This is a genomic window from Enterobacter sichuanensis, from assembly GCF_002939185.1.
GTDB lineage: Bacteria > Pseudomonadota > Gammaproteobacteria > Enterobacterales > Enterobacteriaceae > Enterobacter > Enterobacter sichuanensis.
In genome coordinates this window covers 1-82,623 of sequence record NZ_POVL01000016.1, presented here as the reverse complement: position 1 = coordinate 82,623, position 82,623 = coordinate 1, and the positions used below count along the sequence as shown (strand labels likewise).

Here is an 82,623-nt window from a genome sequence, read left to right as displayed (position 1 = left end):
ATTTAGCCCGTGTAGTCACTAAGATGTCAATCAGGTATCCAACAAGAGTAAAAAAAATGAAAAACACTAATAAGGTACTGATACTGGGCGCAACGGGAGGGATTGGTGGCGAAATTGCCCGTAAATTGATCCGCGATGAATGGGATGTTCGCGCATTGTGCCGCAGAACTCCACAAAAGGACGAGCACAACTCACGTATCCGCTGGATTAGCGGCGATGCGCTAAATGCAGAGCAGGTAGAGGCTGCGGCGTCAGAGTGTGGCGTGATTGTCCATGCCGTTAACCCGCCGGGTTATCGGAACTGGGATCGGCTGGTCTTACCCATGCTTCATCACACCATCAGCGCCGCGGAGCGAAACGGAGCGTTAATCGTTCTGCCGGGCACGATTTATAACTACGGCCCCGATGCTTTTCCCTTCTTACGCGAGGATTCTCCTCAGCATCCAGTTACCCGAAAAGGCGCAATACGGGTGCAAATGGAGCAGGCTCTTTCAGACTATGCGCAGCGTGGCGGAAAGGTGCTGATTTTGCGTGCGGGGGATTTTTTTGGTCCCCGTGCAGGTAACAACTGGTTTTCACAGGGATTAGTTAAACCGGGTCACCCGCCGCTGATCGTTAAACAACCCGGGAAACCCGGAACAGGCCATCAGTGGGCATATCTGCCGGATGTCGCCGAAACGTTCGCAGCACTGCTGGCGCGTCGGGATGAGCTTGAACCGTTTTCCCGTTTCCACATGCGCGGGCATTGGGATCCTGATGGAACAACAATGGCCGCAGCCATAACATTAGCCGCAGAGCGTGCCGGTATAAAGGCGAAAGTGAAAACGTTTCCCTGGTGGCTGGTCTCTGCGATGAGTCCCTTTAACACCACACTGCGTGAGATGCAGGAGATGCGCTACCTATGGGAGCAGACGGTTGAAATGGACAATTCAAAACTGATTGCTTTTTTAGGCCATGAGCCGCAGACCCCCCTTATCGATGCCGTGCATTCCACATTAGCGGGTCTGGGGTGTATTTAACATAACTTCAACTTCCTCGTTTAGAGAGGATTGAAAGATGTCTGATATACTTAAGCTTTTGATAAATACTGCCCTGAACAAATGGAAATTGAACTGGATAAGAGTTTTAAAGAGCGAATCTTTCATGCCGTCATTTTTGAAGTGACGGCCAACGTTATCATCGCCCTGTCGCTTGCCTGGCTGATGAACGTGTCGGTTCTCCAGTCCGGCTCGCTGTCCGTGATATCTGCACTTACCGCAACGGCCTGGAATTTTGTGTTTAATAAACTCTTTGACTCCCTGCAGAAAAAACGCCAGTTTCAACGAACCTTCCTCGTTCGTGCAATCCATGCGGTTGGTTTTGAAACTGGACTGATCGTCACCTTAATCCCTGTCGCTATGGTGATGCTGAATTTAACAATGACTGAGGCATTTTTTGTTGAAATCGGTCTTGTCCTGTTTTTCCTGCCATACACGATGCTGTTTAACTGGCTTTATGACTACCTGCGCTGGATATGGGTCGGACGGAAACGCTCTGCCGTGTAGCGAGATATCCGTCACAATGACACGCTCCTGAAAGCATGCGACTCCACTCGCCTTCTATACTCTTAATTTCTCTACATCTTTTCAGGAGTCGACAATGTTTGATCATGTTAAATTCGGCGTGAGTGATTATGAAAAAAGTAAAACGTTCTTCCTGGAGGCGCTAAAGCCGCTTGGGGTGGAGCTCATTGATGAAGGCACGCCAGACTACGGTGTCGAAATGAGTTCAGGTGACGTTTCGCTCTGCCTTTACCAGACACCGGAAAAACCGGCGCCGCTTCATCTGGCCTTTGTTGCTAATACCCGTCAGCAAGTCGATGCGTTTTATCATGCTGCCCTGCGCGCCGGCGGACGGGATAACGGTGGGCCGGGATTACGCCCGTACAGCGAACACTACTATGCCGCTTTCGTCATCGCGCCTGATGGTCATAACATCGAGGCGGTGTGCCATGCGCCGCAGAGCGTGTAGCTCAACGCTTCTTCACTCATGCCCTGAGGCTAGCACCACGGATACTCCTTTATCCGATACCGCGCGGATCCAGTTCTTATCGGTATTGTCTTCAACGACGATAGTATTTACCGAAGACACGTCCCCGATGACGAACGATGAAGCAGCGTTTATCTTTTCCGGAGACGCCAGGACTACCGTCTCGGCGGCTCTGGCGGAAAATGCTCGTTTGATGCATGCCTCTTCAAAATCACCGGTTGTCAGTCCCGCGTCAGGATGGATACCGGTCACACCCATGAAAAACAAATCCGCGTGAATATTTCCGATACCTTCGATGGCCGCTGCGCCAACCGCGACAATAGAGTGTTTATATAAACGGCCGCCGATCAGAATGACCTCGATGGACGGATGATCGACGAGCCCCAGGGCAATACTCGGGCTGTGCGTGACCACTGTGATACGCAGGTCAGGCGGTAAAAAGGTAATCAGCGCCGACGTTGTGGTGCCACCGTCGACGATCACTACCTGGCCTGATGAAATCAGCAGCGCGCCTTTGCGGGCCACACGTTGTTTTGCATCCATTTTCACAGACTGGCGTTCAGCAAACGGAGCAACGGCGGAGGATGACGGCAGAGCGCCGCCGTGCACGCGCTGTAAACGCCCTTCTGCCGCCAGCTCGCGTAAATCGCGTCGGATGGTGTCTTCTGAAACATCGAAGAGCGCACTGAGCGCTTTAGACTGGACCTGTCCCTCGGCGGTGAGTTTTTCAAGGATCAATTGTTTTCGCTGACTGGTGAGCATCATGACTTCCCGAGGTTGCATGTTTTATCTTGAAACTGCACGATAATGCTGTTTATGATGATTACTCTACCTAAGGAGGAACAAACGTGCAATCAAAACGTGCAGATGTGCGCATCATCGGCAGTGAAACGCTGTCAGATAACTGGTACGTCCTTAAAAAATACACCTTCGACCTGCAGCGACGTGATGGCGAATGGCAGCGGCAGCACCGTGAAGTCTACGACCGTGGCAACGGTGCGACGATTCTGCTCTATAACCGCGATAAAAAGACGGTGATCCTGACCCGCCAGTTCCGCTTTCCTGTGTTTATTAATGGCCATGAGGATAATTTGATTGAAGCTGCGGCGGGGTTACTGGACAACATGGATCCCGAAAGCCGCATAAAAGCCGAAGCGGAAGAAGAGACCGGCTTTCGCGTGTCTCGCGTGCAGAAAATCTTTGAAGCCTATATGAGCCCGGGCTCCGTCACGGAAAAACTCTATTTTTATGTTGCCGAGTACCAGCCGAAAGACCGAACCGGCACAGGCGGCGGGATCAAGGCAGAGGGAGAAGATATCGACGTGCTGGAAATGCCCCTGGAAGAGGCACTACGCGGCATTGAAACCGGCAAGATAGTCGACGGGAAAACCATCATGCTGCTTTATCATGTTGCGCTGAAAGGCATTCTGTAACCGCCTGCTCTCCTGACGCCTGCCACGGTGCAGGCGTTTGCCTGTGCTATTCTTGCAGAAGCATGCAAAACGGAGAACCGAAGATGGCCGACTGGAACCCTGCTCTTTACCTGCAGTACGGCGCAGAAAGAACGCGTCCTGCCGCGGAACTGCTCGCCAGAATTCCTCTTGATGAGGCCGCCACCATTGCCGATCTGGGCTGCGGGCCCGGAAACAGCACAGCGTTGCTGAGGCATCGCTGGCCTTCCGCACACATCACCGGCGTTGACAACTCCCCTGCCATGCTCGAGGAAGCACGCGCCGCGCTACCTGACTGCCACTTCGTTGAGGCCGATATTCGCCAGTACAAACCGGCTCAGCCCCTGAGCCTGATCTATGCCAACGCGTCGCTGCAATGGGTTCCTGACCATTACACGCTGCTGCCTCACCTTGTCTCCCAGCTCAGGTTAAACGGCGTGCTGGCGATCCAGATGCCTGACAACTGGCTGGAACCCACGCATGTGGCAATGCGTGAAGTGGCGCTCGAGCAAGACTACCCTGACCGCGGCCGCGAAGCTCTGCCGGGCGTACATGCCTATTACGACATCCTGTCGGAGGCCGGTTGCGACGTAGATATCTGGCGGACCACCTATTTCCATAAAATGAATTCGCACCAGGCGATTATCGACTGGGTCAGCGCCACCGGTTTACGCCCATGGCTTCAGGAGTTGAATGAGAGCGAGCAGAAACGTTTTCTGAAACGCTACCATGAACTGCTGGAAGAGCAGTATCCGCTCCAGGAAAACGGGCAGATACTGCTGGCTTTTCCGCGGTTGTTTATCGTCGCTCAACGTCAGCCCTGAGCCGATTATGAACGGGCTTCTTTGAGCAACTGCTGAATAACCTTTTCCTGTTGCTCATAATCACCTTCGCCAAAGGCGGTATAGCGCAGCTGCCCTTTGGCATCAAAATAGTAATGTGCGGGCCAGTACTGATTGCCGAAAGCATTCCAGATTTGATAGTTGTTGTCCGTCACCACCCGATACGGCAGTTGCCATTTATTAACCGCATTTTTTACCGACGAAAGCGGTTTTTCCCACGGATATTCCGGAGTATGGACCCCAATCACGACCAACCCCTGAGACTGATATTTGATGGCCCAGTCCCTCACATGGGGGAGCGTATGCTGGCAGTTGATACAGTCCCACGTCCAGAAATCGATCAGAACAACCTTCCCCCGCAATGATTCAGACGTGACAGGGTCACCATTTATCCACCCTGTTCCACCGCTTAGCGAAGGCAACTGGCTGCTGGGTTCGGTCATGACTACCGGCTGGAGCTTCACCGGCGTGGTCGCAGGCTTCGCCAGATTTAAGAGCGCGGTCTCAAGACGGTCTGCGACGCCGTTTGCTCCTTTCAGCAGCGAAGTCATCCCTGTCGCGTTCAGGACGACTGCCGCTAACATCACCACACCCGCTCCCTGGCGCAGCTTCGCCATCAGTGCCGACTTTGCTCTTAACGGTGCCATCAGCGTGCGGCCGCCGAACACGAGCAAACCCAGCATCAGCGCGCATCCACTGCCATAGGCGGCCAACAGTGCGCCGGTGGCGATGGCCGAATGCCCCGCGATATTAATGCTGAAAATAGCGCCCAGAATGGGCCCCGCGCAGGGAGACCAGAGCAGCCCGACCGCCAGCCCGGCCAGAAACGCTGATGCCATACCGCGCGTTTGTCCGCTTCGGGTGTTGAGGACGTTTCCGGCGCTCACGGCAGGGCCCGCCATGCGCTGGGCGAAGGACGGGAAAATTAAGGCCAGCGCGGCGGCGGCCAGAATGACGAGCGCGATCCAGCGCCCGATAAGGGTGGCTTGCGTTATCCACTCGCTGGCGACAGTGACGACCATCGCGACCAGAGTGAACATCACGATCATCCCCGCGAGCAGCGCCAGAATATGGCGCCGCTGCCCCTGAAAACCGGCAAACAGGAGTGGAATAACCGGGAGCGTACATGGACTGAGCAGGCTGATCATCCCGCCCAGAAAAGCGATTACCAGAAACATAGTGACCTCACAAAACAAGTCCTGCGACGCTGCAGTGAGGCTATTTCATCGTACGGATGTGTTCCGGATGTGTGCAAACGCACGGGTTTTGTCTGGCTTTGTATCCTGGGAGCGGGAGATACAAAGCCGTACAATTAACGGCGCGGAAGCGTAATGGAGACCTGCAGCCCGCCCCCGGCACGGTTCGCCAGGTTCAGCTTTCCGGCAAGCTGAGCGGTGAGCTGCGCGGCGATCGCCAGGCCAAGCCCCGTTCCGCCGGTATCGCGGTTGCGTGATGTTTCAACCCGATAAAATGGCTGTAAAACCGCCTCAAGCTCGGCGTCGGGGATCCCCGGTCCGTCGTCCGCAATGTGAATAACTACCTCGCTCTCAGACGAATCATCTATCGCAATCGTGGCTCGCTCGCCGAATTTGAGAGCGTTATCCAACAGGTTGGTCATTACCCGTCGTAGCGCTTGCGGGCGCGTAACAATCGGCAGGCGGGTCTCGTTTGCCTGAAACTGCACGTTTTTACCGATATCCTGATAATCGCAGGCGATGCTGTTGACCCAGGCATTCAGTTCCAGCTTCAGCGAGGGCTCTTCCAGGGATTCTGATGACCGGGCATAGGCAATGCCCTCCCGCACCAGTCGCGTCATGCTATCAAGATCGTTCAGGAGCTTGTCGCGAAGTTCAGGTTCCCCGGCCATTTCGACGCGCAATTTCATGCGGGTTATGGGGGTCTGGAGATCGTGCGAAATGGACGCCAGAATCTGTGCGCGCTCACGCAGGTAGGACTGAATACGCGTCTGCATCGCATTGAAGGCGTGCGCTGCCCGCTGTACCTCCAATGGCCCTTTCTCGGTCATTGGCGTGCTGGACGCGGGATCCAGAGAATCCACCGCACGGGTAAAGTGCGAAAAAGGCCGCACCACCTGCCGCACGGCTATCCAGGAGCAGGCCGCCAGAAGCAGCAATTGCAGGATGAGCACCACCGGTAGCCAGCTGGCGACGGGCGGCATGCGTGGGATCAGGTCGATGGTAAGCGGTGCACCATCATGTAACGTAAGATGAGCCTGAATATGGGATACGGCGCCAGGAACCGCGGTAAAGCTGAGCGGGTACTGTGCCGTGAGCGTCGCGGTCAGGGTGCGGATGGCATCCTTTGAACGCTTATCCGTCGGCGCGGCGCCGGGCTCTCCGCGGCCCAGGATATACCGATAGTTACCCCGTTCGAGCCGCCCAAGCCAGGCGGCGCGTTCACTGGCCGGTAACCGGTCTAAAATGGCGACGCTCGTTGCGACATCGTTTTCCAGATTGCCGAGCATCACCGTGCGGGCGCTGTGCATGCGTTCAATCATGACCAGCGTCAGGCTCAGGGCGTTCGCCAGCAGCAGACCGGTCAGCACAACGATCAGTAAACGGGCCAGTAGCGAGCGTGGCCAGAGCCTCATTCATTAGCCTCTTTAATAATCACCGGCATGGTAAAGACATAACCTTCGCTGCGCACGGTTTTGATATAAGCGGGTGTGCGGGCATCTTCATTCAGACGCTGACGAACACGACTCACCAGCAGGTCGATTGAGCGTTCAAACAGCTCGGCGTCGCGCCCCTGCGTCAGGTTAAGCAACTGATCCCGGGTCAGCACGCGCTGAGGATGGTCCAGGAACACCCGCAGCAGGCGATACTCCGCCCCGCTGAGCGCCACAATCACCCCTTCAGGATCGATTAAGTGGCGGGCGACGGTATCAAGCTGCCATTCACCGAACATTACCAGCCGCCCTGCTTCCGTTACCTGTAAATTGGGCGGCATTGTGCGAAAACGACGTAAAATGGCTTTGATGCGCGCCAGGAGTTCCCGGGCGACAAACGGCTTCACCACGTAGTCATCCGCGCCCATTTCCAGTCCCAGGATCCTGTCCGTCTCTTCGTTGCGCGCCGTCAGCATCAGAATGGGCAGATCTTTATGTTTGCCGCTGCGCAACTGTCGGCATAGCGTAAGTCCGTCATCGCCGGGCATCATGACATCCAGCACCACCAGGTCGATATGCTGTTTATCCAGCACGGCACGCATCTCTTTGCCGTTGGCCGCGCCCGTCGCGCGGTAGCCAGATTTCCCGAGATAATCGACAATCAGTTCACGAATATCCCTGTCGTCATCGACGACAAGGATATGATCAATATGCTCCACCGAACTCTCCAGACTGAGGGGTAACGTATTGAAAATAGCACATATCACAGCTTATCCGCGTCGATAACCGCCTTGACGAAATCCTGCGGATCTTCCTGAGGCGGGTTGTGCCCCACGGTTGCCCCGAAGGTGCGGTGCTCATATTTACCGGTAAATTTAGCTGCATAGGCCTGTGGTGCCGGGTGCGGCGCGCCGTTGTTTCCGCCCTCAATGGTGATGGTCGGGACGGTAATGTTCGGCAAGGCGGCCAGTTTTCGCTCGTAGCTGTCGTATTTCCTTTCCCCTTTTTCCAGCCCTAACCGCCAGCGATAGTTGCTGAGCGTCACCGCGACGTGATCCGGGTTATCAAGGGATTTGGCGCTGGCGTTAAAGACCGCATCGCTAAATTTCCAGTCAGGCGATGCCTGCGACCAGATTAAGCGCGCGAAGTCATGCGTGTTTTTGGCATAGCCTTGTGCGCCGCGCGCGGTGGCGAAATAGAACTGATACCACCACTGCTGCTCTGCTTTTGGCGGCAGCGGCTGTTTACCAATCTGCTGGCTGCTGATGAGATATCCGCTCACCGAGACCAGAGATTTCACGCGCTCTGGCCACAAAGCCGCGACGATATCTGCCGTACGGGCACCCCAGTCGTATCCGGCAAATACCGCTTGTCTGATATTCAGGGCGTCCATCAGGTTGACGATGTCTTTCGCCATGGCCGAAGGCTGACCGTTGCGCGGCGTTTTTGGTGACAGGAAGCGCGTGGTGCCGTAGCCGCGCAGCGAAGGCACAATGACGCGGTAGCCTTTTGCCGCCAGCGCGGGTGCGACTTCAGCGTAGCTGTGAATATCGTAAGGCCAACCGTGTAACAAAATGACCGGTTGACCCTCTTTCGGGCCGATATCGACATAACCGACGTTTAGATCGCCGGCGTTAATTTGCTGCGGATGATCAAAGGCGGCCGCAAAATTTGTGCCGGTGACTTCGGCCTGACAGGACATCACGGTGCCAAGAGAAACGGTCAATGCGAGGGTTGAGTAAGCAAGTTTGCTGAACATGTTGGTATCTCCGGTTGAGTATAATTCACGGGGATATCACAACATCTCAATGTATAGCGGATATGTGCGAATGCGGGTTTATTGCAAGCCTGTGTAAGTATCAGCAACGCGGATACAGTGTGATACAAACCCAGGCGTTTTAGCGTTATAGCGAGAGGCGGTAGCGAACGTAGTCGTCAGCCTCAGCGTATTTGTCATAGAGTTTACGCGCCGGGTTGTTCTCCCGGGTAACCCAATACAGTTTTGACCACCCTTCACGCTTGCCTTCGCCAATCAGGGCATCAATGAGTGCTTTACCCGCTCCTGCCCCACGTTCGGAGGCATCCACAAACAGATCTTCAAGGTAACAGACTGGGGCCGTTGACCAGGTGCCTTCATGCAGGATGCACATCGCAAAACCGATGACCTTTTTGTCCTTCTCTACCACGCGGCAGAACATGGGTGAGCTTTCTGATAGCGCCCTTTCCCATGTCGATGCCGTGACCGACTCATCAAGGTAGCAGTCATAAAAATGGGTATAGCCGTCCCACAGCGGTCGCCAGTGGGAGTAATCGTCTGCGCGTAAAGGTCTTACCGTAACAGCCATGCGTTCCTCACATTACACATTGATTGCCATTTCAAAACAGCGTAAATCAGCGCCCGCCATGCGCGAGTGATGATATTTTTCGTTCAGCGTGACAAACCCCAGTTTCTGGTAAAACGTCCACGCGTTAGGCGTTGCATCGAGCGTCAGGCGGGTTATCCCCCGGCTGCGGGCTTCTTGTTTGAGCGCCTCGATAATTCGGGTCGCCATGCCTTTACCGGTTGCCGCGGGCAAGGTGAATATCGCCTCCAGACAGTGGGTATCCAGATCCAGATAACCGGTCGCCGCGACGTGGCCCTTTTCATCTTCCACCACGTAAAATGGGTATTCAATGACCATTTGCCGGTAGCTTTCGGGCATCAGATCGGGCGTCCAGCGCGCAATGACATCCGCGTCGTAGCTGGCTTTACAGCCGTGACGAATCGCCTGATTGCGAATATTCCAGAGTGTTTCGGCTTCCTGCGGATGCGCTTTTCGTAACGTCATATCACCTCTTTAATGGCTTTTTAACTGGATTTCACATGCAACGCTGGCAAGACGCCGAGTGCGACAATAGAGGGTAAACAGCGCAAAGCCGCTGCTATTCATCACCCTCCGACAAAGTATTAGCGCGAAGAATGCGGTGACCAGTGGCCAAAGGCTCCCGTCATGAGAGAACAGGAGAAGCAGCGCCTGAACGAAGGTCACGATCAGCAGAAGGATGAACACTGCCATAAACCCCAACAATCCTGACGTCACCCCTCGGGCCAAAAGCACGCTGATAACAATAAGCGCGCCTGTCATGAATAATGATGGTACGAAAAAACTCAGAGCATGCTGTAAAGGTGACAAACCGTGCAACGTGCTGAGAAAAGGCAGAAGGTTTAACGCAAACGCCACCAAAAACAGAGGTAATAATGCCGCGACCGGATAAGGATTTTGACGCGGAAGCTCGCTGAGGGGACGCGACAAAAACCGTTCCTCTTTACCATGCTGAAGGAGATCCTGAAAAACCCGTCCGACTAAAAAATCCAAAAAACGCATCTATATTTCGCCCATTTTTGGTAGTGAATAACCACAGCACGCCGCGACAGAATGTGATAGAGATGAAAATACCAGAACGCAAACAAAAGCATAACGCTTAAATATGGAGATAGGCGGATGACGATACCGACGCTCACGACAGAACGCTTGCTGCTAAAACCGCTGGTTGCCGAAGATGCCGCCCAGATACAAAAGCTCTATCCGCGCTGGGAGATCGTCCGCTATTTGGTCTCTTCCGTGCCCTGGCCCTACCCGGATGACGGCGCGGAAAATTATGTTAACAACGTGGCGCTGCCGGATATGGCAAAAGGGATTGCGTGGTTCTGGAGCATAAGACGTCGCGAGGTGCCGGATGCGCTGATGGGCATTATCTGTCTGTACGATATTGAGGATAACAACCGCGGGTTCTGGCTGGCGCCGGAATTTCAGGGACAGGGATATATGCGCGAGGCCAGCATTGCGGCAACGGATTACTGGTTCAATACGCTGAACAAACCGGTCTTACGCGCGCCGAAGGCCGCCGCCAACAGCCGCTCCCGTCGTATTTCAGACAGTAGCGGCATGCGGCTTATCAAAACGGAACAGAAAGCGTACGTCAGCGGCGTGCTGGATTCTGAGCTGTGGGAGATCACCCGCGACGAGTGGAACGCCCGTCAGGTCAATTGATAGTGCTTATCCGGCATCAGCCTTTCCGGAATGTGCTCTTCATCGTTCATCTGCAGCAGATCGCGCTCCATCATGTTGCAGATGGCGTCCAGCGGCAGGTCGTTATCTTCGGTGCCAAACGGATCTTCCAGCTCTTCCGCCAGGGTATCCAGCGAGATAAAGGTGTAGGAAATCAGGGCCGAGACGAAGGGCGTCATGTAGTGCAGGTCCACAACCAGCGCGAACGGCAGCATGATGCAGAACAGATACACCGTGCGGTGCAGAATCAGCGTATAGGCAAACGGCACCGGCGTTGTCGCAATCCGCTCGCAGCCTGAAAGGACGATGGACATGTCGTTGAGTCGGTTATTCAGGCTGTGAAACAGAATGTCTGAGAGTTGCCCGTTACGTCGCCGCACGGCCAGCCACTCCCCCATGATCAGCAAAATACGGTTCGCCGGTGAGTTGGCGTCCATGACTTTAGGTAAATCATCCGCAGCGAGATAGCGTGACAGTTGCTCAGCGTTCAGTTCCCGGCGCAGGGTCATGCGCAGACAGTTGGCAAAAGCAATTTGCAGTCGAACGAATTCGCCCAGATGCTTATCGTCGGGCAAGGTGTTTTTTACCTCGCGAAACAGCGAGCGTGCCGCTATCATCAGCTGTCCCCAGAGCAGCCGGGCTTCAACGTAGCGGGAATAACAGGCGTTGTTTCTGAAACCCAGAAAGATAGCGATCGCCACGCCGAGAATGCTGAATGGCGCCACGGTAAATTTAATACCCAGCGAGGTATACCACGGCAGCATCAGGATAACGGCGATAGAGAGCAGGAAGTTGAGCAGCAATCGGGTATAGATCTTGGGAAGTACCGAACCGTGCCAGACAAAAATCAGTTGTAGCCAGTGCTGTTTAGGACGAACGATCATAGTGAGTTTCAGGAAAGAAAAGAGCGAGGCTATTAAACGTGATCCCCGTCACCGTTGCAAGCTTGTTAACGGGACATTGCATTTTCTCCCCTGATTAGCGAAAACCGCACGGTGCTGCATGTGTTCTTTTAAAAAAAGGGTAAATAGTATGTTGTAACTAAAAAGGTCGTGCTTAAACCCGGCCGAAGCCGGGTGAATGCATTAGCAAAGCGGTTTAACGGCGGCGCGCATACCCTTCAGCAGAATGGCATCCAGATCCAGCGTCACCTGGTCGACAAGCCCGCTTACCTGTGTCAGGTCCTGTTCCCAGTGTTCGTGTACGCTCAGCACCGACTGCACCAGCGCACGGGTACTCAGCTGCCGATCGCGGTGCTGCGCCCAAAGCTGCTGGAAACGCGCCAGCCATGCGGCATCATCCTGCACCGGATAGCCCTCCCCGTTACGCTCCGCGCGGTAAAACGCGATCAGCGCCGCTAAGGCAAAGGTCAGGCGTGCCGGTAATTGCCCCGTTGCCTTCTGCCCTGCCAGCAGTTGCGGCAGGATGCGGGTGCGGTATTTAGTCATGCCGTTAAGCGCGATGGAGAGCAGCTGGTGCCTGATGTAAGGATTACGAAAACGCCCGGTTACCGCACTGGCGAAAGACTCCAGCTCGTCACGCGGCAGATCAAGCACCGGGATGATTTCCTGATAAATCGCTTTTTCGACAAACGCGCACACCTCAGCATCGTTCATCGCCTCGCCTACCGTATCCAGCCCGGCCAGGAAGGCGACCGGGACCAGCGCCGTGTGCGCCCCGTTCAGAATGGCAACCTTGCGCGCTTTATAGGGCTTGATGTCGTCGACAATCAGCACGTTCAACGGGTACTTATCCAGACGAAGCTCGCGGGCAAGGGATGCCGGGCCCTGGATCACAAACAGATAGAAATGTTCAGCCGTGTCCAGGAACCCATCGTGATAACCCAGTTCCGCTTCCAGCACGGCCGCTTCATCGCGTGGGTAACCGGTCACGATGCGGTCAACTAACGTTGAGCAGAAGCTGTTGGCGTCGTTAAGCCACTGAATAAAACCGGCAGGCAGTGCCCACTCCTGCGCATAGCGCATGACGAGTTCGCGCAACGCCTCCCCGTTGTAGTCAATCAACTCACACGGAATGATGACCCAGCCTTTGTCCGGCGCGCCGTTGAAGTGGCTGAAGCGCTCAAACAACAGCCGCGTCAGCTTCGCCGGATAACTCACTGCCGGGGCATCGTCGAATGTGTCACCCGCGTGGTAGCTGATACCGGCTTCGGTGGTGTTTGAGAATACAAACCGCATATCGGGATTGTGGGCCAGTTTCAGGAACGCGTCATAGTCGTCATAGACGCTGATTTCCCGGTTAACGGAGCGGATAAGACGGGCGTCACTCACCGCCTCACCCTGCTCATTCAGACCACGAATAATTGTAGTGTACAACCCATCCTGCGTATTCAATGACGGTGGGAAGTCGCTCTGAATCGGGCGAACAATGACGACGCCGGCGTTGAGGTCGGTATGTTCGTTAAGCAGGTCGAGTTGCCAGTCAATGAAGGCGCGCAGGAAATTGCCCTCACCAAACTGAATAATACGTTCGGGATAGCGCGCACCGGGAAAATCACGACGGTTGAGAGTGTTCACCTTGGGTTCCTTTTATAATCAGTCATACAGCCTGATAAGATTGGTACGATAACTTATCAAAACTTAACGACCAGAAACCCTGTTTTGATCAATCCGCGGTGCGGTTGTGTGAAATAATTATAAGAACTTATAGAACACGGAGGTGGCGGTCATGGCGCCGTCCGGCATCAGCGCATAACGCGGGATCTCGCCAACCTTTTGCCAGCCGGCACGCTGATAGAACGTTTCGGCCCCACTGCCGGTGGAGGTATCAAGCACCAGCACCGATATGTCTCTGGCCCGGGCCTCCACTTCCAGCGCTTCCATAAGCGCCATCGCGGCCCCTTTGCGACGTGCTTTTTCATGTACCAGCAGCTTCGCCACATCGCCACGATGCGGCTGGTTTTCAGGCTGGTCGGTGATGAGCTGAACGGTACCAATGACCCCGTCCTGCGGGTCGATACAGGCAAGCACGAGACGCTCGTTGCGCCCTGCGCTTTCTGCTATGCCGCGCCAGAAAGCGCGGGCCTTATCAAGGCTAAAAGGGAGCATAAAACTGACGGATGCTCCGCCGTTGACGCAGTTTTCGAGGATCGCTGCCAGCGCATCAAGGTGGAGGAGGATCGCTTCCCGAGAGAGGGTTTTGATTTGCGGTGAGGTATTCATTGTTGTTCCTTACGTTGAATACCCCACTTTGCATTTAACATCTTTTTAACGCAAACGGATCGAACATAGGTTTTTGTGATGTCACCGCGAGCGCTGGCGCTGCTGTTTCATGGCATACATCTTTTCATCAGCGTCCTTGAGCCACTGCTGGAGGTCATTACCATTATGATCGAACTCGCTCAGCCCCCAGGAGAACTGCAGCGACCAGGGGTGTAATTTGCGGGCGTTATAGTTTTCTACCTGCTCCACAAGATACTGCATGGCAATCCAGGCGCCTTGCTCGTCAGTATCCGCGAACAGCACCGCGAACTCGTCCCCACCAAAACGCACCAGCAGATCCGCCTCGCGGAAAGAGGCACGCATCAGCTGCGCCATGGTTTTCAGCGCCTTGTCCCCTTCTTCGTGGCCGTAACGATCGTTAATCTCCTTAAAGTGATCCAAATCCAGCCAGCCGAGCGTCAACGGCTCTGCCCGGCGTCTTGCAACGGAAAGGGTAAACCTGACAAGCTGATTAAAGCCCCGACGGTTGAATAATCCGGTTAACTCATCCGTGGTCGCCGCGCTGATTGCGGCAAATTCATCTTCCGCCAGCGCGCCCAGGTCTCCCAGCACGGCAAGATCGGCCGCGGAGAACTCACGAGGCGCGTAATCAATCAGACACAGCGAGCCGACACTTGCGCCATCACGCAAGCGCAGCGGAAAGCCCGCGTAAAAACGCACGCGTGGTTCACCGGCCACCAGCGGATTATCCGCAAAACGATCGTCCTGGAGCATATCCCCCACCACCAGCGGGGCCTCAGTCAGGATCGTATGGCCACAAAACGAGATATTACGCGGAACGGTGTCGGGTGCCTGCCCGTCGGCCGACTTCACGATGAGCGAATGCTCATCAATGAGATTGACCATTGCCAGCGGCACCTGGAAGAAGCGCTTCGCCAGGCGCGTGAGCCGGTCAAACGCCGGGGAACTGTCGATCTCCAGCAGACCCGATTCACGCAGGGAGTTCAGTCTGTCTGTTTCATTTTCAGGGGTTGCAGGTGCTTTCATAATGTCTCCTGACGTAAAGCGTTACTCAAAGCGTAGCTTAAACAGTGACATTGTCAGTGTTCTTAAGCCGCTTACTATTCACGTCAATGCCTTATGACGATTAACGCAGCTCTGTTTCATGCCCGGGGGTGGCCATTTGCGCGTCCGCCACCCGGGCGCTGGTACGATTTCGACCCGCTTTTTTTGAACGATAGAGATATTCGTCCGCTTCGGCCATCAACGTGTTGAAGACCTCGGTCAATTGCCATGCCTCAGCCTTTCCGCTTCCGAGGCCAATACTGACCGTCAGAGAGAGCGTTTGCTGCCGCCATGTAAAAGGGTGACTGGCCACGGTAGCGCGGATCCGTTCCGCCAGCGCATAGCCGTGTTGTGCGTCGCCGGAGTTAACCACCACCGCGAACTCTTCTCCCCCCATACGCGCGACCATCCCGTCTTCGCCAACCACCTGCTGAACCTGGCGGGCAAACGACGCCAGCACCCGATCCCCACACTCGTGGCCGTAGTTATCGTTAATGCTTTTGAAATAATCAATATCCAGCAGCATCACGGTCAGAAAACGTGAATGGCGGTGCGTCTCTTCGTTTTTTAACGCTTCATACAGCCCGGAACGCGAATAGACATGGGTTAAGAAGTCATAATCCGCCCGCAGTGAAACCTGGCGGATCAGGGAATTAATGGCCGCCATGCTCACGGAAACCATCACCGGACAGATCGCCATCGTGGCAATCCCCAGCCGGGCCGAGAACATCATGGGGGTGATAAATGGCGTCGCCACGGCAATATTGATCACCGAATTCGCGACCAGAATGATTTCCGTGGCACCGGTGATAAAGGTCAGCAGGCAGGTCACGGGCAACGGGTAACGGACCGCACACCAGATAAGCGCAGGCAGCGGAAAGGCGAGACTTCCCGCCCCGCCAATCACCACCGAGGCGGCCACCGAGATCATCAGCGCTATAACCGGCAGAATCTGCTCCAGACGGAACCTGAACTCACGCACGGGCATACCTACCGTCAGCATACACGGCACCACCAGCACGCCGGTTGAGAACTGCTCGCTGAACCAGTCGGCGAAAAGCGGCCAGAAGGTATGACTGTCTATCCCGACCGACCCCACCGCGCCGAGCAGCGCACAAAGCAGCGCGGCAACCAGGCAGTAGTTAAACAGGCGTAACGCGTTAAGCGGATCGGGGGTTTTCTTCATTAACCGCTTGTCGCGCTGAATCAGCACGGCAACCACGACAATAAAGATCATATTTGACAGGTTGATCACCACCGAGGCCATGCCCCAGTTGGTGGTCACCGCGTCGTACAGCAGCATGGCGACATAGCATACCGCATAGTAATGCAGGCGATTGAGGTACACATAACGGGCGAAGATCCCCGCCATGACGCCATTCAGCGGCCAGAACAGCGACAAAGCCTCAACCAGCCGTAATTCCGCCCCCACAAAATAGAACAAGGTGGTGAGTAGAAAGATCGTCGATGCATTTCGCAGCGGCGTGTCAACCTGGAACAGCCTGAAAGCGGTAAGAGCAGAACGCATTAAATATCATTCCCTATGATAACGCATGGCAATTATTGCGGTCGTCAGCATGATCGGGGCTCACTTAGGATGCATCTATAACACAATTACAACGGGATCATAACTCGTCAAATCTGGGCGTTCATCTGGCGCACCAGCCAGTGGTGGATCACGCTGACGATGTATTGCTGCTGTTGCGCCGTCAGCGGAACACCCGACGGAATGTTGTGCCACTTAGCCAGACAGCCCCGACAGCAGGTGGCCGTGGCATGCTGGGCGATAAACACCGGATGACCGCGCATGGGCGTCTGTTTGCCGTCGTTTGCGGGGTGTGCAGACGCAAGCCGCTTTTCGACAAAATCAGCGGCATGCTGGTCAATGGTTTCGGGGCCTTTGTCCCAGCAGTAGCGGCGTTCCTTCTCGCCTAAGCGAAAGCGCGAGCGAAATGTCGATCGCGCCAGGCGGGAAAAGAGAGGATCCAGGTCAGACATCAGTAAACGGAACGTCCCAGACGCTGGGTCAGCTTCTCCAGCACCGCCACACCGGCAAGGGAATTCCCCGTTTCATCCAGCTCCGGGCTCCAGACCGCAATCGCCATTTCATGCGGTACAATCGCGACGACTCCGCCGCCAACGCCCGATTTCGCCGGAAGGCCGACACGCCAGGCAAATTCACCGGCGTTTTGATACATCCCGCTGGTTGCCATCAGGGCGTTAACCTGACGCGCCTGAAGGGGCGAGACCACCTCCTGATCGAGATGCGGTGCGTGCCCCTCGTGCGCCAGGAACAGGAACGTCTGAGCCAGTTCAACACAGCTCATCTTCAGGGCGCAGTAATGGAAGTAGTTTTGCAGTACGGTGGCCACATCGTTATGAAAATTACCGAAGGATTTCATCAGCCACGCGATGGCCGCGTTACGGGCAGAGTGCTCAAACTCCGAGCGCGCCACCACCGTATCGTAGGCAATGTCTTCAACGCCTGAAAGCTGACGAACAATCTCAAGCATGCGCTGGCGCGGTGCGCTGAGGCGGCTTTGCAGCATATCGCAGACCACCAGCGCCCCGGCGTTGATAAAGGGGTTGCGCGGCTTGCCCTGTTCGAGTTCGAGCTGAAGCAGTGAGTTAAACGGCTGGCCGGAGGGGTCTTTGCCCACGCGCTGCCAGATCTCGTCTTCCTCATACTGGCGCATCGCCGCCACCAGACTCAGCACCTTAGAAATGGACTGAATGGAAAAACGCTCAGTCGCATCACCGGCCTGGTATCGCTGTCCGTCAATGGTACAGATAGCAATTCCCAGCTTATTCCCGCTGACCGAGGCAAGGGCCGGAATATAGTCGGCAACCTTCCCCTTTCCCAATAACGGACGAACCTGCGCCAGAATCTCGTCCAGCATCTCATTATGGATGACCGCAGCCACTCTTTGCTCCTTGCCCTCAGGCTAAAACGGGCTGCGAGTATAACAGAGGCTTATGTATTGCGTCAGGCACTAAGACGAAAACGCGAAACGGCCTGCAATAAAAGGTCGGATTGCTTTTGCAGACGTTCCGAGGCCTCCGAGGCGTCAGAGACCAGAATATCTGTCTGACGGAAGACGTGATTCAGTGCCTGAAGCTGACGCGTCATCTGATGAATACTTTCGCCCTGGCTGAGCGTGGCGGTGGAGATCTCATTCAGCAAACTGCTTAAATTACCCACCAGACCGGTGACCTGCTGCAGATTCTCTTCCATCAGGTTAACGGCGCGGGAACCGTCTTCAATACCCCGCAAAGAGCGGTTGATCAGTTCCTGGATGGTCTGCGTCGAGTGGCTGCTCTTTCTGGCCAGCAGCCCAACCTCCCGTGCGACGACGGCAAAACCGCGCCCCTGGTTTCCGGCATGGGCAGCCTCGATGGCGGCGTTCAGCGCCAGGATATTCGTCTGAAACGCCACGCTGTCGATCATCGCCACGATCCCGCGCATCTCTGAGGATCGGTCGACGATCGCCTGCATAGACGCATTCACCGTCGACATCATCTGGTCACCGCCCTCCGCCGCCTGACGCGCCTCATCCGCCCGCGAGCTGGCAAGCCGGGCATAGCCGGTATTGCCTTCTACATGGGTTTCCAGCGCCGCGATATGCGCCGTAACATCCTCAAGCTCTTTCGCCTGACGTGCCGACTGCTGATACAGCTTCTGGTTACCCTGCGCCAGGGCGTCAATATTCTCCACCATGGTGGCTGTGGCATGGCTAACCTGCGTCACCAGCTGCTGCAGACCGTGCTGCATCGTGGCGATGCTGTCGCTCAGCTGACAGACTTCCCGGTTAAAGCACCTGACATCCGGCGGCGTGCCACAGAGGTCCCCCGCCGCCAGCTGGTTGATATGTGCAATAAGCCGGCGCAGCGGCGTAATAACCCATCTGGCCATGCCAAACCAGACGGCAACGGCGATGGCCAGTAACAGTACCGGTGCAAACAGGAACAGCGTTTGCAGTCCGGAGAGCTGCGCCATTAAGGTCTGTCGGCCCTGTACGGCCTGCCTCTCGCTTGCCTGCTGATAGCGGGCAAAGTTGTCATTAAAGTCACTCTGAAAAGCCTGAGCCGGTACCGCAAAAAAGGCATCGATGGTGTTGGTTTTAAGCAGACCGTCAGCCTGCTCCTGGATCGCGCCGTAGAAGAGCTGATAGCTGTTCACCAGGGCGTCGTCTTTCGGCGGATTCAGCGCCAGCCAGGCTTTCCATGCCTGCTGCGAAACCGTCAGCGCCTTTTGCGCCTCATCCATCAGGCTGTGCCAGCTACCGTCGGAGCCGGTCTCTTTATCCTGCATAAACCAGACCCCGGAGCGGTTAAGCAGATCGCTTGCTGCGAGCAGTGAGACGCGAGCCAGATCCAGCTTGCTTTGCTGCTGCCAGGCCAGCAGATTGCGCTGCTCGTTGCGCTGGGCTTCGTTCAGGGAGGCGTTAAGCAGAAGTGACGAAGAGAGCTGCAGCGCGGAGAAAAGGCCAATGATGCAAAAGATACCCGTCAGCAGGCCAAACTGACGAGGGATGAGACGCTGCGCAATACGGCGGAAAATTTGCGTTAGGTTCATAATTTTCTTCATTAACAATACGTTAGACGCGAGCGAGTCTACGAGATGAAAATGACAGAACCATTGCAGAGAAATGACAACGGCCCTCGTGGTGAGGGCCGAAAAATTACACGCGATCCTTCCACACCGTCTGCACGTTGCAGAACTCGTGCAGCCCAAAGTGGGAGAGCTCGCGGCCAAAGCCACTTTTCTTCACACCACCGAAAGCCACGCGCGCATCGCTGGCGCTAAAGCCGTTGATAAACACGCCGCCGCACTCCAGTTCGCGGGAGAATCTCTCAGCCTGCGCATCACTGGCTGTAAAGACGGTGGCAGACAGACCAAAGTCGCTGTTGTTGGCAAGCATTAGCGCGTGCTCCGCGTCTTTCGCGACGGTAATGGCCGCGACCGGACCAAACAGTTCCTGACGGAAAGCCGTCATCTCAGGCGTCACATTGCCGAGTACGGTCGGGGCGTAGTAATTACCCTCACCGCTGATTTTCTCTCCGCCCAGCAGCAGCGTTGCCCCTTCGGCCAGCGTGGCCTGCACCTGTTGATGCAGTTCATCCCGCAGGTCATAACGCGCCATCGGGCCAATATAGTTCTCTTCTTCATGCGGTGCGCCCAGCTTCAGTGCAGCAACAGCCTCGACAAAACGTTGGGTAAAGGTCTCTGCGATACCCTCCTCGACGATAAAACGCTTCGCTGCGGCGCACACCTGTCCGGTATTCTGGTAGCGCCCCGCTACCGCCGCTTTCACGGCAAGATCGAGGTCTGCATCGTTAAGGACGATGAACGGGTCAGAGCCGCCCAGTTCAAGCACGCATTTTTTCAGCGCAGCTCCGGCCTGGGCGCCAATCGCCGCACCGGCACGCACGCTGCCGGTGACGGTCACCGCAGCAATACGACTGTCGTTAATCGCCTGGCTGACGCCCTCATTGGTGGCATTCACCCAGCCAAAAACGCCTGCCGGAATACCGGCCTCGGCCGCTATCTGCGCAATCAGTCTGGCCGAGCCGAGCACGTTTGGCGCGTGTTTGAGCAGATAACTGTTTCCTGCCAGCAGGATCGGCACCGCTCCGCGCAGCACCTGCCAGAGGGGGAAGTTCCACGGCATCACCGCGAGGATCGGCCCCAGAGGACGGTATTCGATAACCGCATTATCATTTTCCACCAGCGTGGGTTCCGCGCGCAGCATCGCCGGGCCATGCTCGGCATACCAGTCGCACAGCGCAGCGGATTTTGTGACTTCCGCCCGCGCCTGCAGGATGGGTTTGCCCATCTCACGGGAGATTGTCTGCGCCATCTCTTCCGCGCGGTTTCGCAGCGCGGCACCGAGATCGCGCAGCTTCTGCGCCCGGTGGGCAACGCTTTCACGACGCCACTGGCGATACGCCGCGTCAGACTGCGAAATGGCGCGGTCAACCTCTTCCGGCGTCGCCCACGGATACGCGGCGAGGGTTTCCCCGGTGGCCGGGTTAACAGAGAAGGCATGTGTTGCAGATGAATAAGTCATGGTGTTCTCCACGTATTTCGGTTGATTGATTGTGGCTCACTCTGCTATTTCTTAAAAATGAATAATACTAACCACCTTATTCACGAAACGAGAATGCCATGGACTTAACCCAGCTTGAAATGTTTAACGCCGTCGCGCTGACGGGCAGCATCACCCAGGCGGCGCAGAAGGTGCATCGCGTGCCGTCTAATCTCACCACCCGCATCCGTCAGCTGGAGGCCGACCTCGGCGTTGAGCTGTTTATTCGTGAGAACCAGCGTTTGCGGTTATCCCCCGCCGGTCATAACTTCCTGCGCTACAGCAAGCAGATCCTGGCGCTGGTGGATGAAGCGCGGATGGTCGTGGCGGGTGATGAGCCGCAGGGGTTATTTGCCCTCGGCGCGCTGGAGAGTACTGCCGCGGTGCGCATTCCGGAGACGCTGGCGCAGTTTAACCAGCGCTACCCGCGTATCCAGTTTGCCTTCTCTACCGGGCCATCCGGAACCATGATTGATGGCGTGCTGGAGGGAACCTTAAGCGCCGCCTTTGTTGACGGGCCCCTGTCGCACCCGGAGCTGGAGGGCATGCCGGTCTACCGGGAAGAGATGATGCTGGTCACGCCGGCCGGACAGGCGGAAGTCTCGCGCGCCGCGCAGGTCAGCGGCAGCGATGTTTACGCCTTTCGCGCAAACTGCTCGTACCGTCGGCATCTGGAGAGCTGGTTTCATGCAGACAGAGCCACCCCTGGCCGTATTCACGAGATGGAGTCCTATCACGGGATGCTCGCCTGCGTAATTGCTGGTGCGGGCATCGCGCTGATGCCGCGCTCGATGCTGGAGAGTATGCCAGGGCATCATCAGATTGAAGCCTGGCCGCTGGCGGAGAACTGGCGCTGGCTCACCACCTGGCTGGTGTGGCGACGCGGGGCGATGACCCGCCAGCTGGAAGCCTTTATAGCGCTGCTAAACGAACGTCTGCAACCAGCGCCTTCTCCATAAACAGGCTGAGCGGATCGTCAACGTACGGGGCAAACGCCGGGCGCATTTCGTATCCGCACTGTTCATAAAGACGCACCGCGGCGTGCTGTTTGATGCCCGTCTCCAGCCGTACCGTATGGCAATGACGGCTCAGAGCCTCATCTTCCAGGGCGGCCAGCAGCGTTTCGCCGAGATGTTGGCCGCGATGAGCCGGATCGATATAGACCCGCTTCATCTCTCCCGTGCCGTCACCGTTGAGCACGATGGCCCCGCAGCCGACGGCCTTCAGCTGCGGGTCGCGGATGATCATCAGGATAAGCGAGTCTTCCGCAAGCGCAGACAGGTCGAGCAGATGATTACTTTCGGCGGGATAGAGTTCGCTCTGATAGCGGTCAAGCGCCGCAATCAGTGTGAGGATATCCGGGTGATGCGCAGATTCAGAGGTAATGGAATACATGGCAGGCTCCTTGCTATTGTTCTTGCAATATAGCCTTTCAACATAGCGCAGGCCTGCCAGGGGGCTTCATAGTATTTACTTATCGCGTCACGCTGTTAGCGTAAAAAGATACGTCCTTTCAGATACAGGGTCGCCTGACCGCCAATCAACACCCGGTCGCCCTTCAGTTCGCAGCGCAGATCTCCGCCACGGTACGACACCTGGCGGGCGTTGAGTGTGGTTTTGCCCAGTTTTTCGCTCCAGTACGGGATCAGCATGCTGTGGGCGGAACCGGTCACCGGATCTTCAGGCACACCTTCCCCCGGACAGAAGAAGCGGCTGACAAAGTCATACTGGTCTCCCGGTGCCGTCACGCAAACCATTTTATCCAGCGGAAGCAGCGCGCCAATATCCGGTGTTAACGCTTCAACCTGCTGCTGGCTCTCCAGCACCACCATGTAATCGCGTCCGACGCGCACCTCTTTCGCCGCTGTAATGCCCAGCGCGCTAAACAGCGCCGCAGGTGGGTTCTCCACAACCTCAGTCGACCACGCCGGGAAGTTCAGCGTCAGCCAGTCGCCGCTGCGCTTGACGGTCAGCTCGCCGACAAAGCGCGTGGTGAAGGTGATTTCGGTATGCGGATAATCCAGGTATTCGAAAATAACGTGTGAGGCGGCAAGCGTTGCGTGTCCGCACAGGTTAATTTCATCCAGCGTGGTGAACCATCGCAGCTCAAACCCGCCGTCGGTGCGCACGAAAAAAGCGGTCTCAGACTGGTTGTGCTGCTGCGCCATTTTGAGCAGCGTCTCGTCCGGAAGCCACTCTTCCAGAGGACATACCGCTGCGGCGTTACCGCCAAAGGTTTTATCGCTGAAGGCATCCACCAGATAAAAATCAATTTCCTGCATTGTCTCTTCCTCTCTTGTTATGGCTATTTAGCGCAGAAAAACTGTGCCTTTCAGATAAAGCGTGGCCTGACCGCCCATCAGCACGCGGGAGCCTTTCAGCTCACAGCGCACATCACCGCCCCGGGCTGAAACCTGACGGGCAAACAGCCTGGTTTTACCCAGCTTTTCGCTCCAGTAAGGGATCAGCATGGTGTGGGCGGAGCCGGTGACCGGGTCTTCCGGGACGGAGACGCCCGGGGAGAAAAAGCGGCTGACAAAATCATATTCCCCTTCCCCACGCGCCGTCACGCTCACCTTATGCTCACCTGGCGTCATCGCCGAAAAGTCTGGCATGAGCGCTTCGACCTGCTGGCGATTGTCCAGCACGATAAGCCAGGCACGTCCTTTACGGGCTTCAACATAGTGCGTAATACCCAGCGCCGAGAGCATCTCCGGCGGCGGTGTCTCTTCATGGGTTGGGCATGCCGGGAAGTCCAGCGTCAGCCAGTCGCCCTCCCGGCTGACCGTCAGGCGACCGGAGGCGGTATCGAAATGGATCCGTGAATCAGGGTAGTCCAGCTCGGTAAACAGAACGTGCGCCGCCGCAAGCGTAGCGTGACCGCAGAGATTGACTTCGGTAAGCGTGGTAAACCAGCGCAGCTCAATACCCCCTTTGCTGCAGACAAAAAAGGCCGTCTCAGACTGATTGTGCTGCTGCGCCATTTTCAGCAAGGTTTCATCGGGCAACCATTCCCTGAGCGGGCAAACGGCGGCCGGGTTACCGCCAAACGAGGTCTCGCTGAACGCATCGACCAGATAAAAATCAATCTCCTGCATTGTCTTACCGCCTGTTTTTATTGTGTTGTTCTTTTATATTCAATGAAAAGCACGCTTGCGGCTACCGCTTTCATAAGGTAAATATTGAGATCTGCATCACATAATGGTTGAGTTTTCGCCTTTTGACGTTTTAAGATCGTCTCCTCTTCTTTTCAGCAACGAATCTCCGACATCCCTATGACAACGAACACAGTTTCCCGCAGGGTTGCGTGGCTACGCGTGGTCACGCTGGCCATTGCCGCGTTTATTTTTAACACCACCGAATTCGTGCCTGTTGGGCTGCTGTCTGACATCGCTGAAAGTTTCCAGATGGAAACCGCGCAGGTGGGCATTATGTTGACCATCTACGCCTGGGTGGTGGCGCTGATGTCCTTGCCGTTTATGCTGCTGACCAGCCAGATCGAGCGGCGCAGGCTGCTGATCGGCCTGTTCGTGCTGTTCATTGCCAGTCATGTGCTGTCGTTTATGGCGTGGAATTTTACGGTACTGGTCATCAGTCGCATCGGCATTGCCTTTGCCCATGCGGTGTTCTGGTCGATCACCGCGTCGCTGGCAATTCGCCTGGCGCCAGCGGGTAAACGTGCTCAGGCGCTGAGCCTGATAGCCACCGGTACCGCGCTGGCGATGGTGCTCGGCCTGCCGATTGGCCGCATCGTCGGGCAGTACTTCGGCTGGCGTACCACCTTCTTCGCCATCGGCATGGGTGCGCTGATGACGCTGGTCTGCCTGATAAAACTGCTGCCCGCGCTACCCAGCGAACATTCCGGCTCGCTGAAAAGCCTGCCGCTGCTGATGCGTCGTCCGGCACTGCTGAGTATTTATCTGCTCACCGTCATTGTGGTCACCGCCCACTACACGGCCTACAGCTACATCGAGCCCTTTGTGCAGGTGGTGGCGGGCTTTAGTGCCAACTTTGCCACTGTGTTACTGTTGATCCTCGGTGGCGCGGGCATTATCGGTAGCGTGCTGTTCGGTAAGCTGGGTAACCGACATGCCTCCACACTGGTGAGCAGCGCCATCGGCCTGCTGCTGGCCTGCCTGTTGTTGCTGATGCCCGCCGCGGGCAGTGAGATCCAGCTGGCGATCCTCAGCCTGTTCTGGGGCGTGGCGATCATGATTATTGGTCTGGGCATGCAGGTGAAAGTGCTGGCTCTGGCGCCGGACGCGACGGATGTCGCCATGTCGCTGTTTTCGGGGATCTTCAATCTCGGGATTGGCGCGGGCGCGCTGGTGGGAAATCAGGTCATCCTGCACGTGTCGATGTCGGCGATTGGCTATCTGGGTGCCATTCCGGCCCTGGTGGCGCTTGTCTGGTCGGTGCTGATTTTCCGTAAGTGGCCGGTGGCGCTGGAGGAACAGGGGCAGCACGGGTGAACCTTCTTGCCGGGTGGCGGCTTCGCCTTACCCGGCCTACAAAACCCGTAGGCCCGTGCAAGCGAAGCGCCGCCGGGCAAGACATCAATGATAGGTCTTAATAATCTCCAGCACGCCGTTAATAATAAACTGCACGCCCATACAGACCAGCAGGAAGCCCATCAGACGGGAGATCGCCTCGATACCGCCCTTGCCTACCCAGCGCATAATCGCGCCGGAGCTGCGCAGAGAGATCCACACGATAGCCCCAATAATCGCAAAAATCAGCGGTGGCGCCACCGTCAGCACCCAGTCCGGGAAGGTTGAACTGTCACGCACCGTCGACGCGGAGCTGATGATCATCGAGATGGTCCCCGGTCCCGCCGTGCTCGGCATGGCAATCGGCACGAAGGCGATATTCGCACTCGGTTCGGTTTCCAGCTCTTCAGATTTGCTGGCCGCTTCCGGTGACTCATGGGCTTTTTGCGCCGGGAACAGCATGCGGAAACCGATAAAGGCGACAATCAGCCCCCCGGCAATACGCAAGCCGGGAATGGAAATCCCGAAGGTGTTCATCACCACCTGACCGGCGTAATACGCCACCATCATGATGGCGAAAACATACACGGAGGCCATCAACGACTGATGATTGCGCTCGGCGCTGTTCATGTTCCCTGCCAGTCCGAGAAAAAGCGCCACCGTCGTTAACGGGTTTGCCAACGGCAGCAAGACCACCAGCCCAAGGCTGATTGCTTTAAGTAAATCCAGCATAGTGTGTTGTTGTCCTTATCCTTAGTTAACACCGCAATTATAGGGTGAAAATATGACATTCAGCCATCGTTGCAGCGTGACGATTATTTCCTGCCTGAAATGATAATCCTCAGTTATCTATCTGATTTGAAAGACCACAAAAAAAGTTCATGAAACGTTTTAGCAATTCGTGGCATCGGCTGATTCATTCAGTTGACTTATACTTGCCTGAGCAATAATATCTGCCGTGACTAACTACTTGCCAGGGCAACCATTGTGAAAAGCACCAGTGATATCTTTAACGACGTTGTTCCGCTGGGTCGTCTTATTCATATGGTAAATCAGAAGAAAGATCGCCTGCTCAACGACTATCTGTCACCGCTGGATATCACCGCGACACAGTTCAAAGTGCTGTGTTCCATTCGCTGCGAAATGTGTATCACACCGGTTGAGCTGAAAAAGGTGCTCTCTGTCGATCTGGGTGCGCTCACCCGCATGCTCGATCGTCTCGTCTGCAAAGGATGGGTAGAACGAAGCCCTAACCCGAATGACAAACGCGGCGTACTGGTAAAGCTGACCAGCGATGGCGCGGCCATGTGCGAGCAATGTCATCAATTAGTAGGACAAACACTGCATCAGGAACTAACAAAAAACCTAACGGCAGATGAAGTGGCAACGCTTGAGCTTCTGCTCAAGAAAATTCTGCCGTAATCAGAAAAAAAGAGGTATGACGATGTCCAGACGCAATACTGACGCTATCACCATTCATAGCATTTTGGACTGGATCGAGGACAACCTGGAATCGCCGCTCTCCCTTGAAAAAGTGTCAGAGCGTTCAGGTTACTCCAAATGGCACCTGCAACGGATGTTCAAAAAAGAGACCGGCCATTCATTAGGTCAATATATTCGCAGCCGCAAGCTGACGGAAATTGCCCAGAAGCTGAAAGAAAGCAATGAGCCGATCCTTTATCTGGCGGAGCGTTACGGATTTGAATCGCAACAGACCCTGACGCGTACGTTCAAGAACTATTTTGACGTGCCGCCTCATAAGTACCGCATCACCAGCGTACCCGGTGAATCCCGATACCTGTATCCGTTAAAACACTGTAGTTAATCATCGCCTGTAACAGACGTAACCGAGGAAATCATGAACGTTACCGCCTCCGCCGCCCTCGCCTTGCTGGTGCTCTTCTCCAGCCAGACCTTCGCGGAGCAAACCCCTCGTGCAACGCAGCAAAATAATCCTGATACGATGATTTTGCCGTCAGCACATGACCAGTCGCCTTATGATTTCAACCATATGGGTGCTGGTAGCGACAAATCCGACGAATTAGGCGTGCCTTACTATAATCAGCACCGCCTCTGATTCGTTTTTGCCCCGCCGATGCGGGGCTTTTTTCTTTCTTATCCCCGCACCCGCGCCGTCCGGCGCACGCGCAGGCCAAACACGTTGATGTACAGCCCGGCCATGATCAGCACCGCGCCAAGCAGCTGCAGGGCGCTCAGTTTTTCGTCCAGTAAAATAGCGGCACTGGCCAGCCCAACGACCGGCACCAGCAGCGACAACGGCGCCACGCGCCAGGTTTCATATCGCCCGAGCAGCGATCCCCAGATACCGTACCCGATAATCGTGGCGACAAACGCCAGATAGACCAGCGACGAAATGGTGGTGAGGTCGATTTCAACCAGGCTCGTCAGCATCACTGCCGGGCCGTCGAATATCAGGGACGCGACCATAAACGGTACCACCGGGATCAGCGCGCTCCACACGACCAGAGACATCACCTGCGGACGCGCCTCGTGCTGCATGATCAGTTTGTTGAAAATATTCCCGCAGGCCCAGCTCAGGCCCGCGGCCAGCGTCAGCATAAAGCCGAGCAGCGCCACGTGCTGACCATTCAGGCTGGCCTCAATCAGCACCAGCACGCCAAACACCGCCAGCGTAATGCCCGCCAGCTGTTTACCCTGCAGACGCTCGCCAAACACAAACGCCCCCAGAATGATGGTAAAGAACGCCTGCGCCTGTAACACCAGCGAAGCAAGTCCGGCAGGCATACCAAATTTGATGGCGCAGAACAGAAACGCAAACTGGCCAAAACTGATGGTCAGGCCGTAGCCCAGCAGCAGTTTAAAGGGGATCCTGGGACGGGCGACAAACAGCAGCGCCGGGAACGCCACCAGCATAAAACGCAAACCGGCCAGCATCAGCGGCGGCATGTTGTGCAAGCCCAGCTTGATGACCACAAAATTGAGTCCCCATACGATGACCACCAGCAACGCCAGCAGTCCGTCTTTACGCGTCATACCCTGCCCCTGAATTATTAATAATTTGTTAACAGTTCAAGGTAACAGAAAAAAGCGTGCCACGAGAAGATCATTAATTCTGGCAGTCAGGCGAAGCACTTACGGATAAATTGGGTGCTATACAAGGCCCTTATGTCGTGATACTCCTTTCAGGACACAACATAAAAAGCATAAGCATTTGTCGGGCAGGAATATGAAACCATCTCTCCGGCGCTCAACCGCAGCGCTGCTGGCATCGTCATTGTTATTAACCATTGGTCGTGGGGCAACGCTGCCGTTTATGACCATTTATCTCACGCGCGTCTACAGCATGAGCGTCGAGAATATTGGTTACGCCCTGACCGTGGCGCTGACCATTGGCGTGGTGTTCAGCCTGGGGTTTGGCATTCTGGCCGATAAGTTTGATAAAAAACGCTACATGCTGATCGCCATCGTGGCGTTTATCGCCGGGTTTGTGGCGATCCCGCTGGTGAATAACGTCACGCTGGTGGTGCTGTTCTTTGCGCTGATCAACTGCGCCTATTCGGTCTTTTCGACGGTGCTGAAAGCCTGGTTCTCCGACGTGCTGACCTCCAGTGAAAAAGCCCGCGTTTTTTCACTGAACTACAGTTTCCTGAATATTGGCTGGACGATCGGGCCGCCCATTGGCACCCTGCTGGTCATGTACAGCCTGCAGCTGCCGTTCTGGCTGGCCGCTTTCTGCGCCGCGCTGCCGCTGGGGTTTATCCATTTCTTTGTGCAAAAAAGCGTGGCGTTAGACACCGCCAAAGAGCAGACGGCGTGGCAGCCGTCGGTCCTGCTGAAAGACCGCGCGCTCTTCTGGTACACGCTCTCCGGCCTGCTCGCGTCATACGTCGGCGGATCGTTCGCGAGCTGCATTTCGCAGTATGTTCTGGCCGCACATGCGGACAGTGATTTCGCCGAAAAGGTGGTCGCGGTGGTGCTGCCCGTCAACGCCGCCGTGGTGGTGACGCTGCAGTACGCACTCGGTCGCAAGATCTCAGCCAGCAATATTCGTCCGTTGATGACCGCCGCCACACTGTTTTTTATCGTCGGTCTGGCTGGCTTTATGCTCTCCGGGGAAAACCTGATTTACTGGGGCATTGCTGCCGCCATCTTTACGCTGGGTGAGATTATCTATGCGCCGGGTGAATACATGTTGATCGACAATATCGCCCCGCCGGGGATGAAAGCCAGCTACTTCTCCGCCCAGGCGCTCGGCTGGCTCGGCGCGGCGGCCAACCCGATGATCACCGGTATTATCCTGACGAACCTGCCGCACTGGTCATTGTTTGTGATAATGATGGCCGCGATTATTGTGGCGTGGCTGATGATTTTGCGTGGGATGAGCGTCAAGGCATGGTGCGAGTCACCCAAAGTAGCGTAGCGAATATAGGCCGGGTAAGGCGAAGCCGCCACCCGGCAAAAGCAAAATCAACGGCCTAGTGGTGCAACATCTCCTCCACCACCTGCTGTTTGTACATCTCGTTCGGATAATAGGTCGGCCAGTTTTCCATCTCCTTCAGCAGCGCCTCGTGGGAAGTGTTGCCCATGAAAATGTGAAAGTGTGAAGAGGCCTTCGGCGCGATGGTGTGGTCGCTGAACTGCACAAACTTCGGCGCCTTGCTGCTGGCGTCCTGACACTCAAACAGATAGCGAACGCCCTTTTTGCCGGACGCGTAGGTCAAAATTTTGTAGCCGCTGTAGTCATAACGACAGCTGCTGACCGTTTTGCCTTTATGGAATTCCATCACGTTATTTTCGATGCCGATGGCATCCACATCGGTTGCATACCCCGTGCGGTAGTAGGCTTTCACCTCATCAAAGGTTTTGCTTTTATCCTGCTGCGCTTTCTTCCTGAAGACCGGATCCAGCGAGCCATCCAGCAGGAACGGATAGACGGACTGCCAGGTGCCGTCCCAGTCGGACAGTTTTCTGTCCTTAACATCGTTGTCCTCAAAGACGCCATTCGCCGCCTTCTGTTCCGCTTCGCTCATCGCGTGACCGTGCGAGTGGGCAAACAGCTGGCCGCTGACCAGCAGCGCCCCCAGCGTCATGGCAAATTTCCCAATATGTGCAGCCAAGATAACACCCTCATTCCGTTTTATCAGAGCGAGGATGTTATAATATAACATTTCAGATCGCAACCAGCCCGCGAACGCCCTCCTGCTCCATGTTTTCACCCCGTCCGCGCTGAATGATGGTGCCGCGTGACATCAGCAGGTAGCTATCCGCCAGGTCAGCGGCAAAGTCATAAAACTGCTCAACCAGCAGGATCGCCATATCCCCTCTGTCTGCCAGCTGGCGGATCACCTGGCCAATCTCCTTAATCACCGAAGGCTGTATGCCTTCGGTGGGTTCATCGAGGATCAGCAGCTGCGGACGGCTCGCCAGCGCGCGACCAATCGCCAGTTGCTGCTGTTGGCCACCGGAGAGATCGCCCCCGCGCCGGTGTTTCATCTCTTTGAGTACCGGGAACAGCTGCCAGATCTCCTCTGGTACCTGCTTCGCCTCGCGGGCGGGGAAGCGCGACAGCCCCAGCAGCAGATTCTCCTCCACGGTCAGACGCGGAAAAATCTCCCGGCCCTGGGGGACGTACGCCACGCCCGACTGCACCCGCTGGTGCGGCTTACTGTGGGTGATCGTTTTCCCCTGCCATATGACCTCCCCGGTTTTCGCCGGGATCAGCCCCATCAGGCACTTCAGCAGCGTGGTTTTCCCTACACCGTTGCGCCCCAGCAGGCAGGTAACTTCCCCGGTGACCGCCTCAAAGCTCACGCCTCGCAGGATATGGCTGCCGCCGTAATACTGATTCAGTTCGTTGACCTGTAACATTCCCTCTCCTTAACGTCCCAGATAGACCTCAATCACCTGCTCGTTGGCCTGCACCTCGCGAAGCGAACCTTCCGCCAGCACGCGCCCCTGATGCAGCACCGTCACGTGGTCAGCAATGGTTTCCACAAAGCCCATGTCGTGCTCCACCACCATCAGGGAGTGCTTGCCCGCCAGCGTCCTGAACAACTCAGCGGTATATTCCGTTTCCGCATCGGTCATTCCGGCGGCGGGCTCGTCCAGCAGCAACAGATGCGGGTCCTGCACCAGCAGCATACCAATCTCCAGGAACTGTTTTTGTCCGTGGGAAAGCAGTCCGGCCCGGCGGTCCCGCTCGTTGCTGAGCCGCAATAAAGCCAGCATCTCATCAATGCGATCGCGCTGCTCACCGTTGAGCGTTGCCCGCAGGCTGGCCCAGACGGATTTGTCGGTTTTCATGGCGATCTCCAGGTTTTCCCACACCGTCAGCGCTTCAAAGACCGTGGGTTTCTGGAATTTTCGGCCTATTCCCTGGCGGGCAATCGCCGCAGGCTCCAGCGTGGTGAGGTCGATCGACTGATCGTAAATGGCGCGCCCGCTTTTGGGTCGCGTCTTGCCGGTGATGACGTCCATCAGCGTGGTTTTACCGGCCCCGTTGGGGCCAATCACGCAGCGCAGTTCGCCCACGCCGATATTCAGCGAGAGATCGGTCAGCGCCTGAAAACCATCAAAATTGACGTTAATGGATTCAAGCTGCAGTACCGGGTCGGTCTGTTCGCGGTAACGATCGCCGGGCAACTGGCGGGTGAATAACCCTTCGGCTGGCTGCATTATTTCTCTCCCTTACGAAACAGGCCGTAGACGCCGCGGGGTAAAAACAGCGTGACGGCGATAAATATCAATCCCAGAAACAGCTGCCAGTATTCCGGCATCGCGACGGTGAAAAGGCTCTTCGCCCCGTTGACCAGCGCCGCGCCAATGACCGGCCCCACCAGTGTGCCGCGCCCGCCGAGGGCGACCCAGATGGCGGCTTCTATCGAGTTCGTCGGCGACATTTCACCGGGGTTAATAATGCCCACCTGCGGGACATACAGTGCGCCGGCCAGGCCGCACAGTACCGCGGAGAGCGTCCATACCAGCAGTTTGAACCCGCGCGGATCGTATCCGCAAAACGTCAGGCGGTTTTCGGCGTCGCGAACGGCAGTGAGAATGCGGCCAAACTTACTCTTCGCCAGCGCAAACCCGATGCCCAGCGCCAGGAGCAGCAACAGCACGGTGGCCAGAAACAGCGCAATACGCGTGGTCGTCTCCGTTACCGCAAACCCCAGCAGCGTGGTGAAGCCGGTAAAGCCGTTATTACCGCCAAAACCGGTTTCGTTGCGAAAGAACAGCAGCATCCCGGCATAGGTCAGCGCCTGGGTCATGATCGAGAAATAGACCCCTTTGATCCTGGAGCGGAAGGCAAACCAGCCAAACACCAGCGCCAGCAGCCCCGGGACCATCACAATCAGCACCAGCGCCCAGGCAAAATGCTGGGTACCCCACCAGAACCACGGCAGTTCACTCCAGGAGAGAAACGACATAAACGCCGGCAGACCGTCACCCGCCGCCTGGCGCATCAGGTACATGCCCATCGCGTAGCCGCCGAGGGCGAAGAAAATGCCATGTCCCAGGGACAACATTCCGGCGTAGCCCCACACCAGATCCAGCGCCACCGCCACAATGGCATAGCAGAGGATCTTGCCAGTCAGCGTCAGCATCCAGGTTGACAGCGCCAGCGGATGCGTCGCAGGCAGTAAGGCGAAAAACGGCAGTATCAGCAGGCACATCACCAGCAGGCTGCCGGCAATCTGCGTTGTGCGTGGCGCTTTGCGCGCCAGCGTTAAGGTCAGCGGCTGGCTCATCAGTCAATCACTCTCCCTTTCAGCGCAAACAGTCCCTGAGGGCGTTTCTGAATAAACAGCACGATCGCCACCAGAATCAAAATTTTACCCAGCACCGCCCCCATCTGCGGTTCAAGGATTTTATTAAAGATCCCCAGACCAAACGCCGCAGCCACGCTGCCTGCCAGTTGGCCTACGCCACCGAGAACGACCACGAGGAACGAGTCGATAATGTATCCCTGACCGAGCTCCGGCCCGACGTTCCCAAGCTGGGATAACGCCACGCCGCCCAGACCGGCAATGCCTGAGCCCAGCCCGAACGCCAGCATGTCGACGCGCCCCGTTGGCACCCCGCAGCAGGCGGCCATGCTGCGGTTTTGCGTCACCGCCCGCACGTTCAGCCCCAGACGGGTTTTATTCAGAATGAGCCAGGTGAAGAACAGCACCAGCAGCACGAAGCCCAGCACCACAATGCGGTTCCACGGCAGGGTCAGGTTGGCAAAAACCTGCACCCCGCCGGAAAGCCATGCCGGGTTAGCCACCTCCAGGTTCTGCGCACCGAACGTCATGCGCACCAGCTGGATTAGCATCAGGCTGATCCCCCACGTCGCCAGCAGCGTTTCCAGCGGACGACCGTACAAATGACGGATCACGGTACGCTCCAGCACCATCCCGATGCCCGCCGTCAGGCAGAAGGCGACCGGCAGCGCGATGACGGGATAGAGCGCCAGCCACTGAGGCGCCAGTCCTGCCATCGCCTGTTGCACCATCCACGTGGCATACGCGCCCAGCATCAGCATCTCGCCGTGGGCCATATTAATCACGCCCAGCAGGCCGTAGGTGATGGCAAGTCCCAGCGCCGCCAGCAGCAGCACCGACCCCAGCGACAGCCCCATAAACGCCTGACCCAGCAGATCGCCCCACATCAGACGGTGCTGGATCTGGCGAAGGCTCTCCTGCGCGGCTGCGCGAACCCCGGCGTCAGGCTCGGTCTGTGTCTGGGTAAACGGAGTCAGCCTGGACGCCACGTCCGGATCGTCGGACTGCCCGAGCCGTTCGACTGCCGTGCGACGGACTTCAGCCTGCGGGCTGGTCAGCTGGAGATTCGCCACCGCCAGCAACAGCGCCTGACGCGCCACCGCATCCGTTTCATCCGTCAACCGTTTTTCCAGAAAGGCGAGCATGCCTGGCTGGGCATCGCGCTGGAGCTGGCGCGCCGCTGCGCGCCTTTCGGTGACACTGTCACTCACAAGCTGATGGGTGGCGATAGCCGTCGCAGCGAGCACCCGCAGCCGGTTCGTCAGACGAACGGCTTTGGTTGGCCCTGCCGCCGCCTGGCTTTCGCCCAGCGGGATGATGTCGCCATTGCGTTGTGCAAAGGCGTGCTTTTGCGTATCAACAAAGAGGTTTTCCTGTTGCAGCGCCTGCAGCAGCGGCAACCTTGCCGCCTCCGGCGAGGCGGCCCACTGCGTCAGCAGTTCCGCCTGCTGGCTGCGGCTGGCGGCAACAAAACGATCGGCATCCGATGCCTGCACCATCCCTGGCAGCAGTCCGGTAAGCCATACAAGCGCGACGATCGTGCGTATGAAGTTCATGGCTCTCTCCCTGCGGGAATGGCTTAGTTGCTGGCGGTTTTCATCGGCTGATCGGGCTTTTTGTCATTCCCGGCGATGAACGGGCTCCACGGCTGGGCACGTACCGGCTGTTCCGTCTGCCACACCACGTTAAACTGACCGTTGCCTTCGATTTCGCCGATCATGACCGGCTTGTGCAGGTGATGGTTGGTGGCATCCATCGTGAGCGTAAAGCCAGACGGCGCCTTAAAGGACTGACCGGCCATCGCCGCACGCACTTTATCCACATCGGTGGTGCCCGCTTTCTCCACCGCCTGCGCCCACATATGGATGCCCACGTAAGTGGCTTCCATCGGGTCGTTGGTCACCACGGTATCGGCGTTCGGCAGCTTGTGCGCTTTGGCATAGGCTTTATAGTCCGCCACGAAGGCCTGGTTGGTTGGGTTATCCACTGATTCAAAGTAGTTCCACGCCGCCAGGTTGCCCACCAGCGGTTTAGTGTCAATGCCGCGCAGCTCTTCTTCTCCCACGGAGAACGCCACGACCGGCACGTCGGTCGCTTTCAGCCCCTGGTTAGCCAGCTCTTTGTAGAACGGAACGTTGGAGTCGCCGTTGATGGTTGAGACCACGGCAGTTTTACCGCCCGCAGAGAATTTCTTGATGTTGGCGACAATGGTCTGGTAGTCGCTATGACCAAACGGGGTGTAAACCTCCTCGATGTCTTTATCCTCCACCCCTTTGGAATGCAGGAACGCGCGCAGGATCTTGTTGGTGGTGCGCGGGTAGACGTAGTCCGTGCCCAGCAGGAAGAAGCGCTTCGCCGCGCCGCCGTCTTCACTCATCAGGTATTCCACCGCCGGGATAGCCTGCTGGTTCGGCGCTGCGCCGGTATAGAAGACGTTCGGTGACATCTCCTCGCCTTCATATTGCACCGGGTAGAACAGCAGACCGTTCAGCTCTTCAAAGACAGGCAGGACGGATTTTCGCGAGACCGACGTCCAGCAGCCGAACACCACCGCCACCTTATCCTGACTTAACAGCTGGCGCGCTTTCTCGGCAAACAGCGGCCAGTTTGAGGCCGGATCCACCACCACCGGCTCCAGTTTCTTACCCAGCACGCCGCCTTTCGCGTTGATCTCATCGATGGTCATCAGGGCGACATCTTTCAGCGGGGTTTCGGAGATGGCCATCGTGCCGGAGAGGGAATGCATGATCCCCACTTTGATGGTATCGGCCGCCTGCACGCCAAAACTCATTCCCATAGCAACGACAGACGCAGACAATGCAAAGGCTTTTAATAAAGTACGACGGTGCATATTTTCACTCCTGAAAAAGAACGCTGTGCGAAGACGTCCGTTACGGCGTGGACGCGGAAATAAATGTCTCAGCGAAGCAGGAGCAAAAAGGATGCCAGAATGGAGAAAGCGTGAATGCAGGGACTGAAGCGCAGGATGTAAAGAGAACGTCTCAGAATGGCACAGCGCTGCACTTTAATAATGCAGCGCTGAAGAACGGGTTTACCAGACTTCACTGGCGATCTGCGTCACCAGGCGGATTTTGTCCCACTGCTGGGTTTCGCTCAGGCTGTTGCCCTCTTCAGTAGAAGCAAAGCCACACTGCGGGCTGAGGCAAATTTGCTCTTTCGCCACGTATTTCGCCGCTTCTTCCAGACGCGCCTTCACCCCTTCCGGGTTCTCCAGCTCGCCATTTTTGGTGGTGATAAGCCCCAGCACCACCTGCTGTTTGCCGGGGCGGACAAAGCGCAGCGGCGCGAAATCCCCGCTGCGGTCGTTATCATATTCCAGGAAGAACGCGTCAACGTTAACCGTCCCGAACAGCACTTCCGCCACCGGCTCATAGCCGCCTTCTGAAATCCAGGTTGAGCGGAAGTTACCGCGGCAGACGTGCAGCCCGATGGTCAAATCGTCCGGTTTGCCCTCCAGGGCCTTGTTCAGCACGCGGGCATAGATACGCGCCAGCTCGTCGGGGTCATCACCGCGCTCGCGGATCTGACGACGCTGGTCATCCGAGCAGAGATAGGCCCAGACGGTGTCATCCAGCTGCAGGTAACGGCAGCCCGCGTCATAGAAGGCCCGAATGGCGTCGCGCCAGGTGGTCGCCAGATCGTCGAAATAGACGTTCAGGTCCGGATACACCGTGGCGTCTATGTCTTTACGACCGCCGCGGAAATGCAGCACGCTCGGGCTCGGAATGGTCATTTTCGGCTCGGCGCTCCCGCTGATGCTTTTCAGATAACGAAAGTCCTCCAGCATCGGATGCTCGCCAAAGCCCAGCTTGCCGGTAACGCGCACGCCGTGGGCTTTGGTTTGCACGCCGTTAAACTGAATGCCCTGCTGCGCATCGTAACGCTCTACGCCCTGCAGACCGTCGAAGAAATCAAAGTGCCACCAGGCGCGGCGAAACTCACCGTCGGTGACCACATTCAGCCCACACGCACACTGCTGCTCAACGACATGGCGGATAGCGTCGTTTTCAATGGCGCGAAGCTGCCCGGCGTCAATTTCGCCGCTGGCAAATTTCTGGCGAGCCTGTTTGATGGCATCCGGGCGTAAAAAGCTGCCGACTACATCGGCGCGGAACGGGGCGTGGTGTCGTTGCATGGAAATCTCCTCAGTCTGCCGGTGATAATTGCCCGCAGTAATAATTCATCTTTTGAAGTTTTAGACTTCTGGATGTCTAAATGTCCAAAAAAGATGTCATACCTGCTTTATCCCGGCAAACGAGAAAATTTCACGGGTGATGAAAAAAATTCATCTTCACAGCGCGGCAGCGGTTTCGCTGCTGGCAAAGGCGTACTTTTCATCTTCCCAGCCGGTGATCCCGCCGAGCATAATTTTGACCGGCAGCCCAAGACGCGCCAGCTTCAGCGCGGCTCTGTCCGCACCGTTACAGTGTGGTCCGGCGCAGTAGACGACAAACAGCGTGCCTTCAGGCCACTGGGCCATGCGCCCGGCGGTAATCTGACTCCACGGCATGTGCACTGCGCCGGGGACGTGACGGCGGGCAAACTGCTCCGGGCCGCCCACCACATGAAGCAGCACGAAGTCCTGCTCCTGGTTGACGATGGCATGATGCACATCGGCACAATCGGTTTCGACGCTCAGACGGCGCAGAAAATGGGTGACGGCTTCCTGCGGCTCAGCAGCCGGAAATTCAGTAACATAGCTCATGATCCTTCCTCATCTTTGGCGTTTGTGTTAACACTACTCTATCCACAAATTCAGCCGGTGAATGCGCTCACGTATGCCAGAAAACAGCAAAAAGATGACAAACTTAAGACAGCATCCCCGCCCGAAGGTGGTGGTGCTGGCCTATGACGGTCTGTGTACCTTCGAATTCGGCGTGGCGGTGGAGATCTTCGGCCTGCCGCGCCCCGAGCTCGGCGACAACTGGTACCGCTTTGCGGTGGCGAGCGTGGATAGCGGTGAACTGCGGGCGACGGGCGGGATCCGTATCATTACCGATGGCGATCTCTCCCTGCTTGAATCTGCCGATCTGATCGTGGTGCCGGGATGGCGGGGGCTGGAGTCACCAGTTCCGGAGCCGCTCTGCCACGCGTTACGCCAGGCCAGCGCGCGGGGCTGTCAGCTGCTGTCCATCTGTTCCGGCGTGTTTGTGCTGGCCGCGTCAGGGCTGCTGAACGGACGTAAAGCCACAACGCACTGGCGTTATATTGACGCACTTAAAGCCCGTTACCCTGAGATCGAGGTGGTTGAGGATGTGCTCTACCAGGACGAAGGCGATATTCTGACCTCCGCAGGCAGTGCGGCGGGCATCGATCTCTGTCTGCATGTCGTGCGACGGGATTATGGCATGGAAACCGCCAACAGCGTGGCGCGCCGGCTGGTTATTCCGCCACACAGGGATGGTTCACAGCCGCAGCAGCTGAGCCGCCCGGTGGCGCAGCTGCGGGAAAGCCAGCGACTTGGCCAGCTGTTTGACTTTTTGCACCAGCATCTTAATGAAGCGCACAGTGTCGACTCGCTGGCGCGTCGGGTTGGGATGAGCCAGCGCACCTTTCTGCGTCGCTTCGAGGCGGCGACGGGAACCACGCCAGCCCGCTGGTTACTCCATGAGCGCCTGTTGCGGGCGAAAGATTATCTGGAAAGCAGTCGGTTAAGCATCGACAGCATTGCTGAACAGACCGGGTTTGGTCAGGCATCGACGCTGCGTCATCATTTTCGTCAGCAGTTCGCGCTTTCCCCGGCCCAGTATCGCAAACAATTTTCACGTCCGGATGCTGTCCGCTAAAGAGCCAGTCCGGACATCGGCATTTACGATTAACAAGGGAGCACCTTATGGTCACCACCCACGTTTTTATCGCCGTCAGTCTTGATGGTTACATCGCCCGGGAGAATGACGATATTGACTGGCTGTTGCAGCGCGACGATCCGAGCGAAGACCATGGCTATACGGCGTTTATTGCGGACAAAGAGTGGATCGTCATGGGGCGCGGAAGCTATGAGAAGGTGGTGACCTTTGACACCTGGCCGTATGACAGGCCGGTGCTGGTGCTCTCCCGACAGCTGGCCGACACGCCCGTGCCGGAGGCGCTGAAGGGCAAAGTGCAGTTCTCCCGCCGTGCGCCAAAAGAGGTACTGGACGATCTGGCGGCGCAACATGTCCATCGCGTCTATCTTGATGGTGGGCGGGTCATACAGTCGTTCCTGCGCGAAGGGCTGGTGGCCGATATGGTGATTACTACCGTTCCTGTTCTGCTTGGCTCGGAAAAACCGCTGTTTGGCACCCTTCCACGGGATATCGATTTGACACTGGTATCCAGCCGCAGCTTCCCTTCGGGCTTGGTACAGTCGCACTATCGGGTCACGACATAACGCTGGTAGCGCCACTGCTGGCAAAAAAAAACCGCCATTATCTGGCGGTAAATGCTTGCATGGATAGATTTGTATTTTGGTCTCTACGTCCCGACACGTCATGGCCGGGCAGCGGATCCCATACAACCTATCACTCTTTATCTCAACGAACCTTAAACAGCCCTGTTAACCCGCCTGGGTATTGATTTGCAAATAACGCATCAGGCCCTGCTCAGCGCTCTGTCTGGCATCATCATTGATGGCCTCAAGATAAAACGAACGCGACACGCCATATGGCGCTTTTTCGGACGGATAGACCGCAAACTGGAATGTTTTTCCACGCGTCTTGTGGGTGCAGTCTAATTCCCAGCGTTCGTCGTTAATTTTGATGCTATTACAATCAACGCGTCCATAATCGCTGGTTAAATATGATCCTACGCGAGCTTCTGCAGAGTGAATATATTCAGGTGCGTCATTACTGACATAACGAGCGCCAGCCGCGGCCCCTGCTGCAACCACCACAAGCGCCAACACCATTATTTTTTTCATTTATTAAGACCCGTTCCTTAGCCAGAGAATTCTTATTATATAGGATTTATCTCTAAAATTATTGTCCAGTTTTATACCAGAAATGGCGGTTTATCGGCGGTATCTCAATTTTAAGAAAAGTCTCAATATGGTGTTAATTCGACAAAACCTGACAATGGCTTTGCGTTAATTTGAATTTTTGAATAATAACATAATGCAATTATTGCCATGATAGTCCGCGTTCTTATTCTGTGGTGAAGAGATAATGAGAAAAGGCCTGGCACTGGTGATGTTGCTCTGCGCCCTGTTTTCGGGGCAGCTTATGGCGGGGCACAAAGGACATGAATATATTTGGGTGAAAAACGTGGAGCATCAGCTTCGTCATGAAGCCGACAGCGATGAATTGCGAAGCGAAGCGGAAGAGTCAGCGGAGGGTTTGCGCGAGCACCACCTGTGGCAGAAATCGCGCAAACCGGACACGCACCTTCGGTGATTAGCCCTTGCGTTTCGGCAGGGTTTTCATCAGGTCGTCCGGGCTGACGGACGCCACAATACTGCCGGGCGGTGGCATTTTGAAGATGTGGTTTTTCATCTTGCCAATCACATGCATTTCGCACGGACGACAGTCAAATTTAAGGGTCAGGACTTCGTCTCCGTTCACCAGCTGCATCGGGGTGGCCTTCCAGCTTTTGATATTCCCTTTCGCCTGCTTCGGACACAGGTTGAAGGCAAAGCGCAGGCAGTGCTTGGTGATCATCACCGGCACATCGCCCTTCTCTTCATGCGCTTCATACGCCGCGTCGATCAGCTGCACGCCGTGACGATGGTAGAATTCACGGGCTTTATGGTTGTAGACGTTGGCAAGGAAGGACAAATGCGTATCCGGGTAAACGGGCGCAGGGACGGTTTCAGCTTTACGGCTGCCGCGCGGATAGTGCGCCAGGCGTGCCGCATCCAGCATCTCTGCCGTTTCACGGCGGAACGAATTAAGCAGGCTGTTCGGCACGAACAGCGCGTCCGGCAGATTTACCTCGATGGTGCGGGCGTAGTAAATTGTCTGCCCCAGCTTCGCCACGCCGTCCTTCAGATTGTTAAGCGCTTTTTCGGCGTTATTGGCCACCTCGAACAGACCGTCGAGCGTGTGGGTTACGCTGATGCCATCTTCACAGGTCATGGTCAGAATCAGCTGCTCTTCCCAGCCGCCCAGTTCAATATCCACCGCAATGCGGCGTTCGCTGGAGGTTTTCAGCAGCGCCTGCTGCCAGTTATGATCGAGGTTACGGTTAAGCGCCGCGTTTGGTCGCGCTTTGTAGAGATCGGCTGGCATTTCATTCGGCCAGACGCGGTAGCGATTTTCGCCGGTTTTCTCCACCGTATTGGCTCGGAAGCCCACCACTTCACGCTTGATCATCACGTTAAGGCCATCACCGTTCGCCAGCGGCTCCGTCACTTCAACATCCAGGTGATCCTTCGCCACTTTCAGCACTTCGCCGACCGGTAAACCGATAAACTTCGGGGAATCAAACGCGCCGATATCCCCTTTGCGGGCATTGACAAAATAGTCCGTACTGCCGCGGTGGAAGGTTTTGTCCGTCGACGGAATAAAGAAATGCTCGGTGCGGCCGGCCGACGCGCGCGCCAGGTCACCGCGTTCTTCAATAATCGCATCCAGCATCTGGCGATAGTGCGCGGTGATGTTCTTCACGTAGCTCATATCTTTGTAGCGCCCTTCAATCTTGAAGGAGCGTACGCCTGCGTCGATCAGCGCGCCCAGGTTGGCGGTCTGATCGTTATCCTTCATGGAGAGCAGATGTTTTTCGAACGCCACGACGCGGCCCTGATCGTCTTTCAGGGTATAGGGCAGACGGCAGGCCTGAGAACAGTCGCCGCGGTTAGCGCTGCGGCCCGTTTGCGCGTGGGAAATGTTGCACTGACCGGAATAGGCGACGCACAGTGCGCCGTGGATAAAGAACTCAATGGTTGCGTCTGTCGCCTGGTGGATATCGCGGATCTGATTCAGGTTCAGTTCGCGTGCCAGCACGATCTGCGAAAAGCCGACGTCGGAAAGAAACTTCGCCTTCTCTACCGTGCGGATATCACACTGGGTACTGGCATGCAGTTCAATGGGGGGAATATCCAGCTCCAGCACGCCCATGTCCTGCACAATCAGGGCATCGACGCCGGTCTGGTAGAGATCGGTAATCAGACGCTGTGCCGGCTCCAGTTCATCATCATGAAGAATGGTGTTCAGGGTGACGAACACCTTCGCCCCGAAACGGTGGGCGAACGGCACCAGTTCAGCAATATCGCTCAGGCTGTTGCTGGCGTTATGGCGGGCACCGAAGCCAGGGCCGCCAATGTAGACGGCGTCTGCGCCATGAAGGATCGCTTCACGGGCAATGGCGGCGTCGCGGGCCGGGCTTAAAAGTTCAAGATGATGGGATTGCAGGCGCATACTTCGTCGTTATCCGTTATGGTCAAAATGGCGGCTATTGTAGTCAGAAGTATGCGTCAGCGAAACAGTTTTGCGTAGCCTTAGCGGGGATAATGGATCAGCGAATGAAAATGCACCGGCCGGTCGCTGCTGTTACGGTATGCGTGCGGTTTATCACCGGCAAAACGCACGCCCGAATCGGCAGAAAGGGTCTGCCACTGTCCCTCAAGTTTCATCTCCAGCTCACCGCTGATCACCACCACATGTTCAATCACCCCCGCTTCATGCGGCGTGGACTCGCTCAGCGCGCCCGGTGCCAGGGTAATGGAGAAATGATCAAACTTCAGCGTTTCGTCCCACGGAAACAGCGGTTTCACCACCATCGCCTGCTGCTGCGGGTCAAAGACGGCCTGCCGGTCCGCCTCCGGGGTGATAAACGCGGAAAACGGTACGTTCAGTCCGGTGGCGATTTTCCACAGTGTCGACACCGTCGGGCTGGACTCATTGCGCTCAATTTGCCCGAGCATGGCTTTTGATACGCCGGTCTCGTCCGCGAGCTTCGACAAACTCCAGCCGCGCGCCTGGCGCAGCGTTTTCAGTGTTGTTGCAAGATGCAGTGTGATGTCCATGTTCCCTCCTGGTGAGGCCCAGCATACCACTTGTACGCTATAACGCACAGTGTTACCTTATTCCGGACGTTATAACGCACAACGGAGTTCCCATGCGCCCTTCCTCTCATTTCATTCCCGTCACGCTGGCGGGCTTCGTCGCCGTTCTGGTGGGTTACGCCAGTTCTGCCGCCATTATCTGGCAGGCCGCTGCCGCAGCGGGTGCCAGCGCACAGCAGATCGCAGGCTGGATGACCGCCCTGGGAATAGGGATGGGCGTCAGCACGCTGGCGCTTTCCTGGTGGTATAAAGCGCCGGTGCTTACCGCCTGGTCCACGCCCGGTGCCGCGCTGCTGGCCACCAGCCTGCACGGGGTCACGCTGGCGGAAACCATCGGCGTGTTCATCTTTGCCAACGCGCTTATCCTGCTCTGCGGCATCACCGGGTTGTTTGCCCGGCTGATGAAGCTGATCCCCCATTCCCTTGCCGCCGCCATGCTGGCGGGTGTGCTTTTGCAGTTTGGCCTGCATGCGTTTGCGCATCTTGAAGGGCACTTTTTGCTGTGCGGCAGCATGATTGCGGCATGGCTGCTGGCAAAAGCGCTGGCCCCGCGTTATGCCATCGTGGTCACGCTGCTGGCAGGCGGTATTGTGGCATGGATAAGCGGTGACGTTGTCACTGACAGGCTCACCCTCTCCCTGGTGATACCCGAATTTGTTGAGCCTACGTTCACCTTCACCAGCCTGGTCAGCATTGGCGTGCCCTTCTTTCTCGTGACCATGGCCTCGCAAAATGCACCGGGGTTCGCCACGATGAAAGCGTCGGGATATCCGCTGGCGGTCTCCCCGCTCATCATCGTGACGGGTGGACTGGCGCTGCTGTTTTCACCGTTTGGCGTCTTTTCCATCTGCATAGCGGCGATTACCGCCGCCATTTGTCAAAGCCCGGATGCACACCCGGATGCGGATAAGCGCTGGCTGGCAGCCATTGCCGCTGGCGGGTTTTATCTGCTGGCGGGGATTTTCGGCGGCTCCATTACCGGCCTGATGGCCGCCCTGCCGCTTAGCTGGATCCAGACGCTGGCCGGTCTGGCGCTACTGGGAACCATCAGCGGGAGTTTATATCAGGCATTACATCACGAAGCGGAGCGCGACGCGGCCATCGTCACGTTTCTGATGACCGCAAGCGGCGTCACGCTGATGGGGATTGGTTCGGCATTCTGGGGGCTGGTGTTGGGCGGCGTGTGCTATGCCCTGTTCTCACGCGCTCGCCGCACGTAGCTGCGAGGGCGTCATGCCCGTCACGCTGCGAAAGCGGTTGCTGAAGTGGCTGGCGGAGTTAAACCCGCAGGCCAGCGCAATGTCCGTCAGTGGCATGGAGGTATGCTGCACCAGCTCTTTCGCTTTGACCATTCGTCTGTGCATTACGAACTGATGCGGTGCCAGCCCCGTTGACTGGCGGAACATGCGGGCAAAATGGTATTCGCTGAGGGCGGCCTGCGCCGCCAGTTCAGCCAGCGTCAGGGGCTGCCCCAGGTTCTCTTCGATAAAGGCCAGCACGTTGCGCAGAACAAACGGCGATAACCCGCCGGTGACGACCGGCAATTTCCACTGCACGTTGGCGTAGTTTTGCAACAGATGAGTCAGCAGCAGCGTAGAGGCCGTGCTCAGGGTGAGCTGGTTGGCGTTTTGCTGCCAGTCACAGCCCAGTAAGAACTGGCGATACAGCGCGGTGATCTTGGGATCGCTGCCAAAAATGCGTTCATCCAGGGTCAGCGACAGCGGCCGCTTGTCCCAGATTTTCTCCCCCACGTCGCGCAGGTGCTCATCGGTACAGTAGAGATGCACAAACGACAGGTCATCCCGGATATCCCACGTTGATTCGCTCTCTTTGGGCATCAAACAGAAACGGTCCGGCCCCCCGCCATTTTTCCAGCCGCCCGGCGTTTTTTGATAGCTTTCGTAACCGTCCGCCACGTACAGGCTCAGGGTGTGATGGTTACTTTTCACCGTTATCGTATCGTGCTTGTTGTACCACGCGGCCAGCTGAATACCGGAATTCAGCGAGACGGTTCCCCGCAGGACTGCATTCTGTTGACTGAGCGTTTCAAAGGTATCGTAAGCGTGAGACATAACCGTTAGCGCGTGATGGACAGGGATCTCAGTCTAAGAAGAGTTGCTGCCCGTTGCCAGTCCCCGGGAAAGAAAAAAGCGCAAGATTTTGCAAGTCTCCCGCAAGCCGGTGAAAGCCCTGTGCGGGATGTCGCGCCATACTGCGGGCTTCGGTGGTTTAAGAAGAGAAGAATATGAACGCATTATTATACGGACTGGTGGTAATTATCTGGGGAACCACCTGGATTGCGATTTTCCTGCAGCAGGGGCCGGTGGCGGCGCCGGTGTCGATTTTCTGGCGCTTCGCGGTCGCCAGCCTCACGATGATGGTGGTGTTACTCGCTCTGCGCCGTCTGCGCAAGCTGGCACTACGGGATCACCTGTTTTGCCTGCTGCAGGGATGCTGTGTTTTCTGCTTTAACTTCTGGTGTTTTTACACGGCAGCGGCACATATCAACACCGGACTGGAGTCGGTGATCTTCTCCATGGCCGTGCTCTATAACGCCATTAACAGCTTTATTTTCTTCGGACAGCGCCCACCGGCGCGCTTCTGGACGGCTGCGGCACTGGGCCTGGTCGGGATCATCACCCTCTTCTGGGACGATCTGCTGGCCAGCGGCTGGAGTGCGTCACTGCTGACGGGCATTGGGCTTTCCGCACTAGGTACCTACGGCTTTTCGCTGGGCAATATGATCAGCATGCGCCATCAGCGCAGAGGCCTCGAAACCATGACCACCAACGCCTGGGCGATGCTCTATGGCACGCTGGTGATGGGCTGCATTGCGCTGTTCAGAGGTGATAGCTTCGTGCCGGAGTGGACGCTGAGCTATATGGGCGCGCTGGTCTATCTGGCCCTGTTTGGTTCGGTGATTGCGTTTGGCGCGTACTTCACGCTGGTGGGACGTATCGGCCCGGGCAAAGCGGCCTACAGCACGCTGCTTTTCCCGCTGGTGGCGCTCTCCATCTCCACGGTGTATGAAGGCTACGTCTGGCATATCAACGGCATTGTTGGATTAGTGCTGATTCTGGGAGGGAATATGGTGATGTTTACGAAACCGGAAACCTGGTTCAGACGCTTGCGGACGGCGTAAATAAAAACGGCCTGCATCACGCAGGCCGTTTTAGATTATTTCGCGGTTTTTTTCACATCAAACATGGTGGCGTCCGTTGCCATGTCATCAACAACCTGCTTCAGCGTCGCGAAGGTCATAGGTGTATTTTCGTTATTCAGCTCTTTACCTTCGCCTTTACGTACCACCTTCATGACCGGTTTATTGGTCGCCGCATCAATCAGCTCACCTTCAAAGTAGAGATGGGTATCCATGGTGCGATGTCCGGTTGCCATCTGCGTACCGGCAACCACCAGCGCAACAGGCACCACTTCATAGAACTGCAGCCCCTCTTTCTGCGAACTCACCCCGGTAATGGCACCGCGGAAAATCAGGCTGTGTTTACCCGGCGTAGTCACAATCGGCTTACGTGTACCAATAGCGGTTTTCATTTTGTTATTGGTGTAATTCAACAGTTCATCAAGCGTTTTTTGCCCGATTTGAGTGGTGGGTTTTGGCGTTGGATAATAGGTAATTGGCGTCCAGATAATACTGTCGTAGTTAGCTTCGTTATAAGCAGGATCTACCCAACGCAGGGTAGGCTTACCTGTCGCGGACGTCGTTTGCTGTAAACCCGAGTAATCTTTTAAAAAGCCAGAATATTGCTCAGGTGCGGCGACTTTTGAAGAACATCCCGCCAACGCCAACAGACCAGTAAGCACTGCAACTTTAAAAAAAGAGTGAGTACGCATGATGATTTTCCATGTTATATGCAAGTATGCACTTGAAGTTATAGCAAAAGTCTGGCGGGTTTGTTGTGACAAAAAATGATGCGGGTAGCACAAATTGCAAAAAGACTGCCCGGACGCGTGCCGGGCAGTGAAAATTTACTGATTAATATCCACTTGCCAGAACAGATGTTTGCCAAACGGGTCTATTTCATAGCCCTTCACTTCCTTGCGTACCGGCTCGAAAATCGTTGAATGCGCAATCATCACCGCAGGCATCTGGTCATGCATCATCTGCTGCGCCTCTTTATAGAGCGCCACCCGTTTATCATGATCGGTTATCGATTTGGCCTCGGCGATGATCTTATCAAACGGCTTGTAGCACCATTTCGCCGAGTTTGAGCCGCCATTCGCCGAGGTGCAGGTAAACAGCGGGCCGAAGAAATTGTCCGGATCGCCGGTGGCCGTCGTCCAGCCCATCAGTGCGGCCTGATGCTCTCCCCCCTTCACGCGTTTAAGGTATTCGCCCCATTCGTAGGTGACAATTTTGGTCTGCACACCAACCTTCGCCCAGTCCGCCTGAATCATCTCCGCCATGCGTTTCGCATTCGGGTTATAGGGCCGCTGGACCGGCATCGCCCATAAGTCGATGCTGACGCCGTTGGCAAAACCGGCCTCTTTCAACAGCGCTTTCGCCTTCTCCGGATCGTAGTCGTAATCCTTCAGCTCGCTGTCGGCACTCCAGACGCCCGGCGGCAGCAGGTTCTTCGCCGCCGTGCCGGTGCCGTGGAACACCGCGTCAATAATGGCCGGTTTGTTGATGGCCATCGCCAGCGCCTGGCGGACTTTCACGTTATCCAGCGGCGGCTTTTGGGTATTGAACGCCAGGAAGCCGGTATTCAGCCCCGCCTTGCTCATCAGGCTGATATCTTTGTTCGCCTTCATACGCGGCAGGTCTGCCGGGTTCGGGAACGGCATCACCTGGCATTCGTTCTTCTCGATTTTGGCAAAACGCACGGAGGCATCCGGGGTGATGGTAAACACCAGCCGATCCAGCTTCGATTTCCCCTGCCAGTAGTCCGGGAAGGCGGTAAACAAAATGCGAGAATCTTTCTGATACTGCGCCAGCTTAAACGGACCGGTGCCGATCGGCTCCATGTCCACCTTTTCAGGCGTCCCCGCTTTCAGCATCGCGTCGGCATATTCCGCCGACAAAACAGAGGCAAAATACCATGCCAGATCGGCAACAAACGGCGCTTCCGGGTGCGCCAGCGTAAACCGTACGGTGTGGTCATCAACTTTATCAATGGCGGTAATCAGGCTGCCAAACTCCAGGCTTTCGAAGTTGGAGTAGCTGCCGTTTGAGACGTTGTGATAGGGATGGTTGACGTCTTTCTGCCGCATAAACGAGAAAATCACGTCATCGGCGTTAAAGTCGCGGGTCGGCGTGAAGGATTTATTGCTCTGGAACTTAACGCCTTTACGCAGATAGAAGGTGTAAACCTTGCCGTCGTCGCTCACCTCCCAGCGTTCTGCCAGGCTCGGCACCAGCTTCGTGGTGCCGGGTTTGAAATCGACCAGCCGGTTATAGACCGGCACGGCGCTGGCGTCGACGCTGGTTCCCGAGGTGTATAACTGAGGATTAAAGTTTTCCGGCGATCCTTCGGAGCAATACACCAGCGTTTTCGCGGCGACAGCGGAGCTGACCGTCAGCGCCGCGAGTGCCAGCGTGAAAGTTGTAAGTTTGCTTGTCATCGTATATTCCTGTCTTTTTAATTCGACGGCTAATTAATTCTTTTGCCATTTCATAAATAACATTAAAGTGATGTGGCAAACACCCGAAAAATAAATAAGGAACAAATCACTATGGGCTCGCCACTTTCCAGACAATTAACGCACCGCTTTTTTCGCTATCTCGCCATCACCAGCCAGAGCGATCCCAGAGTAAAAACCCTGCCCTCGACCCCGGGCCAGCACGACATGGCGCGGGAACTGGCGCAGGAGCTGACACAGCTGGGTTTAGACGACATTGTGATTGACAAATTCGCCACGGTGACAGCGGTCAAAAAAGGCAACGTACCTGGTGCGCCACGCATCGGCTTTATAACCCATATTGATACTGTCGACGTGGGATTATCACCGGATATTCATCCACAAATATTAACGTTTACCGGTGAAGACCTCTGTCTGAATAAAGAGAAAGGGATCTGGCTGCGGGTAAAAGAGCACCCCGAAATTCTCGCCTACCCGAATGAAGAGATTATTTTCAGCGACGGAACCAGCGTACTGGGCGCCGATAATAAAGCGGCGGTCACCGTCGTGATGACGGTGCTGGAAAACCTGACGGCAGAACATCAGCATGGGGATATCGTCGTGGCGTTCGTGCCTGACGAAGAGATCGGTCTGAACGGTGCCAAGGCGCTGGATCTGAAACGCTTCGATGTCGACTTCGCCTGGACTATCGACTGCTGCGAGCTGGGCGAAATCGTTTACGAGAACTTCAATGCGGCCGCCGCCGAGATCCGCTTTACCGGCGTGACGGCGCACCCGATGTCCGCGAAAGGCGTGCTGGTCAATCCCCTGCTGATGGCGACTGACTACATCAGCCATTTTGATCGCCAGCAAACGCCAGAGTGTACCGAAGGTCGCGAAGGCTATATCTGGTTTAACGGCCTCCAGGCCGGGCAGAACGAGGCCGTACTGAAGGCCAATATCCGGGATTTCGATAAAGAGAACTTTGCTGCACGCAAACAGCAGATTGCCGACATCGCCGCGCGGATTGCCGCCCACTATCCGACGGCCAACGTGGACTATCGCATTGAAGATACCTACAGCAATATCAGCAATGCGATTGGCGAAGACAGGCGCGCTATCGATCTGATGTTTGAAGCGATGGAATCGCTCGGCATCACGCCAAAACCGACGCCAATGCGCGGCGGTACGGACGGGGCGGCGCTCTCGGCAAAAGGCTTACTCACGCCGAACTTCTTTACCGGCGCGCATAACTTCCACTCGAAGTTTGAATTCCTGCCGCTGTCGTCGTTCGAGGCCTCTTACCATACCGCCCTGCAGCTGTGTCTGCTGGCCGCCCGTTAAGCGGGCTTGCGCGCCAGCAGAGTGGCAAAGCGCAGTTTAATGCGGTTCCCGTTTTCATCGGTGCGGTGCAGTTCGCCGGGATCTTCGTTGTATTTAATCAGCTCCCAGCCTTCGTAATAGTTGCTCAGCTCACCGCTTTTGAATGCAAACGGGAAACCGACCGTGCAGGGATAATCTGCCGTATCCATGGCGGCGACAATCAGATTGTAACCGCCCGGCGTAGTGCAGCGCTGCATGTTGGCGATAAGACCCGGGATGGTGTCTGGCTGCAGGAACATCAGCACCACGGTGGAGAGAATAAAATCGTACTCGCCATCAAAGCTCAGGCTGTTGAGATCCTTGATCGCCGTTTGCAGACCCTCAATGCCTTCCGCCGCTTTGATGCGCTCGATGTTATCAATGCTCATCGGGTTCTTGTCCCACGCGGTCACCTCGTAGCCGTTGGCGGCGAGATATAGGCTGTTGCGACCATTGCCGCAGCCGAGATCGAGGGTTTTACCAGGCTTCACGATTTTCGCGCTGTACAGCACCTCTGAGTGCGTGCGGGTGAGTCCATATTTTTCTGTGAAGTAATTCTCATCGACGGTCATTGTTTTTCCTGCGTCTCTTTAAAATGCATTTTGAATGCCATTTTATGGCGTTTGCCGCAGGGTTGCCAGCCCTTCGAAAACCGAAAACTTTGCTACGTTTACTTATGACGCTTATCAGAGACACGAACATGAATAAATATCGCCTCAGCGACGAAACCCGCCTCTGGCAATGGAAAAACGGCGAGAATACCCACTCAACGACGCTGCGACAGATTATCGCCACAGCGGATTTTAACGACGTAAAAGCCGGTACCCGAGGCGGCTGGATAGACGATGAACGCGCCCTCTCGCAGGACGGTCACTGCTGGATCTACGACGAAAACAGCGTAGTGTTCGCCGGGGCAACCGTGGCCGGCAACGCGCGCCTCACCCTGCCGTGCACCGTGAGCCATGATGCGCATATCGGGGACAACTGCTGGCTGGATGGCGCGGAGGTGAGCCACGGGGCGCGAATAAGTGACAACGTCCCCATTCAACAATCCTGCGTGCGGGGTGAATGCCATATTTACGGCGAGGCTCGCGTGCTGCATCACAGCGTGGTCATTGCGGCCAAAGGACTGACGCCGGACCACGAACAGATCCTGCAAATTTACGATAAGGCGACGGTGAGCCAGTCGCGCATTGTCCACCAGGCGCAAATCTACGGTGAGGCGATGGTCAGCTTTGCGTTTGTTGAGCACCGCGCTGAAATATTCGACAACGCCATCCTTGACGGTAACGATCTGAATAACGTCTGGGTGTGCGATTGCGCAAAAGTCTATGGTAACGCCCGGGTGATTGCCGGTTTTGACGACGATGCCATCCCGACGCTGCGCTACAGCTCCCAGGTGGCGGAAAATGCGGTAGTGGAAGGCAACTGCGTCATCAAACATCACGTGCTGATTGGCGGTCAGGCATGGCTGCGCGGTGGGCCGATCATGCTGGACGATAAGGTGGTGATTCAGGGCCGCGCGCGGATCAGCGGTGACGTGCTGATTGAGCATCGGGTTGAAATCACCGACGATGCGGTAGTTGAAGCCTTTGCTGGCGAGAGCATTCACCTGCGCGGCGAAAAAGTGATTAACGGCGCTCAGCGCATTACCCGCACCCCGCTGCTGGGGGCGCTATAGGGCGTAAATCTTGCCGTAGATATTCACATCATCAAAGGCGCCCTTCAGATATTCCGCTTCCCGCAGACACCCTTCCAGCGTAAAGCCGTTGCGCAGGGCAACGTTGTTGCTGTTCTGATTCGCGACCCGACACTTAATCACAAAACGACGGATCTCACCGCGCTCAGCGTAGTAGCGCATAAACGCCTGCAGTGACTGAGAAAGAATACCCTGCCCCTGATGGTCTTCATCCAGCCAGTAGCCGATGTACCCGGTTTTGTTGGTCGGTTCAATGGTGTTAAACGACAGCACGCCGACCAGCGCATCATCTCTGAAGATCAAAAACATTTTGGCGTAGCCGCGCTGGTGCAGCATCTGGTTACTTTGCACGTTGCGGCGGGTATCCTCTTCGCTGACTGCATGATGCGCCCAGTCAAACGCGTTTTGCAGCCAGGTTCTGTTTTTGACGACGAGGTTGTGCAGCTCAGTGGCATAGCGCTCTTCGACGGCGCGAAGTTCGATAGCGTCAGATACCGGGATAATTTCGGATTTTGCTGCGGTCATTGCCCCTCACCCTAACCCTCTCCCTTGGGAGAGGAATATTCAAAATCATTGACTATAATTTAATCGCAAAATTGTTATAACCTACTGATTAACAAGATAAATGAATTGTTGTGCAATCCCAAGTGAATGCATACGATTTCAACGTAACAACACCTGCTGTTATGCAAATTGTATGCACCGCTTATGCAAAGGAGATAGCAACATGCGGCTAAATGATAGTGATATTAGCGGACTACGCGCTAAAGATTCAGCTTACTATGTTTTCCGGGATGACGGCACCAGGGGAACAGGGCGTTTAGGTATTAAAATTTTCCCCTCTGGCCGTAAATCTTTCGTCTACCGTTTCCAGGCTGCGGGTAAGCGGAAGTTTAAAACGCTTGGAGACTGGCCTCGCTTCACGCTCGAACAAGCAACACAACATTATGCTGAACTGGCAGGTATGGCGCACCAGGCGCGTTCTGACGCTATGGGTAAAAAAATGCGTACCGGAACACTACGCGAGCTGTTTGCCGCATTCATAGCGTATAAATCGCGTTCAGGGCATCGCAGTACAATCAGTCAGTACGGCGCACTTCTGGAACAGTTAATCAAACTAAAGCTATTTACAGGCGACGAAATTGCAAATGAGATTACATCTGTACAGATCACCCGCTGCATACAGCACTGGACAAAACAGGGATTCATGTCAAGGGCAAAAGAAGTTCGGAAGAAGCTTCATGCTTTGTATGAGTACGGAGTCGTAGCTGATAACGATCCTATGAGCGATACAGCTTGTAATTTACAGTTTCAGATTTCCATGAATCCTGTTCGGAATGTTCAGAACATTGAAGCCGGAACACCTGGTGAGCGCTATCTTGATTTCAAAGAACTGCGCTATTTACTAACGCTTCTCAATGCTGAAAAAAATATACTTCCTCCAGACGTTCATTCCTTAATAGAACTTGGCTTTTATACATGCGGACAACGCCCCTTTGAATTGTGCCATTTACAGAAAAGTAGATACCTTCCTGAACAAAATAAAATCATACTGGCTAAAGATTTTTCGAAAACAGGACTTGAATCTGTTATTTTTATTTAAGAAAAAGCGAAGAAAGTTCTTTCTGAGCAAGCAGAAAGATATCCAGAAAGTGATTTCTTTTCCCTAATGTGAACTTTCATGAGCAATTAAAGAAATATAATAGAGAAATAAAAATAAATCCAGTTACGAAAATGGAAAAGCCAACTATAGGACTTAATAGTGATGCATGGAAAAGCATATGAACGAGTTTACAAAAAAATATTTCTCTCAACCTTTCACAATGCGCGATATTCGTCGCACATTTAAAACGCCTGGAGGAATGTTACACTTCACAGAAAATGAACGGGATATAGTAAACCAACACGTAAATAAAACCATCAGTAAAAAACATTATGATAAGTATGATTATTTTATTGAGAAGCGTGAAACGACAGAGAAATGGCAAAAAGCGTTAGATATATTATTGCAAGATAATGGAGTGGAAATGATACAGCGAGTTATAGAAAAAGAAATCACCTTGTAAACAAAAGATTAAAAAAAGCACTCCGAAGCATTGAATAAATGATCCGAATTGCAAGACTCAGCAATTCGGATTTTATTTAACTAAATCCGATATGATTTAATTTAGAAAGCTGATATTTATTTTTCACTATTGTAGTCGTTTGTTTAAACTGTAAAACAATAGAGGGAAATATGTTCAGGTTATATAAAATTCGTGAATTTGAGCGCAATGCTACCCTTTTGGACTTCGAAAGAATAGTGAGTCCAAAACGAGGCTTGGAATTAGCATGTTATTATTATGTATTAGACTACGAAGAGTATAATTCAAGGTTATATTTTGATATACCTAAAAGAAAATGGAATGGAGATAGGCATTCCAGTGGAAAATATAAAAGGAAAAGTTTAGGTTACTATGATCCAATTTATGATGACGTTGAAAGAGAATTGTCACTTGGTCAAATAATCGCTGTAGATAGAGGTGAGTATTGGACTTGGTATAATAATCCTTTTTATTTTGATAATAATGGTGAAATTGTTTATGACCCTTTTATGCCAGGTCCGTGGGAAAGTTCATTCCGTAATACAGTGATGAGTGCATATCATGAAGTATTAGAAAGAAATCGAGGAATAAAACCACGTCCAACACAGAAAATCCAGTATGGTGCGCCCGGTTATGTTGAACCAGAGCAACATGCTCAATCATCTAAGACATTGAATAGCAGAAATGTAGGACGTCTGTTAGCGGCAGGCGGCGTATATAATGGTAACATTGAAGGATTTAGAAAGACTGCTGAACAACTGGGGGGAGAAGCTTTAGAAGGTTATAAAGGAGTCATGACAGATACAAACATTGGGATGGGTATAGCTGCCGCATCTATACTGTTGGTTAAAAACCCAATGGCTAACTCTGAGTTATCGGGCTATATTGGGAAGGTTAAAAACACAAAAGTATTCATGGACAATGTAAACATTGAAAATATCACTTATATCCGCAGGCCAAGAGAAGAATATATAACATTAAGAAATCAATTCGACAATTCAGTTAGAAAAAATTTTCTTAAAAAAATCTCAACAGATGCCTCGGTAACAGACTATTTTAATGAGGAGCAGATTGGAATTTTTGCTCGCGGTGGAGTACCGAAATCATGGCAAGTTCATCATAAACTACCGCTTGATGATGGTGGGGATAATAGTTTTGAGAATTTAATTTTGATGAAAACGAGTCCATACCATCAGGTTTTAAATAATACTCAGGCATTAATAATAAAGCAATTGAGACCTGGGGAAAGTATGGATGTTTTGTGGCCTATGCCAAATGGTTCTATTTATAAAAAGTAGGAGATTGTATGAACATTAATAAACATTATGATATCGATGTATCAATTGATATATTAAAAGCTCGAATTAACGATTTTAAGGAGAATATTGCACCACCACTCAGTAAAGATATGATTGATTTTTTGACAGGAGAAACAGCACCAGAGGAGTGGAGTAAAGTCAAAAAAGTTATTTTTGAAGATATAAAGAAATTATTTGAAGAAAAAAAAGATATAAAGTATTTCTATAGCCAAATGGATGGGTTTGAATATAATGCTGCCACTATATATGGATTCAGCCAGACAGAAGTTAGTGAATTGCTATGGTCCAATATATATCTTAGGAACTTTTACTTTAGAGAAAATGATACGTTTGTGGACCCCGATTTAGCCAAAGATATTGTAATCGGTGAAGATAGCATTTCATATTTTGTTTACGATGCCGTAAATAAAACATTTGAAGTAAGAGATAGAATAGCTACAGATTTTTCAGTCAAAACATATAATAAATTTAATGAACTGTTAGAATATATAATTAAAACTACTGAGCTATGAAAACAAAAAAGGGACTCCTGTCGAGTCCCTTTCTCTTTTATTTCAATGCCCCATAAATCTGATCAACAATCCATCCATATGTTGACGCTGGCAATAAACCGCTGATAAACACATTAGGATTCACGGAAGGATTAGCAACTGGCGAATGTGGCCTGTTACCAAGGATAACGATATGAGCTTACAGCACCCGTAACAGCACCCTATCAAAAATTTTCAATGATGATGTTTTATTTATCTTATTGAAATTTAACCCATATATTTTAAAGGTCTAACCTTAGCCCCTCTCCCACAGGGAGAGGGAATCGATCGTTAACGCATTACCCGGTCATCAACGTACTGACGTTTGTCCGGCGCTGGCGGGAAATACTGATACAGCCAGGTTTCACTGATGGCGTCGCCCTGGCAGCGCAGGAAGAGGCGCATATCCACCGGCTCCGTCGAATCCGACGTCGGGTACCAGTCAAACAGAATACGGTATCCGTCAAACGGCTCAACGTAGAGGATCTCCACCTGCTTTGCTTCTCCGCTGGAGAGCGTAATCACTGGCTCGATACCTTTTGGCGCGGCGGCCTTCAGGTCACCGCCGACGAAGTCGATGGCAAAACGACGGGCCCATACTTTCGGGTAGTTTTCGCCCGGCGCCCAGCCTTCCGGGAAACCGCCCATACCGGTACGGGTCGCGTAGACGTTGGCCAGCGGGGAACGCACCGGCGGCATGGCGCTCCAGTAGAGGCGATATTTAAAGTCCAGCTCATCGCCCGCTTTGACGGCTTTTTCCGGCTGCCAGAAGCAGACCACGTTATCCAGCGTTTCACCCGTGGTCGGGATCTCCATCAGGCCCACCGCGCCTTTCCCCCAGTCGTTGCGCGGTTCCACCCACAGGCTCGGGCGTTTGTTGTACCAGCCCATCACGTCCTGATAATGCGAGAAATCGCGATCGAGCTGCAGCAGACCGAACCCTTTCGGGTTTTTGTCCATATAGGCATTGAACTGCAGTTTTTGCGGGTTGTTCAGCGGACGGCAGATCCACTCCCCGTTGCCGCGCCACATAGCCAGGCGATCGGAGTCATGGATTTGCGGGTGAATGGTGTCACACATGCGGCGTTCGTTATTGCCGCAGCTGAACATGCTGGTCATCGGCGCGATGCCGAGCTGCTTAATGTCCTTACGCGCATAGAGGTGGTTTTCCACCTCCATGATCACCTGGCTCTTCTCGCAGTGGATCACGAACTTATAGGCCCCGGTGATGCTCGGGCTGTCGAGCAGCGTATAGACAGTAAAGGTGGTGTCGCCCGGCTTCACGGTTTCAAACCAGAAGGAAGTAAAGTCCGGGAACTCTTCCGGGGTGTCGGTAAAGGTATCGACCGCCAGGCCGCGCGCAGAGAGGCCGTACTGGTAGGTGTCATCAACCGCGCGGAAGTAGCTCGCCCCCAGGAAAGAGACGATATCGCGACGCGCCAGCTCAGGTGCCTTAAAGGCGCGGAAGCCGGCAAAACCGAGATCGCTTTGCCCTTCCAGCTGTTTGGTATCCACGCCCGTTTCACCGTAGCTAAACAACTCCGGGCGGAAGTGGATCTCGCGCGCCATTGAGGTGGACTGATCCAGCGAGAACATTCGCACGCGGCGGCGGAAGCCCATCCCCATATGGAAAAACTGCACGTCCAGCTGACGCCCTTCAATATTGTTCCACAGCGACTGTTTTTCATCGTAGCGGATGGCGTTGTACGCCTGTGGCGTCATGGTGGCCAGCGTGTCTGGCAGCGGACGTGGCGCACCACCCCATGGGGTTTTCGCCAGGTCATGCGCCATGGATTGCAGGACGGAAAAATCAAAACGACGGCTCTGACCGTCAGCAATGTCAGAGTCAGCAGCGTATGCCGCTCTGGAAAACAGGGAAGCAAGGCCAGATGTGCCGCTCAGGGCTGCCACTGCCAGCGAGCCTTTTAAAAAACGTCTGCGATTCATGCCTGGAAAAACGTCCTTATGGTCGTGTGAATGTGTTTCGCGCCTGGCGAAATGACGGCAAGAAAGAACGCACAGCCTAAACAAAAATGGTTAAGAATCCAATTGTTGGCCGGTGATTATCTGAACAAAGTGAGAAATATTTTCTGTCGACCAGAACGGCCCGAAAGTGATGTAAAGAAAGCCTGGAAAATGTGTATAAAAATGCCCCGTCAGGACATCATCTGACGGGGCTAATGAGGTGGTTATTTTACGCTGACATCGATACCCGGGAAGTACTTATCAGCGAGTTTGGCGATCGTGCCGTCGGCACGTACTTTATCAATCGCGGCATCAAGCTGCTTTTTGGTGGCCTCGTCACCTTTACGCAGCCCAAAGCCGATCCCGCTGCCGAGGATGGTGTCGTCAGACACCGGTTTGCCGATAAAACCAAACCCTTTACCCTGCGGCTTGCTGAGGAAACCTGCCTGCCCGGCCGCGGACATCACCAGCGAGGCGTCGATACGGCCATTCAGCAGATCGCCCCATGCCATATTCTGATCTTTATAAGACACCACGGTGACACCCTGCTTTTCCCAGTGCTCTTTGGCATAGGTTTCCTGGATGGATCCCTGCAGCACGCCGATGGTTTTGCCCTTCAGCCCTTCTGGCGTCGCCTCAACCGCCGTCCCGGCCTTGCCGACGAGCTGTGACGGGATACGGTAAATCGGCTGGGTGAAATCAATGCTCTTGCGGCGCTGTTCGGTGATATTCATCGCCGAGTTGATGGCGTCAAATTTCTTCGCCACCAGCCCCGGGATCAGCGCATCAAAAGAGGTTTCAACCCAGCTGCACTTCAGCGCAGCCGCTTTGCAAATCGCATTCCCCAGCTCAACGTCAAACCCTTCCAGTTCGCCCGCCGCATTGCGGCTCTCAAACGGCGGATATTCCGCTTCCAGACCGTAACGCAGCTCGGTGGCCGCAAAGGAGGAAAACGTACACAGCAATCCCATGCCGACAACTAACGCGCGTAATTTCATCTCATACTCCTCAGAGCCTATCTCAGCGTGGTTTGACCCGACACAGGGCTTGTGCACCTGCCCGTAACGTCGCCTCATCTTTCGCAAAAGAGAGACGAATCAATTTATTATCCGTACCGTCCGCATAAAACGCCGACAGTGGAATGGTTGCAACGCCGTACTCAACGATCAGCCGTTTCACCAGCTCGCTGTCACGCTCGTCGCTGAACCCGCTGTAGTCCGCCAGCATGAAGAACGAACCGGCGCTCGGCAGCAGCGTAAACGGCGAATCGGCCAGCAGGCTGTGCAACAGGTCGCGCTTACGCTGGTAAAACGCCGAAAGCGACAGCCAGGTTTGCGGGTCGAGCATATGTTCAGCAAATGCGTGCTGCATTGGCGTATCGGCAGAAAACATCAAAAATTGATGCACTTTACAAATCTCATCCATCAGCACCGCCGGAGCAACACAGTAACCCACGCGCCACCCGGTGACGTGATAGGTTTTTCCGAAAGATGAGATAATCACGCTGCGCTCCGCCAGTTGCGGATGCGTGGCCATCCCGTGGTGCGGCTCGCCGTCAAACACGACGTGTTCGTACACTTCATCAGACAAAATAATGATGTCGGTATTGCGCGTCAGCGCTGCCAGCTGCTGCAGGTCATTGGCCGAGAAGACCTGCCCGCTCGGGTTATGAGGCGTATTGATGATGATCATCCGCGTGCGCGGGGTAATGGCGGCGCGAACTTCGTCCCAGTTGACGGCAAAATCCGGCACCGTGAGCCTGATAGCGATCGGGGTGGCCCCCTGCAGGCGAACGATCGGCGCATAGCTGTCAAAGGAGGGTTCGAAGTAGATCACCTCATCGCCCGGATGCACCAGCCCGCTTATCGCCGAGTAGAGCCCTTCGCTGGCGCTGGCGGTCACCAGCACCTCGCGGCCCGGGTCATATTGCGTGCCGTAGAGGGCGGCAATTTTATCGGCAATGCGCTCTTTGAGCGCCTGCAGACCGGTCATCGCCGCGTACTGGTTATGCCCTGCCTCCATTGCGCGAGTGACGCCCGCAACAAGCTTCGGGTCGCAGGAGAAATTCGGTGCGCCCTGAGAAAGGTTAATGGCGTTATGCTGCGCTGAGAGCTGGCCGATAACGGTGAAAATGGTGGTTCCCACATCTGGCAGTTTGGAGCGCGTCTGTACCGGCGTTCGTAAAGTCATCCTGTTACCCTTCTCATGGTCTTTGCATAACTATTCAAACAACAAGTTGATTGTCGGGACAATCGAATTGTTGTCATAATAGCCATGAGAAAAATGCATAGCTGAGGTGTTTCCATGTCGCGCCGTTCGCTCCCACTCAATGCCATTGACGCATTTTTAGTCACCGCGCGTCATCTGAATCTTACGCACGCCGCCGCGGAACTTTGCCTGACGCAGGGGGCCGTCAGCCGCAAGATTGCCTCCCTTGAGACGTGGTTTGGTTTTCCGCTGTTTGAACGCCACGCGCGCGGCTTGCGCCTCTCCCCGCAGGGCAGCGCCCTGCTTCCGGAGCTGCAGTCCGCCTTTGAACAGCTGCTGGCCGTGGCGGACCAGGCCCGGAGCCAGCAAACCGTGATCCGGCTCAAAGCCCCGACCTGCGCGATGCGCTGGCTGGTGCCGCGCCTGCTGGAGGTGGAGCGCGAACAGCCGGATCTGCAAATCGCTCTCACCACCACCACCGATCATAACGTCAATTTCAAAACTGAATCCTACGACGCGGCCATCGTGTTCGGCACGCACATGAGCGCAGGCGATCTGCTGTTCGAAGAGGCGCTCACGCCGGTGATAAGCCCGGTGCGCGCGGGTGCAGCATTGGGTGCGTTGACGTTCCTGCACCCGACACGGGATAAGACCGACTGGTCGTTATGGCTCACAAAACAGGAAGGGCCCGGCTTTGTCATGCACAAAAATCAACACTTCGACACCATGGATCTGGCGATTACGGCCGCCATTCAGGGGCTGGGGGTTGCCATTGCTGACGAAACGCTGGTGGCTGAAGATGTCCGCGCCGGAAGGCTGATGCGGCCCTATGAGACAAGCATTAAAACCGGCGCCAGCTACCGGCTGGTGCTGCGCGAAACGCCTGACGCGGAAAATGGTCTGGCGGCGTTTCGCGCGTGTCTGCTTAATCGAGGCTGACGTGGTGCTTCATCACCCGTTTGAAGAGGCTCATGCGGGCGCGCATAAAGCGATTTTCAAGCCTGAAACCTGCATGTTTATTCACACCAATTCGTAACAAAACGTCCCGCCCTTTGCGGCAGGCGGGCCAGTGCGTCGGTCCTGGCAGGATCTCGCGAGGCCCAGCTTCTCGCGCAAAGCTTACCCAGTAGTCAGCCACCTGGGCCGCAAACTGCAAATCTCGTTCATTGACATACTGACGTGAGGGTTCCACCTGGCCGAGAGTGTCGAAGACATAGGGAACCTCGTTGCCGTGCCAGGCACCGTTGACATAGGTGGCATGTTCCGCCTCCGCGACATAGTCAAACCAGTAGCGCCAGCATAATCCCCCCACGCGCTGCTGAGCCTGCATCACCACATACCCCATGGTGGTAAACGCCATGTCGCGGCATACCTGCCTGCCCAGCTCTTCATCGCCTTTCACGCCGGGATAGAGCAACTTAATCAGCCCCAGCCCGAACCGCCGCTCCCGGCGAAGCTTCTGGATTTGCCCCGCGAGATCGATGCCAAACACCGCCATCACGCTGGCCTCGTCACTGTTAGAGCCAATCATCACCGGCACAGGGTGCTGACGGGCTGCGAAAAAGACGTCCAGCATCGCTTCCGGCAGTACGCAATCCCCGACGATGGGCGCCGGCGCGACGTTCAGCGGCGCGGTTAACGGCCAGAACGACTCGGGTGGAATGGCGCGCAGCTCCTCGGCCGTTGCGTTCTTGAGACCAAAATGGGCGGCCAGAGCTTCTCCTTTCTGCAGCGCCTGTTCACGCGGCGTGTCCGGCAAGGTGTAGCCACTTTGCACTATCGCCTTATGGAACAGCCCCTTTGCCAGGGGCGATGCCAGCAGCGACAGCACGCTGCGCGCGCCAGCAGATTCACCAAACAGGGTTACGTTAGCCGGATCGCCGCCAAACGCGGCGATATTGTCCCGTACCCATTCGAGGGCGGCGATCTGATCCAGCAGGGCAAAATTATGCACCACGCGATCTTCTTCCCCTTCCAGGGCCGGATGGGCGAAAAAGCCGAGATGGCCGAGACGGTAATTGAGAGTCACAACCACCACGCCGCGTCCTGCCAGCGCGGTGCCGTTGTACGGTGGCAAGCCACCTGCGCCAATCGTAAACCCGCCGCCGTGCAGCCAGACCATCACCGGGAGCTGCGTTGCGCGGTCAACCGGAGACCAGACGTTAAGATAGAGACAATCTTCAGAAAACTGGCCCGGATCGCCGCCGCCCAGCGTCTGGCAATACTCGCTGCTTTGCCAGCATGAAGGCGAAAAAGCCGTGGCCTCGCGAAGGCCCTCCCAGCGTGCAGGCGGCTGCGGTGAACGCCAGCGCCCGTTGCCTATCGGCGGCGCGGCGTAAGGGATCCCGTACCACGCATGCACGTCATTATCAGTAAAACCAGCCAGTGCGCCGTAGCGCGTTTCAACCACAGGGGCGGAAGGAGTTTGCATAACGACCTTATTTTTTCCAACACACCCCAGCAGAGTAACGATTTCAGAGCAAACCGCAACGCTGTTTGCTGCGCGTTTCAGCCTCCTCATAGAGGGCAAACTCGTCATACACCGGGCAGCCCAGCGCCGCTTCAAACGCATCGCGGCTGGCGTTACCGTGGCTGCGCGCCTGGGTTTCATTCCCTAGATTAGACTGGAAGATCCCGGCAGCGCTGACCGGAAGGAAATCTTCGTAGGTGATCGGCTGAGCGACAACCCATCCGCGCTCTATCAGCGGCTGCGGATCGTCGCCAGGCCGGAACGCATGCCGATGCGCCTCCCCGGCTGGCGTCAGACGATAGCGGAAATAAGCCAGCTCCTGACGGCGCATTAACAGCTCGCTGTCCGGGAAGGCGCTAAAAATCTCCTGCAGATGCAGCTGATGCGTCAGGTTATCTTTGCCGGTACCGGCCTGGGCAAGCAGGCTATCGTACAGTTCACGGCCTTTCGGGGTCAGGGCCACGCCGCGCTGCTCAATCTCACCGAAGCGTGCGGTGTGGGTGCCTTTATGTTCCCCGGCAAACAGCACCGGCTCCTCCAGAGCTTTAAAGCTGGTTTGACGCAATAAGACAGGCACCTCGCGACGAGGCGGCCCTTCAATCAGAATTTTGGGTTCAATGCCGTACTTCGGCATCAGCTCCTGCACCCGGTCAATATCCAGCGTGCGCGGCGTCAGGTGGTTAATGTGACACCCCGGGAAGCAGACCACATCAGCAATCAGCCGGTGCTCGTTATGCAGCGCCAGATAGGTTTCCTGATCGACCGTTGCATGGCGGTGCCAGCGGAAGGTTTCCAGCGCCTCCTGCACAAACTCGTGTGCCTGTGCCTGCGTAAACTGCCCTTCTGATTCGTACAGTTCGAGAAGCGCCAGACAGCGCGGGGTAAAGATGTTCCGGTGAGACAGGATTTCCGCCGCACGCTCGCGCAGCGCGACGTTTTCAATCAGCTCAAGTCGCAGCAGCGAGGTAAAGATACGGAACGGATTACGGCACAGCGCCGCATCATCAATCGGGCGAAACGCTGTGGAGTGAACGGGCACCCCCGCCTGAGAGAGATCGTAATAGCTGACCGGGTACATGCCCATGATGGCAAACATACGGCGCAGGGTAGAAAGTTCTTGCGCCGTGCCGACGCGGATGGCCCCGTGACGCTCCACATTCAGGCGCGCAAGCTCATCGGCGTTTGCCAGTTGTTCATGTAGTAGTGGGTTATTTTCCAGAACCGCCAGGTTTACGTCCGCAACCAGTTCAAGCAAGGTGCCGTACTGCGGAACTTCCTGCTGGTACATCGCCGACATAGCCTGCGAAAAGTGTTCCCGAATGTCATCAGCCGTGATGGTGTTCGCCATGATGTCATGCCTCCAGTGAATATTACCTGGAGTGTAGAGAAACCCGTTCCTTCCGGGGGGAAGAATTTCGGATTTGTGATCTTAAGACGACAGTGGTCAAACCGTGTGCTACTGGCCTCTGAACACGCCTCAACGAAACCGCCCTTTCGCGCCTGACGCTTTTATCCAGGATTTTCCTTATAATTATTTATGGTTTCGCTTACTAGCTATAAAGGAGTACTTTTTGATTTTCTCCTGACTGCAAATTAACCAATTTGCGTGCGCCATTATTTTTATCCTCACCTTTCAAATTTTTAGCTCGAAGTTAGGAATAATCTTAATGGTTGTTTACAAGTCCTTCCTGCCTATCCATATTTCCTGCTCAAGCGAAGCGCAAATTTACAAATATTTAAAAATAACGCAACCGCAAATAGCAAAACGCATTTGACGGATCGCCCACAGCGACTAAAGTTATTACTCGAACGACGAGTGATACGGAATATTTTCGTATCGTACTGACATAACCAATATATGACTATGAGGTTTAATATGGCAGAGCATCGTGGTGGTTCCGGTAATTTCGCTGAAGACCGTGAAAAAGCATCAGAAGCTGGACGTAAAGGTGGCCAGCATAGCGGTGGTAATTTTAAAAACGATCCGCAACGCGCATCTGAAGCGGGTAAGAAAGGGGGACAGAACAGTCACGGCGGAGGCCGTAAATCTGATAACTTCTGATCTTATTTAATACTCTTTTAATAAAACCAGAGAGCATGCTGCGGGCTGAAAAGCTCGCAGTACCCTTTCATTATTTTACCGGAGCGTAATTATTATGAATATGAAAAGTGTTGAGGATGTCTTTATTCATCTTCTATCTGATACCTACAGCGCAGAAAAACAGCTTACCCGAGCGCTGAGTAAGCTCGCCCGTGCCGCGTCCAGTGAGAAACTGAGCGCAGCTTTCACCGCACACCTTGAAGAGACGCAGGGTCAGATTGAGCGTATCGACCAGATCGTCGAACAGGAAGACGGTATCAAGCTCAAGCGTATGAAATGCGTCGCGATGGAAGGCTTAATTGAAGAAGCCAATGAAGTCATCGAAAGTACGGAAAAAAATGAAGTCCGTGATGCCGCATTAATTGCCGCTGCGCAAAAAGTGGAGCATTACGAAATCGCCAGTTACGGTACCCTTGCTACTCTCGCTGAACAACTGGGCTATAAAAAAGCCGTTAAGCTTCTTGCCGAAACGCTGGAAGAAGAAAAAGAGACCGACCTTAAACTCACCGACCTGGCCGTTGGAAATATTAACCAAAAAGCGCAGAAATAACGCGATAACACAGGTTAAATAAAATGAGCATCAGTCCCAGGACAATTAAACGGTGCCATTTAACGGCAGCTATAATATGATTCATTCTCGCTATCCCTTCCGTAATATGGTGGAAGAACAGCGTGCTATGGGTCATTATCATCAGCATTTACGCCAATATTGTTGGCCATTTATCTGGCTACAGTGCCGCGCGTGCCGATCAGGCTGCTGAAAGTGAGACCAAATAAGCGAACCCATTATGAGGATACAATGATGAATCACGTAGAACACTACCACGACTGGCTACGCGATGCCCATGCGATGGAAAAGCAAGCCGAATCTATGCTGGAATCTATGGCCAGCCGTATCGATAATTATCCTGATGTTCGCGCCCGAATTGAGCAACATATTAATGAGACAAAACGGCAAATCACATTGCTGGAAGAAATCCTCGACCGTAATGATATTTCTCGTTCGGTTTTAAAAGACTCAATGAGCAAAATGGCGGCGCTGGGTCAGTCCATTGGCGGCATGTTCCCGTCTGATGAGATCGTGAAAGGCTCGATCAGCGGCTATGTCTTCGAGCAGTTTGAAATCGCCTGTTATACCTCCCTGCTGGCGGCGGCTAAAAAAGCGGGCGATACCGCCTCGATCCCCGCTATTGAGACCATCCTCGCCGAAGAGCGCGAAATGGCCGACTGGCTGATTCGCCATATCCCGCAAACGACGGAACAGTTCCTGCTGCGTTCAGACGCGTCGGGTGTCGAAGCGAAAAAATAACCCGCAGGAGAATGAGCATGTTTCGACACGTTAAACAGTTGCAATACACGGTTCGCGTAGCTGAACCTAACCCGGGCCTGGCCAATCTTTTACTGGAGCAATTTGGCGGGCCGCAGGGCGAACTGGCCGCCGCCTGCCGCTACTTTACACAAGGCCTGAGCGATGACGATCCGGGCCGTAAAGATATGCTGATGGATATCGCCACCGAGGAGTTAAGCCACCTCGAAATCATCGGTACTCTGGTGGGGATGCTGAATAAGGGCGCGAAAGGCGCCCTGGCGGAAGGGGTGGAAAATGAGGCTGAGCTGTACCGGTCGATGACCGAAAACGGTAACGACAGCCACATCACCTCCCTGCTTTACGGCGGCGGCACTCCGCTGACCAACTCCGCAGGCGTCCCCTGGACGGCGGCCTACGTCGACACCATTGGCGAGCCAACGGCGGACCTGCGTTCAAACGTGGCAGCAGAAGCCCGGGCGAAGATTATCTACGAGCGGCTGATCAACGTGACCGACGATCCCGGCGTCAAGGATGCGCTGGCATTTCTGATGACCCGTGAGGCGGCGCATCAGCTCTCCTTTGAGAAGGCGTTGCAGTCCATTCGTAATAATTTCCCACCGGGAAAACTGCCGCCAATCGAGGAATTCACCAACAAGTACTACAATATGTCTGAAGGTGGAGAGGTTCGCGGAAGCTGGAACAGCGATAAGCATTTCGATTACGTTGAGTCCCCCCAGCCTGCGGTTGACGGCGGAGATGGCAGCGCAAGTGTGACGCTCACGACCGAACAGGCAACCCTGGTTAAGGCGATGTCTGCCCGCACGAAGTCCGATCCACACGCCGACCCTTTGACCGGCGCCGAGCTGGGCGCAGGTAAGAAAAAACCGTAATCGGTTTTGCCAGGCAGCCTGAACTGCCTGGCAATTCTCGTGCCCCATCGTTTCAGAGGTACGGACCATGTTCGAACTCGATGCATTTCATCTGGCCAGAATTCAGTTCGCTTTTACCGTCTCGTTCCATATCCTTTTTCCCGCCATCACAATTGGGCTCGCCAGCTATCTGGTGGTGCTGGAAGGGATGTGGTTGCGCACCAGAAACGACGTCTGGCGATCGCTTTATCATTTCTGGCTCAAGATCTTTGCCGTTAACTTCGGTATGGGCGTCGTCTCCGGGCTGGTCATGGCATACCAGTTTGGCACCAACTGGAGCGGATTCTCCCAGTTCGCGGGCAGTATTACCGGCCCACTGCTGACCTACGAGGTATTAACCGCCTTCTTCCTGGAAGCCGGTTTCCTCGGCGTCATGATGTTTGGCTGGAATAAGGTTGGCCCGGGGCTGCATTTCTTCTCGACCTGCATGGTCGCACTCGGCACGCTGATGTCGACTTTCTGGATCCTCGCCTCCAACAGCTGGATGCACACCCCGCAGGGCTTCACCATTCAGAACGGCCAGGTTATTCCGGAAGACTGGCTGGCGATCGTGTTTAACCCCTCCTTCCCGTACCGTCTGATCCATATGGCTATCGCCGCCTTCCTGAGCAGTGCCCTGTTTGTCGGCGCATCGGGCGCGTGGCATCTGCTGCGCGGTAATGATACCCCCGCCATCCGCACCATGTTTTCCATGGCGATGTGGATGGCGCTGCTGGTCGCGCCCATCCAGGCCGTCGTCGGCGACATGCACGGTCTGAACACGCTGGAGCACCAGCCGGCAAAAATCGCGGCCATTGAGGGGCACTGGGAAAACCCACCTGGCGAAGCCACCCCGCTGCTGCTGTTCGGCCTGCCGGATATGGACGAGGAGCGTACCAAATACGGCCTGGAGATCCCTGCCCTCGGCAGCCTGATCCTGACCCACAGCCTGGATAAACAGGTTCCGGCCCTGAAAGATTTCCCGAAAGAGGATCGCCCTAACTCCACCATCGTCTTCTGGTCGTTCCGCATCATGGTCGGGATGGGCCTGTTGATGATTACGCTGGGTCTTATCAGCCTCTGGCTGCGCTATCGACATCGACTGTTCCACTCCCGCCCGTTCCACTGGTTTGCGCTCTGTATGGGGCCTGCCGGTCTGCTGGCGCTGCTCGCCGGCTGGGTAACCACCGAAGTGGGCCGTCAGCCGTGGGTCGTCTACGGCTATCTGCGCACGGTCGATGCGGTATCGCTGCATAGCACCCTGCAGATGAGCATCAGCCTGCTGGCGTTCATCGTCGTCTACTCGTCGGTGTTTGGCGTGGGCTATGTTTATCTCATCCGGCTGATTAAGAAAGGCCCTCAGCCTGTTGCCACGCTGACGTCAAACACGTCGGGCACGCCTGCCCGTCCGCTGTCTGCCGCGGAGTCTGTTCCGGAAGAGGAGAGGATCTGATGGGCGTCGATATCTCAGTGATCTGGTTTGCCATCATCGTGTTCGCCACACTGATGTACATCATCATGGATGGCTTTGATTTGGGGATTGGCCTGCTGTTTAACTTCGTCGGCGACGCCCGAGAGCGTGACGTGATGGTTAACAGCGTAGCGCCCGTCTGGGACGGCAACGAAACCTGGCTGGTTCTCGGCGGCGCGGGCCTCTTCGGCGCGTTTCCGCTGGCCTATGCGGTGATTATTGATGCGCTGACCATTCCCCTCACCGCGATGCTGATCGGCCTTATCTTTCGCGGCGTCGCCTTTGAGTTCCGCTTCAAAGCCACGCCCTCCCACCGCAAATTTTGGGACTACTCTTTTGCCGGCGGCTCCCTGCTCGCCACCTTCAGCCAGGGGGTGGTCGTGGGCGCGGTGATTAACGGCTTCGACGTGGAGGGTCGGCGGTTTGTTGGCTCGGCGCTGGACTGGCTTACACCGTTCAACCTCTTCTGCGGTATCGGGCTGGTTGTCGCCTACACCCTGCTGGGCACCACGTGGCTGATCATGAAAAGCGAAGGCGCCCTGCAGGCCCGCATGCGCGAGTTAACCCGCCACGTGCTGCTGGCGCTGGTGGTGGTTATCGCGGTGGTGAGCATCTGGACGCCACTCGGCTGGCAGTACGTGGCCGAACGCTGGTTTACCCTGCCCAACTTCTTCTGGTTCCTGCCGGTACCGCTGCTGGTGGGGCTCTTCAGCGTGCTGATCTGGCGCCTGACGCGCAACCCGGACAGCCACTCGCGCCCCTTCCTGCTGACGCTGGGGTTGATCTTCCTCGGGTTCAGCGGGCTCGGTATCAGCCTGTGGCCCAATATTATTCCGCCGCGCATCACCCTGTGGGAAGCCGCGGCGCCGCCCGCCAGCCAGCTGTTTATGCTGGTCGGGACGTTGCTCATTATTCCGGTGATTCTGGTGTACACCGCCTGGAGCTATTACGTCTTTCGGGGCAAGGTTTCTGATACAGAAGGTTACCACTGAGGTGCAGGATGGCAGGCTGGCATACACGGGCCATTATTTACCAGATTGATACCGCGCTCTTTTATGATTTAAACGGCGATGGCTGCGGGGACATCGCCGGGATCGCGGCCAAGCTGCGTTATATTCGCCGCATGGGCGCGACGGTTATCTGGATCACCCCGTTTTATCTCACCCCTTTTCTTGATGAGGGTTACGACGTCAGCGACCATCTCCAGGTGGATCCCCGCTTCGGAAAGCTGGCCGACATCATCGCCTTTATCGAGCAGGCCCGGGAGCTGGGCATGCAGGTCATTATTGAGCTGCTGATCCAGCATACCTCGGACGCCCATCCCTGGTTCCAGCAGGCCCGTCGCAACCCGGCGTCACCGTATCGTGATTACTATCTCTGGTCGGATAATGACGACGATGATACGCCCCCGATGTTCCCCGGCGTGGAAAAGAGCATCTGGAGCTGGGATGACGAGGCGGGACAATACTATCGGCACATGTTCTATCGCCACGAGCCGGATCTGAATCTGACCTCTCCCGCGGTACTAAAAGAGATTGAGAACATCATTCTCTTCTGGCTCAAGCTGGGGGTGTCGGGATTCCGCCTGGATGCCGCGTCCCATCTCACCACTCAGGCAGGAAACGGTGATGAGAAAAAGGGGCTCTGGATCCTCGAGCATATGCGCCGTCTGATTGAGCAGCACAATCCGGACGCAATCCTGCTGGGGGAAGTAGATGTCGAGGTGGAAGCCTATCGGGACTATTTTGGCAACAATGACCGGCTGAATCTGGTCCTCAATTTCTGGCTTAACAAGTATTTCTACGTCAGCCTGGCCCGGAAGAGCGCCCGCCCGCTGCGCAACGCGGTGAAGAAAATGATCGTCCCGCCGGATTCATGCTGTTTCGCCAACTGGCTGCGCAATCATGACGAGCTGGATCTGGAAGGCATCTCTCAGAAAGATAAACAGTTTGTTCTCGACACCTTCGCCCCTGACGAAGAGATGAACGTCTACCAGCGCGGGATCCGCCGCCGCCTGGCACCGATGCTCAATGGCGATCAGAAGCGGCTGGCGTTCTGCCACGCGGTGCTCTTTTCCCTGCCGGGCGTCCCGGTGATGCGCTATGGCGATGAAATAGGCATGGGTGACGACCTCGACCTGGAGGAGCGCTACGCTGTCCGCACCCCGATGCAGTGGGCCGGATCGCAGGGGGGCGGTTTTTCCGCGGCGGATCCGCAGCGTTTTATTGCCCCAATCATCGACCACGGTCCGTACCGCTATCAAAAGGTGAACGTCGCCGATTCGCTGCTTCACCGCAATTCGCTGCTGCACCGGATCATTGATATTGCCAATACCCGCTCTGAGTTTCCTGAAATTGCCGTAGCGCCGTTTCGGCTTATCACCCTTGATCATGACGAGGTACTGGGTCTTTATTATGAGACCGACGAGCGCAGCATCCTCACCTTCGTTAACTTTAGCGACCAGCCGGTGCAGTTTACGGCGAAAGGGATCCGCAACGCCACCTGGACCGCCTGCCTCGCGGACAAGCGCTACGATGACGCCCTGATTTGCGGTAAAACCGTTGAGCTCACGCTTGGCGGCTACGGCTATCGCTGGTTCTGGACGCACCGCAGCGCGCTGCGCTGATTACCGCTTCCGGCGGGTGAGCAGACGCGTCACCACAATCCCCGCCACCGCGAGGGCGCCTAACGCCACTTTGCCCGGCATACCGGAGGTCACGGACGACGCGCGGGTTTTCGCCTCGTCAGTAAAACGGCCATGGATTTTGTGGAGATCGTTAACCGGTTGATCGAGATAGTCCTGGCGATCCGGTGCGTTCAGGTTGTCGGTCATCTGCCCTTCCCAGGCTTTTTTTACCATCAGCCGGTCAAGAAAACCGGGAAAGAAAAACTGCCCGACAATCGACTGGATGGTACTGCCGCCTACCCACAGCTCCCGAACCGGTTTTTGTGCGACCCTGAAAATGGCGCTGGCGGCCACTTCTGGCTCAAACACCGGCGGCACCGGGCGCATCGCCCAGGCGAACTTATTGCGCGCCCATTCGAACTGCGGGGTATTGAGCCCCGGCATCTGCACCATCGAAAGCTGTACCCGGCTGTTTTCATGCATCAGCTCGGTACGCACCGCGTCGGTAAAGCCGCGGATCGCCGCTTTGGCCCCGCAGTAAGCTGACTGCAGTGGGATGGATCGGTACGCCAGCGCCGAACCAACCTGGATAATCACGCCCCTGTCACGGGGAACCATCAGCTCAAGGGCGGCGCGCGTGCCGTTGACAAAGCCGAGGTACGTCACTTCCGTCACGCGACGAAACTCATCCGGTGTCAGGGTGCGAAACGGTGCCAGCACCGCGCCCATGGCATTATTCACCCAGACATCAATCGCGCCGAGGCGATACTCAATCTCGTTAGCGGCATCCACCACCGCCTGACTGTCGGCGACGTCCGCCTGAACGGCGTGGGCATTGACGCCAAACCGCCGCAACTCCTCCTGCGTGGAGTGCAGGCTGGCTTCATCGCGGGCGATAAGCCCGACGTTGTAACCTGCCCTGGCAAAGTGCAGCGCCGTGGCTTTTCCCACGCCCGCGGTTCCGCCGGTAATCACGATGACTGCCATATAACCTCCCCTGCGTTCAGCCTTTATTCCCGTCAGATAACAGGCTCACCAGTTCAGCGAGCGAAAATTGCACCGCCTTTTCCACCACGTCCTGACAGTCGCCGGAAAACAGCACGGTGCGGGTGTGCGTCTGGCCACGGATATTCCAGCCGAAACAGACCGTTCCCGCCGCCGTGCCATCGTCGCCTCCTTCAGGGCCTGCGTAGCCGCTGATGGCAATGCTAACATCCGCCTGGGCGATGTCGCGGATACTGGCAGCCATCTCGGTGACCGTCTGTTCACTGACGGCGGTATACCGTTCAAGCGTCTGCGGGCTTACGCCGAGGATCCGCTCTTTTGCGCCATCGCTGAACACCACCAGACCGACATCATAAAAATCGGCGGTGTTCTCTTCTGCGCAAAGCGCCACCGAGAGCTTTCCCCCGGTGCAGGATTCCGCCGTGGTTAAGCGAAGCCCGAGATCGGTCAATTTGCTCGCCACCTTTTTCGTCAGTTCACCCACGGTGTAATGGTTATCGTGCAAAAGATTGCTCATCTTGCCGCCTCTTATTTCTCGAAAGGAATGATTGAAATATGCCCATTGCGTTCAAGTATGGCATATTTAATTTCGGTCATTTCAGTAATGCCATTATTCTGACGCGCTGACACAAGAATATCATCGCAGGAGACATCGACTTTTTTGAGTTTATCCGCTAAGGGAATGCCGTTTTCCACCAGAATCACAGGGGTGCCATCAAGGATATTTTCGACAGGCGAAAAATATTTCTTCATTAACCCGAAAATAATATCCACTACCACCAGGGTAGTAATCGTAATCATCGCACCGGTGACCGAAAAATCCTCGCCAAGAAGCGCCTGTTGCGTGGCTTCACTAATTATCAGAAGCAGAATAAGATCAAAGCTGGTCATCTGCAGCAGCGCGCGTCGCCCGGCGACTTTAAATACCACCACGAGGAACAGATAAATCGCCAGCGCACGAAAGACCATATCCATATCAGCCTCCTACGGGTAAATAAATTGCCAGATGTTAATCTCCGGCCCGTTGTTTACGCGGATGACCGAGTTCCATTTGCCGGCCCGGGACGGTGTGGTGAAGAGTAATACTGAAAAGGTGTCTGTCTTTTTCAGGTTGTGATAAACAAAATAGAGGCTGTTGCCGTGGCTGAACATGCTGTCCGGCTGAGGCCAGACGCTACCAGGCTCATACGCATCGCTGCTCTCGCTGGTGATGCTGAGGGTATAGGTCCCCTCTGTTTTCACCGGAAACGCGAGCTGCATCCGTGTCTCCGTCTCCCGTCGGCCAAAGCGCTCATAATTGATGGTCAGGGATTTATCGGCATTCGCCTTAGCCGTATCGCTGACCACTCCGCTTGAAAACAGACCGGCAATGGCAGCGACGATAATACCTAAAAGAACAATAAACCCTACCTGACGAAACGCGTATTCAAACGTCAGCAAGCGATAACTTTCATCTATCCCGGGTAACTTTTCATTTTCACGCTTCATGGCCATCGTCACCGTTTCGCTTATTATCCGATAATTTTGATTTCTAACGCGAATGTTTTTAGGACTTATCACATTTGCCACCTAAAGGAATAGCAACAATACTTAATAAGTCAAGACACCTAAAATGAAGGATATCCGATGAAATTATCGCTTATTTCCGCTTTTTTGATATTTCTGGTTCCGGCCGCATGGGCAGATAATAACGGCGGGTTACAAAAAGGTGAAGCGCCACCGCCGCCGCACGCACTTGATAGCGGATATCGCGGAACCGATGATGCGCGAATTATGACCATCGATCAGGCAAAACAGCTCCACGATGGTGCAACTATTTCCTTGCGCGGTAATCTTATTGATGGTAGCGGCGATAAGTTTGTATTTCAGGATAAAACCGGAAAAATCGACGTTATTATTCCCCAGGCAGTCTTCGACGGCAGAACGGTAAAACCCGATCAGATGATCAGTATCAACGGTTCGCTTGATAAAAAATCATCCCCTGCCGTCGTCCGTGTTGATCGTTTGCAGAAATAATTCAGCGAAGCGTTAACGCTGCAACTATCCATCAAATCTCACCCCTTGGCTTAAGGAGTCAGCTATGAGTGATACACAACGTACGAACGCTTACCCGCAACCCCCGTTCCCGGAACAGCCTCAAACGCCGCCGGGACTGGCATCTGAAATGCAACCTGTACCCGACCACGGGGAGAAAAGCTACAAAGGGCATGGTCGCCTTGCCGGTAAAAAAGCGCTGATAACCGGTGGGGATTCCGGTATCGGTCGCGCAGTGGCGATTGCCTATGCCCGTGAAGGCGCTGACGTGGCCATCAACTACCTGCCTGAAGAAGAAAAAGATGCCGCTGAGGTCATCGACCTGATTAAAGCGGAGGGCCGCACCGCCGTGGCGCTGCCGGGCGACGTGCGGGATGAAACCTTCTGCCAGAACCTGGTTGAGGAAGCCGTTGCGAAACTGGGCGGGCTGGACATTCTGGTGAATAACGCGGGTCGTCAGCAGTTCCGGGAATCCCTTGAGGAGTTGACTACCGAAGACTTTGACGCGACGTTCAAAACCAACGTTTACGCGCCTTTCTGGATCACTAAGGCGGCGCTGCGCCATCTGAAAGCGTCGTCCGTCATCATTAATACCTCCTCCGTGCAGGCGGTGAAGCCCAGCCCCGTGCTGCTGGATTATGCCCAGACCAAAGCCTGTCTGGCGGTATTTACCAAATCCTTAGCCAAACAGCTCGGCCCGAAAGGCATTCGCGTCAACGCGGTCGCCCCCGGCCCTTACTGGACGGTACTGCAATCCAGCGGCGGCCAGCCGATGGAAAAAGTGAAGGAGTTCGGGGGAGATACGCCGCTGGGGCGTCCGGGTCAGCCCGTCGAGATTGCCCCGCTGTACGTCACGCTGGCCTCGGACGAGTGTTCATTTACTTCCGGTCAGGTATGGTGTTCTGACGGCGGTGATGGCGTGATCTAAACTGTTTCCCTTTCCCACCCTGCAATGAGCAATAAATGAACAAGGACGTTCGCTCATAGGCTCCTGCCGAAAAACATGTTGTAACTCAAACAGATCAAATGTTAAAAATATTTTGCTATCAAGTTATCAAAATTAAACAACTTAACTTGTCACCCGCATCGCTCTGTTTTTAACATCGCCTATGGAAAAAAATGGTCTGTTCAGTCAGCGCATACGCTTGCGCCATTTGCATACATTTGTGGCCGTCGCTCAACAGGGAACACTGGGGCGTGCGGCTGAAACCCTTAACCTGAGCCAGCCCGCGCTCTCCAAAACCCTTAATGAACTGGAACAGCTTACCGGTGCCCGTCTTTTTGACCGCGGTCGGTTGGGGGCACAGCTTACTCTCGTGGGCGAACAGTTCCTGACGCACGCGGTGAAAGTCCTGGATGCGCTCAATACCGCAGGCCAGTCCCTGCACCGAAAAGAAGAGCAAACCCACGAGGTCGTGCGCGTGGGTGCCCTGCCCACCGCCGCGCTGGGCATTCTCCCTCCGGTTATTGGCCAGTTCCACAAGCAACAGCGGCATACCACGCTTCAGGTTGCCACCATGAATAACACCATGTTGCTCGCCGGGCTGAAATCGGGCGAACTGGATCTCGGCATCGGTCGGATGTCCGACCCCGAACTGATGGTCGGTCTTAACTACGAATTGTTATTCCTGGAATCGCTGAAGCTGGTGGTACGTCCCGATCACCCTCTGCTGCAGGACACCGTCACCTTAAGCCGCGTCATGGAGTGGCCAGTAGTGGTTTGCCCGAAAGGGACCGTCCCGCGCCAGGCCGCCGAAACCTTGCTGCAGATGCAGGGGTGTACGCTCCCTTCAGGGTGTATCGAAACGCTCTCGGCTTCGCTGTCGCGCCAGCTCACGCTGGACTATGACTACGTCTGGTTCGTCCCCTCCGGGGCGGTGAAAGATGATTTGCGCCAGGGAACGTTGACCGCCCTGCCGATAACCTCTCCCGGCGCCGGTGAACCTATCGGCATTTTAACCCGGGTGGACACCCCGCTTTCCACCGGCGCGCAGACGCTGCTGAGCGCTATTCGTAAATCGATGCCGGTTTAATACCCCTCACCTTAACCCTCTCCCCTGAAGGGGCGAGGGAACAGACCTGTGCGTTAATCAAATAATGCGAAATCATTCATTAACAATTGCGTAAAACAATTTAACAGTTTTATCATAGCTGTGAATTCACCAAATGGTTCACAAACGGTTTGATAAAAACGAATTCACCTGTACTAATCATCAATCCCACCGTATTTATTACCCAACTGGTACACACCCGACACGGCGGCGGGATCTAAAGGAGAGAGAAATGGCATTTGGCAGCGCGCCACGTGGAATACCGCGTATTCTGCAGTGGCTTCTTGCCGGACTGATGATGCTCATCGGTCTGGCCGTCGGCGGTCTGGGCTTTAAGCTCGCCACCGTGGGCGGAAGTGGTTACTTCCTGATGATGGGTGTGGCGATGGTGATTGCCGCAGTCCTGATTTTCCTTAACCGCAGCAGTGGGATCGTGCTTTACGCCATCGCGTTTATCACCTCGCTGTTCTGGGCGGTAAGCGATGCAGGCTGGGATTTCTGGCCGCTTTTCTCCCGCCTGTTTACCTTTGCGGTGCTGGCGTTCCTCTGCGCCGTCGTCTGGCCTTTCCTGCGTACAGCCAACCACCGCACGGCGAATAAAGCGCCTGCGTTTGGCGTTGCGGCACTGCTCGCGGTGGCTATGCTGGTCAGCCTGGGCTGGATGTTTAAGCCACAGACCCTCGTGGCGGCTAACGAGCCCGTGCCGGTAAAACCCGTCGCACCCGGCGAACAGCAAAAGAACTGGGAACACTGGGGCAACACCACCCACGGCGACCGCTTCGCCGCGCTGGACCAGATTAACAAGCAAAACGTCAACGACCTGAAGGTCGCCTGGGTTGCGCACACCGGCGATATTCCGCAAAGCAACGGCTCCGGCGCGGAAGATCAGAACACGCCATTGCAGGTTGGCGACACGCTCTATGTCTGTACCCCGTACAGTAAAGTGCTGGCCCTGGACGTGGACTCCGGTAAAGAAAAATGGCGCTACGATCCCAAAGCCACGGCGCCTAACTGGCAGCGCTGCCGCGGTCTGGGCTATTTTGAAGATCGTTCAAACGTGACAACGTCACAGACAGAGATACAGCCTGCGGCCTGCCCTCGCCGCCTGTTCCTGCCGACCACCGATGCCCGCCTGATTGCCATCAATGCGGAAACCGGCAAGGTCTGTGAAGACTTTGGCGACCATGGCACCGTTGACCTGAGCGTCGGCATGGGCGAGATCAAGCCGGGCTATTATCAGCAGACCTCCACGCCGCTGGTTGCCGGGAATGTCGTCGTGGTCGGCGGTCGCGTCGCGGATAACTACTCCACCGGCGAACCGCCGGGCGTGGTGCGCGCGTATGACGTTCACACCGGTAAACTGGCCTGGGCGTGGGATCCGGGTAATCCGAACCTGACCGGCCTGCCGCCGGAAGGCCAGACCTACACCCGCGGTACGCCGAACGTCTGGTCTGCGATGTCCTACGACGCCAAACTGAACCTAATCTACCTGCCTACCGGCAACGCCACGCCAGACTTCTGGGCAGGTGAACGCACCGCGCTGGACGACAAGTACAGCTCGTCTATCGTCGCCGTCGACGCGGCCACCGGTCAGGTCCGCTGGCATTTCCAGACCACTCACCACGACCTGTGGGACTTTGACCTGCCTTCCCAGCCACTGCTGTACGATCTGCCGGACAGTAAAGGCGGCACCACGCCGGTGCTGGTGCAGACCAGCAAGCAGGGCATGATTTTCATGCTCAACCGTGAAACCGGTAAACCAGTGGCGAAGGTGGAGGAACGTCCTGTTCCGGCGGGCAACGTTGAAGGTGAACGCTACTCTCCGACCCAGCCGTACTCCGTTGGTATGCCAATGATAGGCAACCAGACGCTCACCGAGTCTGATATGTGGGGGGCGACGCCTGTTGACCTGCTGCTGTGCCGCATTCAGTTTAAGGAGATGCGTCATCAGGGTGTCTTCACCCCGCCTGGCCTCGACCGTTCCCTGCAGTTCCCCGGCTCTCTCGGCGGGATGAACTGGGGCAGCGTCTCCATTGACCCGAACAACAGCCTGATGTTCGTCAACGACATGCGCCTGGGTCTGGCAAACTACATGGTGCCGCGCGCTAACGTGGCGAAAAACGCCAGCGGCATTGAGATGGGGATTGTCCCGATGGAGGGCACACCGTTCGGTGCGATGCGCGAGCGCTTCCTGTCACCGCTGGGCATTCCGTGTCAAAAACCGCCGTTTGGCACCATGTCGGCGGTTGACCTGAAATCCGGCAAGCTGGTGTGGCAGGTTCCTGTCGGCACGGTGGAAGATACCGGCCCGCTCGGCATTCGCATGCACATGCCCATCCCGATCGGGATGCCGACGCTGGGTGCGTCGCTGTCAACGCAGTCCGGCCTGCTGTTCTTTGCCGGTACGCAAGATTTCTACCTGCGCGCGTTTGATACCGCCACCGGGAAAGAGATCTGGAAAGACCGCCTGCCGGTCGGCAGCCAGTCCGGCCCGATGACCTACGTGTCGCCAAAAACCGGTAAACAGTACATCATCATTAACGCCGGCGGTGCTCGCCAGTCGCCGGATCGCGGTGATTACGTTATCGCGTATGCGTTACCCGATAAGCAGTAACAGATAAGAAAAGGGACCGAAAGGTCCCTTTTTTGTAGGCCATACGTAGGTCGGGTAAGTGAAGCGCCACGCGACACTGCTGGCGACTCAGAACGTCTCCCAGTTATCTCCGGAAACCGCTGCTGCGGGGCGTAACGGCGCGCTCTTCGCCACCGGCGCAGGCGTTGCCGCACGGCCCGGCTTTGTGCCGCTCAGACGAAACGCGCCGACCGCCTCGGTCAGACGTGCGCCCTGTTCTTCCAGAGACGCCGCCGCGGCAGAGGCTTCTTCCACCAGCGAGGCGTTCTGCTGGGTCACTTTATCCATCTCAGAAATCGCCTGACTGACCTGCACGATACCGCGGCTCTGCTCATCGGACGCGGCGGCGATCTCCAGCATGATGTCGGTAACGCGTTTCACCGCTTCGACAATTTCATTCATGGTATTACCGGCGGCAACCACTTCACCGGAGCCCTGGTCAATCAGCGAAACCGATTCGTTGATCAGGCTTTCGATCTCTTTTGCGGCATTCGCACTGCGGCTTGCAAGCGTTCGGACTTCGCTTGCCACCACGGCAAAACCGCGTCCCTGCTCGCCCGCACGCGCGGCTTCTACCGCCGCGTTCAGCGCCAGGATATTGGTCTGGAACGCAATACTGTTAATGACCGCGGTAATCTCAGAGATCTTCTTCGAACTGCTGGAGATATTGCCCATGGTTTTGACCACCCCGGAGACCATCTGACCGCCGCGGCTGGCTTTCCCGGAGGCATCTTCCGCCAGCTTGCTGGCATGGTGGGCGTTATCGGCGTTCTGTTTCACCGTCGCGGTCAGCTGTTCCATGCTGGCGGCGGTCTGCTCAATGGCCGCCGCCTGCTGCTCGGTACGGGAAGAGAGATCGGTATTACCAGCTGAAATCTCGCTGGTGCCGCGGTAGATCTCTTCCGCCCCCTGACGGACGGTGCCGACGGTGTTTTCAAGGGAGTGCTGCATGGTTTGCAGATCGCGCGTCAGGCGGCCAATTTCGCTGCGTCCGGCCACGTCATCCGGCATCGTAAGGTCGCCTTTGGCGATATTTTCGATGCGTTTTGCGGCACGCTGCAGCGGGTTGATCACCGTGCGGCGCAGCACAACAAAGGTCATCGCCGTCAGCACCAGCGCCAGCGCAAACGCGCCGACCATAAACATCAGCCCCAGCTGCGTGCGGCTGTGCGCCTGTGCCGTAAGCGCATTGGCGCGATCGGTACGGATCTTAATCGCCTTCAGCAACACGGCGTTGTAGGCGTCATCCAGCGGACGCGCCGTTTCGTTTTCGTGGTTGATGATAGCCTCGAACATACCGTTTTTGGCAAATTTGACCATCGGCTGCAGGCCCGCGATATAGGCGTCGTAGCGCGCTTTCAGGTCAGCATCCAGCGCTTCGTCGGCAGAGGTACGCACGGAACGGTTCATGTAGGCGGTAAAGCTATCCTGGGACTGCTTAATCCGCGTTTCCGCCTCACGGATGTTCTGCTTCATGGCATCCATCTCTGCGATACGGCTGGCCGCACCGGCGTGGATCATGTTGATGCGTGCGGTTCGCAGATGGTTTGAGCTGTTCGACAGCCCCATACGCACCTGAATTTCGGATGTAACATCCTGCTGATCGTTATCGGCCTGTAACAGGAAATACCCTGCCAGACCCGAGCTCAAGGCAAAAAGCAGAATAATGCCACCGAGAATGGAGGAAAACAGCGGAACCAGCCTGATGTGATGCAAGAAGCTCAGCTTGCGCTGCGCTGGCATCGAAGTAGTGTTGTCCATGACCGTCGACTCTCTTGTAGGTAAGATGCGTAAAAACACGCCTGTCAGATAGTCATCGGCACGGCAGAGATTTAGATTACGGCTAAAAACGCCGCACTGGTCACACTTTAGAGAAGAATATTAAAGCAATGCCAGCGGCGAAAAACCGCTGGCAGAAGAGTTACTTGTCGCCGAAATGAATCACGGTACGGATGGATTTTCCTTCGTGCATCAGATCGAACGCTTCGTTGATCTGCTCCAGCGGTAAACGGTGGGTAATGAACGGGTCGAGCTGGATCTTGCCGACCATGGCGTCTTCAACCATCCCCGGAAGCTGGGTACGGCCCTTCACGCCGCCAAACGCGGAACCGCGCCACACGCGCCCGGTGACCAGCTGGAAGGGACGGGTTTTGATCTCCTGGCCTGCACCGGCCACGCCAATGATGATGCTCTCACCCCAGCCTTTGTGGCAGCACTCGAGCGCGGAGCGCATGACGTTAACGTTGCCAATACATTCGAAGCTGAAGTCAACGCCGCCGTCGGTCATCTCGACGATGACGTCCTGAATCGGCTTGTCGTGATCTTTCGGGTTCACAAAATCAGTCGCACCCATTTCACCCGCCAGTTTGAATTTCTCCGGATTGGTGTCAACCGCGATGATGCGACCGGCTTTCGCCTGAACCGCGCCCTGAATCACCGCCAGACCGATGCCACCGAGCCCGAACACCGCCACGGTGTCGCCCTCTTTCACTTTTGCCGTGTTATGCACCGCGCCAATGCCGGTGGTGACACCGCAGCCCAGCAGGCAAACTTTATCCAGCGGCGCCTGCGGATTCACCTTCGCCAGCGAGATCTCCGCGCAAACGGTATATTCGCTGAAGGTGCTGGTGCCCATGTAGTGATAGACAGGTTCGCCGTTGTACGAGAAACGGGTGGTGCCGTCCGGCATCAGCCCTTTCCCCTGGGTGGCGCGAACTGCCTGGCAGAGGTTGGTTTTGCCGGATTTACAGAACTTACACTCGCCGCATTCCGCCGTATACAGCGGGATAACGTGGTCGCCTGGTTTCAGGCTGGTCACGCCCTCGCCCACTTCCACCACAATCCCGCCCCCTTCATGGCCGAGCACCGCCGGGAAGACGCCTTCCGGATCGTCACCGGACAGCGTAAACGCATCAGTGTGGCATACGCCGGTATGGGTGATTTTGATCAGCACTTCGCCTTTTTTGGGCGGCGCGACGTCGATTTCAACGATTTTGAGCGGCTGGCCGGGTCCAAATGCAACTGCAGCGCGAGATTTCATATTGTCTTCCCTTATTGTGAGGTGTGTGGGTTTATTTTAGATAAGCGCGCAGCAAATGGCCGACTTCCGCCATGCGTACGGCTCGCTGATCCGGCGTGGTTTCCCCCGTCACCAGCTCATCTTTGAGGTGAATTTCGACCATTTCGCCCATCAGGCCATTGGCAGCCCCGCGCACGGCGGCAATTTGCTGCAGAATGGCCAGACAGGGGTCGCCCGACTCCAGCGCGCGTTCAAGGGCCTCAACCTGGCCCCGAATGCGACGGACGCGGGTAAGAATACGTTTTTTATCTTCGGGTGAATGCGGCATACGCCCTCCTGATACTATAGGGGGGTATGGTATTTTAGTTATCTGATGATGTAAACCTGTCTTTATGGGTGGCAATAACAACAGCACATCGTCGGCAACTCATCAGTCGCACAGATAAATCAAACAAAGGCATAACAAATTGTAATATATGATCTTTTAATAACATTAATTGCCTAAGCGAATTGATACTCTCGTTGTTTACTGACGTTTTCATACTTCAGACAAAGAGATATGTGGAGTGGCCCGGGATATCGCTCCGCACGCCCTCCTTACAAAATTTACAGGAAAAGCTGATGCGTAACGTTCTCTTGATGTGCCTGTTTCTTACGGGATGTTCAACACAAATGGA

86 protein-coding genes and 2 pseudogenes are annotated in these 82,623 nt (G+C 55.5%); 37 read left to right on the top strand and 51 right to left on the bottom strand.

Going from position 1 to position 82,623, the window contains the following annotated elements; all coding sequences use genetic code 11:
* Positions 1 to 56: 56 nt before the first annotated feature.
* The 3 genes from C5687_RS09705 to C5687_RS09695 all read left to right on the top strand — a co-directional run bounded on the left by C5687_RS09705 (position 57) and on the right by C5687_RS09695 (position 2,010).
* Positions 57 to 1,019 (top strand): NAD-dependent epimerase/dehydratase family protein, encoded by a 963-nt coding sequence (locus C5687_RS09705; RefSeq protein ID WP_104556830.1) that lies wholly within the window; start codon positions 57 to 59, stop codon positions 1,017 to 1,019.
* Positions 1,020 to 1,100: 81 nt separating this feature from the next.
* Positions 1,101 to 1,544 carry a PACE efflux transporter gene (locus tag C5687_RS09700; RefSeq protein WP_025756445.1) on the top strand — a complete coding sequence of 148 codons (444 nt, stop codon included), beginning with the start codon at positions 1,101 to 1,103 and terminating at the stop codon, positions 1,542 to 1,544.
* A gap of 94 nt (positions 1,545 to 1,638) precedes the next feature.
* Positions 1,639 to 2,010: a VOC family protein gene (locus C5687_RS09695; RefSeq protein WP_025756444.1), complete on the top strand. Its 372-nt coding sequence runs from the start codon at positions 1,639 to 1,641 to the stop codon at positions 2,008 to 2,010.
* 12 nt (positions 2,011 to 2,022) lie between these two features.
* Here the strand turns inward: C5687_RS09695 and C5687_RS09690 are convergent, their stop codons facing one another.
* Entirely contained in the window at positions 2,023 to 2,790 is a 768-nt protein-coding gene (locus tag C5687_RS09690; protein ID WP_104556829.1) for a DeoR/GlpR family DNA-binding transcription regulator, read from the bottom strand.
* A gap of 86 nt (positions 2,791 to 2,876) precedes the next feature.
* Here C5687_RS09690 and C5687_RS09685 point away from each other — a divergent pair, with 86 nt between their 5' ends.
* A complete protein-coding gene (locus C5687_RS09685; protein WP_059386542.1) occupies positions 2,877 to 3,461 on the top strand; it encodes an NUDIX hydrolase in 585 nt (194 codons plus the stop codon).
* An 83-nt stretch (positions 3,462 to 3,544) separates the two neighbouring features.
* Positions 3,545 to 4,303 (top strand): trans-aconitate 2-methyltransferase, encoded by a 759-nt coding sequence (gene tam / locus C5687_RS09680; protein ID WP_095448934.1) that lies wholly within the window; start codon positions 3,545 to 3,547, stop codon positions 4,301 to 4,303.
* A 5-nt stretch (positions 4,304 to 4,308) separates the two neighbouring features.
* Here the strand turns inward: tam and C5687_RS09675 are convergent, their stop codons facing one another.
* The 7 genes from C5687_RS09675 to C5687_RS09645 form a co-directional block, all read right to left on the bottom strand.
* Positions 4,309 to 5,499, bottom strand: a complete 1,191-nt coding sequence (locus C5687_RS09675; RefSeq protein WP_095440670.1) for a cytochrome c biogenesis protein/redoxin — start codon at positions 5,497 to 5,499, stop codon at positions 4,309 to 4,311.
* 134 nt (positions 5,500 to 5,633) lie between these two features.
* Positions 5,634 to 6,932, bottom strand: a complete 1,299-nt coding sequence (locus C5687_RS09670) for an ATP-binding protein (RefSeq protein ID WP_104556828.1) — start codon at positions 6,930 to 6,932, stop codon at positions 5,634 to 5,636.
* Positions 6,929 to 7,669: a response regulator gene (locus C5687_RS09665; protein ID WP_025756438.1), complete on the bottom strand. Its 741-nt coding sequence runs from the start codon at positions 7,667 to 7,669 to the stop codon at positions 6,929 to 6,931. Before C5687_RS09665 ends, C5687_RS09670 begins: the two co-directional genes overlap by 4 nt.
* A 44-nt stretch (positions 7,670 to 7,713) precedes the next feature.
* Entirely contained in the window at positions 7,714 to 8,709 is a 996-nt protein-coding gene (locus C5687_RS09660) for an alpha/beta fold hydrolase (RefSeq protein WP_104556827.1), read from the bottom strand.
* 145 nt (positions 8,710 to 8,854) lie between these two features.
* Positions 8,855 to 9,295 carry a GNAT family N-acetyltransferase gene (locus C5687_RS09655; RefSeq protein WP_104556826.1) on the bottom strand — a complete coding sequence of 147 codons (441 nt, stop codon included), beginning with the start codon at positions 9,293 to 9,295 and terminating at the stop codon, positions 8,855 to 8,857.
* A gap of 12 nt (positions 9,296 to 9,307) precedes the next feature.
* Positions 9,308 to 9,778, bottom strand: a complete 471-nt coding sequence (locus tag C5687_RS09650; protein WP_104556825.1) for a GNAT family N-acetyltransferase — start codon at positions 9,776 to 9,778, stop codon at positions 9,308 to 9,310.
* A gap of 9 nt (positions 9,779 to 9,787) precedes the next feature.
* Positions 9,788 to 10,315, bottom strand: a complete 528-nt coding sequence (locus C5687_RS09645; protein ID WP_104556824.1) for a hypothetical protein — start codon at positions 10,313 to 10,315, stop codon at positions 9,788 to 9,790.
* Between the two features lie 117 nt (positions 10,316 to 10,432).
* Here C5687_RS09645 and C5687_RS09640 point away from each other — a divergent pair, with 117 nt between their 5' ends.
* Positions 10,433 to 10,981, top strand: coding sequence for a GNAT family N-acetyltransferase (locus tag C5687_RS09640; protein WP_104556823.1), 549 nt, complete (start codon positions 10,433 to 10,435; stop codon positions 10,979 to 10,981).
* On the opposite strand, the gene C5687_RS09635 is transcribed toward C5687_RS09640, so the two are convergent.
* The 9 genes from C5687_RS09635 to sad form a co-directional block, all read right to left on the bottom strand.
* The gene (locus tag C5687_RS09635) at positions 10,969 to 11,883 is read right to left on the bottom strand and encodes a bestrophin family protein (RefSeq protein WP_047958591.1); all 915 of its coding nucleotides are present in this window, start codon (positions 11,881 to 11,883) and stop codon (positions 10,969 to 10,971) included. The genes C5687_RS09640 and C5687_RS09635 overlap by 13 nt on opposite strands.
* A 201-nt stretch (positions 11,884 to 12,084) precedes the next feature.
* The gene (locus C5687_RS09630) at positions 12,085 to 13,536 is read right to left on the bottom strand and encodes a tagaturonate reductase (RefSeq protein ID WP_104556822.1); all 1,452 of its coding nucleotides are present in this window, start codon (positions 13,534 to 13,536) and stop codon (positions 12,085 to 12,087) included.
* A gap of 117 nt (positions 13,537 to 13,653) precedes the next feature.
* Positions 13,654 to 14,181: a GNAT family N-acetyltransferase gene (locus tag C5687_RS09625; RefSeq protein ID WP_104556821.1), complete on the bottom strand. Its 528-nt coding sequence runs from the start codon at positions 14,179 to 14,181 to the stop codon at positions 13,654 to 13,656.
* A gap of 81 nt (positions 14,182 to 14,262) precedes the next feature.
* Entirely contained in the window at positions 14,263 to 15,228 is a 966-nt protein-coding gene (locus tag C5687_RS09620; RefSeq protein ID WP_025756429.1) for a sensor domain-containing diguanylate cyclase, read from the bottom strand.
* A 100-nt stretch (positions 15,229 to 15,328) separates the two neighbouring features.
* On the bottom strand, positions 15,329 to 16,774 hold the full coding sequence (locus C5687_RS09615; protein WP_104556820.1) for a GGDEF domain-containing protein: 1,446 nt from the start codon (positions 16,772 to 16,774) through the stop codon (positions 15,329 to 15,331).
* Between the two features lie 107 nt (positions 16,775 to 16,881).
* A complete protein-coding gene (locus C5687_RS09610; RefSeq protein WP_045284389.1) occupies positions 16,882 to 17,244 on the bottom strand; it encodes a DUF4186 domain-containing protein in 363 nt (120 codons plus the stop codon).
* Positions 17,244 to 18,170: a glutaminase B gene (glsB, locus tag C5687_RS09605; protein ID WP_047958587.1), complete on the bottom strand. Its 927-nt coding sequence runs from the start codon at positions 18,168 to 18,170 to the stop codon at positions 17,244 to 17,246. Before glsB ends, C5687_RS09610 begins: the two co-directional genes overlap by 1 nt.
* A gap of 62 nt (positions 18,171 to 18,232) precedes the next feature.
* Entirely contained in the window at positions 18,233 to 19,822 is a 1,590-nt protein-coding gene (locus tag C5687_RS09600; protein ID WP_104556819.1) for a methyl-accepting chemotaxis protein, read from the bottom strand.
* 106 nt (positions 19,823 to 19,928) lie between these two features.
* The gene (sad, locus tag C5687_RS09595; RefSeq protein WP_104556818.1) at positions 19,929 to 21,317 is read right to left on the bottom strand and encodes a succinate-semialdehyde dehydrogenase; all 1,389 of its coding nucleotides are present in this window, start codon (positions 21,315 to 21,317) and stop codon (positions 19,929 to 19,931) included.
* A gap of 98 nt (positions 21,318 to 21,415) precedes the next feature.
* On the opposite strand from sad, the gene ptrR reads away from it, so the two are divergent.
* Positions 21,416 to 22,294, top strand: coding sequence for a putrescine utilization regulator PtrR (ptrR, locus tag C5687_RS09590; protein WP_104556817.1), 879 nt, complete (start codon positions 21,416 to 21,418; stop codon positions 22,292 to 22,294).
* Here ptrR and C5687_RS09585 read toward each other — a convergent pair.
* The 3 genes from C5687_RS09585 to C5687_RS09575 all read right to left on the bottom strand — a co-directional run bounded on the left by C5687_RS09585 (position 22,248) and on the right by C5687_RS09575 (position 24,433).
* A complete protein-coding gene (locus C5687_RS09585; protein WP_052685727.1) occupies positions 22,248 to 22,730 on the bottom strand; it encodes a GNAT family N-acetyltransferase in 483 nt (160 codons plus the stop codon). The two genes, ptrR and C5687_RS09585, sit on opposite strands and share 47 nt — an antisense overlap.
* Positions 22,731 to 22,825: 95 nt before the next feature.
* Complete coding sequence (locus C5687_RS09580) at positions 22,826 to 23,617, bottom strand: PhzF family phenazine biosynthesis protein (protein ID WP_047958583.1); 792 nt, start codon at positions 23,615 to 23,617, stop codon at positions 22,826 to 22,828.
* A gap of 27 nt (positions 23,618 to 23,644) precedes the next feature.
* Positions 23,645 to 24,433 (bottom strand): PhzF family phenazine biosynthesis protein, encoded by a 789-nt coding sequence (locus tag C5687_RS09575; RefSeq protein ID WP_104556816.1) that lies wholly within the window; start codon positions 24,431 to 24,433, stop codon positions 23,645 to 23,647.
* Between the two features lie 177 nt (positions 24,434 to 24,610).
* Here C5687_RS09575 and C5687_RS09570 point away from each other — a divergent pair, with 177 nt between their 5' ends.
* Positions 24,611 to 25,807 (top strand): sugar transporter, encoded by a 1,197-nt coding sequence (locus C5687_RS09570; RefSeq protein ID WP_095440684.1) that lies wholly within the window; start codon positions 24,611 to 24,613, stop codon positions 25,805 to 25,807.
* Positions 25,808 to 25,891: 84 nt separating this feature from the next.
* Here C5687_RS09570 and C5687_RS09565 read toward each other — a convergent pair whose 3' ends face one another.
* Positions 25,892 to 26,557 carry a MarC family NAAT transporter gene (locus tag C5687_RS09565; RefSeq protein ID WP_104556815.1) on the bottom strand — a complete coding sequence of 222 codons (666 nt, stop codon included), beginning with the start codon at positions 26,555 to 26,557 and terminating at the stop codon, positions 25,892 to 25,894.
* Between the two features lie 255 nt (positions 26,558 to 26,812).
* Between C5687_RS09565 and marR the strand changes: the two genes are divergently transcribed.
* Genes marR through marB form a run of 3 tightly spaced genes read left to right on the top strand, consistent with a single transcriptional unit; the run spans position 26,813 to position 27,902 of the window.
* The gene (gene marR, locus C5687_RS09560) at positions 26,813 to 27,247 is read left to right on the top strand and encodes a multiple antibiotic resistance transcriptional regulator MarR (protein ID WP_104556814.1); all 435 of its coding nucleotides are present in this window, start codon (positions 26,813 to 26,815) and stop codon (positions 27,245 to 27,247) included.
* 22 nt (positions 27,248 to 27,269) lie between these two features.
* Positions 27,270 to 27,650, top strand: coding sequence for an MDR efflux pump AcrAB transcriptional activator MarA (gene marA / locus C5687_RS09555; protein ID WP_008502237.1), 381 nt, complete (start codon positions 27,270 to 27,272; stop codon positions 27,648 to 27,650).
* A 33-nt stretch (positions 27,651 to 27,683) separates the two neighbouring features.
* Entirely contained in the window at positions 27,684 to 27,902 is a 219-nt protein-coding gene (gene marB, locus C5687_RS09550; protein ID WP_025756417.1) for a multiple antibiotic resistance protein MarB, read from the top strand.
* Between the two features lie 38 nt (positions 27,903 to 27,940).
* Here the strand turns inward: marB and eamA are convergent, their stop codons facing one another.
* Positions 27,941 to 28,840 carry an O-acetylserine/cysteine exporter gene (gene eamA, locus C5687_RS09545; RefSeq protein WP_104556813.1) on the bottom strand — a complete coding sequence of 300 codons (900 nt, stop codon included), beginning with the start codon at positions 28,838 to 28,840 and terminating at the stop codon, positions 27,941 to 27,943.
* A gap of 193 nt (positions 28,841 to 29,033) precedes the next feature.
* On the opposite strand from eamA, the gene ydeE reads away from it, so the two are divergent.
* Positions 29,034 to 30,227, top strand: coding sequence for an efflux MFS transporter YdeE (gene ydeE, locus C5687_RS09540; RefSeq protein WP_104556812.1), 1,194 nt, complete (start codon positions 29,034 to 29,036; stop codon positions 30,225 to 30,227).
* A 55-nt stretch (positions 30,228 to 30,282) separates the two neighbouring features.
* On the opposite strand, the gene zinT is transcribed toward ydeE, so the two are convergent.
* From zinT to C5687_RS09500, 8 genes are all read right to left on the bottom strand, one after another.
* The gene (gene zinT, locus C5687_RS09535) at positions 30,283 to 30,924 is read right to left on the bottom strand and encodes a metal-binding protein ZinT (RefSeq protein WP_047959807.1); all 642 of its coding nucleotides are present in this window, start codon (positions 30,922 to 30,924) and stop codon (positions 30,283 to 30,285) included.
* Positions 30,925 to 30,976: 52 nt separating this feature from the next.
* A complete protein-coding gene (gene urtE / locus C5687_RS09530; RefSeq protein WP_045284377.1) occupies positions 30,977 to 31,675 on the bottom strand; it encodes an urea ABC transporter ATP-binding subunit UrtE in 699 nt (232 codons plus the stop codon).
* A gap of 9 nt (positions 31,676 to 31,684) precedes the next feature.
* On the bottom strand, positions 31,685 to 32,482 hold the full coding sequence (gene urtD / locus C5687_RS09525; RefSeq protein WP_104556811.1) for an urea ABC transporter ATP-binding protein UrtD: 798 nt from the start codon (positions 32,480 to 32,482) through the stop codon (positions 31,685 to 31,687).
* On the bottom strand, positions 32,482 to 33,555 hold the full coding sequence (gene urtC / locus C5687_RS09520) for an urea ABC transporter permease subunit UrtC (protein ID WP_094917382.1): 1,074 nt from the start codon (positions 33,553 to 33,555) through the stop codon (positions 32,482 to 32,484). The genes urtD and urtC overlap by 1 nt, the downstream gene beginning before the upstream one ends.
* Positions 33,555 to 35,129, bottom strand: a complete 1,575-nt coding sequence (gene urtB / locus C5687_RS09515; protein WP_104556810.1) for an urea ABC transporter permease subunit UrtB — start codon at positions 35,127 to 35,129, stop codon at positions 33,555 to 33,557. Before urtB ends, urtC begins: the two co-directional genes overlap by 1 nt.
* A gap of 23 nt (positions 35,130 to 35,152) precedes the next feature.
* Complete coding sequence (urtA, locus tag C5687_RS09510; RefSeq protein ID WP_047958573.1) at positions 35,153 to 36,424, bottom strand: urea ABC transporter substrate-binding protein; 1,272 nt, start codon at positions 36,422 to 36,424, stop codon at positions 35,153 to 35,155.
* 201 nt (positions 36,425 to 36,625) lie between these two features.
* Complete coding sequence (locus C5687_RS09505; RefSeq protein ID WP_047958572.1) at positions 36,626 to 37,729, bottom strand: cobalamin-independent methionine synthase II family protein; 1,104 nt, start codon at positions 37,727 to 37,729, stop codon at positions 36,626 to 36,628.
* 156 nt (positions 37,730 to 37,885) lie between these two features.
* Positions 37,886 to 38,299, bottom strand: a complete 414-nt coding sequence (locus C5687_RS09500) for a rhodanese-like domain-containing protein (RefSeq protein WP_045284372.1) — start codon at positions 38,297 to 38,299, stop codon at positions 37,886 to 37,888.
* 73 nt (positions 38,300 to 38,372) lie between these two features.
* Here C5687_RS09500 and ftrA point away from each other — a divergent pair, with 73 nt between their 5' ends.
* Positions 38,373 to 39,380 carry a transcriptional regulator FtrA gene (gene ftrA / locus C5687_RS09495; RefSeq protein WP_025756407.1) on the top strand — a complete coding sequence of 336 codons (1,008 nt, stop codon included), beginning with the start codon at positions 38,373 to 38,375 and terminating at the stop codon, positions 39,378 to 39,380.
* 47 nt (positions 39,381 to 39,427) lie between these two features.
* Positions 39,428 to 39,964, top strand: a complete 537-nt coding sequence (locus tag C5687_RS09490; RefSeq protein WP_104556809.1) for a dihydrofolate reductase family protein — start codon at positions 39,428 to 39,430, stop codon at positions 39,962 to 39,964.
* Positions 39,965 to 40,129: 165 nt separating this feature from the next.
* Here C5687_RS09490 and C5687_RS09485 read toward each other — a convergent pair whose 3' ends face one another.
* The gene (locus tag C5687_RS09485; protein ID WP_025756405.1) at positions 40,130 to 40,492 is read right to left on the bottom strand and encodes a hypothetical protein; all 363 of its coding nucleotides are present in this window, start codon (positions 40,490 to 40,492) and stop codon (positions 40,130 to 40,132) included.
* A 244-nt stretch (positions 40,493 to 40,736) separates the two neighbouring features.
* On the opposite strand from C5687_RS09485, the gene C5687_RS09480 reads away from it, so the two are divergent.
* On the top strand, positions 40,737 to 40,964 hold the full coding sequence (locus C5687_RS09480) for a DUF2554 family protein (protein ID WP_373467672.1): 228 nt from the start codon (positions 40,737 to 40,739) through the stop codon (positions 40,962 to 40,964).
* Here C5687_RS09480 and C5687_RS09475 read toward each other — a convergent pair whose 3' ends face one another.
* The gene (locus C5687_RS09475) at positions 40,965 to 42,926 is read right to left on the bottom strand and encodes a peptidase U32 family protein (RefSeq protein ID WP_104556807.1); all 1,962 of its coding nucleotides are present in this window, start codon (positions 42,924 to 42,926) and stop codon (positions 40,965 to 40,967) included.
* A gap of 80 nt (positions 42,927 to 43,006) precedes the next feature.
* On the bottom strand, positions 43,007 to 43,534 hold the full coding sequence (locus C5687_RS09470) for a helix-turn-helix domain-containing protein (protein ID WP_025756402.1): 528 nt from the start codon (positions 43,532 to 43,534) through the stop codon (positions 43,007 to 43,009).
* Between the two features lie 92 nt (positions 43,535 to 43,626).
* On the opposite strand from C5687_RS09470, the gene C5687_RS09465 reads away from it, so the two are divergent.
* The gene (locus C5687_RS09465; RefSeq protein WP_104556806.1) at positions 43,627 to 44,793 is read left to right on the top strand and encodes a benzoate/H(+) symporter BenE family transporter; all 1,167 of its coding nucleotides are present in this window, start codon (positions 43,627 to 43,629) and stop codon (positions 44,791 to 44,793) included.
* On the opposite strand, the gene C5687_RS09460 is transcribed toward C5687_RS09465, so the two are convergent.
* Positions 44,773 to 45,645: a helix-turn-helix transcriptional regulator gene (locus C5687_RS09460; protein WP_047958566.1), complete on the bottom strand. Its 873-nt coding sequence runs from the start codon at positions 45,643 to 45,645 to the stop codon at positions 44,773 to 44,775. The two genes, C5687_RS09465 and C5687_RS09460, sit on opposite strands and share 21 nt — an antisense overlap.
* 173 nt (positions 45,646 to 45,818) lie before the next feature.
* Between C5687_RS09460 and C5687_RS09455 the strand changes: the two genes are divergently transcribed.
* The gene (locus C5687_RS09455) at positions 45,819 to 46,715 is read left to right on the top strand and encodes a DMT family transporter (RefSeq protein ID WP_104556805.1); all 897 of its coding nucleotides are present in this window, start codon (positions 45,819 to 45,821) and stop codon (positions 46,713 to 46,715) included.
* Positions 46,716 to 46,750: 35 nt separating this feature from the next.
* On the opposite strand, the gene C5687_RS09450 is transcribed toward C5687_RS09455, so the two are convergent.
* A complete protein-coding gene (locus C5687_RS09450; RefSeq protein WP_025756399.1) occupies positions 46,751 to 47,425 on the bottom strand; it encodes a DUF3313 domain-containing protein in 675 nt (224 codons plus the stop codon).
* A 135-nt stretch (positions 47,426 to 47,560) separates the two neighbouring features.
* Positions 47,561 to 49,156 carry an ABC transporter substrate-binding protein gene (locus C5687_RS09445; protein WP_104556804.1) on the bottom strand — a complete coding sequence of 532 codons (1,596 nt, stop codon included), beginning with the start codon at positions 49,154 to 49,156 and terminating at the stop codon, positions 47,561 to 47,563.
* Between the two features lie 111 nt (positions 49,157 to 49,267).
* On the opposite strand from C5687_RS09445, the gene pepT reads away from it, so the two are divergent.
* Complete coding sequence (gene pepT / locus C5687_RS09440) at positions 49,268 to 50,497, top strand: peptidase T (RefSeq protein WP_104556803.1); 1,230 nt, start codon at positions 49,268 to 49,270, stop codon at positions 50,495 to 50,497.
* Here pepT and tehB read toward each other — a convergent pair.
* A complete protein-coding gene (gene tehB, locus C5687_RS09435; protein WP_045284364.1) occupies positions 50,494 to 51,087 on the bottom strand; it encodes a tellurite resistance methyltransferase TehB in 594 nt (197 codons plus the stop codon). The two genes, pepT and tehB, sit on opposite strands and share 4 nt — an antisense overlap.
* Before the next feature lie 128 nt (positions 51,088 to 51,215).
* On the opposite strand from tehB, the gene ydcK reads away from it, so the two are divergent.
* Positions 51,216 to 52,196 carry a YdcK family protein gene (gene ydcK / locus C5687_RS09430; RefSeq protein WP_104556802.1) on the top strand — a complete coding sequence of 327 codons (981 nt, stop codon included), beginning with the start codon at positions 51,216 to 51,218 and terminating at the stop codon, positions 52,194 to 52,196.
* Here ydcK and rimL read toward each other — a convergent pair.
* A complete protein-coding gene (rimL, locus tag C5687_RS09425; protein ID WP_047958560.1) occupies positions 52,191 to 52,739 on the bottom strand; it encodes a 50S ribosomal protein L7/L12-serine acetyltransferase in 549 nt (182 codons plus the stop codon). The two genes, ydcK and rimL, sit on opposite strands and share 6 nt — an antisense overlap.
* 202 nt (positions 52,740 to 52,941) lie before the next feature.
* Between rimL and C5687_RS09420 the strand changes: the two genes are divergently transcribed.
* The 4 genes from C5687_RS09420 to C5687_RS09405 all read left to right on the top strand — a co-directional run bounded on the left by C5687_RS09420 (position 52,942) and on the right by C5687_RS09405 (position 56,129).
* Entirely contained in the window at positions 52,942 to 53,817 is an 876-nt protein-coding gene (locus C5687_RS09420) for an Arm DNA-binding domain-containing protein (protein WP_158252221.1), read from the top strand.
* A 178-nt stretch (positions 53,818 to 53,995) separates the two neighbouring features.
* Positions 53,996 to 54,280: a site-specific integrase gene (locus tag C5687_RS09415; protein WP_104556800.1), complete on the top strand. Its 285-nt coding sequence runs from the start codon at positions 53,996 to 53,998 to the stop codon at positions 54,278 to 54,280.
* Between the two features lie 170 nt (positions 54,281 to 54,450).
* A complete protein-coding gene (locus tag C5687_RS24580; RefSeq protein WP_146086276.1) occupies positions 54,451 to 55,596 on the top strand; it encodes an HNH endonuclease signature motif containing protein in 1,146 nt (381 codons plus the stop codon).
* 8 nt (positions 55,597 to 55,604) lie between these two features.
* Positions 55,605 to 56,129, top strand: coding sequence for a YrhA family protein (locus C5687_RS09405; protein ID WP_104556798.1), 525 nt, complete (start codon positions 55,605 to 55,607; stop codon positions 56,127 to 56,129).
* Positions 56,130 to 56,166: 37 nt separating this feature from the next.
* Here the strand turns inward: C5687_RS09405 and C5687_RS09400 are convergent.
* The 4 genes and pseudogenes from C5687_RS09400 to C5687_RS09380 form a co-directional block, all read right to left on the bottom strand.
* Positions 56,167 to 56,301, bottom strand: a pseudogene (locus tag C5687_RS09400) (penicillin binding protein PBP4B); the annotation flags it as partial.
* Between the two features lie 137 nt (positions 56,302 to 56,438).
* Positions 56,439 to 58,094, bottom strand: a complete 1,656-nt coding sequence (locus C5687_RS09395) for a glucan biosynthesis protein D (RefSeq protein ID WP_025756393.1) — start codon at positions 58,092 to 58,094, stop codon at positions 56,439 to 56,441.
* 242 nt (positions 58,095 to 58,336) lie between these two features.
* Positions 58,337 to 59,110 (bottom strand): transporter substrate-binding domain-containing protein, encoded by a 774-nt coding sequence (locus tag C5687_RS09385; RefSeq protein WP_025756391.1) that lies wholly within the window; start codon positions 59,108 to 59,110, stop codon positions 58,337 to 58,339.
* 22 nt (positions 59,111 to 59,132) lie between these two features.
* Positions 59,133 to 60,302 (bottom strand): pyridoxal phosphate-dependent aminotransferase, encoded by a 1,170-nt coding sequence (locus C5687_RS09380; RefSeq protein ID WP_059386573.1) that lies wholly within the window; start codon positions 60,300 to 60,302, stop codon positions 59,133 to 59,135.
* A gap of 114 nt (positions 60,303 to 60,416) precedes the next feature.
* Here C5687_RS09380 and C5687_RS09375 point away from each other — a divergent pair, with 114 nt between their 5' ends.
* Positions 60,417 to 61,259, top strand: a complete 843-nt coding sequence (locus tag C5687_RS09375; RefSeq protein ID WP_059386574.1) for a LysR family transcriptional regulator — start codon at positions 60,417 to 60,419, stop codon at positions 61,257 to 61,259.
* Here the strand turns inward: C5687_RS09375 and C5687_RS09370 are convergent.
* Together C5687_RS09370 and hglS are read right to left on the bottom strand one after the other, a co-directional pair.
* Entirely contained in the window at positions 61,246 to 62,751 is a 1,506-nt protein-coding gene (locus C5687_RS09370; protein WP_104556797.1) for a carboxylesterase/lipase family protein, read from the bottom strand. The two genes, C5687_RS09375 and C5687_RS09370, sit on opposite strands and share 14 nt — an antisense overlap.
* A 43-nt stretch (positions 62,752 to 62,794) precedes the next feature.
* Complete coding sequence (gene hglS, locus C5687_RS09365; protein ID WP_104556796.1) at positions 62,795 to 64,138, bottom strand: 2-oxoadipate dioxygenase/decarboxylase HglS; 1,344 nt, start codon at positions 64,136 to 64,138, stop codon at positions 62,795 to 62,797.
* Positions 64,139 to 64,666: 528 nt separating this feature from the next.
* Here hglS and C5687_RS09360 point away from each other — a divergent pair.
* The 8 genes from C5687_RS09360 (at position 64,667) to C5687_RS09325 (ending at position 71,205) form a co-directional block, all read left to right on the top strand.
* On the top strand, positions 64,667 to 64,852 hold the full coding sequence (locus C5687_RS09360) for a con-10 family general stress protein (RefSeq protein ID WP_104556795.1): 186 nt from the start codon (positions 64,667 to 64,669) through the stop codon (positions 64,850 to 64,852).
* A 94-nt stretch (positions 64,853 to 64,946) separates the two neighbouring features.
* Positions 64,947 to 65,441, top strand: coding sequence for a YciE/YciF ferroxidase family protein (locus tag C5687_RS09355; RefSeq protein ID WP_008502272.1), 495 nt, complete (start codon positions 64,947 to 64,949; stop codon positions 65,439 to 65,441).
* 83 nt (positions 65,442 to 65,524) lie between these two features.
* Positions 65,525 to 65,668 carry a hypothetical protein gene (locus C5687_RS09350; protein WP_370552478.1) on the top strand — a complete coding sequence of 48 codons (144 nt, stop codon included), beginning with the start codon at positions 65,525 to 65,527 and terminating at the stop codon, positions 65,666 to 65,668.
* Positions 65,669 to 65,693: 25 nt separating this feature from the next.
* Positions 65,694 to 66,200, top strand: a complete 507-nt coding sequence (locus C5687_RS09345) for a ferritin-like domain-containing protein (RefSeq protein WP_014883791.1) — start codon at positions 65,694 to 65,696, stop codon at positions 66,198 to 66,200.
* Positions 66,201 to 66,217: 17 nt separating this feature from the next.
* Positions 66,218 to 67,090, top strand: a complete 873-nt coding sequence (locus tag C5687_RS09340; protein ID WP_059310143.1) for a manganese catalase family protein — start codon at positions 66,218 to 66,220, stop codon at positions 67,088 to 67,090.
* Positions 67,091 to 67,157: 67 nt separating this feature from the next.
* The gene (locus C5687_RS09335; protein WP_059386578.1) at positions 67,158 to 68,561 is read left to right on the top strand and encodes a cytochrome ubiquinol oxidase subunit I; all 1,404 of its coding nucleotides are present in this window, start codon (positions 67,158 to 67,160) and stop codon (positions 68,559 to 68,561) included.
* Positions 68,561 to 69,571: a cytochrome d ubiquinol oxidase subunit II gene (cydB, locus tag C5687_RS09330; protein ID WP_047958550.1), complete on the top strand. Its 1,011-nt coding sequence runs from the start codon at positions 68,561 to 68,563 to the stop codon at positions 69,569 to 69,571. The genes C5687_RS09335 and cydB overlap by 1 nt, the downstream gene beginning before the upstream one ends.
* 8 nt (positions 69,572 to 69,579) lie before the next feature.
* Entirely contained in the window at positions 69,580 to 71,205 is a 1,626-nt protein-coding gene (locus tag C5687_RS09325) for an alpha-amylase family protein (RefSeq protein ID WP_104556794.1), read from the top strand.
* Here the strand turns inward: C5687_RS09325 and C5687_RS09320 are convergent, their stop codons facing one another.
* Genes C5687_RS09320 through C5687_RS09305 form a run of 4 tightly spaced genes read right to left on the bottom strand, consistent with a single transcriptional unit; the run spans position 71,206 to position 73,698 of the window.
* Positions 71,206 to 72,192: an SDR family oxidoreductase gene (locus C5687_RS09320; RefSeq protein WP_047958548.1), complete on the bottom strand. Its 987-nt coding sequence runs from the start codon at positions 72,190 to 72,192 to the stop codon at positions 71,206 to 71,208.
* A 16-nt stretch (positions 72,193 to 72,208) separates the two neighbouring features.
* Positions 72,209 to 72,727: a 2-oxo-tetronate isomerase gene (locus C5687_RS09315; protein ID WP_059386581.1), complete on the bottom strand. Its 519-nt coding sequence runs from the start codon at positions 72,725 to 72,727 to the stop codon at positions 72,209 to 72,211.
* A gap of 11 nt (positions 72,728 to 72,738) precedes the next feature.
* Entirely contained in the window at positions 72,739 to 73,185 is a 447-nt protein-coding gene (locus tag C5687_RS09310) for a DUF421 domain-containing protein (RefSeq protein WP_104556793.1), read from the bottom strand.
* A gap of 9 nt (positions 73,186 to 73,194) precedes the next feature.
* The gene (locus C5687_RS09305; RefSeq protein WP_059386598.1) at positions 73,195 to 73,698 is read right to left on the bottom strand and encodes a hypothetical protein; all 504 of its coding nucleotides are present in this window, start codon (positions 73,696 to 73,698) and stop codon (positions 73,195 to 73,197) included.
* Positions 73,699 to 73,836: 138 nt separating this feature from the next.
* Here C5687_RS09305 and C5687_RS09300 point away from each other — a divergent pair, with 138 nt between their 5' ends.
* From C5687_RS09300 to C5687_RS09285, 4 genes are all read left to right on the top strand, one after another.
* Positions 73,837 to 74,226, top strand: a complete 390-nt coding sequence (locus C5687_RS09300) for a YdeI family stress tolerance OB fold protein (RefSeq protein ID WP_008502282.1) — start codon at positions 73,837 to 73,839, stop codon at positions 74,224 to 74,226.
* A gap of 64 nt (positions 74,227 to 74,290) precedes the next feature.
* Positions 74,291 to 75,172, top strand: a complete 882-nt coding sequence (locus C5687_RS09295) for an SDR family oxidoreductase (RefSeq protein ID WP_045284350.1) — start codon at positions 74,291 to 74,293, stop codon at positions 75,170 to 75,172.
* A gap of 181 nt (positions 75,173 to 75,353) precedes the next feature.
* Positions 75,354 to 76,277 (top strand): LysR substrate-binding domain-containing protein, encoded by a 924-nt coding sequence (locus C5687_RS09290; RefSeq protein ID WP_025756376.1) that lies wholly within the window; start codon positions 75,354 to 75,356, stop codon positions 76,275 to 76,277.
* Between the two features lie 250 nt (positions 76,278 to 76,527).
* A complete protein-coding gene (locus C5687_RS09285) occupies positions 76,528 to 78,909 on the top strand; it encodes a glucose/quinate/shikimate family membrane-bound PQQ-dependent dehydrogenase (protein ID WP_104556792.1) in 2,382 nt (793 codons plus the stop codon).
* Positions 78,910 to 78,996: 87 nt separating this feature from the next.
* Here C5687_RS09285 and C5687_RS09280 read toward each other — a convergent pair whose 3' ends face one another.
* The 3 genes from C5687_RS09280 to C5687_RS09270 all read right to left on the bottom strand — a co-directional run bounded on the left by C5687_RS09280 (position 78,997) and on the right by C5687_RS09270 (position 82,274).
* Positions 78,997 to 80,688, bottom strand: coding sequence for a methyl-accepting chemotaxis protein (locus C5687_RS09280; protein ID WP_047958544.1), 1,692 nt, complete (start codon positions 80,686 to 80,688; stop codon positions 78,997 to 78,999).
* A 160-nt stretch (positions 80,689 to 80,848) separates the two neighbouring features.
* Positions 80,849 to 81,967 (bottom strand): S-(hydroxymethyl)glutathione dehydrogenase/class III alcohol dehydrogenase, encoded by a 1,119-nt coding sequence (locus tag C5687_RS09275; RefSeq protein ID WP_025759945.1) that lies wholly within the window; start codon positions 81,965 to 81,967, stop codon positions 80,849 to 80,851.
* Positions 81,968 to 81,998: 31 nt separating this feature from the next.
* A complete protein-coding gene (locus tag C5687_RS09270) occupies positions 81,999 to 82,274 on the bottom strand; it encodes a metal/formaldehyde-sensitive transcriptional repressor (RefSeq protein ID WP_025759946.1) in 276 nt (91 codons plus the stop codon).
* A 207-nt stretch (positions 82,275 to 82,481) separates the two neighbouring features.
* Between C5687_RS09270 and C5687_RS25265 the strand changes: the two are divergent.
* Positions 82,482 to 82,568 (top strand): annotated as a pseudogene (locus tag C5687_RS25265) (hypothetical protein); the annotation flags it as partial.
* Positions 82,569 to 82,623 lie beyond the last annotated feature (55 nt).

Excerpts from the sequence above, each read along its gene's own strand:
- ftrA (WP_025756407.1), top strand. The coding sequence starts at position 38,373 with ATGCCAGAAAACAGCAAAAAGATGACAAACTTAAGACAGCATCCCCGC.
- C5687_RS09615 (WP_104556820.1), bottom strand. The coding sequence starts at position 16,774 with ATGCGTTCTGCTCTTACCGCTTTCAGGCTGTTCCAGGTTGACACGCCG.
- C5687_RS09645 (WP_104556824.1), bottom strand. The coding sequence starts at position 10,315 with ATGCGTTTTTTGGATTTTTTAGTCGGACGGGTTTTTCAGGATCTCCTT.
- C5687_RS09360 (WP_104556795.1), top strand. The coding sequence starts at position 64,667 with ATGGCAGAGCATCGTGGTGGTTCCGGTAATTTCGCTGAAGACCGTGAA.
- C5687_RS09305 (WP_059386598.1), bottom strand. The coding sequence starts at position 73,698 with ATGAAGCGTGAAAATGAAAAGTTACCCGGGATAGATGAAAGTTATCGC.
- C5687_RS09295 (WP_045284350.1), top strand. The coding sequence starts at position 74,291 with ATGAGTGATACACAACGTACGAACGCTTACCCGCAACCCCCGTTCCCG.
- C5687_RS09385 (WP_025756391.1), bottom strand. The coding sequence starts at position 59,110 with ATGAAATTACGCGCGTTAGTTGTCGGCATGGGATTGCTGTGTACGTTT.
- C5687_RS09640 (WP_104556823.1), top strand. The coding sequence starts at position 10,433 with ATGACGATACCGACGCTCACGACAGAACGCTTGCTGCTAAAACCGCTG.
- eamA (WP_104556813.1), bottom strand. The coding sequence starts at position 28,840 with ATGACGCGTAAAGACGGACTGCTGGCGTTGCTGGTGGTCATCGTATGG.
- C5687_RS09670 (WP_104556828.1), bottom strand. The coding sequence starts at position 6,932 with ATGAGGCTCTGGCCACGCTCGCTACTGGCCCGTTTACTGATCGTTGTG.
- C5687_RS09300 (WP_008502282.1), top strand. The coding sequence starts at position 73,837 with ATGAAATTATCGCTTATTTCCGCTTTTTTGATATTTCTGGTTCCGGCC.
- C5687_RS09340 (WP_059310143.1), top strand. The coding sequence starts at position 66,218 with ATGTTTCGACACGTTAAACAGTTGCAATACACGGTTCGCGTAGCTGAA.
- C5687_RS09690 (WP_104556829.1), bottom strand. The coding sequence starts at position 2,790 with ATGCTCACCAGTCAGCGAAAACAATTGATCCTTGAAAAACTCACCGCC.
- tehB (WP_045284364.1), bottom strand. The coding sequence starts at position 51,087 with ATGACCGTCGATGAGAATTACTTCACAGAAAAATATGGACTCACCCGC.
- C5687_RS09445 (WP_104556804.1), bottom strand. The coding sequence starts at position 49,156 with ATGACAAGCAAACTTACAACTTTCACGCTGGCACTCGCGGCGCTGACG.
- C5687_RS09405 (WP_104556798.1), top strand. The coding sequence starts at position 55,605 with ATGAACATTAATAAACATTATGATATCGATGTATCAATTGATATATTA.
- C5687_RS09500 (WP_045284372.1), bottom strand. The coding sequence starts at position 38,299 with ATGAGCTATGTTACTGAATTTCCGGCTGCTGAGCCGCAGGAAGCCGTC.
- C5687_RS09310 (WP_104556793.1), bottom strand. The coding sequence starts at position 73,185 with ATGGATATGGTCTTTCGTGCGCTGGCGATTTATCTGTTCCTCGTGGTG.
- tam (WP_095448934.1), top strand. The coding sequence starts at position 3,545 with ATGGCCGACTGGAACCCTGCTCTTTACCTGCAGTACGGCGCAGAAAGA.
- C5687_RS09470 (WP_025756402.1), bottom strand. The coding sequence starts at position 43,534 with ATGGACATCACACTGCATCTTGCAACAACACTGAAAACGCTGCGCCAG.
- C5687_RS09485 (WP_025756405.1), bottom strand. The coding sequence starts at position 40,492 with ATGAAAAAAATAATGGTGTTGGCGCTTGTGGTGGTTGCAGCAGGGGCC.
- C5687_RS09480 (WP_373467672.1), top strand. The coding sequence starts at position 40,737 with ATGAGAAAAGGCCTGGCACTGGTGATGTTGCTCTGCGCCCTGTTTTCG.
- C5687_RS09655 (WP_104556826.1), bottom strand. The coding sequence starts at position 9,295 with ATGGCTGTTACGGTAAGACCTTTACGCGCAGACGATTACTCCCACTGG.
- C5687_RS09705 (WP_104556830.1), top strand. The coding sequence starts at position 57 with ATGAAAAACACTAATAAGGTACTGATACTGGGCGCAACGGGAGGGATT.
- C5687_RS09465 (WP_104556806.1), top strand. The coding sequence starts at position 43,627 with ATGCGCCCTTCCTCTCATTTCATTCCCGTCACGCTGGCGGGCTTCGTC.
- C5687_RS09460 (WP_047958566.1), bottom strand. The coding sequence starts at position 45,645 with ATGTCTCACGCTTACGATACCTTTGAAACGCTCAGTCAACAGAATGCA.
- C5687_RS09275 (WP_025759945.1), bottom strand. The coding sequence starts at position 81,967 with ATGAAATCTCGCGCTGCAGTTGCATTTGGACCCGGCCAGCCGCTCAAA.
- C5687_RS24580 (WP_146086276.1), top strand. The coding sequence starts at position 54,451 with ATGTTCAGGTTATATAAAATTCGTGAATTTGAGCGCAATGCTACCCTT.
- C5687_RS09375 (WP_059386574.1), top strand. The coding sequence starts at position 60,417 with ATGTCGCGCCGTTCGCTCCCACTCAATGCCATTGACGCATTTTTAGTC.
- ptrR (WP_104556817.1), top strand. The coding sequence starts at position 21,416 with ATGGACTTAACCCAGCTTGAAATGTTTAACGCCGTCGCGCTGACGGGC.
- C5687_RS09270 (WP_025759946.1), bottom strand. The coding sequence starts at position 82,274 with ATGCCGCATTCACCCGAAGATAAAAAACGTATTCTTACCCGCGTCCGT.
- C5687_RS09320 (WP_047958548.1), bottom strand. The coding sequence starts at position 72,192 with ATGGCAGTCATCGTGATTACCGGCGGAACCGCGGGCGTGGGAAAAGCC.
- C5687_RS09505 (WP_047958572.1), bottom strand. The coding sequence starts at position 37,729 with ATGCAACGACACCACGCCCCGTTCCGCGCCGATGTAGTCGGCAGCTTT.
- hglS (WP_104556796.1), bottom strand. The coding sequence starts at position 64,138 with ATGGCGAACACCATCACGGCTGATGACATTCGGGAACACTTTTCGCAG.
- C5687_RS09585 (WP_052685727.1), bottom strand. The coding sequence starts at position 22,730 with ATGTATTCCATTACCTCTGAATCTGCGCATCACCCGGATATCCTCACA.
- pepT (WP_104556803.1), top strand. The coding sequence starts at position 49,268 with ATGGGCTCGCCACTTTCCAGACAATTAACGCACCGCTTTTTTCGCTAT.
- C5687_RS09475 (WP_104556807.1), bottom strand. The coding sequence starts at position 42,926 with ATGCGCCTGCAATCCCATCATCTTGAACTTTTAAGCCCGGCCCGCGAC.
- urtA (WP_047958573.1), bottom strand. The coding sequence starts at position 36,424 with ATGCACCGTCGTACTTTATTAAAAGCCTTTGCATTGTCTGCGTCTGTC.
- C5687_RS09345 (WP_014883791.1), top strand. The coding sequence starts at position 65,694 with ATGAATCACGTAGAACACTACCACGACTGGCTACGCGATGCCCATGCG.
- C5687_RS09370 (WP_104556797.1), bottom strand. The coding sequence starts at position 62,751 with ATGCAAACTCCTTCCGCCCCTGTGGTTGAAACGCGCTACGGCGCACTG.
- C5687_RS09700 (WP_025756445.1), top strand. The coding sequence starts at position 1,101 with ATGGAAATTGAACTGGATAAGAGTTTTAAAGAGCGAATCTTTCATGCC.
- marA (WP_008502237.1), top strand. The coding sequence starts at position 27,270 with ATGTCCAGACGCAATACTGACGCTATCACCATTCATAGCATTTTGGAC.
- C5687_RS09660 (WP_104556827.1), bottom strand. The coding sequence starts at position 8,709 with ATGTTCAGCAAACTTGCTTACTCAACCCTCGCATTGACCGTTTCTCTT.
- urtB (WP_104556810.1), bottom strand. The coding sequence starts at position 35,129 with ATGAACTTCATACGCACGATCGTCGCGCTTGTATGGCTTACCGGACTG.
- C5687_RS09620 (WP_025756429.1), bottom strand. The coding sequence starts at position 15,228 with ATGAAAGCACCTGCAACCCCTGAAAATGAAACAGACAGACTGAACTCC.
- C5687_RS09290 (WP_025756376.1), top strand. The coding sequence starts at position 75,354 with ATGGAAAAAAATGGTCTGTTCAGTCAGCGCATACGCTTGCGCCATTTG.
- C5687_RS09695 (WP_025756444.1), top strand. The coding sequence starts at position 1,639 with ATGTTTGATCATGTTAAATTCGGCGTGAGTGATTATGAAAAAAGTAAA.
- urtD (WP_104556811.1), bottom strand. The coding sequence starts at position 32,482 with ATGCAGCCAGCCGAAGGGTTATTCACCCGCCAGTTGCCCGGCGATCGT.
- ydeE (WP_104556812.1), top strand. The coding sequence starts at position 29,034 with ATGAAACCATCTCTCCGGCGCTCAACCGCAGCGCTGCTGGCATCGTCA.
- C5687_RS09675 (WP_095440670.1), bottom strand. The coding sequence starts at position 5,499 with ATGTTTCTGGTAATCGCTTTTCTGGGCGGGATGATCAGCCTGCTCAGT.
- C5687_RS09635 (WP_047958591.1), bottom strand. The coding sequence starts at position 11,883 with ATGATCGTTCGTCCTAAACAGCACTGGCTACAACTGATTTTTGTCTGG.
- sad (WP_104556818.1), bottom strand. The coding sequence starts at position 21,317 with ATGACTTATTCATCTGCAACACATGCCTTCTCTGTTAACCCGGCCACC.
- rimL (WP_047958560.1), bottom strand. The coding sequence starts at position 52,739 with ATGACCGCAGCAAAATCCGAAATTATCCCGGTATCTGACGCTATCGAA.
- C5687_RS09580 (WP_047958583.1), bottom strand. The coding sequence starts at position 23,617 with ATGCAGGAAATTGATTTTTATCTGGTGGATGCCTTCAGCGATAAAACC.
- C5687_RS09575 (WP_104556816.1), bottom strand. The coding sequence starts at position 24,433 with ATGCAGGAGATTGATTTTTATCTGGTCGATGCGTTCAGCGAGACCTCG.
- C5687_RS09285 (WP_104556792.1), top strand. The coding sequence starts at position 76,528 with ATGGCATTTGGCAGCGCGCCACGTGGAATACCGCGTATTCTGCAGTGG.
- C5687_RS09490 (WP_104556809.1), top strand. The coding sequence starts at position 39,428 with ATGGTCACCACCCACGTTTTTATCGCCGTCAGTCTTGATGGTTACATC.
- ydcK (WP_104556802.1), top strand. The coding sequence starts at position 51,216 with ATGAATAAATATCGCCTCAGCGACGAAACCCGCCTCTGGCAATGGAAA.
- C5687_RS09380 (WP_059386573.1), bottom strand. The coding sequence starts at position 60,302 with ATGACTTTACGAACGCCGGTACAGACGCGCTCCAAACTGCCAGATGTG.
- C5687_RS09355 (WP_008502272.1), top strand. The coding sequence starts at position 64,947 with ATGAATATGAAAAGTGTTGAGGATGTCTTTATTCATCTTCTATCTGAT.
- urtE (WP_045284377.1), bottom strand. The coding sequence starts at position 31,675 with ATGTTACAGGTCAACGAACTGAATCAGTATTACGGCGGCAGCCATATC.
- C5687_RS09450 (WP_025756399.1), bottom strand. The coding sequence starts at position 47,425 with ATGCGTACTCACTCTTTTTTTAAAGTTGCAGTGCTTACTGGTCTGTTG.
- C5687_RS09280 (WP_047958544.1), bottom strand. The coding sequence starts at position 80,688 with ATGGACAACACTACTTCGATGCCAGCGCAGCGCAAGCTGAGCTTCTTG.
- C5687_RS09335 (WP_059386578.1), top strand. The coding sequence starts at position 67,158 with ATGTTCGAACTCGATGCATTTCATCTGGCCAGAATTCAGTTCGCTTTT.
- C5687_RS09610 (WP_045284389.1), bottom strand. The coding sequence starts at position 17,244 with ATGTCTGACCTGGATCCTCTCTTTTCCCGCCTGGCGCGATCGACATTT.
- C5687_RS09315 (WP_059386581.1), bottom strand. The coding sequence starts at position 72,727 with ATGAGCAATCTTTTGCACGATAACCATTACACCGTGGGTGAACTGACG.
- marB (WP_025756417.1), top strand. The coding sequence starts at position 27,684 with ATGAACGTTACCGCCTCCGCCGCCCTCGCCTTGCTGGTGCTCTTCTCC.
- C5687_RS09600 (WP_104556819.1), bottom strand. The coding sequence starts at position 19,822 with ATGAACCTAACGCAAATTTTCCGCCGTATTGCGCAGCGTCTCATCCCT.
- C5687_RS09395 (WP_025756393.1), bottom strand. The coding sequence starts at position 58,094 with ATGAATCGCAGACGTTTTTTAAAAGGCTCGCTGGCAGTGGCAGCCCTG.
- urtC (WP_094917382.1), bottom strand. The coding sequence starts at position 33,555 with ATGAGCCAGCCGCTGACCTTAACGCTGGCGCGCAAAGCGCCACGCACA.
- C5687_RS09650 (WP_104556825.1), bottom strand. The coding sequence starts at position 9,778 with ATGACGTTACGAAAAGCGCATCCGCAGGAAGCCGAAACACTCTGGAAT.
- C5687_RS09570 (WP_095440684.1), top strand. The coding sequence starts at position 24,611 with ATGACAACGAACACAGTTTCCCGCAGGGTTGCGTGGCTACGCGTGGTC.
- C5687_RS09565 (WP_104556815.1), bottom strand. The coding sequence starts at position 26,557 with ATGCTGGATTTACTTAAAGCAATCAGCCTTGGGCTGGTGGTCTTGCTG.
- C5687_RS09420 (WP_158252221.1), top strand. The coding sequence starts at position 52,942 with ATGCGGCTAAATGATAGTGATATTAGCGGACTACGCGCTAAAGATTCA.
- cydB (WP_047958550.1), top strand. The coding sequence starts at position 68,561 with ATGGGCGTCGATATCTCAGTGATCTGGTTTGCCATCATCGTGTTCGCC.
- C5687_RS09625 (WP_104556821.1), bottom strand. The coding sequence starts at position 14,181 with ATGAATACCTCACCGCAAATCAAAACCCTCTCTCGGGAAGCGATCCTC.
- C5687_RS09455 (WP_104556805.1), top strand. The coding sequence starts at position 45,819 with ATGAACGCATTATTATACGGACTGGTGGTAATTATCTGGGGAACCACC.
- C5687_RS09415 (WP_104556800.1), top strand. The coding sequence starts at position 53,996 with ATGAACGAGTTTACAAAAAAATATTTCTCTCAACCTTTCACAATGCGC.
- C5687_RS09325 (WP_104556794.1), top strand. The coding sequence starts at position 69,580 with ATGGCAGGCTGGCATACACGGGCCATTATTTACCAGATTGATACCGCG.